The 115,343-nt window shown below is 38.2% G+C and carries 128 protein-coding genes and 7 tRNA genes (2 of these 135 running past the window's edge); 98 read left to right on the top strand and 37 right to left on the bottom strand.

Going from position 1 to position 115,343, the window contains the following annotated elements:
* The 3 genes from fbaA to hisD form a co-directional block, all read left to right on the top strand.
* Window positions 1-521 carry the 3' portion of a class II fructose-bisphosphate aldolase gene (fbaA, locus tag LDM93_RS06160; RefSeq protein WP_223891313.1) on the top strand. Its footprint begins 553 nt before the window's first position, so 521 of the gene's 1,074 nt are visible here — the last part of the coding sequence; its start codon lies off the left edge, out of view; its stop codon occupies window positions 519-521.
* Between the two features lie 42 nt (window positions 522-563).
* A complete protein-coding gene (locus LDM93_RS06155) occupies window positions 564-1,427 on the top strand; it encodes a 1-aminocyclopropane-1-carboxylate deaminase/D-cysteine desulfhydrase (protein ID WP_223891312.1) in 864 nt (287 codons plus the stop codon).
* A 107-nt stretch (window positions 1,428-1,534) separates the two neighbouring features.
* On the top strand, window positions 1,535-2,827 hold the full coding sequence (gene hisD, locus LDM93_RS06150) for a histidinol dehydrogenase (RefSeq protein ID WP_223891310.1): 1,293 nt from the start codon (window positions 1,535-1,537) through the stop codon (window positions 2,825-2,827).
* A 273-nt stretch (window positions 2,828-3,100) separates the two neighbouring features.
* On the opposite strand, the gene LDM93_RS06145 is transcribed toward hisD, so the two are convergent.
* The 8 genes from LDM93_RS06145 to LDM93_RS06110 all read right to left on the bottom strand — a co-directional run bounded on the left by LDM93_RS06145 (window position 3,101) and on the right by LDM93_RS06110 (window position 4,410).
* Window positions 3,101-3,177, bottom strand: a tRNA-Asp gene (locus tag LDM93_RS06145).
* A gap of 57 nt (window positions 3,178-3,234) precedes the next feature.
* A tRNA-Val gene (locus LDM93_RS06140) sits at window positions 3,235-3,310 on the bottom strand.
* A gap of 31 nt (window positions 3,311-3,341) precedes the next feature.
* Window positions 3,342-3,417: transfer RNA gene (locus LDM93_RS06135), tRNA-Glu, on the bottom strand.
* 32 nt (window positions 3,418-3,449) lie between these two features.
* Window positions 3,450-3,525: transfer RNA gene (locus LDM93_RS06130), tRNA-Val, on the bottom strand.
* A gap of 15 nt (window positions 3,526-3,540) precedes the next feature.
* Window positions 3,541-3,616 (bottom strand) — tRNA-Lys (locus LDM93_RS06125).
* Between the two features lie 54 nt (window positions 3,617-3,670).
* Window positions 3,671-3,747 (bottom strand) — tRNA-Asp (locus LDM93_RS06120).
* Between the two features lie 17 nt (window positions 3,748-3,764).
* Window positions 3,765-3,840 (bottom strand) — tRNA-Lys (locus LDM93_RS06115).
* Window positions 3,841-3,927: 87 nt separating this feature from the next.
* Window positions 3,928-4,410, bottom strand: coding sequence for a CinA family protein (locus LDM93_RS06110; protein ID WP_223891309.1), 483 nt, complete (start codon window positions 4,408-4,410; stop codon window positions 3,928-3,930).
* A 94-nt stretch (window positions 4,411-4,504) separates the two neighbouring features.
* Between LDM93_RS06110 and ileS the strand changes: the two genes are divergently transcribed.
* From ileS to rpmA, 13 genes are all read left to right on the top strand, one after another.
* Window positions 4,505-7,273, top strand: a complete 2,769-nt coding sequence (gene ileS, locus LDM93_RS06105; RefSeq protein ID WP_223891308.1) for an isoleucine--tRNA ligase — start codon at window positions 4,505-4,507, stop codon at window positions 7,271-7,273.
* Entirely contained in the window at window positions 7,273-7,398 is a 126-nt protein-coding gene (locus LDM93_RS11340; protein ID WP_255586210.1) for a hypothetical protein, read from the top strand. The genes ileS and LDM93_RS11340 overlap by 1 nt, the downstream gene beginning before the upstream one ends.
* Window positions 7,395-8,738 (top strand): Asp-tRNA(Asn)/Glu-tRNA(Gln) amidotransferase subunit GatA, encoded by a 1,344-nt coding sequence (gatA, locus tag LDM93_RS06100; RefSeq protein ID WP_223891303.1) that lies wholly within the window; start codon window positions 7,395-7,397, stop codon window positions 8,736-8,738. Before LDM93_RS11340 ends, gatA begins: the two co-directional genes overlap by 4 nt.
* 14 nt (window positions 8,739-8,752) lie before the next feature.
* Window positions 8,753-10,198, top strand: a complete 1,446-nt coding sequence (gene guaB, locus LDM93_RS06095) for an IMP dehydrogenase (RefSeq protein ID WP_223891300.1) — start codon at window positions 8,753-8,755, stop codon at window positions 10,196-10,198.
* A gap of 136 nt (window positions 10,199-10,334) precedes the next feature.
* Window positions 10,335-11,597 carry an O-acetylhomoserine aminocarboxypropyltransferase/cysteine synthase family protein gene (locus tag LDM93_RS06090; RefSeq protein ID WP_223891298.1) on the top strand — a complete coding sequence of 421 codons (1,263 nt, stop codon included), beginning with the start codon at window positions 10,335-10,337 and terminating at the stop codon, window positions 11,595-11,597.
* Between the two features lie 191 nt (window positions 11,598-11,788).
* Complete coding sequence (locus LDM93_RS06085) at window positions 11,789-12,883, top strand: homoserine O-acetyltransferase (RefSeq protein ID WP_223891296.1); 1,095 nt, start codon at window positions 11,789-11,791, stop codon at window positions 12,881-12,883.
* Window positions 12,880-13,089, top strand: a complete 210-nt coding sequence (gene xseB, locus LDM93_RS06080) for an exodeoxyribonuclease VII small subunit (protein WP_223891295.1) — start codon at window positions 12,880-12,882, stop codon at window positions 13,087-13,089. Before LDM93_RS06085 ends, xseB begins: the two co-directional genes overlap by 4 nt.
* Window positions 13,089-13,892: a carbon-nitrogen hydrolase family protein gene (locus tag LDM93_RS06075; RefSeq protein ID WP_223891294.1), complete on the top strand. Its 804-nt coding sequence runs from the start codon at window positions 13,089-13,091 to the stop codon at window positions 13,890-13,892. Before xseB ends, LDM93_RS06075 begins: the two co-directional genes overlap by 1 nt.
* 53 nt (window positions 13,893-13,945) lie before the next feature.
* Entirely contained in the window at window positions 13,946-14,620 is a 675-nt protein-coding gene (locus LDM93_RS06070) for a ThiF family adenylyltransferase (protein ID WP_223891293.1), read from the top strand.
* A 47-nt stretch (window positions 14,621-14,667) separates the two neighbouring features.
* On the top strand, window positions 14,668-15,009 hold the full coding sequence (locus tag LDM93_RS06065; protein ID WP_308440693.1) for a hypothetical protein: 342 nt from the start codon (window positions 14,668-14,670) through the stop codon (window positions 15,007-15,009).
* Window positions 15,010-15,022: 13 nt separating this feature from the next.
* Window positions 15,023-15,412 carry a RidA family protein gene (locus tag LDM93_RS06060; RefSeq protein WP_223891292.1) on the top strand — a complete coding sequence of 130 codons (390 nt, stop codon included), beginning with the start codon at window positions 15,023-15,025 and terminating at the stop codon, window positions 15,410-15,412.
* Window positions 15,413-15,523: 111 nt separating this feature from the next.
* Window positions 15,524-15,829 (top strand): 50S ribosomal protein L21, encoded by a 306-nt coding sequence (rplU, locus tag LDM93_RS06055; protein ID WP_223891290.1) that lies wholly within the window; start codon window positions 15,524-15,526, stop codon window positions 15,827-15,829.
* 9 nt (window positions 15,830-15,838) lie between these two features.
* Window positions 15,839-16,093 carry a 50S ribosomal protein L27 gene (gene rpmA / locus LDM93_RS06050; RefSeq protein ID WP_223891288.1) on the top strand — a complete coding sequence of 85 codons (255 nt, stop codon included), beginning with the start codon at window positions 15,839-15,841 and terminating at the stop codon, window positions 16,091-16,093.
* A 28-nt stretch (window positions 16,094-16,121) separates the two neighbouring features.
* Here rpmA and LDM93_RS06045 read toward each other — a convergent pair whose 3' ends face one another.
* Window positions 16,122-16,430: a hypothetical protein gene (locus LDM93_RS06045; protein WP_223891287.1), complete on the bottom strand. Its 309-nt coding sequence runs from the start codon at window positions 16,428-16,430 to the stop codon at window positions 16,122-16,124.
* 137 nt (window positions 16,431-16,567) lie between these two features.
* On the opposite strand from LDM93_RS06045, the gene obgE reads away from it, so the two are divergent.
* The 18 genes from obgE (at window position 16,568) to LDM93_RS05955 (ending at window position 30,758) form a co-directional block, all read left to right on the top strand.
* On the top strand, window positions 16,568-17,683 hold the full coding sequence (obgE, locus tag LDM93_RS06040) for a GTPase ObgE (RefSeq protein WP_223891286.1): 1,116 nt from the start codon (window positions 16,568-16,570) through the stop codon (window positions 17,681-17,683).
* A 9-nt stretch (window positions 17,684-17,692) separates the two neighbouring features.
* A complete protein-coding gene (gene proB / locus LDM93_RS06035) occupies window positions 17,693-18,457 on the top strand; it encodes a glutamate 5-kinase (RefSeq protein ID WP_223891285.1) in 765 nt (254 codons plus the stop codon).
* 28 nt (window positions 18,458-18,485) lie between these two features.
* Complete coding sequence (fmt, locus tag LDM93_RS06030) at window positions 18,486-19,400, top strand: methionyl-tRNA formyltransferase (RefSeq protein ID WP_223891284.1); 915 nt, start codon at window positions 18,486-18,488, stop codon at window positions 19,398-19,400.
* The gene (locus LDM93_RS06025) at window positions 19,381-20,016 is read left to right on the top strand and encodes a biotin--[acetyl-CoA-carboxylase] ligase (protein WP_223891283.1); all 636 of its coding nucleotides are present in this window, start codon (window positions 19,381-19,383) and stop codon (window positions 20,014-20,016) included. The genes fmt and LDM93_RS06025 overlap by 20 nt, the downstream gene beginning before the upstream one ends.
* Window positions 20,013-20,798 carry a ParA family protein gene (locus LDM93_RS06020; protein WP_223891282.1) on the top strand — a complete coding sequence of 262 codons (786 nt, stop codon included), beginning with the start codon at window positions 20,013-20,015 and terminating at the stop codon, window positions 20,796-20,798. The genes LDM93_RS06025 and LDM93_RS06020 overlap by 4 nt, the downstream gene beginning before the upstream one ends.
* A 2-nt stretch (window positions 20,799-20,800) precedes the next feature.
* Window positions 20,801-21,682, top strand: coding sequence for a ParB/RepB/Spo0J family partition protein (locus tag LDM93_RS06015; protein WP_223891280.1), 882 nt, complete (start codon window positions 20,801-20,803; stop codon window positions 21,680-21,682).
* Window positions 21,683-21,808: 126 nt separating this feature from the next.
* Window positions 21,809-22,300, top strand: coding sequence for a F0F1 ATP synthase subunit B' (locus LDM93_RS06010; RefSeq protein ID WP_223891278.1), 492 nt, complete (start codon window positions 21,809-21,811; stop codon window positions 22,298-22,300).
* Window positions 22,245-22,787, top strand: a complete 543-nt coding sequence (locus LDM93_RS06005) for a F0F1 ATP synthase subunit B (RefSeq protein WP_223891277.1) — start codon at window positions 22,245-22,247, stop codon at window positions 22,785-22,787. The genes LDM93_RS06010 and LDM93_RS06005 overlap by 56 nt, the downstream gene beginning before the upstream one ends.
* Window positions 22,787-23,311 carry a F0F1 ATP synthase subunit delta gene (locus LDM93_RS06000; protein ID WP_223891275.1) on the top strand — a complete coding sequence of 175 codons (525 nt, stop codon included), beginning with the start codon at window positions 22,787-22,789 and terminating at the stop codon, window positions 23,309-23,311. The genes LDM93_RS06005 and LDM93_RS06000 overlap by 1 nt, the downstream gene beginning before the upstream one ends.
* Before the next feature lie 23 nt (window positions 23,312-23,334).
* A complete protein-coding gene (gene atpA, locus LDM93_RS05995) occupies window positions 23,335-24,849 on the top strand; it encodes a F0F1 ATP synthase subunit alpha (RefSeq protein ID WP_223891274.1) in 1,515 nt (504 codons plus the stop codon).
* 12 nt (window positions 24,850-24,861) lie between these two features.
* Window positions 24,862-25,749: an ATP synthase F1 subunit gamma gene (gene atpG / locus LDM93_RS05990; protein ID WP_223891272.1), complete on the top strand. Its 888-nt coding sequence runs from the start codon at window positions 24,862-24,864 to the stop codon at window positions 25,747-25,749.
* A 14-nt stretch (window positions 25,750-25,763) separates the two neighbouring features.
* A complete protein-coding gene (gene atpD / locus LDM93_RS05985) occupies window positions 25,764-27,164 on the top strand; it encodes a F0F1 ATP synthase subunit beta (protein WP_223891270.1) in 1,401 nt (466 codons plus the stop codon).
* 29 nt (window positions 27,165-27,193) lie between these two features.
* On the top strand, window positions 27,194-27,580 hold the full coding sequence (gene atpC / locus LDM93_RS05980) for an ATP synthase F1 subunit epsilon (protein ID WP_223891268.1): 387 nt from the start codon (window positions 27,194-27,196) through the stop codon (window positions 27,578-27,580).
* A gap of 1 nt (window position 27,581) precedes the next feature.
* Window positions 27,582-28,157 carry a MotA/TolQ/ExbB proton channel family protein gene (locus LDM93_RS05975; protein ID WP_223891267.1) on the top strand — a complete coding sequence of 192 codons (576 nt, stop codon included), beginning with the start codon at window positions 27,582-27,584 and terminating at the stop codon, window positions 28,155-28,157.
* 1 nt (window position 28,158) lies between these two features.
* Window positions 28,159-28,545, top strand: a complete 387-nt coding sequence (locus tag LDM93_RS05970) for a biopolymer transporter ExbD (RefSeq protein ID WP_223891266.1) — start codon at window positions 28,159-28,161, stop codon at window positions 28,543-28,545.
* Complete coding sequence (locus tag LDM93_RS05965; protein WP_223891265.1) at window positions 28,542-29,363, top strand: TonB C-terminal domain-containing protein; 822 nt, start codon at window positions 28,542-28,544, stop codon at window positions 29,361-29,363. The genes LDM93_RS05970 and LDM93_RS05965 overlap by 4 nt, the downstream gene beginning before the upstream one ends.
* A gap of 8 nt (window positions 29,364-29,371) precedes the next feature.
* Window positions 29,372-30,223: a prephenate dehydratase gene (locus LDM93_RS05960; protein ID WP_223891264.1), complete on the top strand. Its 852-nt coding sequence runs from the start codon at window positions 29,372-29,374 to the stop codon at window positions 30,221-30,223.
* A 232-nt stretch (window positions 30,224-30,455) separates the two neighbouring features.
* Window positions 30,456-30,758 carry a hypothetical protein gene (locus LDM93_RS05955; protein ID WP_223891263.1) on the top strand — a complete coding sequence of 101 codons (303 nt, stop codon included), beginning with the start codon at window positions 30,456-30,458 and terminating at the stop codon, window positions 30,756-30,758.
* A 3-nt stretch (window positions 30,759-30,761) separates the two neighbouring features.
* Here the strand turns inward: LDM93_RS05955 and amrB are convergent, their stop codons facing one another.
* On the bottom strand, window positions 30,762-31,568 hold the full coding sequence (amrB, locus tag LDM93_RS05950; RefSeq protein ID WP_223891261.1) for an AmmeMemoRadiSam system protein B: 807 nt from the start codon (window positions 31,566-31,568) through the stop codon (window positions 30,762-30,764).
* Entirely contained in the window at window positions 31,568-32,122 is a 555-nt protein-coding gene (gene amrA / locus LDM93_RS05945) for an AmmeMemoRadiSam system protein A (protein ID WP_223891260.1), read from the bottom strand. Before amrA ends, amrB begins: the two co-directional genes overlap by 1 nt.
* Window positions 32,123-32,242: 120 nt before the next feature.
* On the opposite strand from amrA, the gene tolB reads away from it, so the two are divergent.
* From tolB to LDM93_RS05915, 6 genes are all read left to right on the top strand, one after another.
* A complete protein-coding gene (gene tolB / locus LDM93_RS05940) occupies window positions 32,243-33,496 on the top strand; it encodes a Tol-Pal system protein TolB (protein WP_223891259.1) in 1,254 nt (417 codons plus the stop codon).
* Window positions 33,497-33,560: 64 nt separating this feature from the next.
* A complete protein-coding gene (locus LDM93_RS05935; protein ID WP_223891258.1) occupies window positions 33,561-34,076 on the top strand; it encodes an OmpA family protein in 516 nt (171 codons plus the stop codon).
* Between the two features lie 7 nt (window positions 34,077-34,083).
* A complete protein-coding gene (locus LDM93_RS05930) occupies window positions 34,084-34,896 on the top strand; it encodes a tol-pal system YbgF family protein (protein ID WP_223891257.1) in 813 nt (270 codons plus the stop codon).
* Window positions 34,897-34,905: 9 nt separating this feature from the next.
* Complete coding sequence (locus LDM93_RS05925; RefSeq protein WP_223891256.1) at window positions 34,906-35,481, top strand: L,D-transpeptidase; 576 nt, start codon at window positions 34,906-34,908, stop codon at window positions 35,479-35,481.
* 77 nt (window positions 35,482-35,558) lie between these two features.
* Window positions 35,559-36,074: a peptidylprolyl isomerase gene (locus tag LDM93_RS05920; RefSeq protein ID WP_223891254.1), complete on the top strand. Its 516-nt coding sequence runs from the start codon at window positions 35,559-35,561 to the stop codon at window positions 36,072-36,074.
* Window positions 36,075-36,278: 204 nt separating this feature from the next.
* A complete protein-coding gene (locus tag LDM93_RS05915) occupies window positions 36,279-37,577 on the top strand; it encodes a hypothetical protein (RefSeq protein ID WP_223891252.1) in 1,299 nt (432 codons plus the stop codon).
* A gap of 9 nt (window positions 37,578-37,586) precedes the next feature.
* Here the strand turns inward: LDM93_RS05915 and rd are convergent, their stop codons facing one another.
* The 4 genes from rd to LDM93_RS05895 all read right to left on the bottom strand — a co-directional run bounded on the left by rd (window position 37,587) and on the right by LDM93_RS05895 (window position 38,774).
* The gene (rd, locus tag LDM93_RS05910; RefSeq protein ID WP_223891250.1) at window positions 37,587-37,757 is read right to left on the bottom strand and encodes a rubredoxin; all 171 of its coding nucleotides are present in this window, start codon (window positions 37,755-37,757) and stop codon (window positions 37,587-37,589) included.
* A 173-nt stretch (window positions 37,758-37,930) separates the two neighbouring features.
* Window positions 37,931-38,407: a nucleoside deaminase gene (locus LDM93_RS05905; protein WP_223891249.1), complete on the bottom strand. Its 477-nt coding sequence runs from the start codon at window positions 38,405-38,407 to the stop codon at window positions 37,931-37,933.
* A 62-nt stretch (window positions 38,408-38,469) separates the two neighbouring features.
* The gene (locus tag LDM93_RS05900) at window positions 38,470-38,616 is read right to left on the bottom strand and encodes a hypothetical protein (protein ID WP_155993793.1); all 147 of its coding nucleotides are present in this window, start codon (window positions 38,614-38,616) and stop codon (window positions 38,470-38,472) included.
* Window positions 38,613-38,774: a hypothetical protein gene (locus LDM93_RS05895; protein ID WP_223891248.1), complete on the bottom strand. Its 162-nt coding sequence runs from the start codon at window positions 38,772-38,774 to the stop codon at window positions 38,613-38,615. Before LDM93_RS05895 ends, LDM93_RS05900 begins: the two co-directional genes overlap by 4 nt.
* 135 nt (window positions 38,775-38,909) lie before the next feature.
* Here LDM93_RS05895 and fabD point away from each other — a divergent pair, with 135 nt between their 5' ends.
* The 17 genes from fabD (at window position 38,910) to LDM93_RS05810 (ending at window position 54,796) form a co-directional block, all read left to right on the top strand.
* Entirely contained in the window at window positions 38,910-39,851 is a 942-nt protein-coding gene (gene fabD / locus LDM93_RS05890; RefSeq protein WP_223891247.1) for an ACP S-malonyltransferase, read from the top strand.
* Window positions 39,852-39,853: 2 nt separating this feature from the next.
* Complete coding sequence (locus tag LDM93_RS05885; protein WP_223891246.1) at window positions 39,854-40,555, top strand: 5'-methylthioadenosine/adenosylhomocysteine nucleosidase; 702 nt, start codon at window positions 39,854-39,856, stop codon at window positions 40,553-40,555.
* Window positions 40,539-41,366, top strand: coding sequence for an ATP-binding protein (locus tag LDM93_RS05880; RefSeq protein WP_223891245.1), 828 nt, complete (start codon window positions 40,539-40,541; stop codon window positions 41,364-41,366). The genes LDM93_RS05885 and LDM93_RS05880 overlap by 17 nt, the downstream gene beginning before the upstream one ends.
* The gene (locus LDM93_RS05875) at window positions 41,363-41,716 is read left to right on the top strand and encodes a hypothetical protein (protein ID WP_223891244.1); all 354 of its coding nucleotides are present in this window, start codon (window positions 41,363-41,365) and stop codon (window positions 41,714-41,716) included. The genes LDM93_RS05880 and LDM93_RS05875 overlap by 4 nt, the downstream gene beginning before the upstream one ends.
* A gap of 17 nt (window positions 41,717-41,733) precedes the next feature.
* On the top strand, window positions 41,734-42,687 hold the full coding sequence (locus LDM93_RS05870) for an RluA family pseudouridine synthase (RefSeq protein WP_223891242.1): 954 nt from the start codon (window positions 41,734-41,736) through the stop codon (window positions 42,685-42,687).
* Window positions 42,638-43,303 (top strand): fibronectin type III domain-containing protein, encoded by a 666-nt coding sequence (locus LDM93_RS05865; RefSeq protein ID WP_223891241.1) that lies wholly within the window; start codon window positions 42,638-42,640, stop codon window positions 43,301-43,303. The genes LDM93_RS05870 and LDM93_RS05865 overlap by 50 nt, the downstream gene beginning before the upstream one ends.
* 9 nt (window positions 43,304-43,312) lie before the next feature.
* The gene (trmB, locus tag LDM93_RS05860) at window positions 43,313-44,497 is read left to right on the top strand and encodes a tRNA (guanosine(46)-N7)-methyltransferase TrmB (protein ID WP_223891239.1); all 1,185 of its coding nucleotides are present in this window, start codon (window positions 43,313-43,315) and stop codon (window positions 44,495-44,497) included.
* Window positions 44,498-44,500: 3 nt separating this feature from the next.
* A complete protein-coding gene (locus LDM93_RS05855) occupies window positions 44,501-45,175 on the top strand; it encodes a cell division ATP-binding protein FtsE (RefSeq protein ID WP_223891238.1) in 675 nt (224 codons plus the stop codon).
* Window positions 45,162-45,977 (top strand): cell division protein FtsX, encoded by an 816-nt coding sequence (locus LDM93_RS05850; RefSeq protein ID WP_223891237.1) that lies wholly within the window; start codon window positions 45,162-45,164, stop codon window positions 45,975-45,977. Before LDM93_RS05855 ends, LDM93_RS05850 begins: the two co-directional genes overlap by 14 nt.
* Window positions 45,974-47,344, top strand: coding sequence for a murein hydrolase activator EnvC (locus LDM93_RS05845; RefSeq protein WP_223891236.1), 1,371 nt, complete (start codon window positions 45,974-45,976; stop codon window positions 47,342-47,344). Before LDM93_RS05850 ends, LDM93_RS05845 begins: the two co-directional genes overlap by 4 nt.
* A gap of 70 nt (window positions 47,345-47,414) precedes the next feature.
* Window positions 47,415-48,122 carry a UMP kinase gene (pyrH, locus tag LDM93_RS05840; RefSeq protein ID WP_223891235.1) on the top strand — a complete coding sequence of 236 codons (708 nt, stop codon included), beginning with the start codon at window positions 47,415-47,417 and terminating at the stop codon, window positions 48,120-48,122.
* Window positions 48,123-48,147: 25 nt separating this feature from the next.
* Complete coding sequence (locus tag LDM93_RS05835; RefSeq protein ID WP_223891234.1) at window positions 48,148-48,354, top strand: DNA-directed RNA polymerase subunit omega; 207 nt, start codon at window positions 48,148-48,150, stop codon at window positions 48,352-48,354.
* Window positions 48,355-48,360: 6 nt separating this feature from the next.
* Window positions 48,361-50,514, top strand: coding sequence for a bifunctional (p)ppGpp synthetase/guanosine-3',5'-bis(diphosphate) 3'-pyrophosphohydrolase (locus LDM93_RS05830; RefSeq protein ID WP_223891233.1), 2,154 nt, complete (start codon window positions 48,361-48,363; stop codon window positions 50,512-50,514).
* Between the two features lie 17 nt (window positions 50,515-50,531).
* Window positions 50,532-51,731: a tyrosine--tRNA ligase gene (gene tyrS, locus LDM93_RS05825; protein ID WP_223891232.1), complete on the top strand. Its 1,200-nt coding sequence runs from the start codon at window positions 50,532-50,534 to the stop codon at window positions 51,729-51,731.
* Window positions 51,731-52,840 carry a nitronate monooxygenase gene (locus tag LDM93_RS05820; protein ID WP_223891231.1) on the top strand — a complete coding sequence of 370 codons (1,110 nt, stop codon included), beginning with the start codon at window positions 51,731-51,733 and terminating at the stop codon, window positions 52,838-52,840. The genes tyrS and LDM93_RS05820 overlap by 1 nt, the downstream gene beginning before the upstream one ends.
* Entirely contained in the window at window positions 52,824-53,993 is a 1,170-nt protein-coding gene (locus LDM93_RS05815) for an N-acetylmuramoyl-L-alanine amidase (protein ID WP_223891230.1), read from the top strand. Before LDM93_RS05820 ends, LDM93_RS05815 begins: the two co-directional genes overlap by 17 nt.
* A 32-nt stretch (window positions 53,994-54,025) precedes the next feature.
* Entirely contained in the window at window positions 54,026-54,796 is a 771-nt protein-coding gene (locus LDM93_RS05810) for an N-acetylmuramoyl-L-alanine amidase (RefSeq protein WP_223891229.1), read from the top strand.
* A gap of 54 nt (window positions 54,797-54,850) precedes the next feature.
* Here LDM93_RS05810 and ppa read toward each other — a convergent pair whose 3' ends face one another.
* A complete protein-coding gene (gene ppa, locus LDM93_RS05805) occupies window positions 54,851-55,369 on the bottom strand; it encodes an inorganic diphosphatase (RefSeq protein ID WP_223891228.1) in 519 nt (172 codons plus the stop codon).
* A 196-nt stretch (window positions 55,370-55,565) separates the two neighbouring features.
* Between ppa and LDM93_RS05800 the strand changes: the two genes are divergently transcribed.
* The 9 genes from LDM93_RS05800 to LDM93_RS05760 all read left to right on the top strand — a co-directional run bounded on the left by LDM93_RS05800 (window position 55,566) and on the right by LDM93_RS05760 (window position 66,889).
* The gene (locus LDM93_RS05800) at window positions 55,566-57,215 is read left to right on the top strand and encodes a cache domain-containing protein (RefSeq protein WP_223891227.1); all 1,650 of its coding nucleotides are present in this window, start codon (window positions 55,566-55,568) and stop codon (window positions 57,213-57,215) included.
* Complete coding sequence (locus LDM93_RS05795; RefSeq protein ID WP_223891226.1) at window positions 57,196-57,858, top strand: response regulator transcription factor; 663 nt, start codon at window positions 57,196-57,198, stop codon at window positions 57,856-57,858. Before LDM93_RS05800 ends, LDM93_RS05795 begins: the two co-directional genes overlap by 20 nt.
* Window positions 57,859-58,005: 147 nt before the next feature.
* Window positions 58,006-59,394: an OprD family outer membrane porin gene (locus LDM93_RS05790; protein WP_223891225.1), complete on the top strand. Its 1,389-nt coding sequence runs from the start codon at window positions 58,006-58,008 to the stop codon at window positions 59,392-59,394.
* A gap of 61 nt (window positions 59,395-59,455) precedes the next feature.
* Window positions 59,456-59,776: a DUF485 domain-containing protein gene (locus tag LDM93_RS05785; protein WP_223891224.1), complete on the top strand. Its 321-nt coding sequence runs from the start codon at window positions 59,456-59,458 to the stop codon at window positions 59,774-59,776.
* Window positions 59,776-61,443, top strand: coding sequence for a cation acetate symporter (locus tag LDM93_RS05780; RefSeq protein WP_223891223.1), 1,668 nt, complete (start codon window positions 59,776-59,778; stop codon window positions 61,441-61,443). The genes LDM93_RS05785 and LDM93_RS05780 overlap by 1 nt, the downstream gene beginning before the upstream one ends.
* A gap of 48 nt (window positions 61,444-61,491) precedes the next feature.
* Window positions 61,492-63,318 (top strand): putative nucleotidyltransferase substrate binding domain-containing protein, encoded by a 1,827-nt coding sequence (locus LDM93_RS05775; RefSeq protein ID WP_223891222.1) that lies wholly within the window; start codon window positions 61,492-61,494, stop codon window positions 63,316-63,318.
* The gene (locus LDM93_RS05770) at window positions 63,319-63,933 is read left to right on the top strand and encodes a 3'-5' exonuclease (protein WP_223891221.1); all 615 of its coding nucleotides are present in this window, start codon (window positions 63,319-63,321) and stop codon (window positions 63,931-63,933) included.
* A 19-nt stretch (window positions 63,934-63,952) separates the two neighbouring features.
* Complete coding sequence (gene acs, locus LDM93_RS05765) at window positions 63,953-65,917, top strand: acetate--CoA ligase (RefSeq protein ID WP_223891220.1); 1,965 nt, start codon at window positions 63,953-63,955, stop codon at window positions 65,915-65,917.
* Window positions 65,918-65,992: 75 nt separating this feature from the next.
* Entirely contained in the window at window positions 65,993-66,889 is an 897-nt protein-coding gene (locus tag LDM93_RS05760) for an AEC family transporter (protein WP_223891219.1), read from the top strand.
* Window positions 66,890-66,903: 14 nt separating this feature from the next.
* Here LDM93_RS05760 and LDM93_RS05755 read toward each other — a convergent pair whose 3' ends face one another.
* The 4 genes from LDM93_RS05755 to rpoD form a co-directional block, all read right to left on the bottom strand.
* Window positions 66,904-67,512, bottom strand: coding sequence for a tRNA-uridine aminocarboxypropyltransferase (locus LDM93_RS05755; protein WP_223891218.1), 609 nt, complete (start codon window positions 67,510-67,512; stop codon window positions 66,904-66,906).
* Complete coding sequence (locus tag LDM93_RS05750; protein WP_223891217.1) at window positions 67,496-68,695, bottom strand: MFS transporter; 1,200 nt, start codon at window positions 68,693-68,695, stop codon at window positions 67,496-67,498. The genes LDM93_RS05755 and LDM93_RS05750 overlap by 17 nt, the downstream gene beginning before the upstream one ends.
* Before the next feature lie 11 nt (window positions 68,696-68,706).
* Window positions 68,707-69,465, bottom strand: coding sequence for a molybdopterin-binding protein (locus LDM93_RS05745; RefSeq protein ID WP_223891216.1), 759 nt, complete (start codon window positions 69,463-69,465; stop codon window positions 68,707-68,709).
* A gap of 113 nt (window positions 69,466-69,578) precedes the next feature.
* Window positions 69,579-71,432 carry an RNA polymerase sigma factor RpoD gene (gene rpoD, locus LDM93_RS05740; RefSeq protein ID WP_223891215.1) on the bottom strand — a complete coding sequence of 618 codons (1,854 nt, stop codon included), beginning with the start codon at window positions 71,430-71,432 and terminating at the stop codon, window positions 69,579-69,581.
* Window positions 71,433-71,660: 228 nt separating this feature from the next.
* On the opposite strand from rpoD, the gene LDM93_RS05735 reads away from it, so the two are divergent.
* From LDM93_RS05735 to LDM93_RS05700, 8 genes are all read left to right on the top strand, one after another.
* Window positions 71,661-72,164, top strand: a complete 504-nt coding sequence (locus LDM93_RS05735) for a 3-isopropylmalate dehydratase small subunit (protein ID WP_374706126.1) — start codon at window positions 71,661-71,663, stop codon at window positions 72,162-72,164.
* A 4-nt stretch (window positions 72,165-72,168) separates the two neighbouring features.
* The gene (leuB, locus tag LDM93_RS05730) at window positions 72,169-73,239 is read left to right on the top strand and encodes a 3-isopropylmalate dehydrogenase (RefSeq protein ID WP_223891214.1); all 1,071 of its coding nucleotides are present in this window, start codon (window positions 72,169-72,171) and stop codon (window positions 73,237-73,239) included.
* A gap of 76 nt (window positions 73,240-73,315) precedes the next feature.
* A complete protein-coding gene (locus LDM93_RS05725; protein ID WP_223891213.1) occupies window positions 73,316-74,479 on the top strand; it encodes a CCA tRNA nucleotidyltransferase in 1,164 nt (387 codons plus the stop codon).
* A gap of 36 nt (window positions 74,480-74,515) precedes the next feature.
* A complete protein-coding gene (purU, locus tag LDM93_RS05720; RefSeq protein ID WP_223891211.1) occupies window positions 74,516-75,352 on the top strand; it encodes a formyltetrahydrofolate deformylase in 837 nt (278 codons plus the stop codon).
* A 189-nt stretch (window positions 75,353-75,541) separates the two neighbouring features.
* Complete coding sequence (locus tag LDM93_RS05715) at window positions 75,542-76,033, top strand: tRNA (cytidine(34)-2'-O)-methyltransferase (RefSeq protein WP_223891210.1); 492 nt, start codon at window positions 75,542-75,544, stop codon at window positions 76,031-76,033.
* 1 nt (window position 76,034) lies between these two features.
* On the top strand, window positions 76,035-76,175 hold the full coding sequence (locus LDM93_RS05710; protein WP_223891209.1) for a hypothetical protein: 141 nt from the start codon (window positions 76,035-76,037) through the stop codon (window positions 76,173-76,175).
* 71 nt (window positions 76,176-76,246) lie between these two features.
* Window positions 76,247-78,295 carry a glycine--tRNA ligase subunit beta gene (glyS, locus tag LDM93_RS05705; protein WP_223891208.1) on the top strand — a complete coding sequence of 683 codons (2,049 nt, stop codon included), beginning with the start codon at window positions 76,247-76,249 and terminating at the stop codon, window positions 78,293-78,295.
* 5 nt (window positions 78,296-78,300) lie between these two features.
* Window positions 78,301-79,425: an FAD-binding oxidoreductase gene (locus LDM93_RS05700; protein ID WP_223891207.1), complete on the top strand. Its 1,125-nt coding sequence runs from the start codon at window positions 78,301-78,303 to the stop codon at window positions 79,423-79,425.
* Here LDM93_RS05700 and LDM93_RS05695 read toward each other — a convergent pair.
* Window positions 79,417-80,172 carry an arginyltransferase gene (locus LDM93_RS05695; protein ID WP_223891206.1) on the bottom strand — a complete coding sequence of 252 codons (756 nt, stop codon included), beginning with the start codon at window positions 80,170-80,172 and terminating at the stop codon, window positions 79,417-79,419. The genes LDM93_RS05700 and LDM93_RS05695 overlap by 9 nt on opposite strands.
* Window positions 80,173-80,222: 50 nt before the next feature.
* On the opposite strand from LDM93_RS05695, the gene LDM93_RS05690 reads away from it, so the two are divergent.
* From LDM93_RS05690 to trpC, 4 genes are read left to right on the top strand one after another with little or no spacing between them, the layout of a single operon-like run.
* Window positions 80,223-80,918 (top strand): tRNA1(Val) (adenine(37)-N6)-methyltransferase, encoded by a 696-nt coding sequence (locus LDM93_RS05690; protein WP_223891205.1) that lies wholly within the window; start codon window positions 80,223-80,225, stop codon window positions 80,916-80,918.
* A gap of 2 nt (window positions 80,919-80,920) precedes the next feature.
* On the top strand, window positions 80,921-81,295 hold the full coding sequence (locus LDM93_RS05685; RefSeq protein WP_223891204.1) for a YkgJ family cysteine cluster protein: 375 nt from the start codon (window positions 80,921-80,923) through the stop codon (window positions 81,293-81,295).
* 14 nt (window positions 81,296-81,309) lie between these two features.
* Window positions 81,310-82,530 (top strand): lipopolysaccharide assembly protein LapB, encoded by a 1,221-nt coding sequence (locus LDM93_RS05680; RefSeq protein ID WP_223891202.1) that lies wholly within the window; start codon window positions 81,310-81,312, stop codon window positions 82,528-82,530.
* 57 nt (window positions 82,531-82,587) lie between these two features.
* A complete protein-coding gene (trpC, locus tag LDM93_RS05675) occupies window positions 82,588-83,382 on the top strand; it encodes an indole-3-glycerol phosphate synthase TrpC (protein WP_223891201.1) in 795 nt (264 codons plus the stop codon).
* Window positions 83,383-83,545: 163 nt separating this feature from the next.
* Here the strand turns inward: trpC and LDM93_RS05670 are convergent, their stop codons facing one another.
* Window positions 83,546-83,989 carry a GatB/YqeY domain-containing protein gene (locus LDM93_RS05670; RefSeq protein ID WP_223891200.1) on the bottom strand — a complete coding sequence of 148 codons (444 nt, stop codon included), beginning with the start codon at window positions 83,987-83,989 and terminating at the stop codon, window positions 83,546-83,548.
* A gap of 47 nt (window positions 83,990-84,036) precedes the next feature.
* Between LDM93_RS05670 and LDM93_RS05665 the strand changes: the two genes are divergently transcribed.
* Window positions 84,037-84,306: a phosphomannomutase gene (locus LDM93_RS05665; protein ID WP_223891199.1), complete on the top strand. Its 270-nt coding sequence runs from the start codon at window positions 84,037-84,039 to the stop codon at window positions 84,304-84,306.
* Between the two features lies 1 nt (window position 84,307).
* On the opposite strand, the gene msrB is transcribed toward LDM93_RS05665, so the two are convergent.
* Window positions 84,308-84,706 carry a peptide-methionine (R)-S-oxide reductase MsrB gene (gene msrB / locus LDM93_RS05660; protein ID WP_223891198.1) on the bottom strand — a complete coding sequence of 133 codons (399 nt, stop codon included), beginning with the start codon at window positions 84,704-84,706 and terminating at the stop codon, window positions 84,308-84,310.
* A gap of 93 nt (window positions 84,707-84,799) precedes the next feature.
* On the opposite strand from msrB, the gene LDM93_RS05655 reads away from it, so the two are divergent.
* The gene (locus LDM93_RS05655; RefSeq protein WP_223891197.1) at window positions 84,800-85,444 is read left to right on the top strand and encodes a tetratricopeptide repeat protein; all 645 of its coding nucleotides are present in this window, start codon (window positions 84,800-84,802) and stop codon (window positions 85,442-85,444) included.
* Window positions 85,437-85,661: a hypothetical protein gene (locus tag LDM93_RS05650; RefSeq protein WP_223891196.1), complete on the top strand. Its 225-nt coding sequence runs from the start codon at window positions 85,437-85,439 to the stop codon at window positions 85,659-85,661. The genes LDM93_RS05655 and LDM93_RS05650 overlap by 8 nt, the downstream gene beginning before the upstream one ends.
* 7 nt (window positions 85,662-85,668) lie before the next feature.
* On the opposite strand, the gene LDM93_RS05645 is transcribed toward LDM93_RS05650, so the two are convergent.
* Genes LDM93_RS05645 through LDM93_RS05630 form a run of 4 tightly spaced genes read right to left on the bottom strand, consistent with a single transcriptional unit; the run spans window position 85,669 to window position 88,970 of the window.
* Entirely contained in the window at window positions 85,669-86,283 is a 615-nt protein-coding gene (locus LDM93_RS05645; protein WP_223891195.1) for a polymer-forming cytoskeletal protein, read from the bottom strand.
* 9 nt (window positions 86,284-86,292) lie between these two features.
* Complete coding sequence (locus tag LDM93_RS05640) at window positions 86,293-87,267, bottom strand: M23 family metallopeptidase (protein WP_223891194.1); 975 nt, start codon at window positions 87,265-87,267, stop codon at window positions 86,293-86,295.
* Window positions 87,257-88,186: a 4-hydroxythreonine-4-phosphate dehydrogenase gene (pdxA, locus tag LDM93_RS05635; RefSeq protein WP_223891193.1), complete on the bottom strand. Its 930-nt coding sequence runs from the start codon at window positions 88,184-88,186 to the stop codon at window positions 87,257-87,259. The genes LDM93_RS05640 and pdxA overlap by 11 nt, the downstream gene beginning before the upstream one ends.
* Before the next feature lies 1 nt (window position 88,187).
* Window positions 88,188-88,970: a pyridoxine 5'-phosphate synthase gene (locus LDM93_RS05630; RefSeq protein ID WP_223891192.1), complete on the bottom strand. Its 783-nt coding sequence runs from the start codon at window positions 88,968-88,970 to the stop codon at window positions 88,188-88,190.
* A 93-nt stretch (window positions 88,971-89,063) separates the two neighbouring features.
* Here LDM93_RS05630 and LDM93_RS05625 point away from each other — a divergent pair, with 93 nt between their 5' ends.
* From LDM93_RS05625 to LDM93_RS05615, 3 genes are all read left to right on the top strand, one after another.
* Window positions 89,064-89,405, top strand: a complete 342-nt coding sequence (locus LDM93_RS05625; protein WP_223891191.1) for a thioredoxin family protein — start codon at window positions 89,064-89,066, stop codon at window positions 89,403-89,405.
* Between the two features lie 136 nt (window positions 89,406-89,541).
* Window positions 89,542-90,108, top strand: a complete 567-nt coding sequence (locus LDM93_RS05620; protein ID WP_223891189.1) for a hypothetical protein — start codon at window positions 89,542-89,544, stop codon at window positions 90,106-90,108.
* An 86-nt stretch (window positions 90,109-90,194) separates the two neighbouring features.
* Window positions 90,195-91,562: an argininosuccinate synthase gene (locus LDM93_RS05615; protein WP_223891188.1), complete on the top strand. Its 1,368-nt coding sequence runs from the start codon at window positions 90,195-90,197 to the stop codon at window positions 91,560-91,562.
* Between the two features lie 21 nt (window positions 91,563-91,583).
* Here LDM93_RS05615 and LDM93_RS05610 read toward each other — a convergent pair whose 3' ends face one another.
* The 5 genes from LDM93_RS05610 to LDM93_RS05590 all read right to left on the bottom strand — a co-directional run bounded on the left by LDM93_RS05610 (window position 91,584) and on the right by LDM93_RS05590 (window position 98,183).
* Entirely contained in the window at window positions 91,584-92,099 is a 516-nt protein-coding gene (locus LDM93_RS05610) for a hypothetical protein (protein ID WP_223891187.1), read from the bottom strand.
* A gap of 61 nt (window positions 92,100-92,160) precedes the next feature.
* Entirely contained in the window at window positions 92,161-94,110 is a 1,950-nt protein-coding gene (locus LDM93_RS05605) for a M3 family metallopeptidase (RefSeq protein ID WP_223891186.1), read from the bottom strand.
* Window positions 94,111-94,198: 88 nt separating this feature from the next.
* The gene (locus LDM93_RS05600; RefSeq protein ID WP_223891185.1) at window positions 94,199-96,688 is read right to left on the bottom strand and encodes an RND family transporter; all 2,490 of its coding nucleotides are present in this window, start codon (window positions 96,686-96,688) and stop codon (window positions 94,199-94,201) included.
* 46 nt (window positions 96,689-96,734) lie between these two features.
* Entirely contained in the window at window positions 96,735-97,298 is a 564-nt protein-coding gene (locus LDM93_RS05595; protein WP_223891184.1) for a phospholipid-binding protein MlaC, read from the bottom strand.
* Window positions 97,299-97,316: 18 nt separating this feature from the next.
* A complete protein-coding gene (locus LDM93_RS05590) occupies window positions 97,317-98,183 on the bottom strand; it encodes a VacJ family lipoprotein (protein ID WP_223891183.1) in 867 nt (288 codons plus the stop codon).
* Between the two features lie 158 nt (window positions 98,184-98,341).
* Between LDM93_RS05590 and rplI the strand changes: the two genes are divergently transcribed.
* From rplI to LDM93_RS05530, 12 genes are all read left to right on the top strand, one after another.
* On the top strand, window positions 98,342-98,785 hold the full coding sequence (rplI, locus tag LDM93_RS05585) for a 50S ribosomal protein L9 (RefSeq protein ID WP_223891182.1): 444 nt from the start codon (window positions 98,342-98,344) through the stop codon (window positions 98,783-98,785).
* A 2-nt stretch (window positions 98,786-98,787) separates the two neighbouring features.
* Window positions 98,788-99,318 (top strand): ATP-dependent protease subunit HslV, encoded by a 531-nt coding sequence (gene hslV, locus LDM93_RS05580; RefSeq protein ID WP_223891181.1) that lies wholly within the window; start codon window positions 98,788-98,790, stop codon window positions 99,316-99,318.
* Between the two features lie 9 nt (window positions 99,319-99,327).
* Complete coding sequence (hslU, locus tag LDM93_RS05575) at window positions 99,328-100,656, top strand: HslU--HslV peptidase ATPase subunit (protein WP_223891179.1); 1,329 nt, start codon at window positions 99,328-99,330, stop codon at window positions 100,654-100,656.
* Window positions 100,657-100,780: 124 nt separating this feature from the next.
* Window positions 100,781-101,689 carry a GTPase Era gene (gene era, locus LDM93_RS05570; RefSeq protein WP_223891178.1) on the top strand — a complete coding sequence of 303 codons (909 nt, stop codon included), beginning with the start codon at window positions 100,781-100,783 and terminating at the stop codon, window positions 101,687-101,689.
* A 185-nt stretch (window positions 101,690-101,874) separates the two neighbouring features.
* Entirely contained in the window at window positions 101,875-103,407 is a 1,533-nt protein-coding gene (locus LDM93_RS05565; RefSeq protein ID WP_223891176.1) for a hypothetical protein, read from the top strand.
* Complete coding sequence (locus tag LDM93_RS05560) at window positions 103,404-104,060, top strand: hypothetical protein (RefSeq protein WP_223891175.1); 657 nt, start codon at window positions 103,404-103,406, stop codon at window positions 104,058-104,060. Before LDM93_RS05565 ends, LDM93_RS05560 begins: the two co-directional genes overlap by 4 nt.
* Window positions 104,060-104,464 carry a hypothetical protein gene (locus LDM93_RS05555; protein WP_223891173.1) on the top strand — a complete coding sequence of 135 codons (405 nt, stop codon included), beginning with the start codon at window positions 104,060-104,062 and terminating at the stop codon, window positions 104,462-104,464. Before LDM93_RS05560 ends, LDM93_RS05555 begins: the two co-directional genes overlap by 1 nt.
* Before the next feature lie 5 nt (window positions 104,465-104,469).
* On the top strand, window positions 104,470-106,050 hold the full coding sequence (gene mshL, locus LDM93_RS05550) for a pilus (MSHA type) biogenesis protein MshL (protein ID WP_223891171.1): 1,581 nt from the start codon (window positions 104,470-104,472) through the stop codon (window positions 106,048-106,050).
* Window positions 106,040-106,852, top strand: coding sequence for an ATP-binding protein (locus LDM93_RS05545; RefSeq protein WP_223891170.1), 813 nt, complete (start codon window positions 106,040-106,042; stop codon window positions 106,850-106,852). Before mshL ends, LDM93_RS05545 begins: the two co-directional genes overlap by 11 nt.
* Window positions 106,845-107,582: a CDC27 family protein gene (locus tag LDM93_RS05540; RefSeq protein ID WP_223891169.1), complete on the top strand. Its 738-nt coding sequence runs from the start codon at window positions 106,845-106,847 to the stop codon at window positions 107,580-107,582. The genes LDM93_RS05545 and LDM93_RS05540 overlap by 8 nt, the downstream gene beginning before the upstream one ends.
* 51 nt (window positions 107,583-107,633) lie before the next feature.
* Window positions 107,634-109,373, top strand: coding sequence for a GspE/PulE family protein (locus LDM93_RS05535; protein ID WP_223891168.1), 1,740 nt, complete (start codon window positions 107,634-107,636; stop codon window positions 109,371-109,373).
* Window position 109,374: 1 nt separating this feature from the next.
* Window positions 109,375-110,619 (top strand): type II secretion system F family protein, encoded by a 1,245-nt coding sequence (locus LDM93_RS05530; protein ID WP_223891167.1) that lies wholly within the window; start codon window positions 109,375-109,377, stop codon window positions 110,617-110,619.
* Window positions 110,620-110,653: 34 nt separating this feature from the next.
* On the opposite strand, the gene kdsB is transcribed toward LDM93_RS05530, so the two are convergent.
* Window positions 110,654-111,373, bottom strand: coding sequence for a 3-deoxy-manno-octulosonate cytidylyltransferase (gene kdsB / locus LDM93_RS05525; protein ID WP_223891166.1), 720 nt, complete (start codon window positions 111,371-111,373; stop codon window positions 110,654-110,656).
* A gap of 77 nt (window positions 111,374-111,450) precedes the next feature.
* Here kdsB and hemH point away from each other — a divergent pair, with 77 nt between their 5' ends.
* Window positions 111,451-112,473, top strand: a complete 1,023-nt coding sequence (gene hemH, locus LDM93_RS05520) for a ferrochelatase (protein ID WP_223891165.1) — start codon at window positions 111,451-111,453, stop codon at window positions 112,471-112,473.
* Window positions 112,474-112,485: 12 nt separating this feature from the next.
* Window positions 112,486-113,043, top strand: a complete 558-nt coding sequence (locus LDM93_RS05515) for a YigZ family protein (protein WP_223891164.1) — start codon at window positions 112,486-112,488, stop codon at window positions 113,041-113,043.
* Between the two features lie 35 nt (window positions 113,044-113,078).
* Here the strand turns inward: LDM93_RS05515 and LDM93_RS05510 are convergent, their stop codons facing one another.
* The 4 genes from LDM93_RS05510 to LDM93_RS05495 form a co-directional block, all read right to left on the bottom strand.
* On the bottom strand, window positions 113,079-113,420 hold the full coding sequence (locus LDM93_RS05510; protein WP_223891163.1) for a P-II family nitrogen regulator: 342 nt from the start codon (window positions 113,418-113,420) through the stop codon (window positions 113,079-113,081).
* An 11-nt stretch (window positions 113,421-113,431) separates the two neighbouring features.
* Window positions 113,432-114,604, bottom strand: coding sequence for an ammonium transporter (locus LDM93_RS05505; RefSeq protein ID WP_223891162.1), 1,173 nt, complete (start codon window positions 114,602-114,604; stop codon window positions 113,432-113,434).
* A gap of 212 nt (window positions 114,605-114,816) precedes the next feature.
* Window positions 114,817-115,158, bottom strand: coding sequence for a P-II family nitrogen regulator (locus LDM93_RS05500; RefSeq protein WP_223891161.1), 342 nt, complete (start codon window positions 115,156-115,158; stop codon window positions 114,817-114,819).
* Between the two features lie 37 nt (window positions 115,159-115,195).
* On the bottom strand, window positions 115,196-115,343 hold the final stretch of the coding sequence (locus LDM93_RS05495) for an ammonium transporter (protein WP_223891160.1). 1,160 nt of this gene lie beyond the right edge of the window; the window shows 148 of its 1,308 coding nt (coding positions 1,161-1,308); its start codon lies beyond the right edge, outside the window; its stop codon occupies window positions 115,196-115,198.

Here is a 115,343-nt window from a genome sequence, read left to right as displayed (position 1 = left end):
ACAATACCCATATCGATAACGCACTTCTTTATACGCAGCCTGAAGAGGTCGCATATGCCTATGAAGAGCTTTCAAAGATCTCTGACAAGTTTACGATTGCCGCTTCTTTTGGTAATGTACATGGGGTGTATAAACCGGGCAATGTTTCACTTACGCCTAAGATCCTTGATAATTCTCAAACGTATATCGAAGAGAAGTACAATACCGCCAAAAAACCTGTAAATTTTGTCTTCCACGGTGGTTCAGGTTCTGAACTCCCTGACATCAGAGAAGCCATAAGTTACGGTGTGATAAAAATGAACATAGATACCGATACCCAGTGGTCATTCTGGGATGGTGTACGTAACTATGTTGCAAAGTATCATGATTATTTACAGGGACAGATAGGTAACCCGGAGGGTGAAGATAAGCCAAACAAAAAGTATTATGATCCAAGAAAATGGTTACGTGCTGCAGAAGAGTCAACTATTGTGAGACTTGAGAGAGCATTTGATGACCTTAACTGCTTAAATAGAAACTAATACAGAGTTCATTATTCCGGGGTTCTGCCCGGGAGTCTACCAATGAAAACTTTACATTTTCCCTCTCCCATACAATCCATTACTTTTGAAAAACATCATTTTTATCTGAAACGAGATGATCTGATAGATGCCGATTTCTCTGGTAACAAAGCACGAAAATTTTACTATTTTCTTCAGCATGATTTTCCTGATGTCAATAAACTTGTCTCTTATGGTTCTGCACAGTCTAATGCCATGTATTCACTCTCTGTATTGGCCAAGATGAAAGGATGGGAGTTTGAGTATGTCGTAGACCACGTTGCTGACTATTTGAAAGAACACCCTCATGGAAATTACAAGGCTGCACTGGATAATGGCATGAAGATCATTGAAGAAGAGAGCGTTTCTTCTGACTACCCGAAGAATGTTCTTTTTATAGAAGAGGGTGGACGGCAAAAAGAAGCAGAGTTTGGATTACGGGCATTGGCTGAAGAAATTGCAGCATGGCAAGAAGAGAATGATGTAAGAGCATTAAATATATTTCTACCTTCAGGTACCGGTACAACGGCACTTTTTTTGCAAAAATATCTTCCTTCAAACAGGGTATATACGACAGCATGTGTAGGAGATGAGAACTATCTCAAAAAACAGTTTTTAGCGTTAGAAAAGGATGAAAATCATCATCCTGAGATCTTGAGTTTGGAGAAAAAACACCATTTTGCTAAACTTTATAAAGAAAACTATAAAATTTGGCTAAAATTACAACAACAAACGGGAGTGGAGTTTGACCTCCTATATGACCCCCTTGGATGGAGAGTCCTACTTGCACATCCTGAGGTCTTTTCTGTACCAACACTCTACATCCATCAAGGTGGCGTGTTAGGCAATGAGAGTATGCTCCCAAGATATAAAAGAAAATACGACTAGTCGTATGAGCTAACTGCTGAAGTTAACTCAGCATTAGCGTAGTTTTTTGGACTTTGTTCAAAAAGCGTTCTGTTAACAAAATACAAAGAGATAGATAAGGATATATTGTGAAGATATTTTACAGTAGTGACGATACATTTGAAGCAAATTTTGATGAATTGCTTCAGCGTGGTAAAATGGACATAGAAGGTGTGACAAGCATCGTATCTGGGTTACTTAAAGAGATACAGACCGAAGGTAACAGTGCCGTTAAAAGTCAGATAGCGAAATTTGACAGATGGGAACCGGCCAATGATGAAGCACTTTTGGTTTCTACAGAAGAGATGGCAAAAGCCTATGATGCCATAGATCCTGAACTTCGTGATGCACTGCACCTTGCTTATGACCGTATAGAAAGTTATCATCAAAAACTTATGCCAAAAACATGGATGGACAAAGAAGCCAATGGAACGATCCTCGGACAAAAAGTCACTGCTGTAGACAGAGCAGGACTTTACATTCCTGGCGGAAAAGCTGCCTACCCAAGTTCACTGCTTATGAATGTGATCCCTGCGCAAGTGGCTGGTGTAGAAGAGATCGTGGTCTGTACGCCTACACCAGATGATGAGATCAATGAACTGTTACTGGCTGCATGTCATCTTTGTAAAGTGACAAAAGTCTTTAAAGTGGGCGGTGCTTCTGCGATCGGTGCGATGGCATACGGAACAGAGACCATCCCCAAAGTAGATGTCATTACCGGTCCTGGAAACATTTTCGTAGCTACCGCTAAAAAACTGGTCTATGGCGAAGTCAACATAGACATGATAGCAGGTCCATCCGAAATAGGGATACTTGCAGATGAGAGTGCTAGAGAAGACTACCTAGCCATTGACCTTCTTTCCCAGGCTGAGCATGACGAAATGGCAAGTTCTATTCTCATTACAACCGATGGCGAACTTGCAAACAGAGTAAGTGACAAGGTAGAAGAGTTCCTTGGTACACTTTCACGTGAAGAGATCGCACGTAAGTCTATCGAGGAGAGAGGTGCGATCATCGTGACTCAAGATATGGATGAAGCGATCGATCTGATGAATGAGATTGCGCCTGAACACTTAGAAGTGGTCACGAATGACCCTATGTCTTTACTAGATAAAATTAAACATGCTGGTGCCATCTTCCTGGGTGAAAATACACCAGAACCGATAGGTGACTATGTGGCAGGACCAAACCATACACTGCCTACAGGCGGAACTGCAAAATTCTATTCACCTTTAAGTGTAGAACACTTTTTGAAGAAATCTTCTATTATCTCTATGAGTAAAGAGGGGATGCAGGAGATTGGCGGTGCGTGTGCAATGATAGCAAATACTGAAGGTTTGACTGCACACGAAGAATCTGTGCGTATTCGACTGAGAGATTAATCTTTCCCTTTATATCTATATTCCCGAACATTGTTGGGGAACATAGACTTTAAAACTATACTTTAACTTTTTTTCATTCCTTTTCTTCTTTGTTGATGCAACAAACAAGAAAACGAACCCAAAAGAACAAAATGCAAAGAACTGTCGTCCATAAATAATTCCCTTATGTTATTGAACTTTTGAATTACTTCAAGAATTTTAAAGAGTATGATATTATTTTTGTGAAGATAGATTCGATATTAAAAATTATTTGATTGTTTAAAAAAGTAAATATGGCGCGGTGGACGAGACTCGAACTCGCGACCCCCTGCGTGACAGGCAGGTATTCTAACCAACTGAACTACCACCGCACCTAAGACCAACTAAATGGTTGAAAAGAATTGTACATAAATTTACTTAAATGTACATGGTGGTCGCTACAAGACTCGAACTTGTGACATCTACCTTGTAAGGGTAGCGCTCTACCAACTGAGCTAAGCGACCATAGTTTTAATGTTTATTTTTGGGGAAAGATTGGCGACCCCTAAAGGATTTGAACCTCTGTTTTTACGTTGAAAACGTAATATCCTTGGCCACTAGATGAAAGGGTCATCAAGAACCATAAACATAAAATTGTTAAAAATGGTGGTCGCTACAAGACTCGAACTTGTGACATCTACCTTGTAAGGGTAGCGCTCTACCAACTGAGCTAAGCGACCAAAGAATATATATAGTGGTGACCCTTCATGGATTCGAACCATGGGCCCACTCCTTAAAAGGGAGTTGCTCTACCAACTGAGCTAAAAGGTCATAAAATGAAACTTGGTTTCATGAGCCGACTGCTGAAGTCTGCTTCAAATATAATGGCGCGGTGGACGAGACTCGAACTCGCGACCCCCTGCGTGACAGGCAGGTATTCTAACCAACTGAACTACCACCGCACCTAAAAAAATAATAGTGGTGACCCTTCATGGATTCGAACCATGGGCCCACTCCTTAAAAGGGAGTTGCTCTACCAACTGAGCTAAAAGGTCACACATTTTTGCACTCATTACTTGAATAAGTGGACGGAATTATAGCTCAGAAACCTTTGATTGTCAAGAGAATTTTGGGAAATGTTTTTAAATTTTCAACACTTCAGCTAATTTCTCGATAGCAAATACGGTAGATTGTTCCTGAACTGCCTCACGTGGACCTTTGAAGTTACAATGAAACACCTCTTTGGAAAATGGTGTTTGCAACCCTATATATACAGTTCCTACAGGTTTGAATTCTGTACCACCGGTGGGCCCTGCGATCCCTGAAACAGCTATAGCATAGTCAGATCCTGCCATTTTTTGTATGCCATCCAGCATTTGTGAGACACAGGCCCGACTTACTGCACCCTGGGTTTCAAGAACTTCGTTTCTGACTCCCAGCCAAAGATGTTTAATGTCATTTGAGTAAGTGACACAAGAACCATGCAGGACCTCTGATGCACCAGATATAGCAGTGAATGCTGCAGCGATACGACCGCCTGTACAACTCTCTGCAAAAGAGATCGTTTGTCCCTCTTTAGTCAGCTTCTGAATAATTTTTTCTACTAGATCTTGGATATTTTTCATAAGATAATTGTACCGAAAGTAGCTTCTAATGCTCTTTTAGATACAATCACGGGATAATATAACAGGGGCGACCCTCATTAAGGTGTTATCGACTATGGATTTTAAAGACACACTCCTCCTCCCAAAAACAGATTTTCCAATGCGTGGGAATCTTCCAAACAATGAGCCTAAAAAGTATAATGCATGGTTTGATGCCGATATTTATGAACAGATGAAAGCAAAACGTGCAGATGCTGAAATGTTTACACTTCATGATGGACCTCCGTATGCCAACGGTGACATTCACATTGGACATGCACTGAACAAAGTACTCAAAGATATCATTTTAAAGTATAACTATTTCCAAGGGAAAGCGGTACGTATGACTCCGGGCTGGGACTGTCATGGTTTGCCTATCGAGCAGAAAGTTGAAGAGAAACTGGGCAAAAGCAAAAAAGAAGCGATGCCTACAGAGAAGTTTAGAGAACTTTGTCGTGCACATGCTGCGAAGTTTGTAGACATCCAAAGAGACGGATTTAAAGCTTTAGGTGTGATTGCAGATTGGGAAAACCCGTATGTAACGATGGATTTTAAATTTGAAGCAAATATCTATAGAACACTTTGTGAATTAGCACAAAAAGGTCTTTTGGTCGAAAGACATAAACCTATTTTCTGGTCATGGGCTGCAAGAACAGCACTTGCTGATGCAGAAGTAGAGTACGAAGATAAAGAAGATTACTCTATCTATGTACACTTTGAACTCAGTGATGCAGCCAAAGAGAAGTTAGGTATAGAAGGTAAAGCAGGTCTTGTGATCTGGACGACAACACCTTGGACACTACCTGCAAATACAGGTATCTCTCTTAATCCTGATGAGATGTATGTCTTGACTGATGATGGTCATATCGTAGCAGATGCACGTTACGAAGCGATGATAGAAGAGGGTGTGGTCTCTGGGCATTCAAGTAGAAAGATCGCTGCAACGGAGATGGAAAACCTTTTAGCTATTAACCCTGTAAATGGTCGTACATCTAAAGTGATCCTCGGTGAACACGTACTTATGGATGGTGGTACGGGTTGTGTACATACCGCTCCGGGACATGGTGAGGATGACTACAAAGTAGGACTGAAATATGGTCTTGAAGTCGTGATGCCTGTAGATGAGCGTGGATGTTATGATGAGAGTGTCAAAGGTTTAAATCTTCTTCCTAATGCAGATGAGTTTATCGGCATGCATATCTTTAAAGCCAATGAGCCTATCTTGGAGATCTTGGGTGATGCCTTGTTAAAAGAGAGTAAATTTGTTCACTCTTATCCACACTGCTGGAGAACGAAAAAACCGTTGATCTATAGAGCAACGAATCAGTGGTTCATCTCTATAGATGACACAGCTCAAGGTGCCAAAGATACACTGAGAGATACAGCACTTCATGCTATTGAAGGTGTGGACTTTTATCCTAAGACATCTAAGAACCGTCTCAAACCGATGATAGAAGGAAGACCTGACTGGTGTATTTCTCGTCAGCGTTCTTGGGGTGTTCCGATAGCATTTTTTAGAAATAAGAGTACCAAAGAAGTGATCTTTGATAAAAAGGTATTGGACCATGTAGCGACTCTTTTTGATGCACAGGGTGCAGATGCCTGGTACTCAATGAGTATCGAAGCGCTTCTTCCTGAGAACTCGGGTTATAACGCCGATGATCTGGAAAAGATCGATGATATCCTGGATGTATGGTTTGACTCAGGTTCGACTTGGAACTCGGTGATCAAAAGCGGTAATTATGATGCGGGTGAGTATCCGGCGTCTCTTTACATTGAAGGAAGTGACCAACACAGAGGCTGGTTCCAGTCTTCATTATTGCTTTCAGCAGCCGTGAATGAAGTTTCACCTTATAAAACACTGATCACTCACGGGTTTACTGTGGATGAGAAGGGCGAGAAGATGAGTAAGTCCAAAGGTAACGTTGTGGCACCGGACAAAGTCATCAAAGAGTATGGTTCAGAAATTCTCAGACTGTGGGTGGCACTTTCTGACTATCAGTCAGACTTGAAAATTTCTGACGGTATTTTGAAACAGACGGCTGAACAGTATAGAAAGATAAGAAATACGTTTAGATTCCTACTTGCGAATGTAGATGATCTTGAAACCTATGTGACCAATGATGCGTATGGAGAACTGGACAGATGGATACTTACGAAGGCAGCAGAGGTATTTGCATCGGTCAAAGCAAACTTTGATGCCTATGATTTCCTTAGAGGATTTGCAACATTGAACCACTTCATTACCAATGAGCTTTCAGGTATCTATATGGATATCACCAAAGACCGACTCTACTGTGAAGATAAAAATGATCCTGTCAGAAGAGCAACACAGTCCGCAATGGCACATATTGCCAAAGCGATGTTGGGACTCATAGCTCCAGTATTGACTTATACAGCCGATGAGATCCTGGAGTATGCACCGGCACTTTTCAAAGGTGATATGGAAAATGTATTTGACCTTGTGTATGTTGAAGTACCGGAAGTTGAAGCAAGTTTTGATGATAAGGTTCTTTTGGAAGCAAGAGTGAAATTCTCTGAAGCCGTAGATAAACTCAAAAAAGAGAAACTGATGAAGTCAACACTTGAAGTGGAGATCGCAGGGGATATGAGTGTATTTGAAATCAAAGACAGTAAAGACCTTGAAGACTGGTTTGTAGTTTCAGCGATGAAATCAAGCAGCGAGGGTGAACAAGTTGCTTCTTTTGAAGTGGATGGATCAACTTATACTGTACATAAGGCAACTGCTTCAAAATGCCCAAGATGTTGGAGATTTACTAGTAGCAGTGATGAGTGTGCCTGTGAGAGATGTGCGAATGTTGTCGGTAATGGAGATGTTGCCTAATGTTTGACATGTCTCAACCTATACAAATGGAAGTGATCATTGGTTCGATCATTTTTATCTTTGGATTGGTGGGTATAGGATTGGCAATGGTAGAATATTATAAAAGGAAAGGAAGCAAGTCGTGATAACACTGAAAGAAGCGTTAACAAAATCTCATGAAGAATTAGAAGAGATAAGAGCCCAACTTGAAGTAAAAGCCAAAGAGAGCGGACTGAATGCTTATGTAGGCTTTGAAAGTTCAGGTGAGGGCGTACCGATCCTTATTAAAGATAACATTCAAGTAAAAGACTGGTCTGTGACTTCTGGTTCTAAAATTCTTCAGGGATACATTGCACCTTATGAAGCTACGGCTATCACTAACCTTAAATCTCAAGGAATGATGGCATTCGGTAGAGCCAATATGGATGAGTTCGCAATGGGTTCAACCACTGAGAGCTCTTTTTACGGACCTACGAAGAACCCGCATGGTACAGACAGAGTACCCGGTGGATCTTCAGGAGGATCAGCTGCAGCTGTTGCCGGAGGTATCGCTATTGCTGCGCTGGGATCAGATACAGGTGGATCTATCAGACAGCCTGCAGCATACTGTGGTGTAGTGGGGATGAAACCTACCTATGGAAGAGTCAGTCGTTTTGGTCTGGCAGCTTATGCTTCTTCACTTGACCAGATAGGTCCTATCACACAGAATGTTGAAGATGCAGCGATCTTGTATGATGCGATCAAAGGGCATGATGAAAAAGATTCGACTTCAGCAGATTTTGAGATAGAAGATATTGCAAATAACATTGATGCTGATGCTAAACTGACGATTGCAGTGATAGACAACTACATTTCTGAAGCAGATGAAGATACACAAAAAGCCTATACGCAGACAGTCAAGGCACTTGAAGAAGCAGGACATACGATCGTACATAAAAATATGCAAAATACCAAGTATGATATCGCAACCTATTATATTTTGGCTACGGCAGAAGCGGCAACGAACCTTGCACGTTTTGACGGGGTACGTTATGGAACAAGAGCTGAATCAAAAAATATGGAAGAGCTTTTCTATAATACACGATCTGAAGGATTTGGAGAAGAGGTTAAAAGACGTATCTTACTGGGTAATTTTGTACTTTCATCAGGATATTATGATGCATATTATGTGAAAGCACAAAAAGTAAGACACCTTATCAGAGATGAGTTTAATGCTATTTTTGAAGAGGCAGACCTTATACTTTCACCCGTTGCACCGTCGGTTGCCCCAAAGATAGGTGCTTCTGAAGACCCGCTTGAAATGTACAAGAGTGATATGTACACGATAGCTATTAACCTTGCAGGACTTCCTGCAATTTCACTACCCGTTGCTAAAAATGATGAGGGTATGCCTATAGGGTTACAACTCATTGCTAAAGCATTTAACGAAAAAACACTTTTTGACGGTGCTGCAAGCATGGAAAAAGCTGTAACCTATATTAAATAAACGAAGGAAATAATATGAGAATTAAAAAAAGAGCATTAACATTTGAAGATGTATTACTAGTACCGCAACATTCAGTTGTGCTTCCTAAAGAAGTTTGTTTAAAAAGTAATTTGACTAAGCGTGTAACATTGAATACACCTATCGTTTCAGCAGCGATGGATACCGTAACTGAGTACAAAGCAGCGATCGCTATGGCACACCTGGGTGGTATCGGGATCATTCATAAAAATATGGATATAGAAACACAGGCAAAGCAGATCACGAAAGTAAAAAAGTCTGAGAGCGGTATTATCATCGATCCTATATTTATAGGTCCGGATAAAACTGTGGCAGATGCAGATGCTTTGATGGGTGAATATAAGATCTCAGGTGTACCGGTCGTAGATGATGATCTGAAACTTTTAGGGATTATCACAAACCGTGATATGCGTTTTATCACTGACATGAGTCTGTGTATTGCTGATGTGATGACCAAAGCGCCTTTGGTAACAGCAAAAGTAGGTATCACGCTTGAAGAAGCAGCACAAGTACTTCAGGCACATAAAATAGAAAAACTGCCTATCGTAGATGAAAATGGTGTACTTCAGGGGCTTGTTACCATTAAAGATATTGAGAAAAAAGAAAGATTCCCTAACGCGAACAAAGATGAGCATGGACGTTTAAGAGTCGGTGCAGCAATCGGTGTAGGTCAGCTTGATCGTGCCACTGCACTGGTAGAAGCAGGTGTGGATGTAATCGTACTTGACTCGGCACACGGGCATTCGCAAGGTATTATAGATACACTGAAACTCATCAAGAAAACACTTGATGTCGATGTGATCGCAGGAAATATTGCAACTGCAGCAGCTGCACAGGATCTTATAGATGCAGGTGCTGACGCAGTGAAAGTAGGTATCGGACCTGGATCAATCTGTACGACACGTGTCGTTGCAGGTGTGGGTGTACCTCAGATCTCTGCTATTGATGAAGTAGCAGAGGTAGCAAATAAAGCGGGTGTACCTGTAGTGGCTGATGGCGGTGTTAAATACTCTGGAGATCTTGCAAAAGCTTTAGCAGTAGGTGCAAGTTCTGTGATGTTGGGTTCTGCGCTTGCAGGTACCTATGAAGCCCCAGGCGATATGATACTCTTTAACGGAAGACAGTTTAAAGAGTATAGAGGTATGGGAAGTATCGGTGCGATGACCAAAGGAAGTACAGACCGTTACTTCCAGGAAGGTACAGCCGCAGACAAACTTGTACCAGAGGGGATTGAAGGACGTGTTCCCTACAGAGGACGTATCGCAGATGTTGTGCATCAAATGGTAGGTGGACTCCGTTCATCTATGGGATACTGTGGTTCAGAGTCGATCAAAGTATTCTGGGAAAAAGCAGAATTTGTTGAAATTACTTCTGCTGGACTTAGAGAGAGTCATGTACATGATGTGACGATCACCAAAGAATCTCCAAACTACTCTTCTTAAACATTCTCATCAAACTCCCCGTATGTGATACGGGGATTCCTTTCATTAGTAAATACGATATCTTTTCTTTCAATCAATCTTCTCTTCAAGCAAGCACAAGCTATAATTTACCTATATAATAAAATAAGGAATTGTGATGCACGAACAAACACTAGCCGTCCATGCAGGATATGAGAAAGATGCACAAGGGACTATGGCAGTACCTATCTATCAGAGTACAGCGTATGAGTTTAGAGATACGGAACATGCAGCAAACCTCTTTGCACTTAAAGAGTTGGGTAATATCTATTCAAGATTAATGAACCCGACTACAGATGTGTTTGAAAAACGTTTTGCGGCACTTGAAGGCGGTGTAGCTGCTATCGGGACTGCCTCTGGAATGTCGGCTATTTTTTATGCTATTGCGAATGTAGCAGAAGCCGGAGATAATATCATCGTTGCAAAACAAGTGTATGGTGGAACGACGACACTTACCGGGCATACGATCAAACGTTTTGGTATAGAGACACGTTACTTTGATGTAAGAAATCCCTCTGAGATAGAAGCATTGGTAGATGATAGAACGAAGATCATACTCTTTGAGAGTATTACAAATCCGAGTATCGATGTGGCTGATTTTGATGCTATCGTTGCTATCGCCGATAAACATAATATTTTAACTTGTGTAGACAATACGGTTGCAACCCCTATTTTATGTAAACCATTGGAACATGGTGTAGATATCGCGGTACACTCTGCAAGTAAATATACGACGGGTCAGGGACTGGCAATCGGTGGTGTCATCGTAGAACGTCACAATCTGGTAGAGAAGATCAAAGGAAATGCGCGTTACGCACACTTTAATGAGCCAGATGCAAGTTATCATGGGCTTGTATACTCTGATGTCCCACTACCACTATTTACACTTCGAACACGTTTATCGTTGCTTCGTGACCTGGGTGCTGCACCTTCACCTTTTAACTCTTGGTTATACATTCAGGGATTAGAGACATTACCACTTCGCATGAAACAGCATTCTGCGTCAGCATTGGCTATAGCAGAGTTCTTGGAAGCACATCCAAAGGTCAAAAAGGTAAATTACCCGGGTCTAAAGTCCAGTGCCCAAAACCCACTGGTTCAAAAGTACTTTAAAGAGGGGATGGCTAGTGGTCTTCTTTCCTTTGAAGTAGAGAGTAAAGAATTAGCACAAAGTATTGCAGATGCTACAGATATTTTTGCTGTGGTTGTAAATATTGGGGATTCTAAGTCGATCATCACGCATCCGGCAAGTACAACACACCAACAACTTTCAGCTAAAGAGCTTGAAGAGGCTGGTGTTCCTGGAGGGTTAGTGAGATTGAGTGTGGGTATAGAAGATACACAAGACCTTATCGATGATTTAGCAAAGGCCTTAGGTTAATAGATAGAATAAAAGCCCAAATTAGATAAAATACTACAAATAATATAATAATGGACATTGTGCTTGTATGTGACCCCGTCGCATGAGCCAAGAGTTGAGTTTATCGTTAGTGTATACCCTTGGGTATGCCATAGTGATAATGTAGATTTTGGCTGAGCTCAAAAAATGTCTTATAAATAAAAAAGCAGTCTATGGAAATCACAACTAAAACAGCACAGTTTAGCTCTCCTCTCTACTTAGAGAGTGGGCGTATCTTAGAACCGTATGAGATCGCCTATGAGACATACGGAGAGTTAAACGAAGACAAGTCTAATGTTATTTTAGTCTGTCATGCCCTGAGTGGTTCCCATCATGCAGCCGGGACCTATGAAGGTGAGCGAAAAGCCGGCTGGTGGGATGGATTGATTGGTGACGGTAAAGCGATTGATACCAGTAAATATTTTGTGATCTGTACCAATGTGATAGGTTCATGTTTCGGGTCGACAGGACCGATGAGCAACAATTACCCCAGTGAAGATCCTTATAGACTTCGATTTCCTGTAGTGACCGTTAAAGATATGGTACGTGCACAAATGCATCTTCTTTCTCAATTGGGTATCTACCATGTACGTGCTATAGTGGGTGGTTCTATGGGGGGTATGCAAGCACTTCAATTCGCAGTAGATTACCCGAACTTTTCAGATGATATCATTTCTCTTGCTGCTACGTACGCTACAAGACCCTGGACCATAGCATTCAACAAAGTGGCTGTAGAAGCGATACGTAGAGATCCGCGATTTAAACATGGAAACTATGAAAAAGGTGCCTTTCAGGAAGAGGGATTGGATGGATTAGCTATAGGACGTATCGCAGGACACATCTCTTACCTGTCACCAGACTCTATGGATAATAAGTTTGGACGTAATTATGTGAATAACGATGGACTTTTTGAACTCTTCGGACGTTATGAAGTTGAAAGATATATGGAGTACAATACCAATAACTTTTCACGTATATTTGATCCGCTTTCTTACCTATATATAGTAAAAGCGATCAATACCTTTAATTTAAGTCGTGGATATGACTCTTTGCATGAGGCTATTTTACGTATCAAAGCAAATGTGCATTTGATCAGTTTTTCAACTGATTATCTGTTTTTCCCTTGTGAGATGGAACATATTGCTAAGATGATGGAACGTAATGGACAGTCGCATACCTATTTAGAAGTTCAGAGTAATTATGGACATGATGCCTTTTTAGTAGAGTTAGATAAATTTGAAGACCATATTAAGGACGTATTACAATGAAAAATGAAACATTTGAAGAGAAACTCGCACATTCAAAAGAATTACTTGAAAAATTGATGAATCCGGAGATCACACTTGAAGAGTCAGTCAAGCTGTATGAAGAGGGTTTAAAAAATATCAAAGAGGCACAAACACTCATAGAAGAAGCCAAAACGAAAATCACAGTGATAGAACAGGCCAATCAAAATACTGGAGATACTCTGTAATGGCACAACTTGTTGTAGCAGCACTCCAATTACCAACATTGGGTATGAATGCAACAAGGCTAGAGTTTTATTTGAAGCAAGCCAAGCAAAGAAATGCAGAGGTAATGCTTCTTGGTGAGTATGTGCTGAATCATTTTTTTAAAGAGTTTGCCACAATGTCACCAAATATGGTGAAAGAACAGACACGTAAACATACAGAGCTTCTTAAACACCTTGCAGCAAAATATGATATTGTGTTTGTTGCACCTATCATTGTCACGAAAAAAGATGGATATCATAAAACCATTATGAAGATCACGCCTAAGACCACAAGATATTATGAACAGCAAATTCTTCTTCCTTATGCGCATTGGAATGAAAAAAAGTTTTTTGCCAATCCTATCAATGCACTTAAAGATCCTATGACTTTCAATATAAAAGGCTTCAAAGTGATGGTCATGGCTGGATTTGAACTTCATTTTGACCATTTCTGGCAAAGGGCAACTGAAAAAAAGATCGATCTTGTACTGCTCCCTACTGCTTCAACATTTGGATCTCATAACCGTTGGAGAGAGATCATCAAAACTAAAGCTTTTTTACACGGATGTTATATACTGAGGGCTAATCGTTTAGGTGAATACAGTGACAATGAAGTCAAATGGAAATTTTACGGTGATACGATGCTCGTATCACCAGAAGGTGAAATAGAGATGATGCTTGAAGATAAAGAGTCTATGCTGGTTGAGGTGATAGATAAAGCAGATGTGCTGGAACACAGAAAAGCATGGGCATTTGAGAAAGAGTTGCAGTTAAGAATGCAGTAGTGCTTTCTTGTCAAGAGAAACAGTTTGATAAAAATGTATAAAAAGGATTTGATATGACACCAGAACAATACTTTAACAGACAGATACAATTATGGGGTGAGGCTACACAAAAGGCGCTTCAAAATAAAAAGATAGCAATCATCGGTTCTGGCGGTTTAGGATCTACTTTAGCGATGGCACTCGGTACTTCAGGTATAGGTGAGATACATATGGTGGATTTCGATACAGTTTCCAATCATAACATCCATAGACAAATAGCATTTACACTCAATGATGAAGGAAAAAACAAAGCCAAAGCTGTAGCCACACTGATAGAGTCTAAAAATCCTTTTGTCAAAGCACTTGCTTTTGATATGGATTTTGATGCATTCAAAGCGTTGGGAAACACGTATGATCTCATACTTGATGCTACAGATAATCTTCCTGTAAGAGGGGAGATAGATAAACATGCCAAAGAGACAAATACACCTTGGATATATGCAAGTGTTGAAGAGTTTAACGGGCAGGTTTGTTTCTTTGATCAAGCAAATTTTCAAGTTTTTAATATTTCTGACCACAAACCCGGCGGTATTACTGCACCTATCGTGATGCATATCGGATCTTTGCAGGCAAATTTGGCATTACGCTATCTTGCCGGGCTTTCTGTGACAAAAGATAAACTCTATTATCTTTATTTTAATGATGAAGGTGAATTAATGACACAAAAATTTGGTATGCCAGAGGCGTAAATCTAAAACAAATAGTGCTAAAATATGATAAAGAATAAAGGATCACTATGAAAATGAAATTAAAAATATTCCTTTTATCTGGAATGATTTTGTTCTTTGCCGGATGTACACAAGAGACTCAGAACAGTTTGAGTCGTTCACTGCAAAACTGGACGGGTACCAATGGTGTACTTGATATCTATGCAGGTGATAAACTGGTACATAAATTTATCAAAATAGATAAACTTTCAACAGCATATGGAAGCAGTGACAGTAAGCAAAGACCTTATCGTTACGGCTATGGAGTTGATGATTTAAACTTTAACGGTAAAAAAGATGAGGGAGAGAAGAAAGTCTATTTTGAATTTTCTGACTATTCAACATCGTATGTATTTTATGAAAGAAATTAAGGAGGACAAGTAAATGAAATTTATTTCGACAGAAGAAGCACCCGCAGCAATAGGACCATATTCACAAGCAGTTGTAGCAAAGGGGTTGATCTATACTTCAGGACAGATCGCACTCACACCAGAAGGTGTCATGGCTGCAGATGATGTAGAGAATCAAACACATCAAGTTATGAAGAACCTTTTTTATGTACTTGAAGCATCAGGTGCACACTTCAATGATGTGATCAAAACAACGATTTTCTTGGCAGATATGAATGACTTCGAAAAAGTCAATGCGATCTATGCACATTATTTTGGTACACATAAGCCAGTACGTAGTACGGTTGCTGTGAAAACACTTCCAAAAAATGCACTGGTTGAGATAGATTGTATCGCACTTGCCGGAGCGGATTATACATATTAAAGACAAAAGTAGAGAATACTTGAGGAAAGTGGTTTAGTTTAAAAAAATATTAAAACAAGTTTGGGTATAATCACGAACTTTTTAAAAAACAATAGATACAAAGGGTTTGCAATGTACGCAATCATTAAAGCAAGTGGCCAACAATTTAAAGTTCAAGAGGGTGATATCATCTGTTTTGACAACATGAATCTTGAGCCAAAAGCAGCGGTAGAATTTAAAGAAGTTCTAGCCGTAGACAACGGTGAATTAACTGTAGGAGCTCCTTTCGTAGAGGGTGCTGTAGTTAAAGGTGAAGTGATCAATGAAGGTAGAGATAAAAAAGTTATCATCTACAAAAAAAGAAGAAGAAAAGATTCAAAACTTAAAAGAGGTTTCAGAAGAAGCTTTACAAGAGTTAGAATTACTAAAATAGCATAAGGAGCTCAGATGGCACACAAGAAAGGACAAGGGTCCACTCAAAATAACCGTGATTCAGCTGGACGTCGTTTAGGCGTTAAAAAATTTGGTGGTGAAACAGTTATCCCAGGTAACATTATCATCAGACAAAGAGGAACAAAAGTACATCCAGGTAATGGTGTAGGAATGGGTAAAGACCATACTATATTTGCACTTGTAGAAGGTGTAGTGAAGTTTGACAACAAATCTGCTACTCAAAAGAAAGTTTCAGTAGTACCTGCATAATCCCTTTATAAGTCCGACAAGTTCGGGCTTATTTTTCCTCATTTTTTTCATCTTCAACAATTAATAAATGTTTACATCTATTACGGCCCAAGAACCAGCCATTATTATAGTTTTGATCATTATTAAAGAGTGTATGTGATTTTGTATACGTACCTTTAGATGTAGTACACCCATCTGCAATACCTTGTTGATAGTTTGTAGGTAAGTTTTTACCAAAATAGACACCGCTATGATAATATCCATTTTGATACACAGGTTCTTTCCCATGGCCACAGCCAGTTAAATAGAATAATGTACCACTTATGACTAATAATGATACAGGTTTTCGAGGAAACATAACTTCACCTTTTAGATCAAATATAAAAATTATAGCGATTCTTCCCCTAATTTAGGTATAATTTCGTAATTCATATACTATGGTTATATACGTTAGGGTATATACCATAGTTTTTTTCATAAGAGTAAAGGTTATAAATGTTTGTAGATAGTGTAGAACTAACAATTAGTTCTGGTAAAGGTGGTGCAGGTGCCATCTCTTTTTGGACAGAGAAGTTTGTCTCTAAAGGTGGTCCTGATGGTGGTGATGGTGGTCGTGGAGGTTCTGTATATTTTAAAGTAGATAATAATACAGATACACTCTCCGGACTTCGTGGCCGTAACCACATTAAAGCAGAAAATGGTCGTCCTGGAGAAGGGCGCAAGTGTTATGGTCGTAAAGGACACGATACGACCATAACGGTGCCTCCTGGTACGACAGTTGTCGATATAGAGACAGGTGAAGAGCTGCTTGACCTGGTCAATGAAGGTGATGTTGTTCTCTTCATTGAAGGGGGAAAAGGTGGTTTGGGAAATATGCACTTTAAGAGTTCAAGTAACCAAAGGCCAACGTATGCACAGCCAGGACTGCCAGGGATAACCAAGCATGTAAGACTTGAAATGAAACTCATTGCAGATGTTGGTTTAGTGGGATATCCAAATGTAGGAAAATCTACACTTATCTCTACGCTTTCCAATGCAAGACCCCAAGTGGCCAACTATGAGTTCACCACTTTGACACCGAAACTCGGTGTCGTACATATGGGTGATTATGATTCTTTTATGATGGCAGATATACCTGGTATTATCGAAGGTGCGAGTGACGGTAGAGGCTTGGGATTAGAATTTTTGAAGCATATTGAAAGAACAAAAACATTGCTTCTTATGATCGATGCGGCAAATTACAGAGAGATGAAGTATCAGTATGAGACGCTTCTGGTTGAGTTAAAACGTTACTCTGAAACACTCGCCACACGAAAGCATGCGATCGCCATTACCAAAATTGATTCACTTTCACAAGATGAAGTGAATGCTTTGACAGAAACATTCTTAGCGGATATAGGTTTGGAAGCGAATGGTACATTATATAAATATAAAGCAGATACAAACTATCTAAGTTATGGATTTAAGACAGATTTTGGTGTACTATTACCAGAAGAGAAACCATTTTTTGTACTTCCTATCTCATCTGTAGCACATTTAAATACTGAAGCATTACGTTATGCTATTGGTGATTTTGTCAAAATGGTTAAAGCAGAACAAGAAGCTGAGTAAGTGGGGCTTATGAAAAGAGTTGTGATTAAAGTCGGTTCACATGTGATAACGGAAAATGGCAGTATTGCCAAACCACGTATGTTGGCATTGGTTCAATTGATAGCAGAATTAAAAACACATCACTATGAAGTTATCTTAGTGAGTTCAGGTGCGGTATCTGCAGGATATACACAGTTGCCATTGGATAGAAGTATTGTGGCCAATAAACAGGCACTTGCAGCTATCGGACAGCCCTATTTACTCAAAATGTATCAGGAAAAGTTTGCAAGATTTAATTTACTCTGTTCGCAGGTACTTTTGAGTGCAGATGTTTTTAAGTTTAAAGAGCATGTAGATCATGCCAAAAATGCCATAGACACACTCCTGGAAAATAATGTAGTACCCATTATCAACGAGAATGACACCGTGAGTATTGAAGAGCTTGTTTTTGGTGATAATGACAGACTCTCTGCACATGTGGCACATTATTTTGATGCCTCGCTGTTGGTCATACTTTCTGATATAGATGCATTCTATGACAAAGATCCAAACAAATATGACGATGCCAAACGCAGAGCAGTGGTCCATACGATAGAAGAGGACGAACTTAACGCAGAACATACACCCAACAATGAGTTTGCTACTGGAGGTATCGTAACGAAACTTCAATCTGCAGATTTTTTAATGAGACAGGGTAGAGAGATGTTTTTGGCAAGTGGGTTTGATCTTAAGGATGTGAGCGCTTTTCTTATAAAAGAGGAACATAAAGGCGGCACACTGTTTAAAGCCTTATAGCATTTAATTTACACATAAGAAGTATAGAATGAAATACAAAATAGTCTACATGGGTACACCCCATTACGCAAAAGAGATCTTAGATACACTGATTCAGGCTGATGATATGGAAGTGTCGTTGGTTCTCACACAACCAGACCGTCCTGTAGGACGTAAGAAAGTTTTGACTGCACCTCCAGTAAAAGAATTAGCATTACAACATGGTATCCCTGTCTTGCAGCCTCATCGTTTAAGTGATGAAGGTATCGAAGATGCTATCAAAGAGTTGAAACCTGATTTTATAGTGGTGGCAGCATTTGGGCAGATCTTGCCTAAAAGTATCTTGGATATTGCACCTTGCATTAACTTACATGCTTCACTCTTACCCCAGTATAGAGGTGCTTCTCCTGTACAACAATCTTTACTGAACGGCGATAAAAAAACAGGTGTTACTTCCATGCTGATGGAAGAGGGGTTAGATACGGGTCCTATGCTTGAAAAAATAGAGTTTGTCATACCAGCAGATATGCGTCTTCATGCTCTGATGGCACAATTGACTTTGGATGCATGTACACTGACACTCAGTACCATTAGAAATTATGAGAATATCACACCTCAAATGCAAAATGAAGCTGAGGCAACACTTTGTAAAAAGATCAAAAAGAGTGATGGAGAAATAGATTTTGAAGATGCCGGTCTGATCTATAATAAATACCGCGCGTTTGAAGGTTGGCCGGGAATTTTTACGACAAATGGTACAAAATTGGATGGAGTGAATCTCATAGATACAACATCTGATAATAGAGTGTTAGAGATCCTTTCCTTTGATGAAGAGAGTGTAGTGGTCGGATGTAGAAAAGGAGCATTGAAGATAGCCACCTTGCAACCTGCATCTAAAAAAGCGATGTCTGCAAAAGCATATTGCGTAGGAAGGGGGCTGAAAGTTGGAGATACTCTACTTTAATACGCTTCCCTCTACACAAAAGTATCTTCTGGAACAATTAAAGAAGAAAAAGCTGCAAACCCCTGTAGCAGTTATTGCAAATCAGCAAGATGCCGGTATCGGGAGTCGCGACAATACTTGGTCGGGGGGAGAAGGAAATTTTTTTGCTTCTATTGCACTAGATCTCGATACACTTCCTGAAGATTTATCACTTGGCTCTGCTTCTATCTATTTTTCTTTTATCATGAAACAGACACTTGAGGCACTTGATGAAAATATTTGGTTAAAGTGGCCCAATGATTTCTATTTAAATGATGAAAAAATAGGCGGAACAATTACCCAAAAATTAAATAATACGCTAATATGTGGAATGGGGATTAATTTAAAAGATTCTCAAAATGGCTATAGAGCCTTGGAATGCGATATTTCAGCCCAAAATCTATTAGAAAAGTATCTTGAGAAATTTGAAAAACTTCCAAAATGGAAGCAAATCTTTAGAGAGTATGAGATAGAATTTGAGCAAAGTAGAAAGTTTTCAGTGCATATTGAAAACGATAAAAAGAGCCTCGCAGATGCGACTTTATGTGAAGATGGCTCTTTAATTATAGAGGGGAAGAGGGTGTTTAGTTTACGATGAGCGAAATAATTAGCATTGCCAACCAAAAAGGTGGCGTAGGAAAAACAACAACAGCAGTAAATTTGGCAGCCTCTTTGGCTGAAAAAGGAAAGAAAGTCTTACTTCTTGACATTGATCCGCAGTCCAATGCAACAACAAGTTTAGGCTTTAGTAGAGGTGATTATGAATATAATATCTATCATGTACTTATCGGAAGTAAAAAGATTTCAGAAGTTATCCTTAAAACAGAAGTTAAAAATCTTCAACTTGTGCCTTCTAACATTGGTTTGGTAGGTATAGAAAAAGAGTTTTATAATCCTAAGGCAAAAAATAGAGAGTTGTTTCTTAAAGGAAAACTTCAAGAAGTTGTTTCAAAATTTGATTTTATTATTATAGATTCACCTCCGGCATTGGGGCCTATTACCATTAATGCTTTGAGTGCATCTGATTCTGTGATTATACCTATTCAGTGTGAGTTTTTCGCATTGGAAGGATTGGCACAGCTGCTCAATACTGTAGGTCTTTTGAAAAAAACGATCAATCCAAAACTCAAGATCAAAGGTTTTTTACCTACGATGTATTCAGGTCAAAATAACCTTTCTAAACAGGTACTTGCTGATTTGAGTCATCATTTTAAAGATAAACTTTTTCACATTAAAAAAGGGAAACAGTGTATCGTTGTACCACGAAATGTAAAGATCGCAGAGAGTCCAAGTTTTGGTAAACCAGTGACTTCATATGCTGCAAGTTCAAAAGGTTCTGTAGCCTATAGAGACCTTGCAACAGTCATAGCAAGAGGTTAGGTATGGCATTAGGCAGAGGACTGGGAGAGATCCTTTCGGAAGTAGAAGAGGCTTATGAAAAAGATTTAAGCGATATTGATAGTTTTGAGCTTGAATCACAAGGGGCTAGGGTAGAGGAAATAGCTGTTAATCGTATTGCTGCAAACCCTTTTCAACCACGTAAACATTTTGATGAGCAAGCCCTCAAAGAGTTAAGCCAGTCTATTGCAGAGCATGGACTGCTTCAGCCTATCGTTGTTATAGAAAAAGAAGATGGGTATCTTCTTATCGCCGGTGAACGTCGTCTTAGAGCACATAAACTTGCAAAAATCACCAAGATAAAAGCAATTATTGCGAATGTAGATATCGATGAAGTCAGACTCCGTGAGCTTGCACTTATCGAAAATATACAAAGAGAAAACCTCAATGCTATTGAACTTGCAAACTCTTATGCAGAATTGATAGAAGTCCATAATATCACACATGATGACCTCTCTTCTATTGTGCACAAAAGCCGTTCACAGATCACCAATACAATGCGTCTTCTAAGCCTCTCTCCTTATGTTCAGGAACAACTTGTTGAAGGAAAGATATCACAGGGACATGCAAAGGTTCTGGTCGGACTTGATGAAAAGAAACAAAAAATTGTGATAGATAGTGTGATAGGTCAGAAACTCAGTGTACGTGATACAGAAAATATGGTGAAGAATCATAAAGGAGATGTGTCTGCAAATGTACCCAAAAAAGAAAAATCAACGCTATTGGAAAAATATACTGATATGTTAGCAGAACTTTTACCTTTTAAGTATAAGCTCAAAGCAAAAAGTATTGAAATCAGTTTTGATAACGAAAAAGAAGTTGAAGACTTTTTAACTCAGTTTCATGCACTGAATACGAAGAAATAATACTTTTTGAAACAAATCTACAAATAAAATCTATAATTCCTCTTTATATTTAAAATACTCTTAGATTTTAATCATATCCTCATGACAATAATGTTAAAATAACGCGAAATTACATGAGGAGTTTTAATGCTTGACATACATTTACCATTGATGTTGTTCGTATTGGCTTTGTTCCTAACCCTACTTGTTCTTTTAAATAATATGCTATTTCAGCCATTGGTGAAATTTATGGATGACAGAGATCACTCTATAGCAAAAGATTTAGAAGCTGCAAAAGGTCTTAGTGGTAACAGCGACGAACTAAATGCAAAGGCAGATGAAATTATTAGCAATGCTAAAAATGAAGCTGCGGGAATCAGACAGAAAGCAATTGATGATGAAAAAACATTGGCTGCAAGTAAAATTGAGACCAAACAAAATGAATTAGAAACTGAGTATAACAAATTCGTAGAAAAGCTAAACTCTGACAAAGAGAACCTTAAAAACTCTCTTCTTTCTCAAATGCCTCTTTTTAAAGAGAGCCTAAAAGCTAAATTTAGCAAATTAATAAGAAGGGATGAATATGAAAAAAATAGTACTATTGTCTTTGCTTATGGTACCTGCAATTCTTTTGGCTAGTACTGATGCTGAATCAAGCCGTTACTTTGCTCAAACTGGTAGAGAATCAGACTTTTGGCCAAGAGTAGTTAACTTTACAATCTTTGCAGCTTTGCTTTACTATTTGATCGCCAACCCGATCAAAAACTTCTTTAAAGGTAGAAGTGAAGGTATTGCAATGCAGTTAAATGAGATTGAAAAGAAACTTCAAGCAGCCAAAGATGAGAAAAAAGAAGCACAGAATCGTTTAGATGAAAGCAAAAAGAGAGCAGAAGAAATTCTTGCTGATGCAAAAGCAGAAGCTACGCTCTTAGCAGAAAAGATCGCAAATGCAAATCAAAATGACTTGGCTCTTTTAGATAAGCAACTTGAAGAGAAAATATCTCTAGAAGAGAGAAGATCAGCAAGAGAAGCAATCGATGAGATATTAAGTGAGAATATCACTGCAGATGACATCATGTTAGATGAAGCTAAAGTTGTTGAAATTATTTCTAAGAAGGTGGCGTAATGGAAGAGTTAATTGCTAAAAGATATGCAAAAGCACTTTCTTCGGTATCTAAAGACCTCCCAGGTATTTTAGAAGTACTTAATGTACTTAGTGAAGTTGTAAGCAGTGCAGAGATCAAGTCCACATTGACATCTCCGATCATTTCAAGTGAAAATAAGACAGCAATGATCTTATCTGCATTTAGTGATAAAGATGTAACACTTGTAAACTTCATTAAGATTTTAGGTGAAAACGGAAGATTGGATCTTATACCTGCTATTACAAAAGTATTGAATTCAGATCAGCAAAGGGTTTCAAATGAGTATGAAGGTGTATTGAAAAGCACATCATCACTTGATGAAGGGGTATTGGCTGATCTTGAAGAGACACTTAAAAAGTATACAGGTTCAACGATTAAATTGACACAAGAAAAGAGTGACCTTGAAGGGCTACGCGTTTCAGTGGATGATTTGGGTATAGAGGTAAACTTCTCTAAGCAGAGAGTTAAAGAACAATTAATTGATTTCATTAAGAAATCTTTGTAGTTATCTAATAGAAAGGAGTATCAGTGGCAGTTAAATTGCAAGCAGATGAGATAAGTTCGATCATCAAAGAAAGAATTGAGAATTTTGAAATTGATGTTGACATCAATGAAGTAGGAAAAGTAGTAGGTATCGCAGACGGTATTTCAACAGTATATGGTCTTAACAATGTTATGGCTGGTGAAGTTGTAGAGTTTGATAATGGTGCTAGAGGACTTGTATTAAACCTTGAAGAGGCAAACGTTGGTGTTGTTGTTCTTGGTTCAAGTGCAGGGATCAAAGAAGGTATGAGCGTTAAAAGAGCAGGAGACCTTCTTAAAACACCAGTAGGTGACGGTATGATTGGTAGAGTTGTGAACCCACTTGGTGAGCCAATTGACGGTAAAGGTGCAGTTGAAGCAACTGAGCATAGATTTATCGAAGAGAAAGCACCAGGGATCATGGCTAGAAAATCAGTACATGAGCCACTTCAAACAGGTATCAAAGCGATTGATGCACTTGTACCAGTTGGTAGAGGACAAAGAGAGCTTATCATTGGAGATAGACAAACGGGTAAAACAACATTGGCTATCGATACGATCATCAACCAAAAAGGTCAAGATGTCGTATGTATCTATGTTGCGATCGGTCAAAAACAATCAACAGTAGCGGCTACTGTGAAGAAGCTTGAAGAGCACGGTGCAATGGATTACACAATTATTGTAACTGCTGGTGCAGCTGATTCTTCAGCACTTCAGTTCTTAGCTCCTTATGCTGGTGTAACAATGGCTGAATACTTCAGAGACAATGGTAGACATGCAGTCATCTTCTATGATGACCTTTCTAAGCACGCTGTTGCATATAGAGAGATGTCATTGATCCTTAGAAGACCTCCAGGTAGAGAAGCATACCCAGGTGATGTTTTCTATCTTCACTCAAGACTTCTTGAAAGAGCGGCAAAGCTTTCTGATGATCTAGGTGCTGGTTCTATTACTGCATTCCCTATCATTGAAACTCAAGCGGGTGATGTTGCGGCGTATATTCCGACAAACGTTATTTCTATTACAGATGGTCAGATCTTCTTAGAGACTGATCTATTCAACTCAGGTATCAGACCAGCAATTAACGTAGGTCTTTCTGTATCAAGAGTTGGTGGTGCTGCACAAATCAAAGCAACGAAACAAGTTTCTGGTACATTGAGACTTGATCTTGCTTCATTTAGAGAGCTTCAGGCATTTGCACAATTCGCATCTGATCTTGATGACTATACAAGAGGTCAGCTTGAGCGTGGTCAAAGAATGGTAGAGGTACTTAAACAGGGACCTTACCAACCAGTTGCAATTGAAAAACAAGTTGTAATTATCTTTGCAGGTGCAAATGGATACCTTGATGATATTGCTGCATCTTCTGTAACAAAATTTGAAGCAGATCTTATGCCATTTATGGAAGCAAAATATGCAAATATTCTTGATGCGATCAGAACTGAGAAGAAAATCTCTGATGATACAGACGGAGAATTACGTAAAGCTATCGAAGATTTCAAAGCTTCATTTGCTGGATAAGAAAGGCTTAAAATGGCTAATTTAAAAGAGATAAAGCGTAAGATTGGAAGTGTTAAAAACACACAAAAGACCACTAACGCTATGAAGCTTGTCTCTTCTGCTAAATTAAAAAGAACAGAAGAGCTTGCTAAAAGATCTAGAGTCTATGCTGAAAAATTGACTGGCCTCTTGAATGAGATCGCTCAAAAAATGCAGCAATCTAATGCTGACGGTATAGACAATCTCTATTTTAAGGATGCACAAAATCCTAAGATGGTAGACATTGTATTTATTACAGCAGATAAAGGTCTTTGTGGCGGTTTTAACTCACAAACAATCAAAAGAGTAAACAAGTTGATTGCTGAGTATAAAGCACAGAATGTGAAAGTACGTCTTAGAGCAGTAGGTAGAAAAGGTATCGATTATTTTAAATTCAATAATTTTGAATTAAACGATGAAATCGTAGGACTTTCTGCCGCACCTGATTTTAAGCAAGCTGCAGAGTTCATCTCTGAAGTGGCTGAATCATACGTACAGGGTGAGACAGATAAGATCGTTTTGATCCATAATGGTTATGTAAACATGATCACTCAAGAAGTTAGAGAAGATCAGGTTTTACCAGTGGATTCATCAAAACTAGTTCTTGATGCTGTTTCAACTTCTGAACTTGAAGTGGAACCAGATGACGATGATACACTTCTTGATGCATTGGTTAAGCGTTATATTGAGTATACGATGTATTACTCACTTATCGATTCATTGGCAGCAGAACACTCTGCTCGTATGCAAGCGATGGACGCAGCAACTAGCAATGCAAAAGAGATGGTAAAAGAACTTACTGTGAAGTATAACAAAGCAAGACAAGAAGCCATTACTACTGAACTCATAGAGATCATCAGTGGTATGGAATCAATGAAATAATTAGAGGAGAAGTAATGACAGGTAAAATAGTACAAGTCTTAGGTCCCGTTCTCGATGTGGATTTTACAGACTACCTACCGGAGATTAATGAAGCGTTAGAAACTACGTTTATGGTTGATGGTAAAGAGCAAAAATTGGTTTTAGAAGTAGCAGCACAATTAGGTGACAACAGAGTTAGAACAATTGCTATGGATATGAGTGAAGGTGTGGTAAGAGGTCAAGAAGTTAAAGCAACTGGCGACTCTATCAAAGTTCCTGTAGGTGAAGAAGTTCTTGGACGTATCTTCAACGTTATCGGTGACCCTATCGATGAGGCTGGTGATGTTAATGCAAAAGAATACTGGTCAATCCACAGAGATCCACCAGCATTTGAAGAGCAAAGTACAAAAACTGAAGTATTTGAAACAGGTATCAAAGTAGTTGACCTTTTAGCACCTTATAACAAAGGTGGTAAAGTTGGACTGTTCGGTGGTGCCGGTGTTGGTAAAACAGTTATCATTATGGAGCTTATTAACAACGTTGCGATGAAACACAGCGGTTACTCTGTATTTGCCGGTGTTGGTGAAAGAACACGTGAAGGTAATGACCTTTACTTCGAAATGAAAGAGTCAAACGTACTTGACAAAGTTGCACTGTGCTACGGTCAAATGTCAGAGCCTCCAGGAGCACGTAACCGTATTGCACTTACTGGTCTTACTATGGCTGAGTACTTTAGAGATGAAATGGGTCTTGATGTATTGATGTTTATCGATAACATCTTTAGATTTGCTCAATCAGGTTCAGAGATGTCTGCACTTCTTGGTCGTATCCCTTCAGCAGTTGGTTACCAACCGACACTAAGCAGAGAGATGGGTGCACTTCAAGAGAGAATTACATCAACAACTAAAGGTTCTATTACTTCTGTTCAAGCAGTATATGTACCAGCGGATGACTTGACTGACCCGGCTCCTGCATCTGTATTTGCTCACTTGGATGCAACAACAGTACTTAACAGATCTATTGCTGAAAAAGGTATCTATCCTGCAGTTGATCCATTGGATTCAACTTCAAGAATGCTTGACCCGCAAATTGTTGGTGAAGATCACTATGCTGTTGCTAGAGGCGTACAGCAAATTCTTCAAAAATATAAAGATCTTCAAGATATCATTGCGATTCTTGGTATGGATGAACTTTCTGAAGATGACAAACTTGTTGTTGAAAGAGCAAGAAAGATTGAAAAATACCTTTCTCAACCATTCCACGTTGCTGAAGTATTTACAGGTTCTCCAGGTGTTTATGTTACACTTGAAGATACACTTGAAGGATTTAAAGGTCTTATCGAAGGTAAATATGACGACATGAATGAAGCTGCGTTCTACATGGTAGGTAACATGGCTGAAGCTATTGCTAAAAACGATAAGATTAACGCTAAGTAATCTTAGTTCTTGTCTTATAAAGGATAATTATGGAACTTATGAAGCTAGAAATAGTCACACCGAACGGTGTGATTTTTGACGCTGAAGTAAAACAGGTAACATTACCAGGGTCAGAGGGTGAATTTGGTGTTTTAGCCAATCACGCTACTTTGGTATCATTACTTGATACAGGTGTAATTGTGATCGATAATGCAGACGGGAGTGAAGTAGCAGTAGCTATTAATTCTGGGTATGTTAAAGTCGATGAAGAGAAGACAACTTGTATCGTAGATGGTGCTGTTGCTCTTTCTGGTGCAGATAGTGATATTGCTCAGGCACTTGAAGCAGCAAAAGAGTTACTCAAGAGTACTGAATCTTCTAGTACAGCTATCGCAGCAGCGGTAAGCAAAGTAGAACAAATCGGAAAGTCTTTCTAATTTGAACTCTCTCGCTACTTATTTCTTTGAAAGCAGTGCAATCACTATATTTGTACTGCTTTTACTCTCAGTTTATTTTATTGCTACCTTTTGGGTATTTTTAGACAGATTTTATATCTTAAACGCACGTATTGCTTCTGAAGCTAAATCACTTAAATCACTCTATACAGGTCAGTCAAAATCAGTGGCCAGTAATTCACTTATTTTTACTTATCTGTCTCGTGTGAATACACCCAACAAAGCGATACTTGAAGCAGCCTCTTCTGACGCGATACGTGTATCTACGAAAGGTCTCACCTGGCTCTCTATCATCGCCTCTACTTCTCCGTTTATCGGTCTTTTTGGTACGGTTGTTGGTATACTTGAAACTTTTACAAAATTAGGAGCACAATCAAGTGCTTCTTTAAGTGTAGTGGCTCCAGCCATATCTGAAGCACTGATAGCTACAGCCGCAGGTATAGCTGTAGCTATATTTGCCTATTCATTTCATCTGATACTTAAACGTAAGGCTTATGAATTAAGTTCACTGCTCTCTTCTCAATCGGAAGTGATCCTATCTCAGGTTAACGGAGACTAAGATGTTTGGTTGGGATGATGATCCAGACTTGAACATTACACCTCTTGTAGATGTTATGCTGGTATTGATGGCCATACTTATGGTCACTGCACCAACTATTACTTTTCAAGAGCAGATAACACTGCCACAAGGTTCTAAGACCATTAAGGTAGAAAAACCCAAAACACTTACTATTCGTATGGACAAAAATAAAAAGATCTATCTGGGTAAAGACACCTATGCCTTAGATACATTTGCAGATGATTTTGTGAATCAGTCTGTGAAATTTGATAAAAATTCAGAAGTCTATATACGGGCAGATGAAGCACTGCAGTATAAAAATGTGATGTATCTTCTTAAAAGTGTCAAAGCAGCAGGTTTCGAGAAGGTTTCACTTATAACATTATGATCAAAAAGTCTTCTACACTTATTTCAGGATTATTGGCCTTTGGCATCTACTTTAGTGTGATTGCTTTACTACTCTTTTATTTCAATACACGCGATCAGCAAAAACCGGTACATTATGTCAAAAAAAATGAAGAGCGTATACGTGTCTCCATGAACACACCTAAACCACAGGTTAAAAAAGAGATCAAAGAACAACCGAAAAAAGTGGTAAAATCTAAGCCTAAAACTAAGCCAAAACCAAAACCTAAAAAAACAGTGAAAAAAACAGTGAAAAAGAAAGTAGTCAAGAAAAAAGTGATTAAAGAAAAGGTGGTTAAAAAAGCAAAGGTTGTAAAAAAGAAAAAAGACGTCAATACTACGAAACCTAAAAAAGTGAACATGCCAAAAGATCTTTTTGCCAATATCACGTCTAAAAAGAAAATTGAAAAGCCTAAGCCTATCAAGACAACACCTGTGAAGCCTAAAAAAACGCATATTGCCAAGGTTCCAAATAAAACTAGTGCAAGTGATTTGGTCTCTGATTCATTAAAGAAACAGAAAAAGAGTGATGTGGGTATAGAGAATACCTATTTGGCCATGATAGAAGAGAAACTCAAGGGGTGGCCTGCACAAAGCGAGTATGCCGGAGAGAAGGCAAGGGTATGGATCAAAGTAGAACCTAATGGCAGATTTCAATATAAAGTAGTGACTGCATCAGGAAATGATGCATTCAATGCAGGTTTGATATCGTATTTAAAACAGTTGCAGAAGATCGGTTTTGGTCCGCACAAGGGTAACAGGCCTTATGAGTTAGATGTAGAGTTTATCGCGAAAGAGTAGAGTATAAGATGAATAAAAAAATTGCATACCAGGGTGTTCAGGGTGCATATTCGGAACAAGCGTGTAAAAGTGCATATCCAGACTATCAAACGATTGCATGTGATACATTTCAAGAAGCGATGTGGATGGTAGAGGAGGGAGATGCAGACCTTGCTATGATTCCTTTGGAAAACTCTACAGCAGGGAGAGTAGAAGAGATATATAGACTCATACCTAAAATGTCACTGCATGTCATTGCTGAGCATTTTGAACCTATTGTACATTGTCTTCTTGCACTACCAGGTGTTAAAATTGAAGATTTGAAATATGTTGCTTCCCATCCTCAGGCATTAGCACAGTGTCATAACCATATACTCTCCTTAGGTTTAAAAGCAGAAGCAAAACTCGATACTGCCGGTGCAGCAAAAGAGTTGGTTGAGCTAAATGATCCTCAAAGAGCGGCTATTGCATCGAAATTAGCAGCTGATATATATGGATTACAGATATTAAAAGAAAACTTTGAAGATAAACATGGCAATACAACACGGTTTTTTATACTATCAAGAGAAAATAAAGTACCCTTATATGAACCGTCTAAAAAATACATTACTTCATTGATATTTCAGGTACAAAATATACCCGCTGCCCTCTATAAAGTGCTTGGCGGTTTTGCAAGCAATGGCATTAACCTTTTAAAGATAGAAAGTTACATGGGAACCCAAATGCTTCCAGGAAGCCAATTCCACATTGATATTGATGGGCACATGGATTCAGATATTATGAGACTTGCCTTAAAGGAAGTCTCATTTTTTGCAGAAGATGTAAGAATACTGGGTGTTTATGAGAGTCATAGAGATAAACAAATTGAGTATATGATTTAAAAAACTTTCTTATTTGATTCATAAAATACCATAGCGTAAAACTTGTCAATTTTATTCCTCAAAAAACCTTATAATATTATATTTTTTATAAGGTTTTCTATTTTCTTCTTTGTCTTGTTCTTATCGTCTCGATCCCATCGAGAAAAAGTATTATTTATCTTTTGTATGAGAATAAGCAAATAATGTTATTATGCCAAAAAGAATTATCTCATATCTAAAAGGATACCCACCTATGTATACAGTACAAATGGAAAAAGAGTGTGGATGTTTTAAAAAAAGTGAATACACTAATAATGTGACCTTTGAAACACAACAAGATGCCTACAAATATGCAACCACAGTAGCTGAACTTATGAATGAAGAGTTTTGTGGTACACATAACTTTACTGCACAAAAAGGGGATGGTGACTACTTTCTCATAACAATGGTAATTAATCCTGAGGCTGTGGGCATTACACCTCATGTGAGTTGTGATGTTGGCTGTAGCGCTACTGATAAGTGGTCTTTAGAGTCTAACGCCAAATCTAATAAATAACATTCAATAAAACATGGCAGACATATACCCAACCACAGAACTTTTGTCACCACTTGTATCTGCAGAAGTGCGGTAGTCTAATAACTTTGATGAGAGTTTCAGGTGTTTGGCTGCAAGTATCATCGCTTGGATTCCTGTAAGTCCACAAGCTTTACATCCTTTTTCAAGTTCATTTAAATCAAGTTTTTCAACACCTTTTAAACAGTTTTTATCCAATGCATTTGCTTCTTTGAGGTTATGAAAATGACTTAGGTCTGAACTGATGATGAGAGCATTATCTTGGTTTTGTAGAAGAGCACTTATAATATTTGCCAATGTTTTGGCTCTGATCTCACCATAGATCAATTCTATCACTTTTGTTTTTGGGAAATAGTGTTCTAGAAAAGGCATTTGCACTTCAGTGGAATGTTCTTTTTGATGTGCTGTAGGCTCAAATCCTATATTAAATCGTTTGGCTAGAGCAAAAAGGTAGGCACTGTCTATCTCTAGTAGACCACACGGAGTCTCATACTGTTCATAATAGCTTCCGGATATCCCTTTGAAATAGCGATAATGACTAGGCCCAATGACAATAATGCGTTTGGCTCTTGTCTGCTTTAAAAACTGGTAGGCAAAGTTGGCTGTAAATCCGCTATAGATATATCCGGCATGCGGGACTATGATGGCTCGGGGAACGATGTTCTTTATGTTCTGAGGAATGTTCATCGTATCAAATGTATGATTGAACGCTTGGAAATACGTTTTTACTTTGGCACACTCCTTCGGATAAAACTGGCCTTGTACAGAAGCTTTTCGTACAGCATTTTCCATTATTTCTCTTTATATTCTTTGACCCTATAGGTAGAGATCTCAGGATGATGAGAGAGGCAGTCCCTACCCAAGTTGGCTTTCATGCATAGACTAGAGAAGAAATCATCAAACTTGGGTAATTGTTCCCAGACCTGTGGCAAATAGGTCGCCTGTTTACCGTTTAGTTTCAGTACGATACCATCTTGGAAAGGAACGACTTTACTTTTCAGGTCTTCACTATCCGTATAATGTAATATTTGAGGCTCTGAAAGAATAGAGACCTCCAGGGTAATATGATCCAACTCTTCTACTCTTAGCGGTACAAATCGGGGGTCACGCAAGGCAGCAGCCTGTGCATTATGTATAATGTCTTCATAGAGTGGACGGTAGGCCTGTAGTGAACCTATACATCCTCGAAGTTGTTCATTTGGCTTTGTGTTAATGGTGACAAAAACAGCACCATTCTCTTTAAGAATGGGATAGGTTTTTAAAGCATGTTCCAGGTCAAAATCTTCAGGTTGATTCAATGCCACTAAAATAGCAGCTTTGGCTAAGGCTATCACTATATCATTCACTTTAGACTCCTTGGTTTCTATTTTAGCATAAATTGAATAATCAAAAAACTTTTAATATTTATTAATGAATACCTTGATACAATACAGACTAAACCAAACACTAAAAATCGAGGTAGATGATTGAGACAGTTATTATTAGCAGTAGTATCAATAAGCATTTTTGCATTAAATCTTTTTGGCGTAGATGCAACACTTAAGATAGAGAAAGATGTAGAACAGCGTGCACGTATAGCGCTTATGGATGGTTCATCTGAACAGAGCAGTAAAGTGTTTAAGATTTTACTTTCAGACCTTAAAATATCCGGACATTTTTTGCCAGACAGTACACACCATATAGGTGATCTCTCTTCCAACTATATTATACCGGCTCTGAAAAGCCAGGAATATGTCATTAAGTATGCAATGGATCAACGATCAGGTGCAAAGCTTCTGGTACGACTTTTAAAAGCATCCGACGGTACACAGATCTTTAAAAAAAGCTATGCCATTTCCTCAAAAGCAAAAATGCCATTTCTCATACATAAAGCGATAAGCGACATTAACAATATTTTACAATACCCAAGTATCTCCTGGATCAATCGTTATGTTGCCTATGCTGTCTATACTACACCTGGGCGCAGTGAAATACGCTTGGCTGATTATACGTTCAGTTATAAAAAAACCATTATCAAAGGCGGATTGAACCTATTCCCTAAATGGGCGGATAGAGCACAAAGAAATATTTATTATACCTCTTATAAAGGAACACTGCCTACACTCTATAAACTTAATATCTATAACGGAACGAAAACGAAGATAGCAAGTTCTGAAGGAATGCTGGTTTGTTCTGATGTTAAGAATGATGGTTCAAAACTTTTACTTACTATGGCACCTGAAGGACAGGCAGATATCTATGAATTCGATCTTGCATCAAAATCGAAGAGACGAATCACGAACTTTAAAGGGATTGATGTAAACGGAAGGTATGTAGATGATGAGAGTCGTATAGTCTTTGTTTCTAATCGCTTGGGCTATGCAAATGTATTTAAAAAGTCTATAGATGGGGGACCGACTTCTCAGGTAGTCTATCATGGACGTAACAATAATGCCTGTGATGCACATGGAGATAAAATAGTCTACTCCAGTAGAGAAAGCCATAATGCATTTGGGGATAATACCTTTAATCTTTACCTTACCTCTACAGGAAGTTCAGACACAAGACCGATCACCACAACCGGGTCAAACCAGTTTCCTCGTTTTTCTACGGATGGATCTGTGATACTCTTTCTGAAGCAGAGGGGTCGAAGCTCTTCCATAGGATATGCGAATTTGTCAAGTCATCAGAGTTTACTTTTCCCGTTCAACGACAGAAAAGTGCAATCCATTGATTGGTAATACATTTTTTCAAGCAGTCATTTAGTGACTACTCTGATACTATTTTAATAAAAAAGGATACACAATGACACACAAACTACTTTTAACTACATCACTCATTTCATTACTTTTGATCGGATGTGCACAACCTGCACCGGATTTAGCAGGTAAAAACAATATCTCTGATGCTGACCATATCGAAGGTGACACAGTCAGCATAGATGAAAATAGTTATGGCACAGACTCTACTGGAAATTATAACAGTAGCAGTGATGGTTTCAAAAGTATCTATTTTGGTTTTGCGGATTATTCGATCGCTCCAGATATGGAAAACAATATGAATCAGAATATAGAGGTAGCCAATACAGCAGCTTACAAAATAAAAATAGAAGGGAACTGTGATGAGTTTGGTACGGATGAGTACAATTATGCCCTGGGTTTAAAGCGTGCCAAAGCAGTAAAAGACAGTATTGCAGCACAAGGTATTGATCCAAGTAAAATGGTACTGGTAAGTTTTGGTGAGAGCAATGCTGTATGTACTGAATCTAGTGACAGTTGTTATCAAAGAAACAGAAGAGTTGACATTCGTTTAATAAAGTAGGATAGAGATGACAAATATAGTAAATAGGGTTGTAGCACAGTGTGTTTGTATGATTTTTGCAAGCACTTTATTGGTACATGCTGAACCTTCTGTGTATGGTTTTGGAAGTGAGGAACCTACAGTAAATGTACAAACCACAGGAAGCAGCAATAGAAGCTTGGCTTCTTTACAGCAACAAATAGCCCAGCAAGAGGAAAGGCTAGACGGACTGACTACGATCATAGAGGGTTTGAGTGCATCCATCCATGAGTTGCAACAGTCTAGAGGAGCTAACACCTCTTCTATGGAGACGAATGATGCATCCAACACCGCATTGCTTAAAAAGTTAGCGGCTATGATCGACGAGATCAATGCAAACTATGTCAGTAAAGAAGAGTTGAAAAATGCCTTGGGTCATAAAAGTCAGGTAAAAAGTTCTATAAAGAAAACCACTACAGAGAATGCATCCATTCAGGGTAAGAGCAATGCAAAACTTTACAGTGAAGCTGTACGATTTTTTGTAAAAAAACGTTATGATGAAGCACAAAAAAGATTTACGATAACCGATACAAAAGGCTATAAGCCTGCAGCATCAAACTATTATTTGGGTGAAATAGCCTATTATACGAAGAAGTATGAAGATGCGATATTTTATTTTAAAAAGAGTGCTGGTATTTATGACAAGGCTTCTTATATAGATACTCTGCTTCTTCATACTGCAGTATCACTTGAAGAAACTGGAGATAAGGGGCAGGCAAAAGCATTCTATGAGAATATTATAGAGAACTATAAGGGTAAAAAAACGGCAAAGATCGCTAAAGAAAGATTGAAAAAACTTTAGGACAAAATGATGTTTAAAATCCTCTTCATACTCATGACTCTTTTTACTGCAGGCATGACAAGTGAAGAGGTTGAAATATTGCCACCCATAGGTACAGAGACGATGCCTATCGCTAAAACGGTCTTTAAACTGATCAAAGATGACAGTGAAAAGATCGTCGATCTCACAGGAAAAGATTTTATTTTGGTCTCTGTACGCGAACGTGGAAGTGATGGACGTTTTTATGCAGTGGATCGTGATGGTACTGTCTGGTGGAGCGGTCCAGTCACTTCTGGTGCCCCAGAGTTTAGAAGTCCTTCAGGTATTTTCCCTATTATCCAGAAGAAGCGTTACCATATGTCTAAAGATTTCCCTGATGAAAGCGGTGTGAATAACATGGATTATATGATGAAGTTTACAAAAAGGGGACATGCTTTGCACAAGGGAAGTGTGGACTGGATGTCTCATGGCTGTATACACATTGACCCTAAGGATGTACCTGTTATCTATCATTGGTCCACTTTTAAAACAAAAGTGGTCATTACCAGACATACCTACATGCCTTTTGCCAAAGAGGACTTGAGAAAAATTTACGGAAAAAAGTAAAAGTGTTTTTCCCATGCCTAAGCCTCACTAAAGTTTGATTGGCTAGAATAGCAGAAATCTAATATATAGGAAACATTATGACAGTAACAAATGAAAATTGTGTAGTCGGTATCGAATACGAAGTAAAACAAGCAGGTACAACAGACGTTGTGGATAGTAACAAAGGTGGGGCGCCACTAGAGTTTATTATTGGAAAAGGACAGATCATTCCAGGTCTTGAGAACGCACTTGTAGGTATGTCTCAAGGTGAAAGCGGAGACATTATGGTTGCAGCGGCAGATGCATATGGTGATGTAAACCCAGAAGCAATGCAAACACTTCCTATCGAACAGTTCGAGGGTGTTGATCTTGTAGAAGGTATGACACTTTATGGTCAAGGGCAAGATGGTCAGACTGTACAAGTAACAGTAAAATCATTTGATGATAAAGAAGTGAATGTTGACTTTAACCACCCATTGGCTGGTAAAGACCTTATGTTCTCAGTGACTGTTTTAAGTGCAAGAGAAGCAACTGCAGATGAAGTAACATCTGGTGTAGTTGGTGGTGCACCTGAAGCTGGTGGTAGCTGTGGTACAGGATGTGGTTGTCACTAATCCTTCATTTTATTTAGCGTCATCTTTGTCTCAAAGATAGGCGCTATTTCGCTTATATATGCGTAAATAACTTTTTCACTCCTTCATTTTAAATCAACTTTTTATACAACATTAACCACTTACAGAGTAGAATATATTCTAAAACAATGGGCATTTATGTGATATTTTGATATGATAGTTTTGACGATTTTTTGAAGGAATAGCATGCATAAGATAGAAAAACTTTTTGATATTAATATCGTTTTGATGACTCTGTTTTCTTCTTTAGAAACAATAAGAGAAGAAAAAGATATCGAACTGATTTATGATATGGAAGCAACAATACCAAAGGAATTGAGAGGTGATTCTGATGTATTGTTACGAGTGCTTAGTAAAGTACTTACTTTTGTATGTCAGAATACCGATAAAAAAGAGATAGTGCTCTCGCTGGATGCGCCTGAAGATTTTGTGTATGAAGAGTTTATATCCTTTACAATTAAAGATACACATATCGAAAAAGACAAGATCCTGGAATTTTTAGATGCCAATATAAATTATGAGCTTAAGATACTTGAGGGAAAGATTGTTTATGAGAATGATGCGGATATACATCTAGATCTACCTTTCAAAATCAGTGAATTGGGACATAGAAGACATTATAGATTGCCAGATATCTCAATGTTGGGTAAAAAGGTTTTATTGATCTGCGAGAATGAAACAATAGCACACAGCATCGAAAAAATGTTTAAGTATTTTCTGTATGATGTGGATGTGGGATTTGATGCCTTTAAAGCACAGGGAAATGATCTCACACCCTATGATATTTTAATTGTGGATGATCATTTGAATACGGAAGAATTTGAACATATTATCGCTCGTATACAGCAGAACATACCTCTTAAATATGTACTGCTTAAAGATGCGCATATCGTAGAGTCTAAAACGATCAGTGTGACTACCAATTTGGTCAAACCAGTGACAGAAGAGAGTGTCTATGAATTGATCATATCGCTTTTTAAAAATCAAACCGGTCGCAGAGAAGTGAGATCACACTCAAAGATGAATATAGTTGATCTTGAAAACGTCCTTCAAGTCAATAAAGATCATGAAATGCCTGTAAATCAAAGTAGTAAGATACAAGAGAGTCTTGAGTCTATGATTGAAAAAAGAAGAGGGCTGGAGTTACCTATCTTGGATAAAGCAATAGGAGAAGCAAACACAAAGAACATGGGGTTGAGCTATACCCATGAATTAAAAAACTTTTTAGATACTTTTGAGCGTTCAGATCTGTATTTTAGAGAGATCGTACAAGAAAAATCAATCCATAAAATGAAAGAATTCTGTATAGATCTTGAAAGACATGCAAAACTTATTGGGGCTGAGAGTCTATTTAGGTTAGCCGAAACACTCAGTCTGATTTTTGTCTATGATAAACTTGATATGCTGCCTATTTATCCTGGGAAGTACCATATAGAACTCGAAAAACTGATTGAAGAAATCAAGAAAGAGCTGCAGATGAAATAGTCTCAGAGACTATGTCTCTGAAAGCACTTCAAAATCACTTTTACCCACATTACAATCCGGACAGACCCAATCATCAGGGATATCTTCAAATGCAGTCCCCGGTTCTATACCTGAATCAGGATCTCCTATTTCTGGGTCATAAATATAGTCGCATACGATACAAATATACTTTTTACTCATGATAATCCTTCTGCTTGTTTTTGTATTACTATCATATCATAATTTAAAGATGCTAAAGTAAATAAAAATTATAATCTTCACCCTAAAAGATGATAAAGAAGTAAGGGCTAAAACCTCATAAAGTTATATATCTTATAAGGTTTTATAAACAGAAGAACATTGGAATTTGGAGATCATTCTCTATGTATTGTCCATCCCGCTTTTTCAAATTGTTCTGCTGCTTCTTTTTCAAGTATTCCTATGATGACGTTTGGAGGAGAGGTAAATACCGGTGTATATCGTGCTAGTCCTTGGTCCTGGAGAATATCCCACCGTGAGTATCCTCCCATGTGCGGTGTTCGAAGAGCAAAAACAACCTCTTTGATATGTTGTTCACGCATCATAAACGAGCACATCGGACAAGGTTCACAGTTTGAGTAGAGTGTACACTCTGAGAGATCAGAAGTCCCGAGCGCTTTTTTGGCTCTTCTCATAGCGATCACTTCTGCATGGTCAGTGATGTCGTCATGCATGGCAGAGTTACGTGCTTCGGCTATTATCTCATTATCTTTGACAACAACAGAACCAAAAGGATTGTCTCCTGAATATAGGGAGTCCTGTGCTAACTCGATACATCGTCTAATAAATTTCTCATGCTCTTGGGTCTTCATCTAAAAAATGTTCCTTTGTCTCTGGGAAAAGGCTTATTCCTATATCCCCCAATCTATTTTTGCTAATTTGGACAGTGTCCATACTTTAACTTGTTGACATTGATAGTATAGATTTCAATCCACCGTATCTGATCTTCTTTTCTATTGCATGAATGACGGCAAAGTAGATAGATGATTTTGCCTTCTTCTTTTTTATAGTATTTCATCATATCATATCTATAATGAGTATGTCAATAATAATATTTTCTACTCCAATGATCTCATTGAAAACATGTAGATTTTCTGGTCTATGTCTAATATCAATTGCATTATAGTTATTGTTTGAAATCAGTACATGAAGTTTTGCTGGAAACTTTGCTTTACGCATAGTTAACCATTTTCAAAAAGTATAAAATATACTTTTTACTGATGATAATTCTCCAGCATGTTATCTATTACTATCATATCATAATTTAAAGATGGTAAAATACTGAAAATATTTTAATACTTCTAAAGGACACGTATGTCAATCAAATGTGCATTTTTATTTCCGGGGCAAGGTTCACAAGCTGTAGGGATGGGTCAAGATTTTTTTAACAATTCTGATATTGCAAAAAAGATGGTGGCTGATGCCAGTGAAAGAACAGGTATCGATTTTGAAAACCTGCTTTTTGAAGAGAATGATAAGCTTGAAAAAACAGAATTTACACAACCGGCTATTTTGCTTGTATCTGCTATCGCACACAAGCTTTTTGAAAATGAAATGCCGATCAAGCCTGTGTATGCATTGGGTCACTCTCTGGGTGAGTTCTCTGCACTGGTCTCTGTCGGTGCGATAGATGCGATAGATGCGGTAGAACTGGTGAATCTACGTGGTAAACTGATGGCTGAAGCCTGTGCCGGTCAAGATGTGGGGATGATGGTATCTCTTGGTCTTGCAGATGAAGTGGTTGAAGAGATCTGTGATGCACAAAGAGAAGCAGGGTTGAAAGTATGGCCTGTGAATTACAATGCTGAAGGGCAGATAGTGATCGCAGGGATCAAATCTGATCTTGAAACATTGGCACCGATTCTGAAAGAAGCTAAAGCAAAAAGAGCGATGCTTCTTAATATGTCCGTGGCAAGTCACTGTCCTCTTCTTGAATCAGCAACTGCTCCATTGTCTGAAAAACTTACAGAGATGTTGAAAGATGAGTTTATCGCTCCAGTGGTATCGAATGTCACTGCAAACACATACAATACCAAAGAAGAAGCGTTAGATCTTCTCCCTAAACAATTGGTCTCTCCTGTACTCTATAAGCAGTCTATTGCCAATTTTGATGATTCTGTAGATTGTTATGTTGAGTTTGGACATGGCGGTGTACTTAAAGGACTGAACCGTAAAGCAACAAGCAAGCCTCACTTTGTTGTTTCAGATATGGCATCTTTGGAAACAGCGATCGAAGAGATCAGTAAATTAGGATAATCATGACAAGTCAAAAAATTGCCATCATGGGTGCAATGCCCGAAGAGATAGAACCTATTATCGATAAACTTGATAATGTACAAACGAGTGTGTATGGAGATAATAAATACTATGAAGGTTCTTACCATGGGCAAGAAGTCGTTGTAGCCTATTCTAAAATAGGTAAAGTTTTTGCTACATTGACTGCGACAACACTCATAGAAAAATTTGGATGCGATATGTTTCTTTTTTCAGGTGTGGCAGGAGCTATTTCTAATGAGCTTAGTATTGGAGATCTTATTATCGCAGATGGCTTGTGTCAGCATGATTTGGATATTACGGCTTTTGGTCATCCTTTTGGTTATGTACCTGAAGGAGAAGTGTGTATCCCTACAGATGTAGGTTTAAGAAATATTGCTAAAGATATAGCAAAGTCTAAAGGTTTGACCCTTAAAGAGGGTGTGATAGCAACCGGAGATCAGTTTATCGCAGACATTGAACGTAAGGAGTGGATAAAGACTACCTTTAGAGCAGATGCTTTAGAGATGGAAGGGGCAAGTGTTGCAGTGGTATGCAATGCTTTAAACATACCTTTCTTCATTTTACGTGCAATCTCGGATAGTGCCGATATGGATGCAAGTTTTAATTTTGATGAATTCTTGGAAAGCTCAGCAAAGGTATCTGCTGATTTCATTCTGAGTATGGTGGATGCAATTGGACAATAATCAAAGACGTGTTGCCTCTAAAAGCATACCCATAAGCAAGAAACTGCTCAAGTTGGCGGGTAAAACCAATGCAGAGTTCAAACTGATAGGTGAGGGTGACAAGGTACTGGTAGGACTCAGCGGGGGTAAAGATTCTCTGGCGCTTGTGCATATATTGAAACACATACAGCGGCATGCTCCTTTTAACTTTGAATTTGAAGCCTGTACAGTTAAATATGGTATGCCTGATGAACATTATGCTTTTTTGGAAGCACATTGTAAAGAGTATGGTATCAAACATACAGTTTTTGACACCAATATTTATGAAATTTCAAATGACACGATAAGGGAAAATTCTTCATTCTGTTCCTATTTTTCACGTATGAGAAGAGGGGCACTCTATAGTTTTGCCGAGGAAGGCGGTTTTACCAAGGTTGCACTTGGGCATCACTTTGATGACACAGTCGAAAGCTTTTTTATGAATATGTTCTACAATGGGACGATGAGAGCCTTGGCACCTATTTACAAAACAAGCAGAGGCTTTCACCTGATACGTCCACTGATACAAGCCAGAGAGACACAGCTTCGTGCCTTTGCTGAAGAAAATAACCTACAGGTGATAGGTGATGAAGCCTGTCCTGCTATGTTAAAAGAGGTCAAGATGCCTCATGCCAGAGCTTCAACCAAAGCGTGGTTGGCAGGACTTGAAAAAGAGAATAAAGATATCTTTAAAATGTTCAGGGCTTCATTTAAACATATACATGATGATACTTTCTTTGATCCTGAGCGTTGGAACAGAGATGATATAGATGATATAAAGGAAGAGATGTGAGATCCTTCTTGCTTAGTAGCCTTTTGTTTACAGGTTTACTTGCTGATGATAAGATACAGCCTTCAGAATTTACCGTCAAACTCATCAAAAAATGCGAAGCGCTTGCATTAAGTGTAGAGCCTAACCGTAAAGCCGAAAAGATCTATACACGCGTATGGACAGAAGGGTGTGTCCAAAACCTCGGCTGCTTAAGAGAAGTCACGCAAAAAGAACTGGATGAGATGAATACGACCAAACGGAACCATATGGCTTGGAAATACCCGATATGGTGTAAAGTAGATGCTAATGGTAAACGAGGCTGGGTACGTAAGCAATTTCTCTCTGCTGAACCGTGTAAGCAGCAAGACTGATCGTTGTTGAAAAAAACATGAATACATTTACTGCCACAGCCTCAGGACGTTTGGACAAAATACTCGCAAGCCAATTAGACGTAAGCCGTAATCAAGTTGAAAAGCTTGTAAAAGAGGGGCTTGTGAGTGTGAATGATCAGACCATTACAAAGAGCAGTTTTAAAATAAAAGAAGGGGATAGCGTTTCTTATATTTTTAAAGAAGCAGAGAAAAGGGTAGTACCTCCTATAGACTTTGATGTTGAGATACTGTATGAAGATGAGTATCTTTTGGTGGTGAATAAACCTTCAGGACTTGTGGTCCATCCTGCGCCTTCCGTTAAAGAGCCTACACTGGTAGATTGGTTGATCCATAAAGGTATCTCTCTTTCCACTATCAGTGGGGAAGAACGTTATGGTATCGTGCACCGTATAGACAAAGAAACGACGGGTGCACTGGTCGTGGCTAAGGACAACAAGGTGCATGAAGCGCTGAGCTTACAACTCCAAGACAAGAGTATGGGACGCTACTATCTGGCATTGATCGATTGCCCGCTTAAAGATGATATCGTTGTAGATAAACCCATAGGACGCAACACTAAAAATAGGCTCAAAATGGACGTGGTCCCTGAGGGGAGAAATGCCAAAACAGCCTTCGTAAAACTGCTGACAAGCCCACATAATGTTGAACTCATCGCAGCGAAATTGTTTACAGGAAGAACCCATCAGATACGGGTGCATTTAAATACGCTCGGCCGCCATATTTTAGGTGATGATTTATATGGATTTAAGAGCAAAAGAGATAAAATTTCTAGAGTTAACTTGCATGCATATTTACTGTATCTGGTCCACCCTGTAAGCGGTGAAAGAATGGAGTTTGTCGCCCCACTTTTTGATGATATGAAAATGTATATATCTAAAAATTTCGATCAAGGTGAAGTAGATGAAAAAATCGATCCTCATACTCTGGGCAGTCGCTTTAATAACCTTTAACGGGTGCGGTGCTGTTAAAGGATTGATGACCTACGGTACAGACTCTTCATTAGATACTATCGAACAAGTACATGTTTTACCTAGGATGAATTCCGTAGGATTTGAGTGGGAAAAGATAAATGACCATCGTATACATGGTGTCAATATTTACAGAAGTGATGCTTCGCAAGAAACACAAGGTTTTAGACGTATAGGTACTGTAGGGAACCGTTATGCAACACACTTTGTGGACACGCATGTCAATGCAGACAGTACCTATCGTTATACATTCAGTACCTTTTCTTTTGGGAAAGAGTCTAGACGCAGTGAGCCGATAGAAGTAAACACATTGCCTCCATTTTCGGCAGTCTCGTTCGTGAAAGCCTATAGGGTGGCACCATCTGTGGTGAAACTTCTGTGGAAACCGCATGCAGATCCAAGTATCAGTACCTATATCGTAGAACGATCAGTAGATGGTTCTGAATGGGAGTTTATCTCACAGGTACAAGGCCAATTGATGGCTGAATACATTGATACATTCATAAGAATCGGACATACATACAGCTATCGGATCATTGCACAAAGTTATGACAAAATACGTGCTTATCCCAGCCACGCAACAAAAATTACATTATAAGCAGGAACAATGCCACACTTAAAAGTTACCCCCTTTGATACGTCCATAATAGAACAACAGATCAAAAGAAGTCCTATGATGACTTTTTGCGCCGCTGCAATGAACCGTAATGATATGCTCATTGGTATTGAACATGAAGGAGAAGAATTTTTACTTCAACTTAAACCGGATGAAAATGCTTACTTACTCAAATATGACAAAGTGACCAGACCTCTTAAAGTGAATCTGCTTAAAGTAGCATTGGAGAGTGTTTCAAAAGAGTTGAACCTGGAGGTACTCTCTTCAAATATCGCTATATCAAATACAAAAAGTCCACTCTCATCAGAACACTTTAAAAAGATAGAAGATTTTGAACATATCACCTATCCTAAAGAGAAGATCTCTGTTGAGGTAGGATTTGGGAGTGGAAGACATTTGCTTCATCAGGCAAAAAAGAACCCTGATACGCTTTTTATAGGGTTAGAGATCCATACACCTTCTGCACAACAGGTCCTCAAGCAGATAGAACTTCAAGAGCTTGACAATATCTGGGTCGTGAATTACGATGCAAGACTCTTCTTGGAAATGTTACCTTCAAATGTCTGTGAACAGATCTTTGTGCATTTCCCTGTACCTTGGGACAAGAAACCTCACAGAAGGGTGATCAGCCCCAGTTTTTTAGATGAGTCTATGAGAGTCTTAAGAAAAGGCGGACGTTTGGAGCTTCGTACAGACAGTGACAAATACTTTTGGTATGCGTTGGAAACTTTCTTTTCTGTACCTAAGGTTGAAGTAGAAGTACGTAAAAATGAAGCCTTGGATGTAACAAGTAAGTATGAAGCAAGATGGCTTAGACAGGAAAAAGATATCTATGATGTGTATGTCAAATGTACGCAGGAATCTGCACCTAGATTATTGACTGTAGATTTTAATTTTAATGATGTAAAATATACACCACGCATAGAAGAGCGTTTACCGAAAAAAGCATTGGTTTTTGAAGGGTATTTTATACACTTTGAACGGGTGTATAAAATATCTGAAGAGAGCATACTTATAAAATGTGCTTTTGGAAGTTTTGATAGACCGGAACATAAATATATTTTATTAGAAAAAGAGAGTTGTAGATATTTTGTCTCTCCGCCTGTGAAGACGACAGTCAACTTTCAAGCACATCAAAAACTAGCTGAGCAGATGATGCTCGGTAAAGGGGAGTAGAACATGTCTAATGTGATCCACGCTTCACATCTTACCCTTACCTATGGTAATGCAGGGAAAGAAGTCATTAAAGATGCCAATTTCAGCATTAAAAAGGGTGAGTTTGTCTTTATTACCGGACCGAGTGGTTCAGGTAAATCTACACTGCTTAAAGCATTGTACGGAAAGTTAAGACCGAGTGAAGGCAACCTTGTTGTGGGTGGACTTGATCTGGCACATGTAAGTCAACGTAAACTTCAAGAACTTAGAACCCATATGGGTATCATTTTCCAGGATTATAAACTTGTGAATGAATGGACGGTGAAAAAAAATGTTGTTTTACCGTTAATGATAGCAGGATACGATAGCGAGATACAGGATACTCAGGCACGAAGACTTCTTAAACATGTAAAACTCCCGGAGCATGCAGACAAGTATCCCTTGGAATTAAGTGGTGGAGAACAGCAGCGTGTGGGTGTTGCAAGAGCATTGGCTAAAAATCCAGTGGTGATATTGGCAGATGAACCTACGGGTAACCTTGATGATTATTCATCCAATGTGATCTGGGATTTGATGGAAAATGCATGCCAGCAACTCGATACAACAGTGTTGGTCGTAACACACAAAATTCCAACGATCTTCTCTTTACCTTACAGACATTTTATTATAGAGAGCAAGGGTGTGTATGAAGTTCATTAAAAACCATCTTATGTTTATTTTACCGCTTATGGCAATTTTATTGGGTATTGAGTTTTATCTGGTATTTGAACGTACAACAGACACGTATGAAAAAGGGCTCAAAGAGGGCTATTTTATGCTTGCTGTGACAAAAAAGCCTATGGAGCTCTCTGCTTTTCAATCATTGAATGATCATATCAGCACAGCAGAAAAGATCAAACGTGAGAGCATCGTTTCCGAAGTGGCAAAAGGGATCAGTCAAAGTAGCAGCAAAGAGATATTGGCCGCGCTTCCTTATTTTTATAATCTTGGTTTAGATTCGTATCTTCATACTTCAGGCTTGGAAAAGATCAAAAAAGATCTTGAAGCGGATGCTAATATTAAACAAATTGAGACATTTGGCAGCAGTTATCAGTCCAATTATAGACTTTTCTCATTTATTAAGTTTATATTGAAAGTATTTATTGCTTTTATGGCTGTGGTGAGCCTGTTTTTGATTATCAAACAGATGGAGATCTGGAAATATGCACATAAAGAGCGTATGCAGGTCATGGAGATATTTGGTGCACCTTTGATGCTTCGTTCGGGTATACTTTTCAAAGTGGCTTTCATAGATGCAATATTTTCGACCCTATTGGTCTCCGGGATCTTCTTTTATACCAAGTTTTACTGGGCTGTGCAAAGCGGTATAGACATCATGGTGCAAAACCAGGAAGCACTTTTTAAGGTTAGTGATATCGGTATTTTGTTAGGTTCTTCCATATTGATCGTTATTATTGCTGTGTATACGGTTGTATTTAGCAGTAAGGGAGTACAGGAGTGAGATCCTTGATTCTGATCTGTTTTGTAGCTATAGGATTGCTTTATAGTGCATCAACGACTACGAAGATCGCAAAGTCTAAAGAAAAACTCTCTGCAACATCGGCTGCTAAAAAAAAGACAAGCAGACAGATCAACAAAATTGCTAAGGAGATACAAGCTGCAGAAAAAGATATTGTCGATCTTGAAAAGAAAATAGGTGAACTTGAGATAGATCAAAAAAAATCAGAAAAAAAGTATGCAGTGTTAAAAACCGAACTCATTAAATCAGAAAAAGAGTTAGCGAGTACAAGTCAGGCATTAGAAGAAAAACATCAAGCGTTCATCTCTTTGCTTTCTGAACAATTTTCTATCGTTTTTGCTATGGAAAAATCACATGAACCCACGCAAAAATCTATACTTTCACATGAAGTATATATTGCATATAAAAACCATAATGCCAAAATGTTAGCTGCCCTCAAGACCGATATAGAAAAGCTTAAAAAGCAGAAAGAGGACAAAGTCTATTTACGCAATAAAACAAAAAATGAGATCGGGCGTATTGTTGAAAAAAGGGAGGAGTATGCGCAAAAAAAGGCAGCAAAAGAAAAGTTACGTAAAAAGCTTGCTTCGGATGAGGAAAAATACAATACAAAACTTGCAAAGATAGTGGACAAACAGAACTCTCTTCGGTCTACACTGGCAAAACTAAATATCCTACATACAAAAGAAGTCAATGAAGCACGTAAGAGAGCTGAAGCTGAGAAAGAAGCGATGCGTCTTGAAAAAGAGAGACAAAGAGAGATACGTGAAGCAAAAGCATTGGCGCGTGCAAAGGAAAGAAAGGCACAAGAAGAGTTAAGAGAAGCAAAAACAGAACTAGAGAGAAAAAAAGCACGTTTAGCTGCATCTGAAGCGAAGAAAGCGAAACAAAAAGTGTATAAAGAGAGTGAAAAAGTACGACAGGTCAACTCTTCTTATCAAAAGTCTAAAACCTATGCCTACAGAGGTGGAAAAACCATATCTCCATTACCAGCAGGAGCAAGGCTTATCAAAAAGTTTGGTACTTATGTAGATCCTATTTACAAGATCAAGATCTTTAATGAGTCTATCACGCTCAAGTCGCCTGTACCAAACTCAAAAGTCAAAAATATATTGAACGGGAAAGTGGTGTTTGCCGGGAAAAGCAGCATGCTGGGCAATGTCGTGGTTGTTTCTCATAGCAGTAAGATACATACAGTCTATGCAGGACTTTCTAAAATTGCGCCTACCATACATGTCGGTGCAAAGATACAAAAAGGATATGTGGTAGGAAAAGTCAATGAAAAACTCATTTTTCAAGCAACAAAAGACTCTAAGCATATAAACCCCTTGAGGCTGATAACCATATAGGCATTGGAGAGTTTAAACCCCTCCTAAACCACATTTAGATATAATCGCGAAATTATATAAAGGTGCATCTGTGACTAAAAGAGTTTTAGTAAAATTTTCTGGTGAAGCATTAGCGGGTGAAGAAGGGTATGGTATTGATACTCAGATTCTAAATTTTATTGCAGGTGAGATTAAAGAACTTGTAGACAATGGTGTTGAAGTAGGCATCGTTGTGGGTGGCGGTAACATTATACGTGGTGTTAGCGCTGCTGCGGATGGTATCATTAAGAGAACATCTGGTGACTATATGGGTATGTTGGCCACTGTCATTAACGGTGTGGCCATTCAAGAGGCATTGGAACATGCAGGGCTTGAAGCGAGACTCCAGTCTGCTATTGATATGCAAGAGATCGGTGAAGCGTTCATTGTACGTCGTGCAAGAAGACATTTGGAAAAAGGACGTGTGGTTGTATTTGCCGGGGGTACAGGTAACCCGTATTTTACAACAGATACAGCTGCGACTTTAAGAGCCTCTGAAATAGAATCTGATCTTCTTATCAAAGCAACCAAGGTCGATGGTGTCTATGACAAAGATCCAAATAAATTCAATGATGCTGTGAAACTTGATACATTGTCGTATGACCAGGCATTGGCAGATAATATTAAGGTTATGGATGATACTTCCATTGCTTTGGCTAAAGAGAATGGATTACCTATTGTTGTGTGTAACATGTTTGAAAAAGGTAATCTTCTTGCAATTGTCAAAGGTGATATGACCCTTTGTTCGGTTGTAAAATAGAGAATGAAATAATAAAGGAAATAATATGAGAACAGAACAATTAACAGCAAAAGCACTTGAAAAGGTCGATTTTGATAAATACCTTCTTGCAAATGCAGTGGGAAAAAGAGCAGAAGCTATCGCTAACGGTGCTGAAGTACTCTTAGATATCGATACATCAAGCATGAAATATGCAGATATTGCACTTCAAGAAATAGCTGAAGGTAAAATCACTGTAAGCCTAGAAGGTTAAACTCCTTTGGATGCTTTTCTAGATAAAGCTAAAAATATAGATACTATAGAAGGGGCAAGTGCCCTTCTTTGGGAACAGCTCCCATCCCCCCTACCTGCAACCACTAAAGCACTCGAACTTTCACACGAAGCACATAAAGGACAAATACGTAAAAGCGGAGAGCCTTATATCGTTCATCCTATCTTAGTCGCAGCGATCACTGCGAAGATATCTAATGATGAAATGATGGTACAGGCTGCTCTTTTACACGATGTAGTAGAAGATACAAGTGCTACGATTGAAGAGTTAGAACGTGAATTTGGGTATGATGTGGCACATATGGTTGAGGGACTCACTAAGATCGTTGAAATTCGTGATGAAGAGTTGATCCCTTCAGGCTCTGATGAAAGACTGATCAACTCTGCACTTAGTTTCAGAAAAATGCTTGTCGCTTCTATCAAAGATGTACGTGTCCTTGTCATTAAGCTTTGTGACAGATTGCATAACATGCTCACACTGGATGCATTGAGCGTTGAAAAACAAAAACGTATTGCTGAAGAAACGCTCGTAGTTTATGCACCTATTGCGCATAGACTGGGTATCTCCAGACTTAAAAATCATTTGGAAGATTTGAGTTTCCGTTATATCTACCCTGAAGATTATAAAAGCATAGATACGTATATGAGGTCTAATGCACAAAATTTGAAGTTTAAACTCAATGCCTTTATTCAAAATGTGAAAGATACGATGGTAAAAGACGGGTTTGATGAAGATGATTTTGAGATTATCGGAAGGGTCAAACATTATTATTCTATCTATTTAAAGATGCACCGTAAAGGTGTGAGTATAGAAGAAGTACTTGATCTACTGGCGGTCCGTATTATTGTGAAAGAACCGATAGACTGTTACAAGGTCCTAGGACTTGTACATTTGAATTTTACGCCTCTTATATCCAGGTTTAAAGATTATATAGCTGTACCGAAAGAAAATGGATATAAGACCATTCACACCACATTGTTTTCTGAAGAAGGGATCGTGGAAGCGCAGATACGGACTTTAGAGATGCATAGACTTGCAGAGTATGGTGTCGCTGCACACTGGAAATATAAAGATGGAGACAGTAATGTAAATCTGGCATGGTTGGAGAGTTTACATTATCAAAATGAATCCATAGAAGAGTTCTATGAGTTGGCAAAGCAAGATCTTTTCTCCGAAGATATTACCGTGTTCTCACCTATAGGAGATTATTTTACGTTACCTAAGGGTTCAGTCGCACTGGATTTTGCCTATGCAGTTCACTCTGAAGTCGGTGCAAACGCTTCAGAAGCTTTGGTGAACAAACAGAAGGCATCACTTTTGACCATTTTAAAAAATGGGGACATTGTGAAGATCCTTAAAGATAATAAACCGCATCTTCACTGTTCATGGCTGGACACGGTAAAAACATCCAGAGCAAAAGAGGGGATAAGAAGCTCATGCAGGGCCAGAATAAAAGAGTCAGATACCTTAAGTGCATACAATATTTTGGGAACCTTGTTTTCCCAAGAAAGTAGTGCCATGAAAGACCTTTTAGAAAGTATAGACCATAATGATTCGATCTATAAATTACCGGTTCAACTTGATTATTATAAAGAGACCATACATAAAGTAGCGGATTACATGGGTACCAAAGTAGTGCGCTTTTGGGAATTGCTTAAAAAAGGGTATAAAAAACCATATATCAAAGAGTTAGATCACTTTAGATTCTTTACGAACAAGCCTATAGACGGTGTAGAGTTTGATTATTGCTGCCATCCTAAAGTTGGAGACCAGATCGTTGCATTTTATAAGGGTAGTAAAGCTATTATACACCACAAATTATGCAAGAAAGCCTACGAAAAAATCTTAGAGGGGCAAGAGATGGTCTATGTGAGTTGGAGTGGTTCCAAACTCTCTAGATACAGACTTACTATAAGTCTTCAAAACAGAAAAGGTATTTTGGCAGATCTACTGTCAAAACTTTCTGATCTGAATCTCAATATTTTGAGTATAGAGTTAGGCATTAGAAATTCAGAACAGGCAGAATTCTGTCAGATAGAAGTTGAGAGCAATGAGCCTAAAAGGCAGATTCTTGCAGAAAAAATTTCGCAACAATTTAAACTGATAGAGATCATTAGTTTAGATGACGCATATAATAAATAAACAGAGGGTAAGTAAAAATGGTACAAAAAGCATTAGAAGAGATCAGTAGAGGTACTGCAGAAGTTATAGATATGGAACGTATTGAGAAATTGGTTTCAAAATATTATGATGATGGCAGTACGTATACAGTAAAGGCAGGATTTGATCCAACAGGTGCAGATCTGCACCTGGGGCACACTGTACTTCTTCAAAAGCTTAGGGTATTTCAAAACCACGGTGGAAGGGTACAACTTCTTATCGGTGACTTTACTGCAACGATAGGTGATCCTACCGGTAAGAGTGAAACAAGAAAAGTACTTGATAACGATACCATTATGGCAAATGCAAAAACGTATCAGGAACAAGTGTTTAATATTCTTGATGAGAGTAAGACAGAAGTGGTGTTCAACTCCACTTGGCTCAATGCCCTGGGTGCTGCCGGGATGGTTGCCTTAACCACCACTTTTAGTGTAGCACGTATGCTTGAGCGTGATGATTTTACAAAACGTTTTAAAAGCGAGCAGAGTATTTCTATTTCAGAATTTTTATACCCGTTACTTCAGGGTTATGATTCTGTGGAGCTCAAAAGTGATATTGAGATCGGCGGAACAGATCAGAAATTCAATCTTTTGATGGGAAGACATCTTCAGCGTGTATACAATGTAGGAAAAGAACAAGCGGTTCTGATGATGCCTATTTTGGAAGGATTGGACGGTGTACAGAAGATGAGTAAGTCTTTGAACAACTACATAGGTATCACGGAAGAACCTAAAGATATTTATGGCAAAACACTTTCAGTTTCTGATGAATTAATGTGGCGTTATTATGAGCTTTTAAGTGAAAAATCACTTGATGATATCGCTACCATGAAAGAGGATGTTCAAAAGGGCACACTTCACCCTAAAATAGTGAAGGAAAACCTGGCACTTGAACTGGTTACAAGGTTTTATAATGAAGAGTTAGCTACACTAGCCAAAGGAGAGTTTGATAATGTATTTAAATCGAACCAACTCCCAACCGATATGAATGAAGTAGAAGTTGAAGAGGGTATCTGGATATGTAAGGCATTAGTCGATGCAGGTATTGAACCTTCTACTTCTCAAGCAAGAAGAGATATTAAGCAAAATGCAGTGAGCATTGATCAGAAAAAAATCTCTGATGAGAAGTTAAATCTTACAGCAGGAGAGTATATCTTGCAAGTAGGAAAAAGAAAATTTGCAAAAGTGAAGGTAAAATAGTGGCATTTAAATCTTTGAAAATTGGAAAATATACCATTGAAAAACCTATTGTGCAAGGTGGTATGGGTGTTGGTATATCATGGGATCAATTGGCCGGTACTGTTTCAAAAGAGGGTGGCCTGGGTGTCATCTCTGCTGTAGGAACGGGTGTTTATAAAAAGAGAAAATTCCTTCATGATAAAGAGATGGTAGGTAAAGAGCACAGACCCCTTGATGCGATCAACTTTTACTCTTATCCAGCACTTAAAAAAATATTTGAAAATGCAAGAAAAATTTGTGGGGATAAACCTTTAGCCGCGAATGTACTCTATGCACAAAGTGAATACAACCGTGTGGTAGAAGATGCATGTAAGGCTGGGGCAAATATTATCATCACTGGTGCAGGTTTGCCACTCACGATGCCTGAAGCAACGAAGAACTATCCTGATGTAGCCTTGGTCCCCATTGTCTCTACTGCCAAAGCATTGCGTATTTTATGTCGTCGTTGGAAAAAAACACATGATAGACTTCCTGATGCTGTCATTGTTGAGGGACCGCTTAGCGGTGGACACCAGGGCTTTAAGTATGAAGAGTGCTTTATGCCTGAAAATCAGTTAGAAAAGATCTTGCCTCCTGTGGTTGAGGAAGCTAAAAACTGGGGTTCTATGCCTATTATCGCTGCTGGTGGTGTATGGGATCATGATGACATTGTCAAAATGATGGAACTGGGTGCAGATGGCGTACAAATGGGTACACGTTTCATAGGTACAGTGGAATGTGATGCAAGTCAAGTCATGAAAGATATTATTATTAATGCAAAAGAAGAGGATATCAAACTCTTTAAATCGCCAGTAGGGTACCCTGCCCGTGGTGTAAGAACACAGCTTCATGAAGATATAGAAAAGGGAACAGCACCAAAAGTAGCATGTATCTCAAACTGTGTTGCACCATGTCATCGTGGTGAAGAGGCGAAGATTGTAGGGTATTGTATTGCAGATAGACTGACGGATGCGTATGACGGGATCAAAGAGACTGGACTTTTTTTTACGGGTGCCAATGGGTATCGTCTTACAGAGATCATCACAGTGAAAGAACTGATGGATAAATTGATGAATGGAGAAGATAAGTAAAATTATGCCTAAGATAAGTAGGGTTTTTCTTTTACTGCTGTTATTGAATACACTACTGTTCCCCAGCGTGATCAAGTTACAGAAGGCTATTGTCAAAAAAGATGAACTGCGTCTCTTTTTTTCTAAACCTTTTAATAAAAAGAGTGTCAAACACTTTACACTTGGCAATCCTCATAGAGAAATTTACGACTTTAAAAATACACGTCTTGCTCATAGTCGTGTGCCCCTGGGACTGGGACCGCATGTCCGCTTGGCTCAAAATAAGACCAATACCGTACGTGTGGTGATCACAGGTTATCGATCTTCAAAACCTATAGCTTATCAACCATTTTTTTCAAATAACAGTTATCATATATCATTACCTAAAGATAGCAGTGTATTACCTGCCAAACGCTATAAAAAACCGAATGGTAAGTTTAAGAAAGTGACAAAAAAGTCTACATTGATTCGATCGAATAGAGATAAACTTATTGTGATAGATGCAGGACATGGTGGACATGATACAGGTGCGATAGGGGGAGGAAAAAGAGAAAAAGATCTTGTGCTTCAAATATCAAGAAGACTCGAGAGACAATTGAAAAAAGAGGGTTACTCTGTACATATGACACGCAAGAAGGATCGCTTTTTAAAACTTCCACAGCGTACAAAAATTGCAGACAAGAATCATGCGGCCGTGTTCATTTCTATCCATGCGAACTCAGTACCTAAAAGAAAACGCAATAAGATACAGGGAGTTGAAACGTTTTTCTTACAAAAAACAAGAGATGCAAAATCTCAGCGTATTGCACAACGGGAGAATAAAGCCGTACTGAAAGGTATGAACAAACTAAGTCGTAATGTGGTCATTGATTCGGTACTTTCCGGACCAAAAATTGTTGAATCCAATAAGCTGGCAATTGACGTACAGCGAAGGATCATGACCAATTTGCATACAAGATATAAAGGTGTGAGGGATGGTGGAGTGAGACATGCACCCTTCTGGGTACTTGTGGGAGCCAGTAGACCTTCCATACTGGTAGAAGTTGGGTATATTTCACACCCTACAGAGCGTAAAAGACTTTTTACTCCACGTTATCAGGAACTGATCGCAAAAGGTATCGCTGAGGGAGTAGATATCTATTTACATAATAGAAAAAAAGAAATTGACTTGTGATGAATGATATGCTTTTTAAAAGAGGATAACAAATGACAAAACTTATAGTTGGATTGAGTACACTACTTTTATTGTTAGGCTGTGGTGGTCCCAATGTTGACAGGTCAGACAGTCTTGTTGTCATAGATGCAGGACACGGTGGACATGATTGTGGGGCATCTTGTGATAATAAGAAAGAGAAAGATCTAGTTCTTCAAATTACAAAAAAACTTAAAAGAGAATTTAAAAGTGAAGGTTACAGAGTCTATCTTACACGAAACAGAGATAGATTTTTAACACTTGGGCAACGTACGAAAATTGCAGACAGGAAAGATGCGAAGGTTTTTATCTCGATACATGCCAATGCCATTAGCGATAAAAGTCGTTATGATGAAGTTGAAGGTATTGAGACTTACTTTTTACAAAAAACCAGAGATGAAAAGTCACAACGAATCGCTGCGAGAGAAAATGCATCCGTCTTAAAAGGTACGGATAGGTTAAGTCAAGAGGTTATTATTGATGCTGTATTGAACGGACCTAAGATCATACAGTCTCATAAGCTGGCCATAGATGTTCAAAATCATATTATGAAGCATTTAAACAGCGACTATGATGATGTAAAAAACGGTGGAGTAAGACCCGCGCCATTTTATGTACTTGTTGGAGCCAGCAGACCTTCTATACTTGTAGAAGTCGGATACATGACAAATCCTAAAGAACGTGAAAGGCTTTTTACATCAGACTATCAAGAAGAGATCGCCGAGGGGATTGTTGAAGGGGTAAATAGATATTTGGATAATAGAAAAAGAGAAATTGGATTTTAGATTGATGGGATAATAGTGAATTCCCGGGAGAAGTCCCGAGAATGACACACTACATTATTTGTAGTTTTTAATGGCTTTGTCCAAGATAGCTGTTGCAGCTGCCTTGTCTTGAAAACCAGATACTTTTACCCATTTGTTAGGCTCAAGCATTTTGTATGTTTCAAAGAAGTTTTTGATACGGTTCAGTGTATGCTCTGGCACATCACCTAAGTCTTGAATATTTTTATAGGTTGGGTCTATTTTTTCTGTAGGAACAGCGATAAGTTTTTCATCTCCACCACTTTCATCTTCTGTCATGAGTACACCTACAAGTCTACATTTGATGTACGAACCAGCTTGCAGCGGATAATCACACAGTACAAGGATATCAGCCGGATCACCATCATCTGACAATGTATTAGCAACAAAACCATAGTTTGCAGGGTAGTGCATAGCAGAGTAAAGTACTCTATCTACTTCAACAGCACCCGAATCTTTATCTATTTCGTATTTGATAGCTGAGTTAAGTGGTACTTCGATAATTGCTTTTACAGCATCTGGGTTTTCGCCAGATCCGATTTTAGTAATATCCATTTGAACATCTCCATAGGTTAAATTTTGGAGATTCTATCATAAATATCATAAATAGTTTATCAAATCATGGTATTATCTTACATATAATAAAGTTTAATAGACAGCATCATATGTAAAAAATACGTTTCGATTCTTGTTATGATTTTAAAGCAGATGGCAGTGAAGTTGGGGAGATTGACTCATACTTCCACTGCAGATGGAGAGTAGTATCAATTTTTTAAAAAATAAAACGATTGCAAGTATTCATGTAGTTGGTATGCTTATGATGCTTATGGTCATCATAGTGTTTGCAGCGATTGTTGCCTATAAAGAGTATCGAAATTTTGAAATTGAAGCTGAAAGTATGCACTCTGAATTTATTCAAAAACAAAAAGATACGATTGTTTTTGATACCACACGGGTGCTCAATTTTATCAAGGATGCCTATGCCTCTAAAGATAAAGTACAAGATGAAGAAACAGTCAAAAAACAAATACTTCATGCCATAGAAGAACTTTACGGACGTCAAGATGGTACAGGGTACATTTTTGTCTATGATTTTAACGGCATTGTTCTTTCTGATCCCATCCAAAGACAGAATATAGGTAAAAATCTTTATGACACTCAAGATACCAATGGTGTGCTGGTGATCAAAGATCTTATAGATATTTCACGGACTAAAGAGGGTGGGTTTGTTGAGTATCAATGGTTAAAGCCTACGACAGGTCTATTAAGTCCGAAAATCTCTTATGCGAAATCATTTGAACCCTGGGGTTGGATGGTAGGAACGGGTGTTTATCTTGATGAAGTAGAAAAACATATTCAAATGCAAAGGGAAATACTCAAAAACAGACTTGACCAATATTCCCTCAAAATGGCGTTGCTATTGGTGATTCTATTTATAGTAGGGATGATAGGCATTATCCTTACAAATCATATACTTAACAAAGAGATATCATTATTTAACCGTTATTTCGAAAAAGCTGCATCAACCTATGAAAGGATAGATGAAGAAAATATACGACTCTCTGAGTTTAAAAAAATGGTACATTATATTAATAGAATGATCCGTGTTATTCAACAAAGAAACCAGAAACTCAAAGAGTTGAACCTTACACTCGAATCAAAAGTTGAACAAAAAACAAAAGATCTGAGTGAAAAAAATATCTTACTGGAGCAGGAGAAAGATTTCAATGCTTCATTAGTGAAGGCACAAGACAGTTTTATCAAACACTCTATTCATGAGATCAATACGCCTTTGGCAGTGATCATGACCCATATTGATCTGTTTAAAATGAAAGAAGGGGAAAACAAATATCTTACTAAAATAGAAGCGGCAAGTAAGATCATCTCTAATATCTATGATGACTTGAGTTATATGGTGAAAAAAAACCGTGTGACCTATAGAAAAAAACATTTGAACATGTCTGCTTTTCTTGAGGAACGAGTGGACTTTTTCTCTGAAATAGCGTTGGGGAATAAACATCAAATTATTTCTGAGATCCAAAATGATATTTGGATCTTTTTTAGTCCGGAAGAACTACAAAGAATTGTAGATAACAATCTATCGAACGCTATCAAATATGCCGACCGAGGCACCGATGTAAAGGTTGTACTGAAAGAAGAAAAAGAAGAGATTGTGTTAGAGTTTGTAGGGCATTCTCCTAAAATAGATGATACGGAACGGATCTTTAAGTCATTCGAACGTGAGAACGATGTTCGGGGTGGATTTGGATTGGGACTGGAAATAGTCCACACGATATGTCAAAAAGAACATGTTAAAATAGAAGTACAATCTGATGATAAAATGACAGTATTCAGTTATAGATTTAAAAAGGAGGAGCAGGATGAAAGTATTATTACTTGAAGATGAATTAATGCTCCAGGGCGCTATAAAAGAATATTTGTCTGACACCGGGTTTGAAGTGACAGCATTTGAAGATGGACAGGAAGCCTATGAGAATATATCTTCGAACAGCTATGATCTTTTTATCTTCGATATCAACACTCCAAGTATGGATGGACTCTCTTTACTTGACACACTGCAAAAAGAAAAGATCTATGTTCCTACGATCTTTATCTCTGCTATTACAGAGATAGAGCAGATAAGCCAGGCCTATGCATTAGGTTGTTATGACTATTTGAAAAAGCCTTTTCATCTCAAAGAGTTAAGTTTGCACATTGAAAGATTGTTAAAAATGGCAGATATAAGGGCAAAAAGCTTTATAAAGATATCAAAGATGTACAGCTATGATGCAGAAAATCAATCTTTGTTGTTTGATGGGGAAGAGCAGTTACTTACACAAAAACAATTACAGATCATGGATCTGTTCGCAAAAAATATAAATAAGGTGGTTGACTTTGAAATGCTCAGACACTATGCTTGGGATGACAGTCCTGTAGATAATGCGATCATCAGAGCAGAGATACACAGGCTCCGTCAAGTGCTAAAAGAAGATCTCATCACAACACTGAAGGGTGTGGGATATACACTTTCTAAACAAATGTAACTTTTTTGATACATTTATCTCTCCTTATTGTAACCAATATACACACATATAATTTTTTTTTATACACATTTTCCTTTCTTTTGTTAATGCTATGTTAATGCTACGTTAAGCCTACATACTTCAAACGTATAAAAATTAGGAGATACAATGAGAACATATTTAGCAATCTCTGTCGCAGCATCAACACTGCTGATGGCAGGAGGAGATATTGCACCATTTGAACCGGTTGTAGCAACGGAAGCGGCTGAAGTAGATTACGGTGAGTTGTTTGGTCAATTCAGAACATTCTATATTGACAGAACGTATTCCGGTCTAGTTAATAATAACCGTAATTCACTTGCAACAGGTGGTTATATAGGATATAGGTCACCAGATTTTAATGGATTGACAGCAGCTGTGGCAGCTTATGGTGTTTATGGATTTAATATTCATGAGGTAGATAGTGACAGTGGTGACACTGCCAGTTATGATCCTGCATTGATGGGTCGTGACGGAGATAATTATGCATTTATAGGACAAGCATACCTTAACTATAAATTTAACAATACAAACATCAAAGTGGGTCGTCAAAGACTTGATACACCATTGGCAGGAGCTGATGATGCAAGAATGATTCCAAACCTTTTTGAAGCAGCAGTAGTGACAAACACTGATCTTGAAGATACTACTTTAACCTTAGCACATATTACCAGAGAGACGACTGGTACATTCAGTAATATTTATGATGATGCTTACGGATTAGGTTTTGCAAGTGGTTACGGTGCAGGTACAACCTTGGCACAAAGTGGTGATTTTGTAAATATGGGTAGGGTAGCATTAGGTGATAATGATTTTAATGGCGATGGCAGTATAGATAATAAAACTGATGGTGTCACTGCAGTAGCAGCTACCTATAAAGGGTTTGATGGCGTTACTTTAACGGCATGGGACTACTATGCACATGATATCCTCAATGCTGTGTACCTTCAGGCTGATTATGGATGGAAATGTCTTTTGAATGAAAATGTAAAAATGAACGCTTCAGCACAATACATTGGTCAAAGTGATGTAGGAGATGCACTTGCAGGTAAAGTTGACAGTAACTACTGGGGTGTGAAACTAGGTGCAAGTCTAGGTGCATTCAGTGCATATGCAGCGTATTCTCAAACAGATACAAGTGATATTACACCAACCAGTCCAACTAGTGGTATTATTACTCCATGGGGTGGAATGCCAGCATTTACACAAGGTATGGTCACAAGACATCAATTCTTCTCTGACACGGACAGTTGGAAAGTAGCTGGAACCTATAAGTTGAATGAGCTACTTGGTGAAGATATTAAAGCTTCTGTATTTTATACAGAATTTGATATTGGTGCAACCAACAGCTACGATTATGGTACAGCTTGGACAGCATCAGAATCTGGTTGGGATATTCAATACAATGTCGCTTCGGTTGAGGGTCTTAACTTAAGAGCCAGAGCAAACTATCCAAGAGATTTCAAAAATGGTTTAGACTGGGATGAGTATAGACTGATTATAAACTATAACTTTTAATAAAGTTTAAACATTATGGTATGTGAATAAATATACCATATCATAATAACAAGGAGAAAAAATGACACAAGAACAAGTGCAACAGATTAAAAACAATCCTAAGTACCAAAAACTTGTAGGTACAAGAAGTAAGTTTGCCTGGACATTGACTATTATCATGTTAGTGGTCTATTATGCATTTATTTTATTTATTGCATTCAGCCCAGAAACATTGGGAACTAAAATAAGCCCAGAAGGTATGGCGACATGGGGTATACCTGTCGGTCTAGCTATTATCATTTTTGCATTTGCAATGACAGGACTTTATGTAAGAAGAGCCAACGGTGAATTTGATGGTCTTTTAAACGATCTAAAAAATGATATTGAAAAGGAGATGAATTAATGTTAGGTAGAATTTTATCTCTATTTATGATGGCTTCCATGACAGTTGCATTTGCAGCGGGAGCTGATTTGGGTGAAGGTACAAAAGCTGAAGAGCTGAATGTGCCTGCTATTGTGATGTTCTTTATTTTTGTTGCAGCAACACTGGGTATTACTTACTGGGCTTCAAAAAGAACAAAGTCTGCTAGTGACTTCTATACAGCAGGTGGTGGGATCACAGGTACACAAAACGGTACAGCCATTGCAGGTGACTACATGTCAGCGGCATCTTTCCTGGGTATTACGGGTATGGTTTACCTGAAAGGGTATGATGGTCTTATCTTCTCTATCGGTTTCTTGGTAGGTTGGCCAATTATTCTTTTTATGATCTCTGAGCAACTTAGAAACTTGGGTAAATATACATTTGCCGATGTGACTGCCTATAGATTAAAGCAAAAACCGGTAAGGATCCTGGCAGCATTGGGTTCAATTTCTGTTGTGATTCTTTATCTTATTGCTCAAATGGTGGGTGCAGGTAAATTGATAGAAATCTTATTTGGATTGGATTATGAGTTTGCCGTTGTACTTGTCGGTATTCTTATGATTCTATATGTTGCATTTGGCGGTATGCTTGCAACTACATGGGTACAGATCATTAAAGCGGTATTATTACTTGCGGGGACTACATTTATGTCAATCATGGTTATGGCAAAGTTTGGATTTAGTTTTGATGCACTCTTTACACAAGCAACGCAGATCCACGCTAAAGGTGTAGAGATCATGAGCCCAGGTGGTCTAGTTTCTGATCCTATTTCAGCTATTTCACTTGGTATTGCCTTGATGTTCGGTACAGCGGGTCTCCCACATATCCTTATGAGATTCTTTACGGTTGCAGATGCAAAAGAGGCTAGAAAGTCTGTATTTGTTGCAACAGGTTTGATCGGGTATTTCTATGTACTTACATTCATCATGGGATTCGGTGCGATCGTACTCGTACTTGGGGATCCTGCAGGTTCTTATCTGGCTGCTGATGGTGCAACACTTAAAGGGATGAACAACATGGCAGCGGTATGGCTGGCACATGCAGTGGGTGGAGATTATTTCCTTGGATTTATCTCAGCTGTTGCATTTGCTACTATTCTTGCGGTTGTTTCCGGTCTTACACTCGCTGGTGCGTCAGCGATCTCTCATGACCTTTATGCGAATGCATTTGCAACAGGTAAAGTCGATGAGAAAAAGGAGATGCAAGTTTCTAAAATGGCCACTATTGCCATTGGTATTGCTGCTATCTTCTTTGGTATTGCCTTTGAAAAGCAAAATATCGCATTTGTTGTGGCGCTGGCATTTACGATCGCAGCGTCTGCTAACTTCCCAGTGCTGTTTATGTCGATATTCTGGAAGAAGCTTACAACAAGAGGTGCGGTCATTGGTGGGTATATTGGTTTGATCTCAGCGCTCGTACTTGTTATTCTTGGTCCGGTTGTTTGGACACAGATCCTGGGTAATGAGACAGCAATTGTACCTTACAAATTCCCGGCAGTCTTCTCAGTGCCAGTGGCATTTATAGCGATCTGGTTCTTCTCGATCACAGATAAATCTGATGATGCACAAAGATGTATCGATGAATTTGATGCTCAGGACATTAGATGTCAAACGGGTATCGGATCTAATGGAGCAGTAGCTCACTAATGAACATTTACCAAGGCCTTTGGCCTTGGTCATAGATAGGAAGGTGAAGTGATAACATTATTCGAAAATATAAAGACACATCTACCATTTACACTCTTAACTAAAAAAGAATTTGATCATATCAAAAACGATGCACAGATCGTCTATTATCCTAATGACACAGTGCTCATAGGTAAAGATAAAACGCCTGAAAACCTTTTTGTTGTGATAAAAGGTATCGTTGAAGTATTTGATGAGAATGAAGAACATATTGATATGTATCATACCCATGATATTTTTGGTGGTATTGAGATCATTGAAGATCAACCTTCCGAGTATAGTTACAAAGTGACAGAAGAATTGATATGTTTTGAGATTCCAAAGGCATCATTCCTGGATATTTGTGAAAGCAATAAGGATTTTAAACATTATTTCTTTTCAAGTATCGTAGAACGTATCGAGTTGCTTAAAGAGAAGAAAGAATATGCTTCTATGAGCGACTTGATGATAGCAAGGCTGGATGAATCTATTTTGCATAAAGCATGTGTCATTGCGTCCAATGTTTCTATCGTTGATTCACTGAAGCGTATGGATGAAGAGGGTGCAAGCTGTTTACTGGTTCAAAATGATGAAGGGTATGGCATTGTGACCGATGCAGATTTCAGATACTATATTCTCCAAAAAGAGGAAAAAAGTTTAGAAAATATCTCTCAGATACAAAGCTATCCTGCCATTTCCGTTAAAAATGGAGAACTTCTTTTTAACATTTTACTCTTGATGACAGAACACAGTATCAAACACCTTCCTGTGTTGGATGATGACAACAATGTTCTAGGCATACTTGAACTTGTTGATCTTTTGAGCTTCTTTTCCAATCAGTCCCATCTTATTACGGTTCAAATGGAGAGAGCACAAAAGCTTGAGAATGTGGTTGCCGCCGCCAAACGTTTGAATGTGATGATAGGTGCACTGCATGCAAAAGGGGTAAAAAGCCGCTATATTGCCAAGTTGGTCTCTGAGATCAACAGAAAAATGTATATGAAACTCTTTAAAATGATCATCCCTCATACATGGCATGATAAATGTACCCTCATCCTCCTGGGAAGTGAAGGGCGTGCTTCACAGATCCTAAGAACAGACCAGGATAATGCACTTGTCTTTGAGAAAGGTTTTATGCCTCAGGATGCAGCATCTGTGACACAGAGATTTATCGAAGTCCTTGACGAGATAGGTTTTCCGCGCTGTGAAGGTGAGATCATGATGATCAATCCAAAGTGGTGCAAACCGATCGAAGCATACAAAGAAGATATCTATGACTGGATGGAAGCACCAACGTATGAGAAATTTATGGATATGGCTATTTTCTTTGACTCTACCCCTGTTGCCGGAAAACTGTCACTGCATACGGAATTGATCGATTATCTCTTTCATAAAGTGGAACAAACCCCGTCGATCCTCATGCATTTTGCAAGAGCGATCGAAACGTTTGAGTCTCCACTGGGACTGTTTTCTCAATTTGTGCATGATAAAGCACATAAGAATGAGATAGATATCAAAAAAGGTGCTCTTTTTGCATTGATCCATGGGGTACGTGCATTGGCTTTGGAACATCAGATCAGAGCGACCAATACAACCCTGCGTATCAAAGCGCTGAATAATAGTGGTTTTTTGAGTAAAGAGGATGCGACAGAGTTGATGGAAGCACTGGAAGTATTCACTACACTGAGACTCCATTCTCAACTTTCGCAGCTGGCAAAAGGGGAGAAGATAGATAACTATATCTCTGTGGTCAACATAGGAAAGCTTGAACGTGACCTTTTAAAAGAGGCACTCAAAACAGTGAATAAGTTTAAAAAGATAGTAAGTTATCACTTTCATCTTTCTATAGTAGGTTAAATGTTTACATCATTAAAAAAGAAGTGGAACTTCAAACATCTTAAGGATGAACGCTTTACCTTTTTATTTGATGACGTGCCTACCGATGAGATGGTCGTTTTTGACTGTGAGACCACGGGTCTTGATCCCAAAACGGATGACATTATTTCGATCGGAGCAGTCAAGATAAAAGGTAATAGAATTCTTACGGATGAAGCGATACATATCTATATCGATCAGGATAAAGAGATCGATCCTAAAAGTATCACGATCCATCAGATAAGGAATTGTGATCTTTACGGGGCGATCCCTCTTCAAGAGGCAATAGAGAAGTTTCTTTATTATATCGGGAACAGACCTTTGGTAGGTTACTACCTGGAGTTTGATGTGGCTATGGTCAATAAATATATCAAGCCGATGTATGGTATTACCATACCCAATACACAAGAAGAGGTATCAGCGATCTATTATGATAAAAAGATCCCTGCTATACCACAAGGAAATATAGATCTGCGGTTCAATACGATCTTGGAAGATTTGGATCTACCAAAACTTCAAGCCCATGATGCATTAGATGATGCCATTATGACGGCTTTGATCTATCTTAAATTAAAAAATACAACGAAATTAAAATAATGATTATATAGGAGAAACAATGTTAAAAGAACTCTATCAACCAAACCCTGAATTTGCAAAAGATGCAAGAATAAAAAATATGGATGCATACCATGCTTTGGTAAAAAAGGCGACGGATGATTATGAAGGTTTCTGGAAAGAATTTGCAGATGAGAAGATCGATTGGTTCGAACCGTACACTACGGTATTGGATGAGTCCAATGCACCGTTCGTCAAATGGTTCGATGGTGGAAAACTCAATGTTACACACCAATGTATCGACCGACATCTAGAGACACAGAAAAATAAAGCAGCGATCATTTTTGAAGGTGACAGAGGTGACAAGCAAGTGATCACTTATCTTGATCTCTATGAAGAAGTAAATAAATTTGCCAATCTGCTTAAAGAAGATTTCGGTGTACAAAAAGGTGATAGAGTCGTGATCTATATGCCGATGATCCCTGAGGCTGCTTATGCAATGCTTGCCTGTGCACGTATCGGTGCGATCCACTCTATCGTATTTGGCGGGTTCTCTTCAGAAGCACTGCGTGACAGGATAGAAGATGCAGAGGCGAAAGTGGTGATCACGGCTGACGGTGCTTATAGAAAAACAAAACCTTATATGCTAAAACCTGTGGTAGATGAAGCACTGACAGGTAAAACACCGGTTGAAAAAGTGTTGGTTGTGGAGAGAAACCATGAAGATGTGACATGGGTAGAAGGACGTGACTATTCGTACAATGAACTTATACAAAGCAAAACTGCTCAATGTGATGCAGAACCTATGGAGAGTGAAGATCCTCTCTTCTTGCTCTATACTTCTGGTAGTACGGGAAAACCAAAAGGGGTACAACACAATACAGCCGGATATATTCTTTGGGCACAAATGACGATGGAATGGGTCTTTGATGTAAAACAAAATGATACCTACTGGTGTACGGCAGATATCGGCTGGATCACAGGGCATACCTACATCGTCTATGGACCGCTTGCAATGGGAGCGACCACAATCATGTTTGAAGGTGTGATTACCTTCCCTGATGCAGGCCGTCCTTGGAAAATGGTAGAAGAACATAAAGTCAACCAGTTCTATACAGCACCAACAGCGATACGTGTATTGCATAAAATGGGAGAAGAAGAACCGGCTAAATATGATCTCTCAAGTCTCAAAGTACTTGGAACGGTAGGAGAGCCTATCGATCCTCCTGCATGGAAATGGTATTATGAAGAAGTAGGTCAAAGTAAGTGTGCGATCGTAGATACATACTGGCAAACGGAGACTGGCGGACACATCGTTTCTCCGCTTCCTGGTGCGACACCTATCAAGCCTGCATGTGCAACACTTCCGTTACCGGGAATCATGGCTGAGATACTTGACCCTGAAACGGGTGAAAAAGTAGGTGAAGGTGAAAGCGGATATATGTGTGTTACACGCCCTTGGCCGTCACAGATCCGTGGTGTATGGGGTGATGATGAAAGGTTCAAAAAGTCATACTTCGGTGATGTGACAAAAGAGGGTAAGCCGGTATACTTTACAGGTGACGGTGCAATCTATGGTGAAAACGGTTATATTACGATCACTGGTCGTACAGATGATGTGATCAATGTATCTGGACACCGTATGGGTACAGCTGAAGTAGAAGCCGCGATCAAAAAGCATGAGAATGTAGCTGCGGTAGCAGTTGTAGGTAAGCCGCATGAGCTTAAGGGAGAAGGAATTTTTGCCTATATCGTACTCAAATCTGTACCTGCAGAGCATAAAGATGATGCAGCAAATGAACTGGAGACGATGAAAGAGATCAACGCGATCATTAAAACTGAGATCGGAAACATCGCACTATGTGATGATATGGTCTTTGTTCCAGACCTCCCAAAAACCAGATCAGGAAAGATCATGAGAAGGATACTCAGAGCACTGGCAAAAGGTGAAAAGATCACTCAAGATACTTCTACACTTGAAGATCCAACTGTTGTAGGTCAGATAGAGGCCCTTGTTAACGCATAAGGCTTACCGCTTATCCTCTCTGCTTAAAGAGTGTGAGGGTAAGCATACAAAAGAAAGATGATTTAAGACAAATATATGGAAAATTTTATACTGATCGTTTTGGCGCTTACCATCGGGTATGGATTCAAGAGACTAGGGATCTTTCCTGAAGAAGCCGCAGCGATATTAAATAAATTTGTGATCTTTATTTCTCTCCCGGCCATGATTCTCCTGCAAATACCTAAACTAACGCTTTCTATGGATATTTTAATTCCTGTGATCATTGCTTGGGTCGTTATGACTGTGACAGCGATCCTCACACTGTTGATTTCCAAGAAAATTCATTTTAGTAAAGAAATTACAGGTGCACTCATGCTTGTGGCTGTGCTTACGAACTCCTCTTTTTTAGGGATACCGATCATCAATGCCTATTTGGGTGATGAAGCATTGCCTTTTATCTTGGTGTATGACCAACTGGGTACTTTTTTAGCTCTGGCAACTTATGGTATATTTGTCGCAGCGTATTACTCAAATAAAAGTGAGATCAATGTACAGATCATGGCCGTAAAGATCCTGACATTTCCACCATTTATTTCATTGATCATTGCATTGTTGTTGATAGGTACACCTTTCCCTGATGCGATCTCAAAAGTCTTAGTCATGTTCGCCAATACGATCGTACCCATTGCTTTGGTCGCAGTGGGACTGCAACTACAACTCAAACTTCCTGGACACGAAATACGACCTTTTGCTATGGCACTGTTCATAAAATTGTTGATCGCCCCTATGATCGCACTGGCACTGGTGGCTATGGCAGGATGGACCAATCTGGCAGCAAGTGTATCTGTAATGGAAGCAGGCATGGCACCGATGGTCACAGCAGGAGCGATGGCTTCTTTGTCAGGACTGGCTCCAAGACTCAGTTCCGCTATCGTCGGTTATGGGATACTGCTCTCTTTTTTTACTACAGCAGTCTTATTTAAACTCCTATAGATTTAACAATCCCTTCACACACAAGAGAGTTGGTATTCCACCATCTTTTCAAAGGGAAGTAAAAATTGATCTAACTTTTTATTTTCTATCTCTTCCATTTGATGCGTGTTTAAAAGTTTTAAGACACATAAAGTCGACTCCATGGTACTGAGGCAGTACTCCTTTGGTTGTTCTTTAAATGTGAATTTTGAGACTTCTGTATGGGTAAAACTGACTTTTGGCAACATGTCAATATTGGGACTGGCAGTGAGAATGGCCCTCGAGCAGGGCCAGGTAGAGTCTATAAGAAAAATGACTGTGTTCTTTTGTTTCTCAGCGATGGATGCTTCATTGAGATTGATACTTCTTTCATGCGGGTAGAGAATGTAACAGGTATTGGACGGATCGTTTATGATATGGTTGATGGCTTTATGTTCTGTAAAATCAATGCCTACATGGATTTCACAATTTTCTAAAGAGAGGTTTGTAAAGTGACCTGTACCATTTTTGGTTTTTTTAAACTCTTTTGGATGCATCAAGATGACAAATCGTGTATTGGTTTCTATAGGCGTAATGTATTTGCACATACATGAGGTTTGAGGCCGGTAGCAATTGTAGCAGACGTTTCTATTTGTTTTCTTCATCAAGATACCGTTTTTTGAACCAAATATAATACACTGCAACCACTATAAATCCAAAACCTAAAGTAAAAGTGATGCCTTCAAGTGATAAGCCCCACTTGGATGCATATCCTATAAACATAGCTGTGGCGACATTGGAAAGCATGAAGAACATATCATTGTAAGAAATGACCCTTCCCATATAATGTGCATCTGTCTCTTCCTGGATAAGGAGGTATGTGTATGACCAAAGTGTTGTAATGAATAGACCCATGATAAAAAGTGCCATAAGTGCCAGATAGAAATTGTATTCCAGCATGGACCAGAGTATGATCGCAAGCCCCTGCATCACGAAAAAGTAGTGTAAATTCTCTTTTGAAATGATTCTACTGATGATAAAAGGCCCTATCATCAATCCTATGGCTCTAGTAGCGTTCATCCAACCTATGGCAAGCGGGACAGCGATAAATTCTTTATACTTAAAATCTGCGAGCAGCGTGATAAGGGCATCAAAACTGGTAAGTCCTATGGCAGCATGCAGTAAGATGAGGTGAAGGATCTTTTTATTGGCTATGAGATAGCTAAATCCATCTTTGAACATTTTCCAACTTGAGTCAATATGAGTTACTTTTTCAAGAGAGAGTTTTAGACCAAGCAGGAGCAGTACCGCGATACCATATAAGAGTGCATCTATCATAAATGCCGTATCAAAGCCCATAAAATGTGTCGCCAAGCCTCCTGCTGCCATACCTGATGCATAACAGAATGACCAGATGATTGAGTGTATCTCATTGGTGTTTTTCAGCATTTTCCCTTGTACGAGTTTAGGAAAAAGTGTCATCTCGGCAGAGAATAGCATCGAAGCAGCCGATGAGCGTAAAAATATGAGTAGCATTAAAACCCATATATATTCGAGTGAATTGATAAAAATAAACCCGAGGGTCATCACTATTTCAATGAGTAGAAGTATCAGCATGAGTTTTTTAAAGTCTATGCGGTCTATGATGATACCTATGAGGGGAGCAAGGATAACAGCGGGGAACATTGCCATAGCGGCAGTAAGGGCTACAGTGACTTCACTTGCACCGTAGGCAACGATCATCGAAAAAATGGCTACTTGTGAAAACCATGTACCAAAATAGGAGATGAGTTGTATGAGGGAAAGTCGTGCAATAACAGGGTGTTTAAGTGTTTCTATATACGTCATCTATTTTTTAATTACTCTTCATTGTGTGTGTCATGCAGACTATAGACTATCTTCTTGTTTTCAAGTATTTCTATATATTTATTAAAAGACTTCAATGCCAGTTTTGCATCGGTGGATGCCACAGAGATGGAAACCCTCCACCCGTCAGAATATAACTTGGGCAAGGAAGAAAACTCCACCTCTTTTGGCATGTTTTCCATGACTTCTATAAATATATTCTCTTTGCACAGTGCGGTAAGGGTGTGACGATGATACTCTCTTTTGTTCGGCAGCAGTTTTGCAAGTATCTTCTCTACCATAGGATGACTCATTTCCGGAAATCCAGGCATAAAATAGTAGCGCTCATCCAATGCAAATGCAGGCATTTGATTGACAGGATTCTCTAAAAGTGTTGCACCTTCAGGGAGTTCTGCCATACGGACAGAGTAGGGATAGGCTTTTTCACCAAGTTTGTTGACAATGATCTCTTTGGCTTCTTCATGTATATAAAGGGTTCCGTCTCTCAGTGCCATGGCTGCACATTTTCTGGTATGGTCATCGGGTGTAGAACCTATACCGCCAAAAGAGAAGAGTACAGCATTTTCCTGTGAGGCAATGAATTTGATCGTTTGAACAATAAGTGCAGGATCATCTTCGATAATTAATGATCCGGTAAGAGTGTGGCCTTTTTGTGCTAAAGCTCTGGTAACAAAGTCAAAGTGCTTATCAGCCCTTCGACGGTTAAGGATCTCTGTACCTATAATCAGGGCAAAAAATCTAGGTTCAGACACGATATTCTCTCTTTTATAAATTATGTCACTGCGAACGCCTTTGTAAGCGAAGCGATTCGAGAGCAGTGATGACTTTTACCTACTTTTCTAGAAAAGTAGATAAAGAATAAGTATTATTCTTCGATATAGTTTTTAAGTTTACGACCTACTTTAGGGTGTTTGAGTTTTTTGATCGCAGAAGATTCTATCTGTCTTACTCTTTCACGTGTCACACTTAGCTCTTTTCCTATTTCTTCAAGTGTTCTGTCACTTTCATCTTCAAGAAGACCAAAACGCATACGGATAACAGCTTTTTCTCTTTCGTTAAGCTGATCAAGTACGTCATCTATCTGGTTGTTCAGGTCATCTTTGAGTACTACATCTGTTGGGCTCAGTGTCGTTTTATCTTCAATGAAATCACCAAATCTACCATCATCTTCATCACCTACCGGTGTTTCAAGGCTCACAGGCTCTTTAGTGATTTTAATGACATTCTTCACTTTATCTACAGAGAGTCCTACTTCTTCAGCGATTGTATCAAGATCTGGCTCTTTTCCTGTTTCCTGAAGGTGTTTTCTGATGATCTTATTGATACGGTTAATCGTCTCTATCATGTGAATAGGGATACGAATGGTTCTTGCCTGATCTGCAATGGCTCTAGAGATAGCCTGACGTATCCACCATGTTGCATAGGTAGAAAATTTGTATCCTTTTTCATATTCAAATTTATCAACAGCTTTCATAAGACCGATGTTCCCTTCTTGAATAAGGTCAAGGAATGGAAGTCCTCTGTTTGTATAACGCTTAGCGATAGAAACAACCAATCTAAGGTTAGACTTTGCCATACGTGTTTTCGCTACTTCACTTTTTGCTTTACCTTGACGGATCTGTCCTAAAATCTCTTGGAGTTTCTCTTCAGAAAGATCAAATCCTCCTTTACTCGCTTCTCTGGTCTCAAAAAGTTTTTTGATCTCAACATACGTGCTTACCATAGTCGTCTCCGGTACGGCATCAATGATATCATCTTTATCCATCTTAATGATATTGTCAAGCAGTTTTTTATGATTGGCTTTGAGTGTATCATTGAAAAGTGGAAGTTTATACTCTAAACGTTTAAGCTCTTTCTCAAAACTATCATCGCTTTTAAGTGCAGTTTCCATGGCTTTAACGAGTTCATTGATCAGTTTAGAGGTTGGTCCGAGATTTAAAAGTGCAGCTTTAAGTGCTTCTTTCTTAAATGCAATTTTAAGACGTTCATGAAGGATCTTAACTTCATCATCTTCTGTTTCCAAAAATGTATCTAGATCTTCACGTGCCTTCATCCACTCTTTTTTTGCTTTTTCAAGTCGCTTAAAGCTCTCAACAACTTGTTTTACTCTTTTGTCATCTTTAGGTGCATTTGTTTCTGTTTCATTATCAGAATCATCAGAATCGTCAGAGTCATCTTTATCTGATTTGTCATCTTCAAAGCTTTTGAAAAGTTCTTTTACACGTCTTTCACGGTTAAGTAAAGGTTCTTTATAGTTGATGATATAGCCTATAAGGTAAGGAACAGAACAGATAGCATCGATGATGATATCTTCTCCCTCTTCAATACGCTTGGAGAGATCAACCTCCTCTTCTTTGGTCAGTAGAGGGATCTTCCCCATTTCACGTAAGTACATTCTGACAGGGCTGTCTGAACGGCTCCACTCAAGAAGTTCTTTTTCCTTATGAAGATCAAACTCATCTTCTGTACTGCCATCTGCAAGTTTTTTTCTTGCATCTTCTCTTCGCTTCTTTTCTTTTGTTGTGATGAACTTTGCATATTCTGAGGCAGAAACGATTTCTACTTTGGCATCTGAGCTAAGTTTATGGATCTTTTTAGCTTGTGCTGCAGTCGGTTGCTTGGTAAATTCTTTTGCGATGTTCTCTAATGTAACCACATCACCTTTTTTCTTAGACTGAATTAATGTTTCTATATTTTTCATACTGTCTTTTGTTGCCATTGAAAACCTTTGATGTGTGAGGCGAAAACCCTCTGGAGATATTAAAATGGATTATACCGAAATTTTATTAGTTTTTAGCATTGAATTTGTTAATTTTCCTTTTTTTAGCTATAATCGCGAAAATTTTTATCGTATCAATATCTAAAATATTAAAGTGTTTTAGTGAGAGGAATTACAAATAGACATTGGTTTATTTTGTAAGGAGATAGCATAAAAAAGGATAATACTTTGCAAGGTAAAGTTTGGAAATTTGGTGACAATATCGATACTGATTTGATCATCGCAGCAAGATATCTTAATACAAGTGAGCCATCAGAATTGGCAAAATATGTAATGGAAGATGCAGATCCTGAGTTTGTTTCGAAAATGACTGAGGGTGACATCATCGTTGCTGGTGAAAACTTTGGTTGTGGTTCTAGTCGTGAGCATGCACCTATCGCATTAAAGGCAGCCGGTGTAAGTGCTGTGATCGCACCTACATTTGCACGTATTTTTTACAGAAATGCATTTAATATGGGACTGCCTATCTTTGAACTTAAAGAAGCTTCTGAGATCAGTGAAGGTGACGTAGTGAGAATTGATATGGATGCAGGAGAAGTGATCAATGTCACACAGGCTAAAACCTATAAGTTTTCTCCTATTCCTGAATTCATGCAAGAGTTGGTAGATGCAGGCGGATTGATAGCATTTGCGAAAAAAGAGATTGAAAATAAACAAGAAGCGAAGGCATAATCATATGAGTAAAAGTTATAGAATCGGTGTAATTAAAGGTGATGGGATCGGTCCCGAAATCATCGATGAAGCGATAAAAGTATTGGATGCAGTTTCTGTTACACAAGGATTTAATCTTAAGTATGAAGAGATGCTTCTTGGCGGTGCTGCGATAGATGAAACAGGTGTTCCATTGCCAGAAGAAACGATTCAAGGTGTAAAAAAATGTGATGCTGTTCTATTTGGTGCGATAGGTGGACCAAAATGGGACACACTTGAGAGACATTTACGTCCTGAAACAGGGCTTTTAGGTCTTCGTAAAGAGATGGGAACATTTGCAAACCTAAGACCAGCGATGGTCTATGACGAGTTAGTAAATGCCTCAAGTCTTAAACCGAAGATCATCAAGGGTGTAGATATCATGGTCGTACGTGAACTGACTGGTGGTATCTATTTTGGTCAGCCAAGAGAACTTCATGATGATAATGCATTCAATACCATGATCTATACAAGAGAAGAGGTCAAACGTATCGCTATTGTGGCATTTGATATCGCTATGAAACGTAAAAAACGTATCTGTTCAGTAGATAAAGCAAATGTACTTGAGGTCAGCCAATTCTGGAGAGAGATCGTAGAAGAAGTCTCTAAAGATTATCCGGAAGTTGAACTTTCTCATATGTATGTAGATAACGCTGCAATGCAACTTATCCGTGATCCTAGACAGTTTGATGTGATCTTGACCGGAAATATCTTTGGTGATATCCTTTCAGATGCTGCGAGTATGTTAAGTGGATCTATCGGACTTCTTCCAAGTGCCAGTACAGGTAAGGGTGTAGGGTTGTTTGAACCTATTCATGGTTCTGCGCCGGATATCGCTGGACAAGGTATCGCTAATCCGTTGGCAACTATTTCATCTGCAAGTATGATGCTTCGTTATGCCTTAGGTGAAAACGAAGCAGCAGACAAAATAGATACTGCGATCAAAAAAGCATTGAGTGAAGGGTATCGTACAGGTGACATTGGTGATTATGATGCAAAAGAGATCTGTACTTGTAGTGAGATGGGTGATATTATCGCTGACTATGCATCCAAATAGGACTTAAACGCTGATATAGAGTCAACTTTTACGGTTGGCTCTTAGATAACTTCCAAATGATTTCGAAAGGGATACCATGCCCACTATCAAATCTTTTCCAAACTTTTTCTCACAAACCAACCCTCAAATACTTCAAAATATCAAAACAGTGACAGATTATTTGACACAAAAGTATCATGCCAAATGTTATATTGTCGGTGGTGCTGTACGTGATCGTCTTTTAGGATATGAATGTAAAGACTATGATATTGAGTGTTTTGGTATTACTATAGATGATTTTGAAACTGCAATGGATCATTTGGGTGCACAGGGTGTGGGTAAAAGTTTTTTTGTCTATAAATACCATGATTTAGACATTTCATTGCCTCGTACTGAGCAAAAAGTTTCCAAAGGACATCGCGGTTTTGAAGTCTCTTTGGCTACAGAAGAAAAAGAAGCATCGAGAAGAAGGGATTTTACGATCAATGCATTGATGTATGATATTCAAGATGAACACATACTTGACTTTTGGGATGGGTTGAAAGATCTGAAAAATAAAATGCTGCGTGTGGTAGATGAAAAATCATTTGTAGAAGACAGTTTACGTGTATTACGTGCCATGCAGTTTGCTGCACGATTTGGCTTTAAAGTGGAAGAGAAGAGTTGTAGATTGTGTCAGAGTATCTCTCTAGATGATCTACCGAAAGAACGGGTATTTAGAGAGTTCGAAAAAATGTTTATGAGTAAATATTTGCACTACGGTCTTTATTATCTATTTGGTCTTGGTATAGGACAGCAACTTTTTGATGTGCAGATAGAAAAAAATACATTTATCATGTTAAGCAGGGTATTACAAAAAAGTCAAAAGAATTTTGTAGAGAAACTAAGACCGTATTATTTTATTTTTATTTGTAAAGAGCACTTTTCCATAGATATCAAAGAGCTGTTAGACAGACTAAGGGCACCTAAGAGTTACTATAAAAAAGTAGCAGAATCACCAGCACCTAACAATGTTACTATATCTTTCATAGCAAACCTATCACTGAAAGAAGGCATTATAGAGTATGTAGGTAACTATCATAGAGATGTGATCACTATGGCAAAAAAATTGAATGTATGGGACAAACCTTTTGACAGAGGGGTAACACCTTCAGAGTTGATGGCTGAAGGTTTTTCAGGTAAAGCTTTAGGTGATGAACTTCAGCGACGAACTGAAGAGAAGATAAAGGACATCTCTCTAAAGAGTTTGAAAGAAAAATAGGTATAATTTTACAATTCAATAGTAACTAGGGTGAATATGGAAAAAAGAGCAAGAGTTTTAATTGACTGTGAAGATGCAAAAGGTTTAGTGTATCAGATCGCTAAAGTCTTTTATGACAGAGATTTAAATATTGATAATAACCGTGAATTTGTTGACAAAGAACGTGGACGATTTTTTATGCGTACAGTCGTTTCCGGAATGTTCGATATTCAGGAATTACTTCAAGAACTCAAAACGGTAGCACCTGATGATGCCCATATTAGGGTCATAGAGCCTAAAGATAAGAAAATTATCCTTATGGCAACAAAGGAGTCCCATGCCCTTGGTGACATTCTTGTACGTCATGCAAATGGTGAACTTGATGCACAGATAGAGTGTGTCATCGCGAACCATGATACACTTGAGACATTCGTACGCAGATTTGACATCCCTTTCTTTCATGTTCCAGCAGACAATATGAGCAGGGAAGAACATGAAGGACATGTGATGAAATTGATAGGTGAGTTTGAGTTTGATTATATTGTGCTTGCAAAATATATGCGTATACTTACTCCTGATTTTGTCAAAGCCTATCCAGAAAAAATCATTAACATTCATCACTCTTTCCTTCCTGCGTTTATAGGTGCTAATCCTTATAAGCAGGCATTTGAAAGAGGGGTAAAGATTATCGGGGCCACAGCACATTTTGTAACTGATGATCTCGATGAAGGTCCTATCATCGCACAAGATGTGATCCCGGTTAATCATCGTCTTTCCTGGCGAGATATGCAAAGAGCGGGAAGTGATGGGGAAAAGATCGTTCTGTCACGTGCTTTGTCATTGGTACTACATGACAGAGTATTTGTAAATGGCAATAAAACGGTTGTCTTTTAGGGCTCTTTTTTAATTACACAAAGTGCGTTTTGTCACTGTGAACGACTTTGTAAGCGCAGCGATTCGAGAACAGTGATGTTTTTTTTGCTTCGTTTTTTTCTAAAAAAATGACGAGAGAAACAACGCCTCGATTTAAATGGAAGGTAATTGAATAAAACCAATGCCTATGAGATTGTATAAGGATGATGTATGTTTAATATCGTACTGGTAGAACCAGAAATTCCTCAGAATACAGGGACAATAGGCCGTCTTTGTGTCAATTTGGGTGCAACACTGCATCTCATAAAACCCCTTGGGTTCGATATCGATGATAAAGCGGTGAAACGTGCTGGGCTTGACTATTGGCAGCATCTTGACTTAGTGGTTTGGGAGAGTTTTGAGGAGTATCTTAAAGTGCATCCTATCACCCAAAACAGCTATATGGCTACAACCAAAACGGATAAACTTTACTTCAACGCACCTTTTAAAAAAGGTGATCATATCCTTTTTGGTCCGGAGACCAGAGGGATAGATGAAAAAGTACTTCTTGAAAACCCTGAACAGTGTATTACTATACCAATGGGCGGTAAGGGTAGAAGCCTCAATCTTGGTGTAAGTGTAGGGGTGGTCATCTATGATGCATTGCGTCAAAATTATGAAGGGTTTGAAAAGATCACCATAGCCAATACCCTGGAGAAATAACATGTCGTTTGGAGATATCCTTTACATTATCGCTATGTTTTTATTTGTATTTATCACGTTTGGGATCGTGAAAAATTATTATAAGAGTAAATTTGATGATGAAGGAAGACGTATAGACATGCAAGATAAAGAGGAAGAGTAGGACTACTAACCCCCTCTTTACCAACACTTAGGTAAAATAATAGCCATTATTATTTCACTAGGAAACCCTAAATGACACAAGCATTACTTATCGAAATCGGTGTAGAAGAACTTCCTGCTATACCACTACTGAAAATTGTATCTAACATAGAGAAATCTTGGAAAAATATACTTGAAGAGTATAAGCTTTCTTGTGACTTTGAATTTGTCTATACGCCTAGAAGACTTGTGCTAAAACATGCAGATATAGCTGTAAAACAGGCAGACAGTACTGTAGAACTCTTTGGTCCTCCTATGCAAGCAGCGATCAAAGATGGTGAGCCTACGCAAGCAGCCCAAGGATTCGCCCGTAAATGTGGTGTTAGCTTTGATGCACTTGGTCGTGCAGAAAAGAACGGTAAAGAGGTACTCTATTTCAAAAAAGAAGAAAAAGGATCTGAAACGGTTTCTCTTCTTCAAGAGATGCTTGAAAAATGGATAGCTTCTATGTCATTTGGAAAGATGATGCGTTGGGGCTCAAGAACAGATGAATATATCAGACCTATACGCTGGTTACAGGTAAGAATGGGTGATGCTTCTGTACCTGTAGAACTTTTTGGTGTGGCTTCAGACACAAAAACCTATGTCCATCGTATGGTGACCTATGATGCGGTTGAAGTGCCTACTATAGATGCCTATGAAGGTATCTTGGATGAGTGTGCCGTGATGTTACACCCTGAAGAGAGAGAAGCGAAGATCTTAGCTGAATTTGATGCTTTGGAGTCGACGCACAATATCATCATCGAAAGAGACAGAGCACTTCTGGCTGAAGTTGTAGCGATCACAGAGAACCCTAAAGCACTGGTAGGCTCTTTTGATGAACTTTTCTTGGAACTCCCGCCTGAAGTGATCATCACTTCGATGAAAGAACATCAGCGTTATTTCCCTGTATTTGAACATGGGAAAATCGCAAATAAATTTGTGGTCGTTTCCAATGCCTATACAGATGATTACAGTAAAGTGATCGCAGGAAATGAACGTGTACTTAAACCACGTTTGGCTGATGGACTCTTCTTCTACAAAAATGACCTTAAAAATGGACTGAGTACAGATGGTCTTGAAAAAGTGCAGTTCATCGATGGTCTGGGGACACTTTCAGACAAGATCAAAAGAGAAAACAATATCGCCATCAGACTGCTTGCCCTTTATATGGACAGAGTAGAATCAAGCACTGGACAAAGTTCTGCAGTACTTGAAAAAGCAATGGATAAAGCAATAAACCTTGCTAAAGCAGATCTTATGAGTGAGATGGTGTACGAGTTTACAGAACTACAGGGACTTATGGGATATTATTATGCCAAGGCACTGGGCGAAGAAGAGCTTGTTTATAATGCTATCAAAGAGCAATATATGCCAGTAGGTGAAGGTGCTGAACTTCCAAGTTCTGTATTCTCCTCTATTGTAGCGATGAGTATTAAACTCGATACACTCTTTGGACTCTTTAGTGTGGGGAAAATTCCTACAGGTTCTAAAGATCCTTTCGCGTTACGTCGTGCAGTCAACGGTATCGCACGTATTGTGACAGCGTATGATCTGACTTTCAATATTGATGATATTATCGCGTTGCTAAAAGGTAATTACGATGAGTTCGATACAAATCTCTTAAGTGAATTCATGATAGAACGTATCAATAAGTCACTTGATGCCAATCCATCTGTTATAGCTTCTGTACTTGCTTCAGGTGAAAGAGATATCAATGAGATAGCTAAAAAGGTAGCTGCACTGAATGAGATCGTAAGCAGTGATGCATTTAAAGAACAATTCACTACCTTCAAACGTGTAGCAAATATCTCTAAAGATGTAGATCTTGAGTCAAGTATGAAGATAGATATCTCATTGTTTAAAGAAGATGCTGAAGTCACACTCTATAATGCGTATGAAAAAGTGGTCAACGCTACATACAGTGACTATAAAGAAGAACTTGAAGCACTTTTTGGGCTCAAACGTGAACTTGATGCTTATTTTGATGATGTTCTGGTAAACACTGAAGATGAAGCAGTAAAAATAAATAGACTTCATACGATAGGGTCTGTCTATAAAACGTTTAGAAATATTGCGGATATTAAAGAGATATCGGTTTAGATAGTATGTCTAAAGCCTATGATTGTATCATCATCGGTGCAGGTGTCGCAGGCGCTTCTACAGCGTATGCATTGACACAAAAAGGTCAAGATGTCTTAGTGTTAGACAAAAATGGCATTGCTTCTGGCGGCTCTGGGGCAGCAGGTGCCTTTGTTTCTCCCAAGATAGGTAAAGGGTCACCTCTTCAAACACTTACCAATACCTCTTTTTCTTTTGCCAAAGACTTTTATCTCTCTACTTGTCCTTCACTTTTTCATCAAACTGGCGTAATACGAATCCCCAAAGATGAAGCGGACGCTAAAAAGTTTACAGAGTATGAACCTTTTAATGAGAACAGGTATGCAAAATATAAAACTGAACAACTTCAAGCACAAGGTATAGCTGTTGAGTTTGACAGTTTTTTCTTTCCTGAAGCAGGGGTTTGTGATGCAAAAGAGATCTGTGAAGATTTACTATCAAATATTGAAGTCGTAAAGTATGAAGCAAAACAGATAACACAAAAAGATGGATTATGGTGTATAGGTGAGTACAGTGCAGAAAGCCTTGTATTAGCAACAGGATATGAGAGTGACCTAGCTGACTTGCGTTACATGGGCATCAAAGGTACATGGGGTACTAGAGGAGACTTTGCTTCCCAACTCTCATTAGATGTCAGTATGCACCAGTCTATGTCTGTGGGTGCCAACGTAGATGGGATTATCAAACTGGGTGCTACACATGAAAAAGAGGTGAAAGAACCTGTCCCTTGCCAAAAAGGACAAGCCTTACTTCTCAAAGAAAAAGCTTCTTCTCTCATCGATACTTCAGACCTGGAACTCAAAGAAGTATTTTGCGGTATGAGAGCAGGGTCTAAAGACTACTTTCCTTTGGTAGGGAAGGTAATAGATGTGCCTTTTATGTTAGAAACCTATCCTGCTGTGATACGTGGTGCCAAGCCTGAGATGAAGTATATAGATAACTTATTTGTGTGTAATGGTCTAGGGGGAAGAGGGTTTGTTTTTGCACCGCTTATGGCAAAGATTTTATCTGAATGTATCGTTGAAGAGAAAGAGGTAGATGTCAGAGTAGATCCTGACAGACTTTTTTTGAAATGGTGCCGTAAGAGTCCGGAGTTAGATGCTTTACGTTAAACCCCACTCTTCCCAATCAGGTTCTTCTGAAACATGAGGAAATCCATCTAATAACTCCTGGGGTTGGAACTTTGGTTTATAGGCAAAAGCTTTACATCCGTCTACCCAGTAGCCTAAGTAGATCCAAGGCAGTTCAAGTATATGGGCCAATTGTATCTGGTAGAGCAGTGAATAGGTTCCTAGTGACAGTTTGGCATAATCAGGGTCATAGTAAAAGTATATAGAACTGATACCGTCATCAAGTATATCGATGAGGTCTACACCGATGAGTTTACCATCTTTGATATAGAGTACTTCTTTCCCATAATCATGTGCACCATCTACAAAATTCTCATGGTACTCCCGATGTGAAATATTACGGTGCTGCCACTGATCTTTTTCATGCTTAAAAGAGTGGTATTTATTGTAAAGATGAATATGTGCGTCGGTAAGACTAGGCTTTTGTATAATGATCTGTGTGTCAGCATTCCGTTTAATAGCTTTTTTTTGTGATTTTGTGTAGTGATAGTTATTGACATCAATACGTACACTTTTACACTCATTACAGCCATTACAGATAGGGTGGAAGAAGTACTTTCCAAAACGTCTCCATCCTCTGGCTATGACTGCAGTTGCAAATTTTTTACTTGCATGAGAAACATACTTATAGTTCATACGTACCTTATTTCCAGGGATGTATGCACAATCGTAGTCCAGCATTGAAAAATCTGTTGATGGCGGGTTGAGTAGATCTAGTTCTTCATTCATAATCGCGATTATACTGAAAATATTGTAAAATTCACAAAAAAAGGCATGATTTGTTTCTTTATCAACCTACAAGTGGCTACTGTTATAACAGTGATTCAATCTTTTTGTATGACTTTATCTCTTCGTTTAAGCCCAAAGGTAAACTATTGGATGTAGGGTGCGGTGTAGGGATCATCTCACTTTTATTGACCCGGGATTTTAACATACAGACGAGCATTATAGACAAACAGGAAAAGATGCTTGACTATGCAAAACACAATTATGCACTCAATAACCTTGAAGCGCAAAGTCACCTGGGAGATTTTACCGAATGGACGACAGATGAGAAGTTTGACTATATCATCTCAAACCCGCCTTTTTATGACTCAAATGTTCAACAAAGTGAAAACACGCATTTGAACATTGCAAGATATGCACATCATTTACCTATAGAGGATTTTATAGCTAAAGTCAAAAAACTGTTGAAGCCCAGAGGGTATTTTATCTTCTGTTATGATGCGAAGCAGGTGGACCTGTTATTGTATCATTTAACTTCCTATGGTATAACTGTTGAAACAATGCAGTTTGTACACTCTAAAATAGATAGGGAGTCCAAACTGGTGATGATCGCAGCGCGTATGGGATCAAAATCCATGACCAAGATACTTCCTCCATTTGTCGTCTTTGATGAGAAGAGTGTCTATAGAGAACAAGCGATGAAAGCATTTGAACGTGCAAATACCAATAGTATAAAAGGTGATTTTTGATCATGGAATTCATGACACACGAACAGTACAATTTTAAATTTGACCCTAATGCATGTGAAGCCTGTGGCGGGCACTGTTGTACGGGAGAGAGCGGTTATATCTGGGCTAAATATACTGAAATAGAGAAAATGGCAGAGTTCGTTAACCTTAGCATAGAAGATTTTGCTACAATGTATTTAAGAAAAGTGAAGCATCGCTATTCTTTGATAGAGAAGAAACTTGCAGCAGATAACTATGCCTGTGTATTTTTTGATGAATCGATGAAACGTTGTTCCATTTACCCTGTACGGCCTTTACAATGTCGTACATTCCCATTTTGGGAACAGTTTAAAAATGATGAAGAAGAGGTACGTAAAGAGTGTCCTGGTATCGTATAGCATTATCCTTATTGATGGTATTTATCTTTAGCACTGTGATGAGCTCTGCCAAAGAGATCATGAAGATAAGTGAAGATGAACTCATCATGAGAGGACTTTTATATGATGAATATAAAGCTTATGAAAACAGTTATCAAGTCTATAAAAGACTATATGATGATACTGGAGCAGAGATCTATCTCTTTAAAGAAGCCAGTTCCGCATTGATGAGCAGAAATCACATATTAGAGAGTATCACACGTTTAAAAAGATGGGACAAGGTAAATCCGGACAGAATTGAAGTGAGACGTCTTCTCATTCCTCTTTATCTCACTATCAGACAAGTGAAAAATGCCACTATTGAAGCAGAACACTTGCTTGAACAGTCAACAGAACCTATGGATTTGGATCTGGCATCAAATTCATTTTTATATGCCGGAAAATTTAAAAGAGCATTAGACCTTCTAAGCAGGGTATATGAAACCGTACCTAGAGAAGAGATATTACTTCGTATGACTGATATTATGGATGAGTTTACCGGTGAACGTAAAAAGGCTATACAGTTACTTGAAACGCATCGTCGTATGAATATAGTGAGCCACGATGTCTATGCGAAATTGCTTTTGCTTTACCAAAAAGAAAAAGATATTAACGGTATTTTAGAGACCTATAAAGCATTGTATCAGCAAGACAATGACCCACAGTATTTGACAAAGATCATAGATGCCTATATGTACAAAAGAGATCTTGACGGTGCGATTGTTTTCTTAGAAGCAGATCAAAGTCGAAATGATATACTCTATGAACTCTATAAGGCAAAAAAATATTTTTCTAAAGCATTGGCTCTTGTCGATAAACTCTATGAGGAAGATAAAAATTCAAAATGGATAGCAGAGAAGGCTGTACTCCTTTTTGAAAACTCAGAAGATAAAAATGACAAAAAAATGATACAAGATGTGATCTCTCATTTTGAAAAAGCTATTGCATTAGGAAATGATGACAGTATTTACCTCAATTATTATGGCTATACACTGATAGATAAAGAGGTCAATGTTAAAAAAGGTATCAGTGTGATAGAGAATGCATTGATCCAGCAACCTGATAATATCTATTATTTAGACTCTTTGGCATGGGGATACTATAAACAGCGTAAGTGTGATAAAGCCTATAAATTGATGAAAAGAGTAGTCGATGAAGAGGGATTGGAAGAAGAAGAAATTATAGAACATTGGGATACTATCAGACAGTGTAAATAATTTCGGGCTTCTTTTAGATATAATACGCGAAATTTATAGAAATATGGAAAGTGATATATGGCTCAGATATTAGATGAAATCATTAAAAAAACAAAATCAGATCTAGAAAAAAGAAAAGTAGATTACCCTCTGGAGTGGTTAGGACGTTCTCTATCATTTAACCCATTTATCCCTAAAGATGTACAGAGCGCTTTACGTTCAACTGAAGAAAATCCTTACCGAATCATTGCAGAAGTGAAGAAAGCGAGTCCCAGTAAAGGGATCATACGTGAAGACTTTGACCCTGTAGAAATAGCGCAAGCCTATGAAAAAGGTGGGGCAGATTCACTTTCTATACTGACTGAACCACACTTTTTTAAAGGGGACAAAGAGTATTTAGGGATGGTACGTCGTTATGTAAATATACCGCTCCTTAGAAAAGATTTTATTGTGGATAAATATCAGGTACTTGAAGCATTGGCATTTGGTGCAGATTATATTTTGCTTATCGCTATGGCACTAAGTCGTAAAGAGCTAAAAGAGTTGCATGATTATGCACGGCATTTAGGTCTGGATGTACTGGTAGAAGTACATAACAAAACAGATCTGGTAAAAGCTATTTTCGCTGGAGCAGATATCATCGGCATTAATCACCGTAACCTTGAGACATTTGAGATGGACATGAGTTTGAGTGAAAAACTTATACCGCTTATTCCAAATGGTAAGATCATTGTGGCTGAATCAGGTATCAATGACCATGAGACAGTGGTAGAACTTTCCAAGATAGGTGCAGATGCATTTTTGGTAGGTGAACATTTTATGAGACAGGATGATATTACTGCAGCTATTAAAGCTTTGAAGTATGGAAATTGATTTTTTAAAGTATTCTCCCTAATTACCTAATACTTTGAATTAAGATGTTGTTCTTCTCTTCATTTTTTTAGAAAAAACGAAGCAAAAAAGCGTCGACCTTCTCGAATCGCTTTGCTTTCAAGGGCGTTCAGGTCGACATTATTGAATATATAAATGTGTTTTATTAGCTTAGTAGTTTTTTTACTACTTGGTTGATACGTCCGCCGTCTGCTCGGCTTCCTATGGCAGCTTTGGCGCCACCCATGACTTTACCCATATCTTTCATACTTTCGGCACCTACAGAAGCAATCACTTCTTTAAGTACAGACTCCAACTCTGCATCGTCCATCGGTTCTGGAAGATAGGCTTTGACTATGGCTATCTCTGCATCTTCTTTTTCTACAAGGTCATTACGTCCCGCCTCTGCAAATTGCGCTTTGGCATCTTCTCTTTGTTTTAAATACTTCATTAAAACAGTTTCAACATCAGCATCTGTCACCTCTCTACGTTCATCTACTTCTATCTGTTTAATAGATGCCTGTATATTTCTAAGTGTATCTCTTTTGACTATCTCTTTTGCGCGCATTGCGTCCTTGATATCATTTTTTATTTGTGCATTTAAACTCATAAGTGTCCTTCGTTCTAGATTTAAAGTGATTATACTATAATCCCTCTATGATAATCACAATAGAAGATAAACAATTCGACACAGCCAAGATCACGCAACTTTACCCTGCAGCAGTCGTAAAGACAGGACATGAAGATGAAACAACACAAGTGAGTCTTGAATGGTTGGATATTGAGGCAAAAGGTAAGGTCGAAGTCGTAGGATTTGGTATTTTTGTCAATCTCGGAGAAGAGGAAAAACATTCTTTTATTTTTGATACAAAAGAAGAGATGGATGAAGCTGCCGGGCGTATCGCCGCACAGCTACAGACATCATAGCTTATTCTTTTTCTTTAAAATTCAACGATGCAGAATTGATACAGTACCGCTTATAGGTAGGTGCCGGACCATCAGGGAATACATGTCCCAAATGACAACCGCATGCACCACAGCGTACTTCTACACGAACCATACCGTGACTGGCATCTTCAATCTCTTCTATATCGTCTTCGTTAATGGGTTGAAAGTAACTTGGCCAGCCTGTACCTGAATCAAATTTTGCTTCTGAAGAAAAGAGTGGTGTCCCACAGCATTTACAGGTGTAAATACCTTCTTTTTTTGAGTCCCAAAATTCGTTTTGGAAGGGTGCTTCTGTACCGTGGTTTAAGCATACATTATATTCTAACGGTGTTAACTCTTTTTGTAATTTATCTTTATCTAATTCTATTCTATAAGCCATAATAATCCTTTGGTAATTTTTTACTATCATAGCAGATTTTCTTTGGCTTTAAGTTAGATTATCTTATCATTCGATAACTATATTGGAGAATCTATGACAACATTTCAACTATTACTTCTTATTGTCGCTGGAGGAGTATTTTATCTTTTTTTTAAACAACTTTTTTCAGGAAATCATCCCAAAAGAGGGGTGGATTTTGAAGCGAAAGTAGCAGATGATCAAATAGGTGGTATCAACCGTCCCGATAAAACATTTTCTACACCTGAAGTACAGCCTACACGTATGGAACAACTGTTAAAAATGACAGATGAAGCAGTGGCACAAGATGATTTCGAAGAGGCAAAAAAAGCATTGGGTTCGGCACTGATCATTGATGAAAATCATACTGAAGTCCTTCAGAAAATGGGTTATGTCTGTATGCAGACAGGTGAATATGAAGAAGCAAAAGAGAGTTTTGAAAAACTTTTATTGCTCGATGAGTCAGATGACATGGCACATGTGTCACTTGCCAATGTGCTACATAAACTTGGGGATGAAGAGGGTGCAGAAAAACACCATGAACGTGCTATTGCATTGGACCCTGAGTATGCACCTCACCACTTTAACTATGCAAACACTTTATATGACCTGGGACGAAAAAAAGAAGCACTTCTTGGCTATACCAAAGCATATGAGTTAGATAATACATTGGAAGAAGCGGAAAAAATGATGAAAGAACTAGGGAGTGATAATGAGTAGTCCATGTTTTGTAACACAGGAAGCAACAGAAGAGATACTTTTACGGGTAACCAATGTATGTGCGGAGTGTTATGATGATATTAAAGAGGGTGATATGATCCATTATGATATGCAGAACTATCGTTATTTGTGTCAACGATGTCAAGAAGAGCTCTGTGAAAAAATGAATGATGAGTGTGAGATTGTCGAAGAAGAGTCAGCAGGACTCTTTGGGTAAAATAAGACTAGGCTATCTGTGCCTTTCCTTCTTGTATCTTTTCTTGAGCTTCCTCTGTTTTTTCTTCATAAGTAGACATAGTACCGACCATTTTGCTACCTTCAGCTGTTTTGATCGTTTTGACTGAGACTTCGCCCTCTACTGAACCCGTACGGTTTATCTCTAGCAGTTCTGATGCGACAACATTCCCTTTCACTGATCCGCTAACAGTAATTTTTTTGCTTTCAAGTTTTTCAACTGTGAGTTTAGCATTTGACTGGATTTCAATCGATTTGAGTCCAATGACATGACCCGTAACGGTGCCATCAAGTATCATGGTATCTGCTTGAATTTGTTTGGAAATTTCACCTGTTTCCATGACTTCAAGTGTTTCACAGATGATACTGCCTTCAAGTTTACCGTTAATGATCGCATTTTTTGCTTTCACTTCTCCCTGTACAATACCAGATGTTCCGATCACAAGTGTGTTACTCACAATGATGTCTCCCACCACTTTACCATCTATATGTACCGTATCACTGCCATGTAAATTTCCTGTGACTTCCATACAGGAAGTGATAATGGTTGCTGAAGTGATCTTGTCATGTGTTTTTGGATTCTTTTTGCTTTTGAGCAATGCCATACTATTCCTTTATTGTTGTGTAGAAAGTGTTATGATATCTTGGGTCTGCTTCTGGATGCTTTTCCAGTCAACTTGAACTATTTTATCGCTTATGTCGTTAATATTCTCTAAATTCCATTGTATAAAGCTCTTTGGATTGAGCCATTTATCCAAATATCGGATTTCATAGTGTAGATGGGGGCCGGTACTTCGACCCGTACTCCCTACATAGGCAATAAGATCTCCTTTACTGACAAAATCGCCGCTCTTGACGGCAAATTTACTAAGATGTCCATATGCAGTTTTGAACCCGAAAGAGTGGTCAAGGAGCAAGAGGTTCCCATAGGCACCTTTACGTTTAGCTAAGATAACCACACCGCTGGCAGGTGCATAGACGGGAGTACCTTTCTTTGCTTTCAAGTCAAGTGCAGGGTGAAAAGACTGTTTTTTTGTGACAGGATGGGTACGGTATCCGTATTTACTTGAGATACGGGCATAGCTTACAGGCTTTCCGTTAGGGATACTGTTAAGTATGAGAGCCTCCTGGATGGATGATATATGTTCTTGTTCAACCTCTTCTTTGATTGCCTGAACAACCTTTTCACGTGCATTTTCCACTCTGTCTTGAAAACTGGCATTCAGATCCGGTCCATACCCGATCATCTCTTCGACCTCTTCCAGTTTTTCATTGACTGAGACGAGTTTGTCGCTATTCTCCTGGATCTGATGTGTCAGTCGCACATTCTGTTTTTCGAGAATATCATTTTTGTGTTTATAGGTTTCACTTGTCTCTTCAAGTTTTACAATTTCATTTTGAAATGCGAGTTTTTGCTTATTGAGTTGAGAGACTCGGTTGTTAAGAAAATGGATATAAAGATATGTGGCAAACGCAATGCTGATCAGAAGAAGAATCGCTCCAGCTATAACCTTTTTGATGATTTCATGGACACTGTACTGTTTTGATGCATGAACATCACTGATCGTTATGATAAGCCTATTTTTCATCTCTTTCCTTAATATATTTGATTGCATTAATATAGCTTAGGGCGTTAAGTCTCACACCTTTATAAGCGATATCAAAAGCAGTCCCGTGATCTACGGAGGTTCTCAGTATGGGTAAGTTTAACGATACATTGATCCCTTCATCAAAATACAGTGCTTTGAGAGGGGCTAAGCCCTGGTCATGGTACATGGCTATGTAGTGTGTATAGTTCGCACGTACTCTGGGTGTAAATGCAACATCCGGCACCAGTGGAGCGCTGAATATCTTAGAGCCTATTTCTCTGTGGGCATTGTCTATAGCTTTTTGTATGATGTACTCTTCATTACCCAGTACCCCATCATCTCCGGCATGAGGATTCAATCCTAGAACTGCTACCTGTGTGTCAGGTTTGGCTGTCTGGTAAAAGTCTATGAGAAACCTTGTCAAGTCTTTTTCGTTGATACTTCCAGCTACTTCTTTCAGTGGTATATGTTCGGTGAAAAGAGCGATATACATTTTAGGTGAGCCTAACATCATTATAGCTTCTGCATCGAAAAAATCTCTCAAAGCATCGGTATGACCTTTATACGCTACACCCGCTAACTCCCATGCCTTTTTGTGAATGGGCAGGGTAGTGATAGCATCGACCTTTTTATTGCGTGCGAGTTCAACTGCCTTGAGAAATGAAGCATAAGCATAGCCTCCACTCTCTTTACTGACTACTCCAGCGTCTATTTCAAAGTCTGATGCTATATTTTCTATGGTGTTTAAATCCGTAGGTATGGGTAGGTTTAATTTTTGGGCTGCTTGTTCCAGCATGCTTCTGTCTATGCAGTAAACAGTTTCTACCTCTTTAGAGATGATGTCATGATTCTCAAGGATAAGTTGGATCCCAATACCGTTGAGATCACCGACAGATATGGCTACTTTTTTTCTTGACATGTTATCTTATCAGCATAGATTTCATATCTATGATAGCCTGTTCGAGCCCGGTATAGACAGAACGAGCGATAATGCTTTGTCCGATATTCAGCTCTTCTATGGTTTCTATCTCGGCGATGTCTTTGACATTTTGCATATTAAGGCCATGTCCTGCTGCCACATGTAATCCCAGCTCCATTGCATCACAAGAGAGCAGACGGAGGTTGCAGAGTTCATCCTTGAGCATTTGTTTGAGTATCTTACGTGAAAGTTCAAGCTCTGGTATGCTGTGGTGGGTTTTCGAGAGGTTTGTATAGAGCATCGCGTAAATGTTCGCATATTTTCCTGTATGAAACTCTATCCACTCGACACCTAGGTCAAGTGATGCATTCACAGCATCTAAAGTAGGATCAATGAACAGTGAGACCTCTATCTCTTCCTTTTGTAGTCTTTTTATTGCTTCTTTGAGTTTAGGTTGGTCTCCTGTGACAGCAAGACCACCCTCAGTCGTAACCTCTTCACGTTTTTCAGGTACGAGGGTTACACGATGGGGTCTAAGGTTACAAGCGATATCTATCATTTCAGAAGAGATAGCACACTCTAGGTTAACGGGCAGTGAAGAGAGTGCTATAATATTTTTAGCATCCATATCTTGCATGTGTCTTCGGTCTTCACGAAGATGGATCGTGATCTGGTCGGCTCCTGCACGTTTACAGATGCTCAGTGCATCGATCGGATCAGGATCAGCTACTTTTCTTGCTTCTCTTAGTACTGCAATATGGTCAATATTTACGCCCAATAACATGTTTAATTTCCTTGAATAATATGAGTTTGATTATAGCAAAAGTTTTTAAGATAGGATTTGTATAATCATCCTAATAAGACGCTTGGAGCAAAAATGTCAGAAAAGAAGCCATTACCTGTGAACGAATATAGATACATAAAACATAATATTGGCAATGGTAAGCCTACCATTTTAGCTTTTGGTATGTCACACTGTTATAGCTGTTTGGCGATGTCCAAAATTTTTGCTGAAGTATTAGAGGTGCATCCGGAGTTTCAAATTTATTCCATAGACGGTCAAAAAGAACGTATAGTCAGTCGTGATATTTATAAACTCAAAGAGATGCCCACACAGATATTTTTTGATGCGTCCGGGAAAGAAGTGTTTCGTCATACTGGAGCCTATAAGAAAGCGGTCTTGAAGATCATTTTGAAGAAATATGGGTTTGATGATTAAAAAAAAGCATTTAGTGTTATACGATGGTTAAAAATTAATCATCTTATAAAAAATATAAGTATTCCTTTGGGATAAAATAGTTTTTAATAAGCTAATGAAAATCAGTCATAGCAATCATATGGACAAGGAATACGAAATGACACATAAAGAGACATATCTTCATCATTTACATCAAGCAAGAGTAGAACATACCAGATGGGTAGGTATGATAAAATTATTATCGGCTGGGTTATTGGATACACATAAACAAGAAGACATTGAATTAAATATGTCCGACATTGATTTCGGAAAGTGGCTGGAGCAAGAGGCAATGCTATTTAGAGATAACACATGTGTTGATACTTTATATGAAATTGAAGCATTATGGAAAAGCATACATAATAATTTTATGCAGATTTATGAAGTATGCGTATCAAAGAATAAAAGCAGTCTATTTGGCAGAAAGAAACCATTAAGTGATGGTGCCATTCAAATATCTGCCGTACATTACCAAGAGATCATTACTTTAAGTGATAAATTAAAGCAAAAACTTAGACTTCTTGAAAAACAGTTAAATGCAAAAGGCGAGGATGAATTTGAAACATATGGCAACTATTTAATTGCTAAAGAGCATGAAGTGAATTTAAAAATTGCTGAAAAAAGTAAAAAAGAAAAGTCTAAAAATGTTGTGAGTGGTGCAAGAGGAGCCTATGTATCTGAATAGAATGTGTTAAAATAATAGTAAATATAAAACCATCCGTAACTAAATTTACGCTAAAATTGCAACAATATTATTTAAAGGCTTATAGCATGGCAAAAAGAAAGATTAAAAAAGCGGTACTGGCTTACTCTGGTGGGCTTGATACAAGTATTATTTTAAAATGGCTTCAAGACGAGTATGAGTGTGAAGTGGTTACTTTCACGGCTGACCTTGGGCAGGGTGAAGAGGTAGAACCTGCACGTCAGAAAGCATTGGATATGGGGATCAAAGAAGAAAATATTTTCATCTTGGATCTGAGAGAAGAGTTTGTAAAAGACTTTGTTTTTCCTATGTTCAGAGCCAATGCTATTTATGAGGGGGAGTATCTTTTAGGGACGTCTATTGCACGTCCACTCATCTCTAAAAAGCAGATAGAGATCGCACATAAAACAGGTGCGGACGCAGTAAGTCACGGTGCAACAGGTAAGGGAAATGACCAGGTACGTTTTGAACTTGGTTACCTTGCACTTGACCCAGATATCGCAGTTATCGCACCATGGAGAGAGTGGGACTTGAACTCACGTACGAAGCTTTTGAAGTATGCAGCAGATCATGGTATTGATATAGATGGAAAAGGAAAGCCAAAACCTTACTCTATGGATGCGAACTTGCTTCACATCTCTTATGAGGGTGAACATTTGGAAAATCCATATGCTGAACCTGAAGAGGATATGTGGTTATGGTCTGTGAGTCCGGAAAAAGCACCAGATGAACCAGAATATATCACGATCAGCTATAAAAATGGTGACCCTGTAGCGATCAACCGTGAAGAGATGAGCCCTGCAACCATTTTAAAAACGTTGAATGACTATGGTAATAAACATGGTATCGGTCGTATCGATATCGTAGAGAACCGTTATGTAGGTATGAAAGCACGTGGTTGTTACGAGACACCGGGTGGAACTATCATGCTTAAAGCACACAGGGCTATCGAATCTATCACACTTGACAGAGAAGAAGCACATATGAAAGATGAGCTTATGCCTAAGTATGCCAAACTCATCTACCAAGGTTTCTGGTGGTCAGCGGAGCGTAAGATGCTTCAGGCTGCTATTGATGCAACACAAGAACATGTTCAAGGGGATGTAAAGTTGAAACTTTACAAAGGAAATGTGACTGTAGTAGGTAGAAGATCTGATATCTCTCTCTATTCTGAAGAACACTCTACCTTTGAAGAAGATGAAGTATATAACCAAAAAGATGCAGAAGGGTTTATCCGTCTGAATGCACTTAGATTCATCATTGAAGGTAAAAAACAGCCTGAGCGTATCGCTTCAATGATAAAAAATGATGAAGTAGAGGAAGTAGAAGAGTGTCGTATAGAGACAGGTTCATTTACTATCTGTCAAAGAATCAAAAGATTTTTCGGATTTGGTAAGAAAGAAGAATCAAAAGAAGAGTATATTAAAAAGAACTAGTCATGTTTGACTGGTTGCTTTTTACTGCAATAATGCCTCCATCTCCTTCAAGACTTTTGAAGGGGTGAACTTCAACAACTTCTCTTTAGAAAAGAGATAGGGTATGAACTCCAATAAAATATAGAGCATTCCCATCAGCGGATAAAAAGCAATATATTCCATCTTGAATGTTTTAAAATCATAACGGGATACAAACCACGCTTTGGCACTTTCACTCCCATTATAAAACAAAAGTACTTCCATCGCGAAGATAGAACCCCACAGAAAATAGGTGACAGCCGTTATAAGCAAAGCACCCAATACCCCATACATGGCGATCACTGCAGCAAGAAAGAGACTCAAAAAGAGTGCAAAAGAGTGAAATCCCAGTGTTGCAAAGATCACCACCACAGCAAAGATGAAAAGCAAGCTTCCAAAAAGTATAAAAAGTTCTAAGTATGTTTTTTGTTCCGCGAATGAGGGACTAAAATAGGCAGCCAGTAAAGTAATTGTAAAGATGGCAATCACGGTTAATACAAGAGAACGGTATTCGTTCACGAAAGGCTCCTTTCTACCTTGTCACTCTTAGGATACCTATCCTTAGAGTGACAGAAGATCATTATACTATTTCATAGAGTTTGATCAGACTCTGAACATCTGCTTTTCGTCCAAGCCACTCTTCGTAGAGCTCAGACATTTCAATCGCACCACCGCTTGCAAGGATATACTCTTTATACCCTTTTGCACGTTCTTTGTTAAATCCTGATTCATTATCCAAACAAGAGAAAAAAGCATCTGCAGAGAGTACTTCAGCCCATTTATAACTGTAGTACCCTGCAGCATAGCCACCGGCAAAGATATGTGCAAATCCATGTTGAAATTTGTTATAACTCGGCGGTGTAAGCAAAGACGTTTTTTCTCTGATGCCATCGAGCAATGTCTGCACTTCTTCACCTTGGTAAAGGTCTTGATGCAGAACAAAATCAAACAGAGAAAATTCTACCTGACGCAGGATACCAAGGGCTGCCTGGAAGTTTTTGGTCTCTTTTATTTTTGCCATCAGCTCCTCTGAGATAGGCTCACCTGTTTCATAGTGAAAACCAAAACGTTTTAAGATCGCTGCTTCATAAGCAAAGTTCTCCAAAAACTGTGAAGGAAACTCTACCACATCCCATGCCACACCGTTAATACCTGAGACCGAACGCTCTTTACATTTTCCAAAGAGGTGATGGATAGCATGTCCCATTTCATGAAAGAGGGTTACGACATCGTCATGTCTTAGCAGTGATGGTGTCTTGGGTGTCGTTGGCGAGAAGTTACATACGATGAAAGCTGAGGGAAGGTGTAATTCTCCTTTAGCATCCACATAGTGTGTCTCCCAGTCATTCATCCATGCCCCTCCGCGTTTTTCTTTACGCGCTTCAAGATCAAAGTAGATACGTCCGGAGAGTTTGCCTTCTTCGAAGATGTCAAAAGGTTTCACACATGCGTGCCAGGTCGGTACGTCTGCAGGTTCAAAGGTGACCCCAAACAGTTCTGAGACTATGTACAATAGTCCTTCTAAAACCTTCTCTTGTTCAAAGTAAGGTTTGGTCATCGTATCATCAAAGTCAAACTTTTCTTTTTTCAGTTTTTCTGAATAGTACCCTACATCATACCCTGCTAAGTCTTCTATGCCATCTGTTTTACGTGCAAATGTTTTAAGTTCAGCCAGTTCATTTTTGGCTTGAGGCAAGGCAGCATCAGCCAATTCATTTAAGAATGTGATGACATCATCTTCATGACTTGCATCACGTGTCTCTAGGGCATACTGCGCATAAGAGCTAAAGCCCAACAGTTGTGATTTTTCATGTTTGAGTGCCAGGATCTGGTCTATCACTTCTGCATTTTCAGGCGCTCTGGTGGCATAGGCTTTAGAGAGTTCTTTTCTATATGTACGGTTAGGCCCGTAAGTCATGTAGGCCAGATAACTAGGAATCTGAAGTGTAAATTTATAAACGGTTTTTCCATCGATCTCCTCTTTGGCTGCATCGATATCAGACTGAGGCATGCCCTCAACATCTTTTTCATCTTCGATGATGAGTTCATAGGCATTGGTCGCATCAAGAAGGTTTTGTGAAAATTGGTTAGAAAGTTCAGAGAGTTTGAGGTTGATCTCTTCCATACGTTTTTTCTTGTCTTCGGGGAGATTGACCCCAGAGAGTACAAAGCCTCTGACTTCATGTTCTAGAACTTTTTGCGCTTCCTTGGAATCTGCTTTGATCGTTTCAATCTTTTTAAACAGGGCTTCATTTTGTGCCATTTCAGAACTGAACTTAGAAAGTAGAGGGATAGACTCTTCATAGGCTTTTTGTGTTTCCTCTGAGTTCATCACTGAGTTAAGATGAGCAAGCGGGGTAAAGAAAAGCCCTAATTCTTCATCTAGGTCCTGCAAGGGTTTAAGGACTTTTTCATAATTGCTCTCAGCATTTACAGTGATATCCTTGATACTCTCTCTTTGCTGGTTTAAAAGCGTGTCTAAATCTTTGGGAAATTGTTCTAAATTGTTTATTTTGAATTCTTGAAACATAGGGTATGGGTCCATTATTTTATTTTTTCGATTGTAACATATTTTATAAAAGGAGATATTAATTTTGAGGGGATGATTGAAAATTGTATTATTTTGATTTTTTGAATGGCTTAATTAAAAGTAAAAGTTTTGGTAAAAGTATCATATCTGACGTGAGTGCAGCGACCATCACCACCATTGTAAGCAGACCAAAATAAATGGTCGGGATCAAATTTGACAATGTCAGAATGGAAAAACCTATCACGATGACAAGTGTGGTAAAGTACAAAGCATTCCCAATGCTGTTGCTTGTTCGATGCATCGTAAAATAGTATAAATTGTCTTTTTCAAATTCAACTTTAAATCGGTGAATATAATGTATCGTGTCATCAATACCTATACCCATAGCTATGGCAGCGATGGTAATCGTCATAATATCCAGAGGAATGTGTAACCAGCCCATAAATCCAAAGACCAGAGCTATAGGAACAATATTGACGATCAACGCAATAAATGTGAGTTTCAGGGACCTGAACAGTAGAAGGAACATGAGGAAAACGATGAGCAATACAAGACCGATCATTGTGATCTGTGAATGGAACAGGGATTGCAGCATATTATTGTAAAGAACCATGAGATTTGAGAGCTGTACCGTGGCGACATCAGGATCTATGATTTGTGTGAGGTCACTTTTGATCTTTTTCAGTAATGCGTCCCTTCGTAAAGATTCACTAGAATCTACGATACGTGTAGAAAACCTTAGCTGGTTATGTTCAATATCGACGTAAGGGGTCAGTATCACATCTCTATATTTTTGAGGGAGTTTTTTATAGATCAAAGCGAGATCTATACTGTCTAGATCTTTGTTTTCATTGAGTACTTTTCCTGTATCAAGAAGTGTGGCAAAAGACTGTACCTCACCTACCTGTTCTAGCTGTGTTAAATAGTTATGGACTTTTTTGATGATCTTGATCTTTTCATCCGTGAACCAGTATTGGTCTTGGTTCTCTACAAGACTGAATTCATCTTCGAAGGAATCTGCCTCTTCATCCGTATCTTCTTGTGTCGCATCGGTAGGTGAGTAGGTACTGTTCTCATCCGATAGCGTGAGTATGACATCTAAGGGAGTGGTCCCTCCTAGCTCCTGGTCTATAATCTTCATACCTTTATAGATATCCGTATCTTTTTTGAAGTAGTTGATAAAACTGTTTTCTACAATAAGCTGTGAAGCCCCTGTGATACTAAATACAATAGAAAGGAAGGTGATGATATAGATCGCTTTTTTATCATGTAATACAATTCTGGCAGTAAGAGAGGGTATAAAGGCCATAGATCTCTTACGCTTGATAGGAGGTCTTTTTTTTAGTAACATCAGTACAGCAGGAAAAACAATAAATGCAATAAAAAGTGACATGGAGATCCCTGCACTCATCATCCAACCCAGATTAATGACAGGATAGATATGAGAATAGAGCAGTGAAGAAAACCCTGCGATCGTAGTGATAATAGCAAAGAAAGTAGGTGTGGCTTTTGTAATCATCGTAACTAAAATAAGTCTTTTGGATGAAGCATGAGGGTAAAGTGTCAACAGTTCTTCATACCTTACAATAAGATGTAAAACGATAGAAATGGTAATAATGAGCTGCAAGGCAATAAAGTTTGAAGAGATAACAGTGATCTCCCATCCAAAATATCCCAGACTGCTGGTGATAGCAATGACGGACAGAGCACAGATAAGAATAGGCAGCATCACCCATCTTGCTCTTTTGAAAACAAAACCCAAAACAAGGATAATAAGGAGTATCAGGGTACTTCCATAAATAAGCAGATCATTTTTGATAAATCCAACAATATCGTTGGAGATCATTTGAACACCACCTAAAAAAAATGTGGCATCATTTTGGTACTTTGAGATCAGAGAGCGAATTTCTTTAATATTCTGATTGTCAAGAATACGCTGTTCATCCCTGTGTTCTTTAAATGCGATAGAGACTTCATCCAGTGTCTGTTCCTCTTTCTTGGTAAGAGAAGCGTTCCTTTGTTTATCAAGTAAACGGTTTCTCTTTTCTAAAAGTGTGAAATATTCGGGATCCTGATATAAATGGATGATGATCGAAGATATCGTAAAATCTTTATTGACAAGGCTGTCTTTATAAAGAGGACTGGTCAAAAACTCATGTTTCACCATGGATAGATTGATGTCAGGACTCTTTAGGGTCCTGGTTTCATTGATCAGGTCATCCATATCTCGGATAGGTGAAAAAAACAGAGGTACATTAATAAGTGAATCCACAGATTCAACACTAGGTAATTGTTTTAGATCTTCAGAGATACGTGTTAATGTTTGCAGGCTTTCTGGAGAGAGTAGATTCTGTTTGGGTTTATAGGCAATAATAAGGAGATCATTGGTTTGAAATCTTTTTGCTACAGTTCTGGAAAATGCCAAGTCTTTATCATCATTTAAAAGAAGCGTTTCTGCAGAAGCATCTATCTCCAGTTTCAGGACATTAATGCCAAAAATGAGTATGCTGCTGATAAGGATGATCAAAACCGATAAGGGATATTTAAGTATCAGTTTTTGATAAAGTGTAGTTAGCATCGATTATCTTTTTATCATATATAAAGGCCTTTGTCTACAGAATGACTTAGAGTGATTCTATAAGCTGTTTGACCGTTTTTGTTTTCAAAAATTCTGAAAACTGTTTTCTATAGGTTTGAATAATGCTCACACCAACCAATTCCACATCATAAATATACCACTGATTATTTTGTTTTTTCTTGTAAAACAGATAGATAACTTTATAGGTATCGTCAAGACCTATAACCAGTGTTTCCAAGGTAATGCGATTTGTTTTGACTTTTTTCAAGTTTTTAATGATCACTTTTTCATTGTTGTACAGTCTTAGTTTATCTAGGTATGAATGTTTTATCTTTTGCTCAAAAGCTTTGGAAAATTGTGTTTTTTCATTTTTCGTAAGGGTTTTCCATCTTTTGCCCAAGCTTATTTGTGACATGATACTGTAGTCAAAGACATCGTCTATAATACGAACATTTTTTTGATCTTTTTGTTTTTGGGACAATGTCTTGTTTTTTAAAATATCTAAAACCTGTCTCACTTTGCTATCCATCACTTTTTGGATATTTCGCTCTTCTACTGCATAAAGAGAGATGACAGACAGAAACAAGAATATAATGACTTTTTTTAACATATTTTTACCTTATTTGATTTATTCCGCTATATCAGCATTTCTTTTTTGTTCATAGATATCTCTAAAAAATGGATAGAGATCCACAGCATCCTCTCTAAGATTTTCATATTCTCCTAAATGTAGAGATGTTTTGTTGATCGTATGAACAGAATAAATACCGATAGTTTGACCAAGATTGTTAGGTATTTTATAATTTTCTAATCCTCTTACATTCACAAGTGGAGAGAGATAGGCATCTGCCGTGATTCCCACGATATCTCTTATATTGGATGGTCCGATGAATGGTAAAACGACATGGAAGCCAGATCCTATACCATAGTACCCCAAGGTTTGACCGAAGTCTTCATCATGTGCAGGTATCGGTGTTGTCATCTGGTTTGTTGCAACATCGATAAGCCCGGCTAGTCCCACGGTAGAGTTTATAATAAATCTTCCCAGTTCATCCGAAGAATTTTGGAACTTTCCTTGCAAGAGGTTGTTGGCAAAACGAATAGGAAATTGTATGTTATCCACAGCATTGGATAGCCCTAAACGTAAAGGTTGAGGCACTATCGTTGCATAGGCTTCAGAAATAGGGTTCAATGCATAGAGTGTAAACGTATCATTGAAAGAAGTCATCCATCTATTATAACCACTTAATGGGTCACTGGCAGTATTTGTCTCCTGCTCTGAAAACTCCTCTTCAAATTCTTCATTAAACTCTTCTTCAAATTCTTCTGTTTGATTCTCTTTTTTTTGGTCATCAGTAGTATTTATTGTGAGAGGATCTGATGTCATTGCATCAGTTTTAATATGTGTGTGATTGAACTCTGGGTTCGCTTCTTTTGTCGTACATCCTTGAAATGTAAAAAGTATGATAGCGAGAAAGATGTAGAAAAACTTCATCGGAAGATCCCCCTTTGACATATTTTATATACTATATATCATACTATCATCACACTAAAGCTATACTTTAAAGAATGAGATGTATATTACTTTTAACAGATGTCTAGTAAAAGTTTGTTAAAATTATAAGTACATATGGCATAAGAAGGAATAAGTAAATGAAAGTATTATTGATCAAAGATGTTAAGGCACTTGGTAAAGCAGGTGAAATTAAAGAAGTAAAAGATGGATACGGACAGAATTTTCTTATAGGAAAGGGTTTGGCAAAACTGGCTACACCTGAAGTAGTAGAAAATTGGAAAGCCGAACAAGAAGAGATGGCAAGAAACCTTAGAGATGAGTTGGCTAGACTTGAAGCTGAAAAGATAACACTTGAAGCCGCAACCATTAAAGTAGAAAAACCTTTGGCACCTGTGGGTATCAAAGGTTCAGTGGGTAATGCAGATATATCCCAAGCCATAGAAAAACAATACAATATAGAACTCGATAAAAAACAGATCAATCTTAAAAAAGCACTTAAGTCTACAGGGATGCACGAAGTAGATGCTAAACTGGGACATGGTATACATGCGACACTTAAAGTAGAAGTAGTAGGTGTATAGTCATGTTTGATGCAACTACGATACTGGGTTATAAACGTGACGGAAAGGCAGTAATAGGCGGTGATGGCCAAGTGACGTTTGGGGATACGGTACTCAAAGGAAATGCAACAAAGATACGTACACTGCATGAAGGAAAAATATTGGCAGGATTTGCCGGAAGTACGGCAGATGCATTTAACCTGTTTGATATGTTCGAAGGAATACTGGCTGAAAAGAGAGGCGATCTTTTTAAGTCGGTCATAGGTTTTTCCAAAATGTGGAGAAAAGATAAACATTTGCGTCAGCTTGAAGCGATGATGATCGTACTGAACCAGGAGCATATCTTTATACTTTCTGGTACTGGGGATGTTGTAGAACCAGAAGATGGAAAAATAGCAGCGATAGGATCTGGTGGTAATTATGCCATCTCAGCAGCGCGTGCTTTGGACAAACATACAGATCTTGATCCAAGAGCATTGGTACAAGAGTCACTTGAAGTTGCCGGTGAACTTTGTATCTATACAAATAAAAACATTAAAATATTAGAATTGTAAGGAAGTGTAGTGGATAATTTAACACCTAAAGAAATAGTCACTTACCTTGATAAATATGTCATAGGACAGAATGAAGCAAAAAAGACGATTGCTGTAGCACTTAGAAACCGTTATAGACGTATGCAGCTCAGTCCAGAGATGCAGCAGGATGTCACACCAAAAAATATATTGATGATAGGTAGTACAGGCGTTGGTAAAACAGAGATCGCCAGACGTTTGGCAAAAATGATGAACCTTCCATTCATCAAAGTTGAAGCCAGTAAATATACTGAAGTAGGATTTGTCGGACGAGATGTCGAGTCGATGATACGTGATCTGGCAGCAACCTCTTTGAGCCTGGTACGTGAGAGTGAAAATGAGAAAAATAAAGAGAAGATAGAAAATTACATTGAAAATAAGATCATAGAAAAACTGCTTCCTCCACTTCCTGCAGGGGCCAGTGAACAAAAAAAAGCAGAGTATGATGCCTCTTTTGCCCGTATGCAGGAGAAATATGCCAAAGGTGAACTGGATCATCTAAAAATTAAGGTTGAAGTACCAAACAAGCCTGCAATGCCAGAAGAGGGACTCCCCCCACAGATGATACAGGTACAAGAGTCTATTGTAAAAGTCTTAGGCGGTATGGGTAAGAAAGGTCCTGAGAAAGAGGTTAGCGTTAAAGATGCTAAGAAGATATTAGAGTCTGAAGCAAGTGAGAAACTTCTTGATGAAGAGGATCTTAAATCTCTTGCACTTGAAAAGGTAGAAAAGGGCGGTATTGTATTTCTCGATGAGATAGATAAAGTAGCTGTAGCTTCCAACTCGCAAAGTAGACAAGACCCTAGTAAAGAGGGTGTGCAAAGAGATCTGCTCCCTATTGTGGAAGGTTCAGCTGTGAATACAAAGTTGGGTATGGTCAATACAGACCATATTTTATTTATTGCTGCAGGTGCATTTCATGTGAGTAAACCCAGTGATCTTATGCCAGAACTTCAAGGACGATTTCCTCTCCGTGTGGAACTTAACAGCTTAGATGAAGAGACTTTATATCGTATCCTGACTGAACCAAAAAACGCACTCATTAAACAGTATGAAGCATTGATGAAGGTTGAAGGTGTGGAATTGATCTTTGATGAGGAAGCACTTAGAGCTATTGCACACTATTCACTGCTTGCAAATGAAAAGACTGAAGATATAGGTGCTAGACGTTTACATACAGTGATGGAAAAGATATTGGAAGAGATCAGTTTCTCTGCAGATGAACACAAGGGTGAAACGATCCATGTCGATAAAGTATTGGTGGAAGAGAAGATAAGCAAAGTGGTTGAAGATGAAGATGCAACCCGTTATATATTATAGATAAATAGGATTTAATTAGAGCAAAGCTCCAATTATGATGATGGCACAATGTCTTGCTTAAGCATTCTACTGCGATGATTTTAGAAGTAGGCGTAAGTAACGGGTCACTTAAAAGGAAAAAGAAATGTTTGATCATGAAAATGAAGAAGTAGATACAAAAGCGGGGTTTGTTGCAGTAGTGGGAAGACCTAATGCAGGAAAAAGCACATTACTCAATCATATAGTCGGTGAAAAGCTTGCCATGGTTTCAAAGAAAGCACAAGCAACACGTAAACGTATGAATATTATTGTCATGCACGGGGATGCCCAGATCATTTTTGTGGATACACCAGGTATTCATGAAAAAGAAAGACTATTGAATCAATTCATGTTAGATGAAGCACTTAAAGCTATGGGAGACAGTGATCTTATTATTTTCCTTGCACCTGTTACGGACAAGCTTACAGAATATGAAAAGTTTTTAAAACTTGCTCAAGCCAAAGGTGTAAAGCACATGGTTGTTCTTACTAAGATCGATCATGTAAAGCAGGGTGATATCTTGGCCAAGTTGGGAGAGTATCAGAAATATCAAGAATATTTTGAAGCGATCATTCCTTTTTCTGTCAATAAGAAAGTAGGTAAAAAACAACTGCTTGATGAGATATGTAAGCATTTACCAAGCTCTCCTTTCCTATATGACCCTGAGATCCTAACTACAGAACATATACGGGATATCTATAAAGAACTTATTCGTGAGTCTATTTTTGAGAACCTAAGTGATGAAATACCTTATGAGAGTGATGTCACTATAGAAAAGATAGAAGAGGGTGACACAATGGATAAAGTATATGCAACTATCGTGGTTGAAAAAGAGACACAAAAAGGTATGATCGTAGGTCAAAAAGGTGTAGGGATCAAGCGTGTAGGAAAACTTGCACGTGAACAGATGGAACTGTTTTCTGGTAAAAAAATATTTTTAGATCTTCATGTATCTGTTAAAAAAGGGTGGAGTAAAAATAAAGATGGTTTAGAAGAGTTTGGCTATATCATTTAAAATCTAATGTGAATTTGAGAAAGAATCATTTTTACAAGCAGTATAAATAGCCTATACACAGGTACTTTCTATTAAAGTAAAGATCAGTAATTAAAAAAAGTTATATTTTTAGAAAGTTTTACATTTTGTAAGATTGTTTTAATATTATAACATATATAATTGTTCAACAAGGAAGGAAGTTTAAAATGTTTTTGAAAAAAAGTTCGTCAGAATCACCTGTAAAAAATATTGTTACGCTTAATGCATACACAGGCAAAAGTTATGCATTTAAAAATGATTTATTTAAACCTTTAGATAAGCTCACCTACAATACTTCAAACTTTATTACATCTTATGTGAATAATAAAGATATCATTTCTACAACAGTACATATAAGTAGAAATATTCCCGAAGAAGATATTGGTGATATTCTCGATATCAAAGCGTATGAAGAATTAGGCCTGGATCAGGCTACTAGTTATACTATCTCTTCAATTGAAGTTGAAACTTCAGGAGAAGAGAGAGAATTTCATATCTTTGTTGCTGAACCGGAGTCTCTTGATGAGATTTATCTCCCTCTAAAAGAAGAAACGAAATATATAGACCTGATCGTTCCTGCACCATTGCTTTATAAATCACTTTATAAAAAAGAAATACTACAAGATAATCAAGCACATTGTTTTGTTTACTTCACGCAAAATGATGCTTTTGTGACAGTTTATAATAATGGTCAATATCTTTATTCTAAATCAATAGAGTTTTCTTTAGAGCAGATTTATGATAAATACTGTGAGTCGATAGGTGAAAAAGTTGATGAAAAAGAGTTTTATACAGTCCTAGAATCAGAAGGTCTTAAGACAACAAATAGTGACTATCAACAGAACTTTATGAAAATTTTTGCTGAAGTTTTTATCACAATAAATGACATTATTATTTATGTAAAGAGAGCATTTGAGTTAGACAGTATTGATCAAATGTTTATTGGAAGTGAAAAAGGTCCTATAATAGGGTTAGATGATTATAGTCAGAACTATTTAGGCTTGCACTCATCAGATTTTAATTTCAACTATAATGTAACAAGTGAAGAGTGGTATACGGATCAATTACAATATTTGATGCTTTTAAGTTCATTTGATTATATGGAAGACGAGTCTTCTTTAGTCAATTTAACTACATACCCAAGGCCACCATCCTTCGTTAACAGAGCAAGTGGTCAGTTCATTATTTCAACCGCTGCTGCTATTACTCTGAGTCTGGCATATCCTTTGGTGTACCTGGTAGGCTCTTATGTGAACGATGCAAAAATATATGCATTAACGATTGAAAATAATAAACTCACAGCTGAATCGAATAAGTATAAAAAAATTCTGAGTGAGAAGAAAAGCCAGATCAAAGTATTGGATGACAAGATCAAAGTATTAACTGATACTTATAGTGGAAAGACTAAAACACTCACTTCTATTTATGATAAAAAAGTGAATTATCGGCTTAAGTCTGGTATGTTCCATACATTGGCTAAAGAACTTGATCAGTTTGAAGTAAATGTAGATCAGCTTAAAAGTGAAAATGATACCGTGTGGCTGTCTTTGGTGAGTTCAGATGACAGAAAGTTTACAGAAGTGATCAAATATATGTCAGAAACACATTTTGATGAAATTATCGGAATAGATATTGAAAGAATCCAAAAAGACCCAGCGAGTAGCTACTATAAAGGTCTGTTAAAGGTGGAATTGAAATGAAATTTTTAGAAGATAAATTAGAAGCACTGGATATCTATTTTGCTCCTAAAAAAGAGAGTGAAAAATGGGTATTGATCTTAGGATTGGCAGCTGTTATTGCATACCTTGGTTATGAACTTCTCTTGCCTTATACAGAAGATATGTATAAAAAAAGTGAACGAAGTAAAAAAAGTATACAAAAAAGTATCAAGGATAATAACATCTATCTCAACTCCATTACCGTGGGAGGAGATCGAGAATATTATGTTAAAAAGTTTGATAAGGATATTGTGGATAAGAAGAAAGAGATTGTTAATACTACAAACAAGATCAAATTCATAGACTCAAATCTCGAAAAACTTTCTGATATGCTATTTAACAAAAAGAGTTGGTCGAACTTCTTAAATTCTATTACGAGTAAAGCAGAAGTACAAAATGTAGACCTACAATATATCACCAATAAATATGTAGATGAACACAAAGGGAATTTTGGTCATGTGTTAGAGATAGGTCTAGGATGTAAAGGTAAATATAAGAATATTGTCAAGTTCATGAATGAACTTGAACAAAATGTTCTGGTGACAGATATCTTTCAAACTGACTTTACTTCAGATACTAATTCATCAAATGTCATAGCGAACATTCAAATCTCAGTATGGGGGATAAATCACTAATGAAAAAGATACTTTTATTACTATTACCATTCACAGTATTTTTGAATGCAGATTTATCTGTGGAACAAATACAACAAATGGTTATGAGTATACATGAAAAAAGAGAAGGTGTAGAACTAGAAACGCTTGATACGACTGTAAGTCCTTTTGTACGATTGGAAGCAGAGAGTAATGGTACAACCTTTAGTACACCTGTCAAAGAAGAAGAGAAGTTAGCACTACATGCTATAGTAAATGGAAAAGCTTACCTTAACGATTCATGGTACAATCTAAATGATACTATCATGGGGTATACATTGAAATTTATAGGTAAAAGCGGTGTGGTACTTAGAAATGGAAATCACATTAAGAAATTATTTCTACATGAAAAGAGAGATAATTTCATTAAGTTAGAAGAAAGGTAAGAGAAATGAAAAAAGTACAAACATCAGGGGTTAAGTTTCTTATAGTATTTGCTATGCTGTTAGGGTTTACACATAATCTCTCAGCAGGAAGCTGTTCTACAAAGTTATTTAGTGTGACTATTGACAGTAAATTGACGATCGGGGATGTGATCGATAATCTTGCCGATACGTGTGGATTGAGTGTGGTCGTCAAAGATGATGCTGCAAAATTGCGTATGAATAAAAACCTTTATTATGTAAAGTTAAAAAACAGTACCTTAAAAGGTTTTTTAAATACGGTCCTCAAAGATAATGATTTAAACTATACATTAAAAGGAAACAAGCTTACGATATCATACTTGATCACACGTACATTCCGAATCCATTATATCTCCGGACATAGAAAGGGAGTCAGTACTTCTAATGTAACGATCGCTGGTACTGAAGATTCTACCAGTGGTACAGGTGGTGGAGGTGATAATCAATCATCGTCTAAAACAGGTATAGAGATAGAAAGTACGGATGAGTTCCAGTTTTGGAAGACAGTTGAAGCAGAGATACAGCGTATATTGATCGGTGCAGCTGATGGAAGTACACATTATACAAGATCAGGTAAGACATGGACAGGACCGGATGGTAAGGTATGGGAATACAACCCTCTAGCCCCTATAGTGAATCCTGAAGCTGGGATGGTGACAGTGACAGGTACTGATAGACAGATCAACAGGGTAGCCAGATATGTGCATGAACTTACAAAACAGATCAAATCACAAGTGTTGATCGATATACGTATTCTCAGTGTATCTTTTGATGACAGTACCACAACAGGCGTTGACTGGTCTCAACTTTACAGTCTGCAGAACCTTACAGTGAACTCATTGCTCTCAGCGCAAAAAAACGTGAATGGTTATACGTGGGACACGGAGACCGGTATCACCGAATTTACGCCTGATGCACTTGGGATTGCCCCAAGTACTTCAAAGATCTTAAGTCTTACAGGAAGTACGGATGTAAGTGAAGTTGTAAAATTCTTATCAACACAGGGAGATGTTAAATCTGTATCGAGTCCTCGTGTGATGGCACTCAACAATCAGCCAGCACTGATCAGCGTGGGTCAAGAGCTCTTCTATAAAATAAAGTCTTCGAGTACAGCGAGCAGCGGTGGTGGAGCTGTTGCAGCAGAAGGCGAGATTGTTGATTCTGTCTTTGCTGGAGTTTTACTGGATATTACACCTGAAATTGATAGTAACGGCATGATCACCCTAAAGATCAACCCATCTATCTCAGATACGGTAGATACAGTTACAACAGGTGCCGGTGCAAGAACAATCCCGCCGGATTTAGTTAAACAACAGATCGCTTCTGTGATCAAGGTCAAAGATGGAGAGCATGCTATACTTGGAGGACTCATATCGAGTCAAACAGGATTTAAAGATAATCATATACCATTGTTAGGGGATATTCCAGGGCTAGGTGCTTTGTTTAAACGTCAAGAGAAAATTAATACAGTAGAAGAGTTGGTATTTATTATTACACCACATATTGTTAAAAATTCTAAGTCTGTTACATTAAAAGATTTGGGATATTCAAAGTTAAATGAAAAGTAGATATGAAGCTGCTAAAAATGTATTCGTTGATTCGGTAGATATTGACGATTACATTGATCTAGATTCTTCAGTAACGGCTTTTCAACAACTACAGCATAGCATGAATAAGCCACTGAAGATGATCTTACTTTTTGGAAGACCTGGTACGGGGAAAAGTATTTTACTCACTCGTGTCCAGGAAAAACTGAAACACCAAAAAGAGATTCACTACTTTGACACTCCTGCGATCAATGAAAAAGAGTTTTTTCATAAATTATTCAAAGTTTTAACAAAAAAAGATCTGCCCAGCAACACGGAAGTGAATTTTGCAGCCTTGGTTGATTTCTGTAAAAACCTTAGAGGTAAAAGAGAGATCATTATTTTACTGGATGAAGCGCAAATGTATAGCCCTGAAATGATGGAAAAGATTCGGCTGCTTTCTGATAGCCGTGCAGTTAAATTTGTGGTTTCTTTACATAAAACAGAAGATGAAGATCTGATAGCTAAAGAACATTTTCAATCTCGTATATGGGAAGTGATCGAACTTAAAAATGCAACGAAAGAAGATCAAACTGCATATATCCATAAAAAACTTCTAAAAAAGAATCTTTTTGAAATTGCAAATAGTATTAAAGCAAAGGATATAAAACGTATACATAGATACACAAAAGGTAATTATCGAGAGTGTAATAAACTCTTATTTACAATTTTTGAAATTTGTGAATATTATGATAAACATGAACCGTCAAAAGTGAACTATGCGAAGATATCAGACCGAATTATTGAAATGGCAGCACTGAAGTTAGGATATATACATGTATGATATCAAACAATTAGAGGACCAGTGGAGACAATATAGGAAAAAAAAATTAAAACCTTGGTATATAGGCACTGGTATTCTTTTTGTTTTAATTGTCTCACTTATTGTGTTTAAAACAAATCTCAAAATAGATTTTAGTGCATTGAAAACATATTTTGAGACTTCAAAAGAGACCCAGTCTCTTGTAGATGATAAAAAGTCTGAAGATACTGTAGCGCTTAAGAAAATGGAAGTAAAAGAAACTGTACTGCTTAATGATGCTTTAGATAAGTTGGAAGTAAAAGACAATATGATAGAGATGGCGGATAAAGTGGTGAAAGCACGTGATAATATACTAGTTGATATACCTATACTCGATGATACCAATGAATATCCTGTTGAAGAAGAAAGTGATATAAGTAAGAAAATACATCTAGAGATCATTGATTCTACAAGCATTTCAGGGTATAAAGATGTAGAAAAGCGTTTTTTTGAATCCCATGATATTGACGATGCTCTGTTTTTAGCAAAAAGTTATTATAAAAACGGTAATTATAAAAAAGCAGAATTTTGGGCATTAGAGGCCAATAAACTCGATGATAATCAAGAAGAAAGTTTACTTATTTTTGTCAAATCAAAGGTAAAATTGGGTCATAAAAATGAGGCCTTGTCTATTTTGACGTCATATCTGAAACAGTCAGATTCTCAAGAGGCTAAAAAGTTATTATATCGGATTGAAAATGATAAATTATAAAACTAAACTTAGTATTATGTTATACTTCATGAGTATAGGAGGGAGTGGTAAATGGTAAAACTCATTGAAATCATGCTTAAAGAAAATCTTATCACGAAAGATGCAATTTCAACACTGGTCAAAAGCAGACCTCCTAAAAAGATATCTTTTGCAAACCTTTTAGCTGAAGATATGATCGATCTGCATACGGTTGAGATCTTTTTAGCAAAGAAGATAAGGCAAGGTGTGATCACCTTGTCACATCTTGAAAAGATAGAGGGAATAAACATTATTCCTATTATAGAAGAGGTGGCAAAAACACTACATGTAGAATATGTGGATTTGGATGATATTGAAATTGATATGAAACTGTTTTCAAAACTCTCATACAGTCAATTACTCAAATATAATGTTATTCCTATAGAAGAGAATGATCTACATGTACTTATTGTATTTGATGATCCTCTTGATATGGCAGCCCAAGATGCAATTCAAAGACTTTTCCCAAAGAAACCTATACGTATTGCTATTTCAAAACCATCACAGATCCATCAGCATTTACAGCGTCTAGAGATAAATGAGAGTATTAAAGGACTGGTTGCTGATATTCGTAAGGATTTGGCGCAAGAGGGTAAAGCAGATGAAAAAGCAGATGAATCACCTGCTGTCCTAAAGATGATTGATGTCATCTTAAAACAAGCTATCTTTGTTGGCGCAAGTGATATTCATATTGAAGCGCTTGAAAAAAGCTGTATCGTTAGAGTACGTGTTGATGGTATATTGCGTCAAAGCTTTACATTTGATAGAGATATTTTCAACCCGTTGGCTTCTAGAATGAAATTGCTTTCAAATTTGGATATTGCAGAAAAAAGAAAACCTCAGGATGGTAGATTTTCTACAACAATATCACAAAAAGATTTTGATTTTAGGGTTTCGACATTACCTACGATATTTGGTGAGTCAATCGTTCTTCGTATCTTGGATAAGTCTAAAGCGATGATCAGACTTGAAGACGCAGGGATGAGTAAATTTTGTTATGATAGATTTTCTGAATCGATCAAAGTACCTTATGGTATTGTACTTGTTACTGGACCTACAGGTTCAGGTAAAACGACCACACTTTATGGTGCACTCAATGCGATCAAAGATGTAAAAGATAAAATCATCACCGTTGAGGACCCGGTAGAATATCAAATGGGTGGATTGCAACAGGTACATGTGAATGCAAGTATCGGATTGAGTTTTGCAGATGCCCTGAGATCTATACTCAGACAGGATCCAGATAAAATTATGATCGGGGAGATTAGGGATAAGGAAACATTACGAATTGCCATTCAAGCAGCGCTTACGGGTCACCTGGTTCTCTCGACACTGCATACGAATGATGCTATCTCTGCAGTTACCAGAATTTTAGATATGGGTATTGAAGAGTATCTGGTCAGTGGAGCCTTGGTTGCTATACAAGCACAAAGACTTGTGCGTAAAATATGTGTTCACTGCAAAAAAGAGGCTGTACTTGATGTAGCACTTAGAAAATCTGTAGAAGAATATCTTCCCGAAAATCCTACTTTTTATATAGGCGAAGGATGTAAAGAGTGTGGACTTAGCGGATATTCAGGAAGAGAGATGATATCTGAAGTTTTGACTGTCAGTGAAACGATGTCACGTATGATCGCAAGCAATGCATCTAAAGAGGAATTGACACAACAAGCTGAGGAAGAAGGATTTATTACGATGTTTGAAGATGGTGTTCATAAAGCATTAGAAGGTAAAACGACTATTGCAGAAATTTATAGAGTAGCGAGGTTATAAGATGAAATATTTTAATGTAACAGTAATGGAAAAGGGTAAAAAGCGGCAAGAGCTAGTGAAAGCTGTCAATAAAATGGCAGCGATAAACCTTGCTAAACAAAAATTCCCTATGACAATGGTGATGAAGGCTATGGAAACATCGGCTCCTCTTGAAGATAGCTTATCTGCACTTTTTTCAGGATTTCAAAAATCATTTAAATCCAAGATACCATTGAATGATAAAATATCAACGATACGACAAATAGCTGTTATGACGGATGCGGGTATTCCGATCAATGATACTTTGTTAGAAGTTTCAGAAAATACTGAAAATAAACAGCTAAAAGAGATCTATGCAACTATCAATAAAGATATTAATTCAGGTAATAGTATTTCAGATGCAATAGAGCCCTATACTGAAGAGTTTGGACATGTCGCTATAGCTATGACAAATCTTGGAGAGAGAACGGGTAATATATCCGAGTCTTACCATAAACTTGCAGATATACTTGAAACGATCAGAGATAATACAGCAAAATTTAAAAAAGCTATTAGAACACCTTTAATTACATTAGCTGCAATGGGGATTGCATTTACTATTCTAATTATGGTGGTTGTACCAAAATTTAAAGATATTTTTTCTAGATTTAAAACAGAACTTCCAGTGCCAACGCAAATACTTCTTAAACTGGAATGGGCATTCAGTAATTATGGGATACTGATCCTTTTGATGTTGCTTGCTTCCGTCTTTGCAGTGAAATTTTTCTATAAAAACAATGCAGATTTCAAATATCAGATGGATAAGATGATGATACACCCACGATTCTATCTGATCAATAAAGCGATTTTTCTCTCCACTATGCATAAATATAATTTGGTATTTGGTCAGTTGGTAAAATCAGGTATTCCTGTTTCTGAAGCGTTAGAAACAGCTGTCGGTATGGTTGATAATGCTGCGATTAAAGAAAAGTTGTTAACGGTGAATGCAAACATTGGCCGTGGTATGAGTTTGGCTGAAGCTTTTCAATTGACCGGTCTATACGAAAATATGTTGCTTCAGATGATCAAAGCTGGTGAAGCTGGTGGTCAATTAGATGCCATGCTGGATAAAGTGACTGAATATTATGATATGAGATTCCAGGATTTGATCGATAATCTTTCATCCTATATAGAGCCTATTATGATGTTCTTCATAGCAGCGTTGGTATTACTTATGGCTTTAGGTATCTTTATGCCGATGTGGGATCTTGGAAAAGCGGTGAAATAGGACAAAAGAGAAAATTTCTCTTTTGTTTATCTTATTATAATCGATGGTGCTTAATCGCTTTTTCTAGATCTTCCATCGTGTCTATACCAAAACTTTCTGTATTTACCTCTATCATAGCAACTTCATAGCCATGATAGAGGGCTCTGAGTTGTTCTAGTTTTTCTATATCCTCCAATGGTGCAGGCTCAAGCATACAAAATTGACGTAATGATTTGACAGTAAAACCATAGATACCCAAATGTCCCTTGTATGCATCAAAATGATGGTCTCTTGGGTAAGGTACTTTTGCTCTTGAAAAATAGAGTGCTACGTCATTGGCATCTGTAACAACCTTGACGATATTTGGATCATCCGCTTCCGGATTAGAAATGGTTTTGTAACAGGAGTTCATCATGATACGTGCATTTTCTTTATTTTTTCTGGTCAGATCATAGATGGCTTGAACGACATTCGTTTCGATAAAAGGTTCATCTCCCTGTACATTGATAATGATCTCATTTTCATCCAATTCCAATTTTTGTGCTGCTTCGTAGATACGGTCGGTGCCACTTTGATGTGTATCCGAGGTGAGTACGGCTTGAACGCCATGTGTACGTGCTATGTCTATAACTTCCTTTGAGTCTGTAGCAATGACAACATTATCGATATCTTCGACAGCCTTAGCTGTTCTGACAACCATCGGCAATCCTCCAATATCTGCTAAGACTTTATTGGGGAAGCGGCTCGATCCTATACGGGCAGGGATAATAATCATAATTTAACCTTTATATGTTATAACTTTAATGAATTTTACACTTTATATGCTAAGATACAAGACTTTAAAGGATGTCAATGAACAAAGCACTCTTTCTTCTCAACATGGGTGGACCAAATGATTTAGATGAAGTAGAACTTTTTTTACATAATATGTTTTCAGATAAAAACATTTTACCAACAAATCCTGTGACACGTGCATTGGTTCGTAAAATTATTATAACTAAACGTCTAGATGATGCCAAAGAGAGCTATACGCATTTAGGAGGAAAATCCCCTTTATCTGATTTGACACAAAAACTTATTGATAAACTAAAATGTAAATTGGATATGCCAATTTATGCTGCCATGCGTTATGTCCCTCCTTTTGCCGGAGATGCTTTAAAGCAGTGCAAAGAGGATGGGGTAGAAGAACTTATATTATTTCCTATGTATCCGCAATACTCGACCACTACAACACTCTCTTCTTATGAAGATATAATCAAAAGATGCAAAGCCTTAGATTATTATCCAAAGATCACCATGTCGACATGTCAATATTTTGATGATATAGATTACATTCAAGCAAATGTAGCTCAGATAGAAAAGGCAATAGGGGACAGGGAGAGCAGTGAATATGATCTACTCCTGTCTGCACATGGATTACCTATGAGTATTATTAAAGCGGGAGATCCTTATCAACGTCAAGTTGAATCTAATGTGAGTGCCATTAAAACGCTCTTAGAAGTGAAAGGTATTTTCTTTAAAGACGTTAAGTTAGTCTATCAATCTAAAGTGGGGTCAGCAGCCTGGTTAGAACCTAACCTGGTGGATGTGTTACGTAATCCAGTAAATCGTAAAGTACTTATTTATCCTTTAGCCTTCACCATCGATAACTCAGAAACACTTTTTGAATTGGATATAGAACATCGTGAAATTGCTGAAAAAATTAAATATGATGATTATAGAGTAGCTGAATGTATGAATGACAGTGATGCATTTGTAAATTTAATTGTGAAATATGTTTCAAAAGAACCAACTCCAATGTATCCTTGTGCTGATTGTAGTATCTGTCTTTGCTGTGGAGCGGGAGACAATGATGATACAAGTATCACATCATAGTATGATCAATTGATGGTTACAGTTACTTCACCTACTGTATATACTACTGAAGTAAATCGTTCAAAATTCATTACGCATCTTGTACCTATTTCAGCGTATGAAGGTTTACAAGCTGAACTGAAAGCTGAACATCCCAAAGCAAATCATGTGGTCTATGCCTTACGTTATTTCAATGAATTTGATCAAGTCGTTGAAAATGCTTCTGATGATGGGGAACCCAAAGGATGTGCAGGTGTACCGGCACTGAATGTTTTGCGTGGTGAAGCATTTATCAACTGTGCAGTACTCATAGTACGTTACTTTGGCGGTATAAAGCTTGGAACAGGCGGTATGGCAAGAGCCTATGCCTTGGCAGTGAAAAATGTACTGAAAGAAGCCAGGATGGTCCCTTACGAAAAAGAAATTACCTATGTATTTTCGACAAACTATAATGAAGTGGATAAAACCCTCTATAGACTTAAACAATTAGATCTAGCGAATTATGAACGTGATTTTGGTGTGGATAAAGTGGTTTGGAAGTTAGTTGGGAGTGAAGCAAAGATTGAACAGCTGAAAGAAGAAGGCCTATAAAGCCTTTTCGACCGCATTATGGATGCATTGAGTACCTATAATGCCTCCTCGTCTTCCTCTCCTGTTCTAATACGGATCGTTTTAGAGATATCAGATACAAATATCTTACCATCACCGATTTTTCCTGTTTTTGCAGCAGACATGATCGCTTCTATCGCTTTATTGGCATAATCATCACTGCTCACAATGATCTCTATCTTGACCTTAGGTATAAATTCCACAACGTACTCAGCACCTCTGTAGAGTTCAGCGTGACCTTGCTGTCTTCCATACCCCTTTACTTCAGATACGGTCATACCCTCTATGCCTTGTTCTACAAGAGCATCCTTTACATCGTCCAGTTTAAATGGTTTGATGATCGCTTCAATTTTTTTCATTTGTTATCTCCTTATATACTACGTTTAAATTCAGGGTATGACTCTATACCACATTCTGTCGCATCGATTCCCTCTAGTTGTTCTTCATCATTTGCACGAAGTACAAAGATTTTGTTAATAATATATATTGTAACCCATGAAAGTGGAAAAACAATAATACCTACAACAAGTATACCTTTTAATTGTGTCCAGATGCTTACATCTGCTACAAAAATACCTACTGCAAGTGTACCCCAGATACCATTCACTAAGTGCACAGATAAGGCACCTACAGGATCATCCATTCTCAACTTATCGAAAATAGGTACAAATAAGACAACCAAAGCGCCACCAATTGCACCAATGAGTATAGGTGTATAAATGTCATATTGGTCAGGGCCGGCTGTGACTGCGACAAGCCCGCCTAATGCACCATTGAGTATCACGGTGATATCGAATTTCTTATATCTGAAGTAAGTCAGCAGCCAGCCTGCGATAGCTCCTGCAAGACCCGCTGTATTGGTGTTCATGATTGTGAGTGCAACGGCATCAGCATTCTCTTTGGATGAGATCGATCCAACAGAACCACCGTTAAATCCAAACCAACCGATCCAGAGCAATAAAGCTCCCAATGTGACTAAAGGAATGTTGGATGCTGGGATAACACGGACTATATTATCTTTGTATCTTCCACGTCTAGGTCCCATAATGAGGATAGCTGCAAGCAGTGCCCAGCCTCCGGTAGAATGGATCACGGTTGACCCTGCAAGGTCAGAAAGCGATGAAATATCCAAGGCTGTTCCAGCTAAAAAGTTTGCTCCCCATGTAAGGTTTACAATAATAGGATAGATTAAGGCTCCGACAAGAACCGTAAATATGGCCAAAGGCAGTATACGAGAACGTTCACTCACTCCACCACTCATAATATTGACTACTTTACCTACAAATGCCATTTGAAACATAAAAAATGCCCATTTGCTCATACCATCCTGATGATCCCAGCTTCCAAATGCAAGTTCATAGCCTATAAGTAAAAAAGCCAGAGAAGCTATTGCATAGATCATCACATTTACTGTCAGAACAGAAGTGACATTTTTTGTTCGTACCAATCCTGCTTCGAGCATTGCAAAGCCTGGCACCATGAAGATGATGAGGGTCATGGCAAAGATCGCGAAGAAGGTATCTAGGACGTAATTTATTTCCATATTTAGTTCCTTATATTCTAGTGCTAGTATTGTATCGGGTATTGGAAGGGATTGAAAGTGTCTGTTGTTCGAAAATAAAGCAGTTTATAGAATGATGATGAGTAAATTAGGATAAAAGTGATTAAAAATTAATCATAAGGTAAGAGAGAAGACAATGCCTTCTCCTATATAAAGATTAGAGTTCGTAAGGCATTTCCCTCTCCTATAAAAGATTAGAGTGCGTCTGCGTCAGTTTCATCTGTTCTGATACGAACAACATGGTCGATCGTACTTACAAAGATCTTACCATCACCGATCTTACCTGTTTTCGCAGATTCGTTGATAATTTTAATCGCAGTCTCTGCATATGCATCCGAGCTTACTACAATTTCAATTTTAATTTTTGGGATAAATTCAACCACATATTCAGCACCTCTGTAAAGCTCTGAGTGACCTTGCTGTCTTCCGTACCCTTTTACTTCAGATACGGTCATACCTTCAATACCCGCTTCTACAAGAGCATCTTTTACATCTTCCAGTTTAAATGGTTTGATTATTGCTTCAATTTTTTTCATTATTTAATCCTTTATAAATTATAGTGTAGTCAATGCCTTAAGCATTCACTACATTTTCACCGTGAATTGTTTCATCAAGACCAGTTGACTCAGTTTCTTCATCTACTCTTGCCCCACCTGTGATCGCTGAAGCGATATAGTAAACAATAACAGTTCCGATAAGTGTAAAGAGACCAACAACGGCT

The sequence above is a fragment of the Sulfurovum sp. TSL6 genome (genome assembly GCF_019972115.1).
Taxonomy (GTDB): Bacteria; Campylobacterota; Campylobacteria; order Campylobacterales; family Sulfurovaceae; genus Sulfurovum.
The sequence above is the reverse complement of the archived record's forward strand: the minus strand, read 5'-3'. Positions and strand labels throughout refer to the sequence as shown.

Bases quoted from the DNA above. Each gene is read 5' to 3' on its own strand.
- LDM93_RS06155 (WP_223891312.1), top strand. From the start codon at position 564: ATGAAAACTTTACATTTTCCCTCTCCCATACAATCCATTACTTTTGAA.
- LDM93_RS06110 (WP_223891309.1), bottom strand. From the start codon at position 4,410: ATGAAAAATATCCAAGATCTAGTAGAAAAAATTATTCAGAAGCTGACT.
- ileS (WP_223891308.1), top strand. From the start codon at position 4,505: ATGGATTTTAAAGACACACTCCTCCTCCCAAAAACAGATTTTCCAATG.
- LDM93_RS11340 (WP_255586210.1), top strand. From the start codon at position 7,273: ATGTTTGACATGTCTCAACCTATACAAATGGAAGTGATCATTGGTTCG.
- guaB (WP_223891300.1), top strand. From the start codon at position 8,753: ATGAGAATTAAAAAAAGAGCATTAACATTTGAAGATGTATTACTAGTA.
- LDM93_RS06090 (WP_223891298.1), top strand. From the start codon at position 10,335: ATGCACGAACAAACACTAGCCGTCCATGCAGGATATGAGAAAGATGCA.
- LDM93_RS06085 (WP_223891296.1), top strand. From the start codon at position 11,789: ATGGAAATCACAACTAAAACAGCACAGTTTAGCTCTCCTCTCTACTTA.
- xseB (WP_223891295.1), top strand. From the start codon at position 12,880: ATGAAAAATGAAACATTTGAAGAGAAACTCGCACATTCAAAAGAATTA.
- LDM93_RS06075 (WP_223891294.1), top strand. From the start codon at position 13,089: ATGGCACAACTTGTTGTAGCAGCACTCCAATTACCAACATTGGGTATG.
- LDM93_RS06070 (WP_223891293.1), top strand. From the start codon at position 13,946: ATGACACCAGAACAATACTTTAACAGACAGATACAATTATGGGGTGAG.
- LDM93_RS06065 (WP_308440693.1), top strand. From the start codon at position 14,668: ATGAAAATGAAATTAAAAATATTCCTTTTATCTGGAATGATTTTGTTC.
- LDM93_RS06060 (WP_223891292.1), top strand. From the start codon at position 15,023: ATGAAATTTATTTCGACAGAAGAAGCACCCGCAGCAATAGGACCATAT.
- rplU (WP_223891290.1), top strand. From the start codon at position 15,524: ATGTACGCAATCATTAAAGCAAGTGGCCAACAATTTAAAGTTCAAGAG.
- rpmA (WP_223891288.1), top strand. From the start codon at position 15,839: ATGGCACACAAGAAAGGACAAGGGTCCACTCAAAATAACCGTGATTCA.
- LDM93_RS06045 (WP_223891287.1), bottom strand. From the start codon at position 16,430: ATGTTTCCTCGAAAACCTGTATCATTATTAGTCATAAGTGGTACATTA.
- obgE (WP_223891286.1), top strand. From the start codon at position 16,568: ATGTTTGTAGATAGTGTAGAACTAACAATTAGTTCTGGTAAAGGTGGT.
- proB (WP_223891285.1), top strand. From the start codon at position 17,693: ATGAAAAGAGTTGTGATTAAAGTCGGTTCACATGTGATAACGGAAAAT.
- fmt (WP_223891284.1), top strand. From the start codon at position 18,486: ATGAAATACAAAATAGTCTACATGGGTACACCCCATTACGCAAAAGAG.
- LDM93_RS06020 (WP_223891282.1), top strand. From the start codon at position 20,013: ATGAGCGAAATAATTAGCATTGCCAACCAAAAAGGTGGCGTAGGAAAA.
- LDM93_RS06015 (WP_223891280.1), top strand. From the start codon at position 20,801: ATGGCATTAGGCAGAGGACTGGGAGAGATCCTTTCGGAAGTAGAAGAG.
- LDM93_RS06010 (WP_223891278.1), top strand. From the start codon at position 21,809: ATGCTTGACATACATTTACCATTGATGTTGTTCGTATTGGCTTTGTTC.
- LDM93_RS06005 (WP_223891277.1), top strand. From the start codon at position 22,245: ATGAAAAAAATAGTACTATTGTCTTTGCTTATGGTACCTGCAATTCTT.
- LDM93_RS06000 (WP_223891275.1), top strand. From the start codon at position 22,787: ATGGAAGAGTTAATTGCTAAAAGATATGCAAAAGCACTTTCTTCGGTA.
- atpG (WP_223891272.1), top strand. From the start codon at position 24,862: ATGGCTAATTTAAAAGAGATAAAGCGTAAGATTGGAAGTGTTAAAAAC.
- atpD (WP_223891270.1), top strand. From the start codon at position 25,764: ATGACAGGTAAAATAGTACAAGTCTTAGGTCCCGTTCTCGATGTGGAT.
- atpC (WP_223891268.1), top strand. From the start codon at position 27,194: ATGGAACTTATGAAGCTAGAAATAGTCACACCGAACGGTGTGATTTTT.
- LDM93_RS05970 (WP_223891266.1), top strand. From the start codon at position 28,159: ATGTTTGGTTGGGATGATGATCCAGACTTGAACATTACACCTCTTGTA.
- LDM93_RS05965 (WP_223891265.1), top strand. From the start codon at position 28,542: ATGATCAAAAAGTCTTCTACACTTATTTCAGGATTATTGGCCTTTGGC.
- LDM93_RS05960 (WP_223891264.1), top strand. From the start codon at position 29,372: ATGAATAAAAAAATTGCATACCAGGGTGTTCAGGGTGCATATTCGGAA.
- LDM93_RS05955 (WP_223891263.1), top strand. From the start codon at position 30,456: ATGTATACAGTACAAATGGAAAAAGAGTGTGGATGTTTTAAAAAAAGT.
- amrB (WP_223891261.1), bottom strand. From the start codon at position 31,568: ATGGAAAATGCTGTACGAAAAGCTTCTGTACAAGGCCAGTTTTATCCG.
- LDM93_RS05935 (WP_223891258.1), top strand. From the start codon at position 33,561: ATGACACACAAACTACTTTTAACTACATCACTCATTTCATTACTTTTG.
- LDM93_RS05930 (WP_223891257.1), top strand. From the start codon at position 34,084: ATGACAAATATAGTAAATAGGGTTGTAGCACAGTGTGTTTGTATGATT.
- LDM93_RS05925 (WP_223891256.1), top strand. From the start codon at position 34,906: ATGTTTAAAATCCTCTTCATACTCATGACTCTTTTTACTGCAGGCATG.
- LDM93_RS05920 (WP_223891254.1), top strand. From the start codon at position 35,559: ATGACAGTAACAAATGAAAATTGTGTAGTCGGTATCGAATACGAAGTA.
- LDM93_RS05915 (WP_223891252.1), top strand. From the start codon at position 36,279: ATGCATAAGATAGAAAAACTTTTTGATATTAATATCGTTTTGATGACT.
- rd (WP_223891250.1), bottom strand. From the start codon at position 37,757: ATGAGTAAAAAGTATATTTGTATCGTATGCGACTATATTTATGACCCA.
- LDM93_RS05905 (WP_223891249.1), bottom strand. From the start codon at position 38,407: ATGAAGACCCAAGAGCATGAGAAATTTATTAGACGATGTATCGAGTTA.
- LDM93_RS05900 (WP_155993793.1), bottom strand. From the start codon at position 38,616: ATGATGAAATACTATAAAAAAGAAGAAGGCAAAATCATCTATCTACTT.
- LDM93_RS05895 (WP_223891248.1), bottom strand. From the start codon at position 38,774: ATGCGTAAAGCAAAGTTTCCAGCAAAACTTCATGTACTGATTTCAAAC.
- fabD (WP_223891247.1), top strand. From the start codon at position 38,910: ATGTCAATCAAATGTGCATTTTTATTTCCGGGGCAAGGTTCACAAGCT.
- LDM93_RS05885 (WP_223891246.1), top strand. From the start codon at position 39,854: ATGACAAGTCAAAAAATTGCCATCATGGGTGCAATGCCCGAAGAGATA.
- LDM93_RS05880 (WP_223891245.1), top strand. From the start codon at position 40,539: ATGCAATTGGACAATAATCAAAGACGTGTTGCCTCTAAAAGCATACCC.
- LDM93_RS05870 (WP_223891242.1), top strand. From the start codon at position 41,734: ATGAATACATTTACTGCCACAGCCTCAGGACGTTTGGACAAAATACTC.
- LDM93_RS05865 (WP_223891241.1), top strand. From the start codon at position 42,638: ATGAAAAAATCGATCCTCATACTCTGGGCAGTCGCTTTAATAACCTTT.
- trmB (WP_223891239.1), top strand. From the start codon at position 43,313: ATGCCACACTTAAAAGTTACCCCCTTTGATACGTCCATAATAGAACAA.
- LDM93_RS05855 (WP_223891238.1), top strand. From the start codon at position 44,501: ATGTCTAATGTGATCCACGCTTCACATCTTACCCTTACCTATGGTAAT.
- LDM93_RS05850 (WP_223891237.1), top strand. From the start codon at position 45,162: ATGAAGTTCATTAAAAACCATCTTATGTTTATTTTACCGCTTATGGCA.
- LDM93_RS05835 (WP_223891234.1), top strand. From the start codon at position 48,148: ATGAGAACAGAACAATTAACAGCAAAAGCACTTGAAAAGGTCGATTTT.
- tyrS (WP_223891232.1), top strand. From the start codon at position 50,532: ATGGTACAAAAAGCATTAGAAGAGATCAGTAGAGGTACTGCAGAAGTT.
- LDM93_RS05815 (WP_223891230.1), top strand. From the start codon at position 52,824: ATGGAGAAGATAAGTAAAATTATGCCTAAGATAAGTAGGGTTTTTCTT.
- LDM93_RS05810 (WP_223891229.1), top strand. From the start codon at position 54,026: ATGACAAAACTTATAGTTGGATTGAGTACACTACTTTTATTGTTAGGC.
- ppa (WP_223891228.1), bottom strand. From the start codon at position 55,369: ATGGATATTACTAAAATCGGATCTGGCGAAAACCCAGATGCTGTAAAA.
- LDM93_RS05800 (WP_223891227.1), top strand. From the start codon at position 55,566: ATGGAGAGTAGTATCAATTTTTTAAAAAATAAAACGATTGCAAGTATT.
- LDM93_RS05795 (WP_223891226.1), top strand. From the start codon at position 57,196: ATGAAAGTATTATTACTTGAAGATGAATTAATGCTCCAGGGCGCTATA.
- LDM93_RS05790 (WP_223891225.1), top strand. From the start codon at position 58,006: ATGAGAACATATTTAGCAATCTCTGTCGCAGCATCAACACTGCTGATG.
- LDM93_RS05785 (WP_223891224.1), top strand. From the start codon at position 59,456: ATGACACAAGAACAAGTGCAACAGATTAAAAACAATCCTAAGTACCAA.
- LDM93_RS05780 (WP_223891223.1), top strand. From the start codon at position 59,776: ATGTTAGGTAGAATTTTATCTCTATTTATGATGGCTTCCATGACAGTT.
- LDM93_RS05770 (WP_223891221.1), top strand. From the start codon at position 63,319: ATGTTTACATCATTAAAAAAGAAGTGGAACTTCAAACATCTTAAGGAT.
- acs (WP_223891220.1), top strand. From the start codon at position 63,953: ATGTTAAAAGAACTCTATCAACCAAACCCTGAATTTGCAAAAGATGCA.
- LDM93_RS05760 (WP_223891219.1), top strand. From the start codon at position 65,993: ATGGAAAATTTTATACTGATCGTTTTGGCGCTTACCATCGGGTATGGA.
- LDM93_RS05755 (WP_223891218.1), bottom strand. From the start codon at position 67,512: ATGAAGAAAACAAATAGAAACGTCTGCTACAATTGCTACCGGCCTCAA.
- LDM93_RS05750 (WP_223891217.1), bottom strand. From the start codon at position 68,695: ATGACGTATATAGAAACACTTAAACACCCTGTTATTGCACGACTTTCC.
- rpoD (WP_223891215.1), bottom strand. From the start codon at position 71,432: ATGGCAACAAAAGACAGTATGAAAAATATAGAAACATTAATTCAGTCT.
- leuB (WP_223891214.1), top strand. From the start codon at position 72,169: ATGAGTAAAAGTTATAGAATCGGTGTAATTAAAGGTGATGGGATCGGT.
- LDM93_RS05725 (WP_223891213.1), top strand. From the start codon at position 73,316: ATGCCCACTATCAAATCTTTTCCAAACTTTTTCTCACAAACCAACCCT.
- purU (WP_223891211.1), top strand. From the start codon at position 74,516: ATGGAAAAAAGAGCAAGAGTTTTAATTGACTGTGAAGATGCAAAAGGT.
- LDM93_RS05715 (WP_223891210.1), top strand. From the start codon at position 75,542: ATGTTTAATATCGTACTGGTAGAACCAGAAATTCCTCAGAATACAGGG.
- LDM93_RS05710 (WP_223891209.1), top strand. From the start codon at position 76,035: ATGTCGTTTGGAGATATCCTTTACATTATCGCTATGTTTTTATTTGTA.
- glyS (WP_223891208.1), top strand. From the start codon at position 76,247: ATGACACAAGCATTACTTATCGAAATCGGTGTAGAAGAACTTCCTGCT.
- LDM93_RS05700 (WP_223891207.1), top strand. From the start codon at position 78,301: ATGTCTAAAGCCTATGATTGTATCATCATCGGTGCAGGTGTCGCAGGC.
- LDM93_RS05695 (WP_223891206.1), bottom strand. From the start codon at position 80,172: ATGAATGAAGAACTAGATCTACTCAACCCGCCATCAACAGATTTTTCA.
- LDM93_RS05685 (WP_223891204.1), top strand. From the start codon at position 80,921: ATGGAATTCATGACACACGAACAGTACAATTTTAAATTTGACCCTAAT.
- LDM93_RS05680 (WP_223891202.1), top strand. From the start codon at position 81,310: ATGGTATTTATCTTTAGCACTGTGATGAGCTCTGCCAAAGAGATCATG.
- trpC (WP_223891201.1), top strand. From the start codon at position 82,588: ATGGCTCAGATATTAGATGAAATCATTAAAAAAACAAAATCAGATCTA.
- LDM93_RS05670 (WP_223891200.1), bottom strand. From the start codon at position 83,989: ATGAGTTTAAATGCACAAATAAAAAATGATATCAAGGACGCAATGCGC.
- LDM93_RS05665 (WP_223891199.1), top strand. From the start codon at position 84,037: ATGATAATCACAATAGAAGATAAACAATTCGACACAGCCAAGATCACG.
- msrB (WP_223891198.1), bottom strand. From the start codon at position 84,706: ATGGCTTATAGAATAGAATTAGATAAAGATAAATTACAAAAAGAGTTA.
- LDM93_RS05655 (WP_223891197.1), top strand. From the start codon at position 84,800: ATGACAACATTTCAACTATTACTTCTTATTGTCGCTGGAGGAGTATTT.
- LDM93_RS05650 (WP_223891196.1), top strand. From the start codon at position 85,437: ATGAGTAGTCCATGTTTTGTAACACAGGAAGCAACAGAAGAGATACTT.
- LDM93_RS05645 (WP_223891195.1), bottom strand. From the start codon at position 86,283: ATGGCATTGCTCAAAAGCAAAAAGAATCCAAAAACACATGACAAGATC.
- LDM93_RS05640 (WP_223891194.1), bottom strand. From the start codon at position 87,267: ATGAAAAATAGGCTTATCATAACGATCAGTGATGTTCATGCATCAAAA.
- pdxA (WP_223891193.1), bottom strand. From the start codon at position 88,186: ATGTCAAGAAAAAAAGTAGCCATATCTGTCGGTGATCTCAACGGTATT.
- LDM93_RS05630 (WP_223891192.1), bottom strand. From the start codon at position 88,970: ATGTTATTGGGCGTAAATATTGACCATATTGCAGTACTAAGAGAAGCA.
- LDM93_RS05625 (WP_223891191.1), top strand. From the start codon at position 89,064: ATGTCAGAAAAGAAGCCATTACCTGTGAACGAATATAGATACATAAAA.
- LDM93_RS05620 (WP_223891189.1), top strand. From the start codon at position 89,542: ATGACACATAAAGAGACATATCTTCATCATTTACATCAAGCAAGAGTA.
- LDM93_RS05615 (WP_223891188.1), top strand. From the start codon at position 90,195: ATGGCAAAAAGAAAGATTAAAAAAGCGGTACTGGCTTACTCTGGTGGG.
- LDM93_RS05605 (WP_223891186.1), bottom strand. From the start codon at position 94,110: ATGTTTCAAGAATTCAAAATAAACAATTTAGAACAATTTCCCAAAGAT.
- LDM93_RS05600 (WP_223891185.1), bottom strand. From the start codon at position 96,688: ATGCTAACTACACTTTATCAAAAACTGATACTTAAATATCCCTTATCG.
- LDM93_RS05595 (WP_223891184.1), bottom strand. From the start codon at position 97,298: ATGTTAAAAAAAGTCATTATATTCTTGTTTCTGTCTGTCATCTCTCTT.
- LDM93_RS05590 (WP_223891183.1), bottom strand. From the start codon at position 98,183: ATGAAGTTTTTCTACATCTTTCTCGCTATCATACTTTTTACATTTCAA.
- rplI (WP_223891182.1), top strand. From the start codon at position 98,342: ATGAAAGTATTATTGATCAAAGATGTTAAGGCACTTGGTAAAGCAGGT.
- hslV (WP_223891181.1), top strand. From the start codon at position 98,788: ATGTTTGATGCAACTACGATACTGGGTTATAAACGTGACGGAAAGGCA.
- era (WP_223891178.1), top strand. From the start codon at position 100,781: ATGTTTGATCATGAAAATGAAGAAGTAGATACAAAAGCGGGGTTTGTT.
- LDM93_RS05565 (WP_223891176.1), top strand. From the start codon at position 101,875: ATGTTTTTGAAAAAAAGTTCGTCAGAATCACCTGTAAAAAATATTGTT.
- LDM93_RS05560 (WP_223891175.1), top strand. From the start codon at position 103,404: ATGAAATTTTTAGAAGATAAATTAGAAGCACTGGATATCTATTTTGCT.
- LDM93_RS05555 (WP_223891173.1), top strand. From the start codon at position 104,060: ATGAAAAAGATACTTTTATTACTATTACCATTCACAGTATTTTTGAAT.
- mshL (WP_223891171.1), top strand. From the start codon at position 104,470: ATGAAAAAAGTACAAACATCAGGGGTTAAGTTTCTTATAGTATTTGCT.
- LDM93_RS05545 (WP_223891170.1), top strand. From the start codon at position 106,040: ATGAAAAGTAGATATGAAGCTGCTAAAAATGTATTCGTTGATTCGGTA.
- LDM93_RS05540 (WP_223891169.1), top strand. From the start codon at position 106,845: ATGTATGATATCAAACAATTAGAGGACCAGTGGAGACAATATAGGAAA.
- LDM93_RS05535 (WP_223891168.1), top strand. From the start codon at position 107,634: ATGGTAAAACTCATTGAAATCATGCTTAAAGAAAATCTTATCACGAAA.
- LDM93_RS05530 (WP_223891167.1), top strand. From the start codon at position 109,375: ATGAAATATTTTAATGTAACAGTAATGGAAAAGGGTAAAAAGCGGCAA.
- kdsB (WP_223891166.1), bottom strand. From the start codon at position 111,373: ATGATTATTATCCCTGCCCGTATAGGATCGAGCCGCTTCCCCAATAAA.
- hemH (WP_223891165.1), top strand. From the start codon at position 111,451: ATGAACAAAGCACTCTTTCTTCTCAACATGGGTGGACCAAATGATTTA.
- LDM93_RS05515 (WP_223891164.1), top strand. From the start codon at position 112,486: ATGGTTACAGTTACTTCACCTACTGTATATACTACTGAAGTAAATCGT.
- LDM93_RS05510 (WP_223891163.1), bottom strand. From the start codon at position 113,420: ATGAAAAAAATTGAAGCGATCATCAAACCATTTAAACTGGACGATGTA.
- LDM93_RS05505 (WP_223891162.1), bottom strand. From the start codon at position 114,604: ATGGAAATAAATTACGTCCTAGATACCTTCTTCGCGATCTTTGCCATG.
- LDM93_RS05500 (WP_223891161.1), bottom strand. From the start codon at position 115,158: ATGAAAAAAATTGAAGCAATAATCAAACCATTTAAACTGGAAGATGTA.